Raw genomic sequence first — 115,343 nt, 5'->3', positions numbered from 1 at the left:
GCCGAGCCGGATACCGCTGGGCGTGCGGAAGTCCGGGATGATCCCGCGCTCCCAGAGCACGGGGACCATCGCGGCGAACTCCGGGTGGTCGACGGTGATGTGGCCGCCGCGGCGCGCGGGCTCGCGGGTGGTCGACAGCTCGACGCCGAGCGGGGCGAGGTGCTCGTCGAACAGCTCGACGGCGAAGGCGGTCAGCGCGATCGACTTGGTGTGAATCGCGGGCAGGCCCGCCTCCTCGATCAGGTCGAGCATCGCCTGCATCGCGAGCATCCCGACGATCGGCGGCGTCCCGCTGAGGAAGCGGCGGATCCCGTCGGCGGGGTCGTAGTCCTCGCCCATCCGGAACGAGTCCTTGACGCCCATCCAGCCCTGGATCGGCTGCCGAGCGCTGGCGATCAGCTCGCGGCGCACGTAGAGGAAGGCGGGGGCGCCCGGGCCGCCGTTGAGGTACTTGTAGGTGCAGCCCGTCGCCAGGTCCACACCCCAGGCGTCGAGCTCGATCGGCAGCACGCCGACGGAGTGGCAGACGTCCCAGAGCACCAGCGCGCCGTGCTCGTGCACGATGTCGGTGATCGCCGGGACGTCGGCGGCGTAGCCGGAGCGGTAGGCGACCTGGCTCAGCACGACGACGGCCGTGTCGGCGCCGACGACCGCGCGGACGTCGTCCGGGGTCACCCCGGAGCCCGACTCGGTCTCGATCCAGCGGATGCTCGCGCCGGTCTCGGCGGCGATCCCCTCGACCACGAAGCGGTCGGTCGGGAAGTTGCCGCGGTCGATGACGATCTCGGAGCGGCCGGGCCGGGCGGTCAGGGCGGTGCGGATCAGCTTGTAGAGCGAGACGGTGGTCGAGTCGCCGACGACGACCTGGCCGGGAGCGGCGCCCAGCACGGAGCGGCCGAGGCGGTCGCCGAGCGCCAGCGGGAGCTGGAACCAGCTGTCGTCCCAGCCGCGGATGAGGCGGGTCCCCCACTCCTGCTCGACGAACGCGGCGTAGCGCTCGGTCAGGACCTTCAGCGGGCGGCCGAGCGAGTTGCCGTCGACGTAGGCGGGCAGCGCCGGGTCGTCCGCGCCGACGAAGCGGGAGCGGTAGCCGGCGAGCGGGTCGAGGCGGTCGAGCTCGGCCGCGGAGGAGCGGACGGTCTGGTCGAGGGCCACGGCGGCCCTCCTCTCGTGTGGGGCGCGGGTGCGGGGTGGAGCGGGGACTCCTCACAGTCGCACGACCGGGCCCCCGCGGGACAGCACTCGCGCGAGGATGGTCGGGTGACCTCCTCCGCAGCGCCCGTCCACCCTCGCCCGCGCCTGCTCCCGAGTCTCGGGGCCGGCGTCGCGGCCGGCGTGCTCGGACTGCTGCCGTGGCTGCTCACCGGGCTGCGGCTGCCGCTGCAGAACCTCTGGGCGACCGACGTGCTGCCCGAGGAGATGCCGCTCGCGCTGCTGCCGTTCAGCCAGTACTTCCTGACGCTGATCGTCTCGGTGATCGTGGTCGGGTCGGCCCTCGCGGGGCTCGCGGCCCGCGTCGGCCGGCGCCGCGGCATCGGCCCGCTCGGCGCCGCGCTCGGAGCGGTCGGCGTGCAGGTCGTCGCGCTGGTGCAGTCGGCGCTGACCGTGTCCGCCGGGCTGCGGGAGGACCGCGACTCGGACCTCTACCTCGCGGCGATCGTCGGCGGCACCGTCGCCGCGATCGCGGTCGGCGCGCTCCTCCTGCTCGTGATCGCCCGGGCGCCGCGGGCGGGGGCGGCCGTCGCGATCTCGTTCGCCGCGGTGGCCGCCGGCGGGTGGCTGACCGGAGTGGTGGCGCCGCTCAGCCGCGACGGCTCGGCCGCCGGAGTCGCGCTGCTGAACGCGGTGCAGTGGCTGCCGGGGATCCTGGCCGGCCTCGCCCTCGCCTGGTGCGGGGTGCTCTCCGTCGGCCGGGTGGTCGCCTGGATCGTGAGCCTCGCCGTGCTCTGGGTCGGGCCGGTGCTGGTCACCGCCGTCTCGGCCGCCGCCGGCTCGCGGGTGCTGGCCCGCCATCCGCTCGAGATGCTCGACTACGCGCAGGCCGTCTTCACCAGCGCGCTGATGCTCCCGGCCGTCTCGCTCCGCACGCCCGCGACGGCGCTGGTCGTCGCCGCCCTCGGCGTCGCGGCCCTGCGCGCCTGGCACGCCCGCCGGACTGCCTCGCCGACCGAGTAACCGCACCTTCGCGAGATGCCACTTGTGCGCGCGACACGCCGCGAAAGGCGTGCACAACTGGCATCTCGCGGGAGGGGTCAGGACTCGAACCAGCCGCGGGGGTGGTGGTCGGCCGTCAGGGGCGTGCGCTCGCGCTTGGGGCGCGCCCACTGCACGGCGTTGGCCAGCACCCGCTTGATGTCGGGGTGGTGGTAGACGGGGTAGTCCTGGTCGCCGGGCGAGAAGTAGAACACCTTGCCGAGGCCCCTGGTGTAGGTCACTCCGGAGCGGAAGACCTCGCCGCCCGAGAACGTCGAGAGGAACACCGTCTCCTCGGGCACCGGGATGTCGAAGTACTCGCCGTACATCTCCTGCTCGGGGATGACGATCGGGCTCGGCACGCCCACGGCGATCGGATGGGTCGGCGCGATCGTCCAGACCAGCTCGCGGTCGTGGTCGTTCCGCCACTTCAGCGAGCAGGTCGTGCCCATCAGCGCCTGGAAGATCTTCGAGTAGTGGCCGGAGTGCAGGATCAGGATGCCCATGCCCTCCTGCACGTGCCGCAGCACCCGCTGCACGACCTCGTCCGACACCTCCGGGTGCGCGATGTGCGCCCACCAGAGCAGCACGTCGGTCTTCGCGAGCGCCTCCTCGGTCAGCCCGTGCTCGGGCTCGGGCAGGGTCGCCGTGCGCACCGAGACGGCGTCGCCGAGCGACTCCGTCAGCCCGTCGGCGATCACCCGGTGGATGCCGTCGGGGTAGTGCCGCATGACGGTCTCGTCGCCGCGCGTCTCGTGGCGGAACTCGTTCCAGACCAGGACCTCGAGGGGAGCGCTCATGCGACCGCCACCTCCTTCTTCTCGGCGGCGGAGCGGTAGATCGCGTCGACCACCCGGCTGCGGTGCAGCGCGTAGTCGCCGTAGTGGCCGGCGTAGCGGGGTCCGCCGGCGGGCGCGTCGGCACCCGAGGCGATCGCGGCGAGGAACTCCGCGATCACCGAGCGGTGGTGACCGGCGGGCACCGGCACGTCGGGGCGGGAGACCGTGGGCGCACCGGCGACCTCGGAGTAGAACGTGAGCGTCCCCTCCGTCGCGTAGTCGGCGACGTGCAGGCGGGCGCCGCCGGCCGAGCCGAGCAGCTCGACCTCGATGTCCTCGTGCACCTTGGAGTAGCTGGCCCAGGAGGCGTCGAGCTGCAGGCTGCGTCCGTTGTCGAGGCGCAGCAGCGCGCTGGAGAAGTCCTCGACCTCGAAGGCGTGCGTGCCGGTGGCGGCGACGCCGTGCGGGCGCCCGCCGCGGCCGGAGCGGCCGATCTCGCCGTAGGCGACGGCGGAGACGCTGGTCACCCGCGGCTCGCCGAGCAGGTGCAGCGCGATGTCGAGGACGTGCGAGCCCAGGTCGATCAGCGGTCCGCCGCCGGCCAGCTCCTTGCTGGTGAACCAGGAGCCGATGCCCGGGATGCCGGTGCGCCGCTGCCAGCTCGCGCGGGCGTGGTAGATCTCGCCGAGCGGGGCGTCGTCGAGGTAGGTGCGCAGGTAGGCGACGTCGGCGCGGCGGCGGTGGTTGTAGGCGATCTCGAGGACGCGGTCGTTCGCTCGGGCGGCGTCGACCATCTCGGCGGCGAGCTCGGCGGTGGTGGCCAGCGGCTTCTCGCAGAAGACATGCTTGCCGGAGGCGAGCGCGGCGACCGCGATCGGGTGGTGCAGGTGGTTGGGCACGCCGATCGAGACGACGTCGAGGTCGTCGCGGGCGACGAGCTCCTCCCAGTCGGCGTAGAGGTCGGGGACGCCGCGGGTGGCGCCGAGCTCGCGCAGGCGCTCCTCCTCCTGGCCGGCGAGCGCGACGACGCGCGCGCCGGGGAGGGCCTGGAAGGCGTCGAGGTGAGTGGTGCCGGCGAAGCCGAGGCCGACGACGCCGACGCGCAGCTCCCCCGGGATCTCGGTCGTGCCTGTGTTCTCGGTCATGCCGTCGAGCCTAGTCGAATTGATTCGAGTCCTCGATAAACAGGGGGACTCACGATGAGGACAGCCGCACCCATGCTGGTCGAGTAGCCCCGCAGGGGCGTCTCGAGACCCACCGTCGTCAGGAGGGTGGATCTCGATACGCCCGCTTCGGGGGCTACTCGATCAGCATGAGGCGCCCGCTCCGCGGGCTACTCGATCAGCATGCAGGCGCGCGCTGCAGGCGGACCGCGATGTGCTCGCGGCCCGGCAGGTCGATGCGGAAGCGGCCCGAGTAGGTGCCGGGCAGGCGCTCGATCGTCATCGCCCAGGTGTCGAGGACATCGACCGTGTACGAGACGTCGGGCTCGAGCAGGAAGCGGCGGTAGGTCGGCCGGTCGAAGCCGAAGTAGTAGAGGTAGTACTCGCCCTCGACGCCGGCGCGCGGCACGTCCCAGTCGAGCGGGATCGGCTCGAGGCCGCGAGCGGGCCCTTCGGCCAGCACCGACTCCAGGAACGCGATCCGCGCCGGGCTCGTCCCGCGCAGCTCGCCGCCCTTCGACCACCAGAGCACGTCGTCCGGGTGCACGTAGGTCTCGCCGTGGCCGACGTAGCCACCGCGCAGCGCGCCCTCCCAGAAGCGCCGCACCAGCTCCTCGCCGGTGATGTTGCCCCAGCCCTGGTCGATGTCGCCCTCGTAGGCGCACTCGTCGATCACGACCGGCTTGCCCCAGCGCCGCCACTCGGTCGTCATCTCGGCCGTCTTGTAGACGTCCTGCCGCTGGATGCTGGCGTGCGTGATCCACGGGCGGGAGTGGTCGTAGAACTCGCGGCAGTTGTGGATCGAGAGCAGGTGCCGCGACGGGTCGTCCTCCCCCACGATCCCGGCGAAGCGCTCCCAGTCCTCCTCGGTCTTCTCGAACAGCAGGTCGTACTCGTTCGCGAGCGACCACCAGACGTTCGCGAACGAGGCGAGCCGCGCCACGGCGTAGCGCACGTAGCGGTCGTCGGCGACGGCGTCCATCGTCGAGAAGCCCCAGCGGTCGTAGGCGTGGAAGAGGATGAGGTCCGCCTCGATGCCGAGCTCGCCGAGCTGCTCGATCCGCCGCTCCAGGTGCGCCCAGAACTCCGGATCGAAGCGCTGCCAGTCGAAGCCCGCCTCGGGCGAGCCCTCGAACGGGTAGAGCTCCGGCTCGTTCTCGTTGAAGAGGTACGACTTCGGGAAGACGCACATCCGCATCTTGGTGAAGGGCGAGGTGGCGAGGGAGGCGAGCGTCCGCTCCTCCAGCGCGTCGCCCTGGTGCGTCCAGGCGTAGGAGGTGGTGCCCAGCGGGCGGTGCCGGGTGCCGTCGGCGTGCGCGAAGTGGAAGGTGTCGGCCACCCGCACCGGGCCGTGCCGCCCCGCCACGGCCGCGGTCACCGAGACGGAGCCGGTGACGCCGTCGAGCGAGCGGGCGCTGCTCGAGGTGGTCCAGGCGTACTCGCCGGGCGCCTCGGGCATCCAGCGCAGGCGGTACACGCCGTCGCCGTCGTAGAAGCCGGGCACGCGCACCGACCCGTCGGGCCCGTCCACGATCGCCGAGAGCGCGACGTCGACGAACGGGTTGCCGTGCGCGGGCCCGCGCAGCTCGATCTCGAAACGCCCGAAGACGGAGGCGGTGGCCGGCGCGGACACGACGGCCGACGCCAGCGGGACGTCCGCGGTCTCGTAGTCGCCGGAGGGCTCGACGTACCGCTCCTGCTCGCGGACCGGCGCCGGCTCCTCCGTCGGGATCGCGGCGACCTCGGCCAGCAGCGCCTCGCGCTCGGCCGCGTCGAGCGACTCCTCGGTGTCGACGACGAGCCCGATCGGATACCCGTGCAGCGTGTGCAGGATCGAGGAGTGCACCAGCCCGGGGAGGCGGCGCTCGACGATCGCGTGCCCGCGCGGGTCGCGGAGGACCTCGAACAGGCGCGTCTCGCGCGAGAACCGCTCGGCGGTGTCGGTGGTGTGCGGCACGGTCAGCCCTTCACGGCGCCGGCGAAGGCGCCCTCGACGAAGTAGCGCTGGAACATCAGGTAGACGATCAGCACGGGGAACACGGACATGATGGTGAAGGCGTTCAGCGGCCCGTACGAGCTGGTGAACTGCGACTGGAAGCCCTGCAGCGCGAGCGGGATCGTCCAGGAGTCCTGGCTCTGCAGCAGGGCGAGCGCGATGGAGTACTCGTTCCAGGTGGAGACGAAGTCGAGGATGAACAGCGCGGCGAGGGCCGGGCGGGCCAGCGGCAGGATGATCGTCAGGAACAGCCGCCAGTTGCCGGCGCCGTCGATCCGCGCGCTCTCGTCGATCTCCTCGGGGATCTGGCGGAAGAATCCGTAGAGGATGAAGGTCTGGTACGGCAGGCCGAACGCGATGTACGGCAGGATGATCCCGAAATTGCTGCTCAGCAGCCCCAGCCCGTTGATCACCTGGAAGAGCGGCGCGATCGCGACCTGGATCGGCACCATCGCGCCGAGCGCGATCACGCCCATCAGCAGTCGCTGCCGGCGGAACCGCATCCGGGCCAGCGCGAAGGCGGCGGCCGCCGAGATGAACAGGCCGATCGGCACCTTGAACAGGGCGATGATCAGGCTGTTGCCACCCGCCGTGAGCAGATTGCCGCGGTCGAGCGCCTCGACGTAGTTGCCGAAGTCGGGCGACCACGGCGGCACGAAGGCCGGCGTGCTGAAGATGTCGGCCTCGCTCTTCAGCGAGGTGAAGACCATGAAGATCAGCGGGACGGCCCAGATCAGGACGGCGAAGACCAGCGCGATCCAGAGGCCGATCCGGATCCAGTCGCGGCCGCCGACCGGGCGGCGGGTGCGCTTGGGCGGCGCGACCAGGCCGGGCGCGCTGGTCGGGATGCTCGTGACGCTCATGAGTTCTTCTCCTGACGAGCCGTCCACACCATGTAGGGGACGACGATGACGAGGGTGATCACGAGCAGGACCGTGGCGATCGCGTTGCCCTGGCCGTACTCGTGGTTGTTGAAGGACTGCTGGAACGACCAGAGCGCGAGCACCTGCGTCTGCTGCGCCGGGCCGCCGCCGGTCATGCCGACGATCAGGTCGAACACCTTGATCGAGTTGATGATCGTGAGGACGACGACGATGACCGTGGTCGGCCGCAGCGCCGGGATCGTCACGTTGCGGAACACCTGCCAGGCGTTCGCGCCGTCGAGCCGGGCCGCCTCGACATGATCGGGCGAGACGCTCTGCAGACCCGCGAGGAAGAGCACCATGTTCGTGCCCGCGATCTGCCAGACGAAGGCCGCGAAGATCGAGTAGAGCGCGAGGTTCTTGTCGCCCAGCCACTGCACCTCGGCCAGCCACGGCAGGTCGAACAGCTGGGCGAGGTTCACACCCACGCCGTAATTGGGGTTATACATCCAGCGCCACATGTTCGCGATGGCGATCGGGGCGAGCACGCCCGGGATGTAGAAGAGCGAGCGGAAGGCGTTGCGCCCGAACAGCGGGCGGTTGAGCGCCAGCGCCATCACCAGCCCGAGGCCGACCGGGATGAACAGCGAGAGCACCACCCAGATCAGGGTGTTCGAGAACGCGGTCCAGAACACCGGGTCCTGGGTGAAGATGCGGACGTAGTTCTGCAGTCCGACGAAGATCTGCGGGGCGCCCTGGAAGCCGGACCACTCGAAGAAGCTGAGCCGCACCGACTCGAGTGAGGGGCCGACGACGAAGACGAGGTAGGCGGCCAGCGCCGGCGCGAGGAACGGCAGGGCGGCGAGGAAGCCGGTGCCGCCGAAGCGGGCGAGGGCCCGGCGGCGCGGATGCTTCCTCCGCGGCTGCTCCGGCGCGGACTGCCGCGGGCGGGCGGGGGTGGATGTCGTCATGGCGGACCTCTCGGACGTCTCGGACGCGGGGTGCTCGGGCACGGCGGCGCTCGGGCGGAGGGGACGCGCGGCCCCCTCCGCCCCGGGCGTCACTGCTGGTCGATGAACTTCTGGAACTCGGCGCCGGCGTCGGCCGGGTCGAGGTCGCCGGTCGCGACCAGGTTCTGGATGCGCCAGTACTCGGTGGTCTGCGACTGCGAGAGGTTCTGGTCGTTGTTCATGTAGACGCCGGTCGCCGCCTCGGTGATCGGGTTCCAGAGGGCGTCGAAGGCGCTCTGGTCCTCGGGGGTGACGTCGACGTTGACCGAGCGGCTGCCGAAGGTGGCGATGAACTTCGCCTGCGACTCGGGCGAGGTCAGGTAGTCGAGGAACTTCGCGGCCTCGTCGGGGTGCTCGGAGTTCGCGGAGATGTAGTTGTTCTCGTTGAAGCCGTAGATGCGGTCGGTGCCCGTGGGGAAGGCGAAGATGCCGACCGAGTCCTCGGACATGCCGGCGTCGCGGATCTGCTGGTTGAACCAGTCGCCCTCGATCGCCATGGCCGCCTTGCCGGCGAAGAAGAGCGAGCTCGACTCGTCGTTGTTGATCGAGATGAAGCCGTCGTTGACGTAGTCCGACGTCCAGGTGGCGAACTCGGTGAAGGTGTCGGTGACGCAGGACTCGTCGGCCCAGCTCGCCTCGCCGGTCACGAGGGCCTGGTAGCCGTCGGCGCCGCACTCGGTCTCGAGCAGGCTGTCGAGCAGGCGCATCACGTGCCAGTTGACGGTGCCGCCGAACTCGAACGGGGTGATGCCCGCGTCCTTGAGCTTCCCGGCGTCCTCGACGAGCTCGTCGTAGGAGGTGGGCGCGGCGTCGATGCCGGCCTGCTCGAAGAGGTCCTTGTTGTAGAAGACCGCCTCGGTGCGCTGGGTGTAGGGCACGCCGTCGTAGCCGCCGTACTGGGTGACGGTGGACATCGTGGTGTCGGAGAAGCGGTCGGCCCAGCCGTACTCGTCGTAGTACTCCTTCAGGTCCAGGCTCGCGCCGGCGTCGATGAACTCGCCGCCGAGACCGGGGCCGGCCCAGGAGAAGAAGAGGTCGGGGGCGCCGCTCGTGCCGAGCGTGGTGCGCAGCGCGTCCTTGTGCGCGTCCACCGCCCGCTGCTCGACCTTGACGGTGATGTCGGGGTTCGCCTCCTCGAAGTCGCTGACGATCTCGTTGATCGTCGCGTTCGCGGAGTCCGCCGACTCGGTGAGCTTGAACCAGGTGATCTCGGTCTTGCCGCCGGAGTCGCCGCCGCTCGCTGAGCAGCCGGCCAGGCCTGCGAGGAGGAGAGCGCCCGTGGCGAGGGCGACCGATCGGGTCAGAGCATGGGAACGGGTCAGAGCACGCATCGTCGCGTCCTTTCGCTGCTCGACATCGCAGCAGCGCGACATCGACGTCGGATCCGCCGATCGGGGCCGGGACTGGAGCTCCAGCGGCGGTGGATGAGGGATACGTTATCGATAACACATTCGGTCGACAATGCGCGCAACCGGTTGATGGGTCACGATCGGGTAACGGCGATCGGCTCGGGACCGGCTCAGTAGAGTGAGCGGGTCGCCGCCAGGGAGGGAGCCTCGATGTCGAGCACGTCCCCGCCCCGCGCGCGGCCGAGCATGGCCGACGTCGGGCGGCATGCGGAGGTCTCGGCGCAGACCGTCTCCCGCTTCTTCACCGGCGGGTACGTCGCTCCGGCGACGCGGGTGCGGATCGAGGCGGCCATCGCCGAGCTCGGCTACCGGCACAACCGCGTCGCCCGGAACCTCCGGGTCCAGCGCACCGACACGGTCGGCTTCCTCGCGATGGGGCCGCTCAACTACGGCCACTCCGAGCTGCTGACCGGGGTGAGCCGCGCCGCGCGCGCCGAGGGGCTCTCGCTGATCACAGCCCTGCTCGAGGTCGGGCCGGACGCTCCCGGAGCCCGCGAGGAGATGCGGCACGCGGTCGACAAGCTGCTCTCGTTCCAGGTCGACGGGATCATCGTCGGCACGCCCTACGGCGGGCTCGACGAGCTGGTCGAGTACATCGCCGCCTCGGTGCCGGTCGTGACGCGCTCCGAGCGCGGCGGCCCCGCGGGCGACTCGACCTACGCCGACTCCTACGGCGCCGGCTATCTCGGCACCCGCCACCTGCTCGAGCTCGGGCACCGGCGGATCCTGCACCTCGCGGGCCCCGGCGACCGCAACGAGGCCGTCGACCGCGAGCGCGGCTACCGGGCGGCGCTGACGGAGGCGGGGGTCGCCCCGCTCGAGGTGCTGCGCTGTGCGGAGTGGGACGCCGAGTCGGGAGCCGCGCAGGGCCGGGCCGTCGATCCGGAGTCCTTCACCGCGGTCTCGGCCGCCAACGACCAGATCGCGCTCGGCTTCCTCCGCGCGATGTCCGAGCGCGGCCGGACGGCGCCCGGCGACTACTCGATCGTCGGCGTCGACGACATGCCCGACTCCGCGTACTACTCGCCGCCGCTGACGACGATGCACCTCGACCACCAGCTGCTGGGCGAGAAGGCCCTCCAGATGCTGGCCACGCGGATCCGCACCGGCGAGCGCCAGGAGCGGACCGCGGTCACCGCCCGCCTGGTGCTGCGCTCGTCGACGGCGCCGCTGCGCTGACGCCGGGTCTCGATACGCCGCTGCGCGGCTACTCGACCAGCATGGGAAGAGCCACCCGCCTCATGCTGATCGAGTAGCCCGCGCAGCGGGCGTATCGAGATCCACCACCGTCGGAAGCCGAGTCTGCAGACCTGCCCTGCTGGTGACGGCGGGTCTCGATACGCCCCTGCGGGGCTACTCGACCAGCATGTCTGCGGGGCGAGTCATGCTGATCGAGTAGCCCTCGCAGAGGGCGTATCGAGATCCGCCGTGCTTCACGACGTGGGGCTCGATACACCGCTCCGCGGCTACTCGACCAGCATGCTTCCGGTCACTCATGCTGATCGCGGCCTTCGCAGCGGGCGGCCCCCACCATGCTGATCGAGTAGCCCTCGTAGAGGGCGTATCGAGATCCGCACCTCTGCAGGACACGGGTCTCGATACGCCGCTCCGCGGCTGAACGACCTACATCGGGTGCGGCTCGACCGGTGATCCGCCGGCCTCGTGAGTCCGCAGTGCGACCGCCTAGGGGAGGCGGATCAGGCGCGCGCCCCGGACCTCCAGGTGCACGAGCGCTCCCTCCGGAGTGCGGCCCGAGACCTGGGTGATGCTCGAGACGCGCCTCGTCTCGAGATCGTGCGCGGACAGCGTCGTCGACCGGGTGAGGGTCCGGGTCTCGCCCGGCGCGAGGAAGACCCGCTCCTTTCCCCCGCGCAGCCGCACGTCCTGCAGCTCGACGTCGCCGGTGTTGGTGACCGTCACGGTCCACGTCACCCTCGTGCCGATCCGCGGTCTCTCCCCCGGAGCGAGGTCCAGCGAGCCGGCGACGCGGCCGGCGAGCTCGGGATGCTCCTGCTGTACCGGCTGCTCACCCGGGACGGGCAGCTCGAATGTGACGACCGGGGTCTCGTAGACGGCACCGGAGGGGGTTCTCGCCCAGTACTGCGCCGCGCTCGTGATCGATCCGGAGGCGAGGTCCACCTCCGTCACGACGTGGTCGCGGACGATGTCCGCCGCCTCGCCCGGCCGGAGCGTGCGGGAGCCGTCGAAGCCGGTCAGGGTCACGTCGCCGGTGTTCACGAGGTGGTCGGTGAACCGCGCCGTCGTGCCCACCACGACCCGCTCCCCCGGCGCGAGGACGAACCGCCCGGCGATCGTCGTCTGCACCGCGGGGTGCTCGACCGCGGCGGTCGACGTCGGGGTCGGAGTGGGCGTCTGCGTAGGCGTGGGAGTCGGGGTGGGAGTCGGCGTCGCGGCGGAGATCGGCAGACGGTAGGAGTAGCCGGGTCTCGAGTACGAGCCGCTGGGAGTGGGGATCTGCCCGAGGCTCCCTGCGGTCTCCGCATACCCCCTGTCGAGGTCCTCCTGCGTGACCGTCCTGTTCTGGACGACGTCCGTCGATCGCCCCCGTTCGATCGCGGTCCCGGCCACAGTGAGCGGGACGTCGCCGGTGTTCGCGAGGTGCAGGGTGTACTGCACCGGTGTGCCGACCTGCACCGTCTCGCCCGGCTTGACGAGGTACTTCCCTGTGACGGTGATCGTCAGCTTCGGATGCTCGACGGCGGCCTCTCGTGGCGGACCGACGGGAGGTATTCGGAGCCTCGCCTCGTCGAGGTCGTACTCGGCCTTCGCACCCCCGGGAGTGGTCAGGCTGCCGGACGTTCCCGCCATCAACATGTATCCGTTATCGAGCACCACCTGTTCGATCGTCCTCTCGTAGACCACTTCCGAGGAAGCTCCGACGGCGAGCGTCGGAGTGTCCTGAAGACCGAGGAGAGGCACATCGCCGGTGTTCGTCCAGCGATACGTGAAGTTCACCCGGGTACCGACCCCGATCGGTCGACCCGGCTCGACGAGGAACGACCCGACGACGCTCACCTCCACCGCGGGATGCTCGACCGCAGGCGCGTGGGACGACGCGGGTGGGACGGTCTGTGAAGTGGACGGGGTCGGGGCGGGATCCGCGGCGTGGGCGGCGGTGGCTGCCGCGCCGAGGAGCGCGACGGTCATCAGGATCGAGGCGGCGGCTGCGGGGCCGCGGCGGCGACGGCGGGCGCGAAGAGGTCGGGGATGGGGACGGGGCACGGGTGCTCCTCAGGGGTGGCGAGCGGGGTTCGGGGGTCGAGCCCGGGCAGGGTCGCACCCGAGCGGAGAACTCGCCCAACATCTGACGCAGGCACGCCCGGACGGCACGGATCGTGCGGCGCGGGAGCTGATCGAGTAGCCCGCGGAGCGCGGCGCATCGAGCGGAGGGGCGCCTCCGGCTCAGCGCAGGGCGGGTAAGAGACCGACGTCCTTGGGGTGGGCGGGTCTCGATACGCCCCTTCGGGGCTACTCGACCAGCATGTTCTGCGGGCGTCTCTTCCAAGGAGATCCACCGGACTCAGAACAGGGGTCTGCAGACCCGTCCTGGTGAGGACGGTGGGTCTCAATACGCCGCTGCGCGGCTACTCGACCAGCATGGGTGAGAGGCGCCTGCCTTGTGCTGATCGAGTCAGCAGGTGCTCCTCAGTCGCGCGAGCGCTCCGCGGTAGAGAGGCGGGCGAGCAGCTCGGCCAGGTCGCGGCGGACGACGGGGGCCTCGAGCGCGTCTCGGTCGGCGGCGTCGTAGGCGCTCGTGAAGGCCTCGAGCTGGCGGTGCAGCTCGGTGCGCGCGGTGCCGCGGGCGACGGGTTCGAGGCGCTGCGCCAGGCGGAGGCCGGCGCGGACGACGAGCGGCTGGTCCAGCGCGTAGGCGCGCAGGGCGAGGTAGACCTCGGCCAGGAGGTCCGCGGCGGTCGGCCAGGTGCACCACAGGCGGGCGACGCCGTCGGTGTCGCGGAAGCGGGTGCGCGGGCCGTCGCCCCGGCAGAGCTCGACGAGCGCGCCGGTGAGGGCGTCGAGCGCGCTGACCGCGGTGTACGGGTCGTTGGTGCCCGTCGCCAGGCCGCGGACGCCGATCTCGACGACCTGCTGCACGGCGTAGCGGAGGTCCTGGTGCGGGGTGCGCGCGTCGGCGATCACGACCGCGGCGAGCGCCGCCTCCTCGAGGTCGCTGCCGCCGACGAGCTCGAGCACGGGGTCGCCGGCCAGGACGTGGTCGCCGGGTGAGGCGAGCATCCGCAGCACCGCGTCGTGGCGGGCGCCGAGCGCGACGAGGCGCTCGAACTCGAGCTGCTCGACGTAGCCCGAGCGAGGCGCCGTCAGCACGACACCGCCGGCGGGGAAGGGCTCCTCGCGGCGGTCCGGCTCGTCCTCGTCTCCCGACAGCTCCGCGATGACGTCCTCGAGCTCGCCGAGCACGCGCTTCTGCAGCGTGGTCACCTGCACCGACAGCGCGATGTGGTGGATGAAGTAGACCAACACCGCGACGTCGCCGACGGCCAGCACCACCGCGAAGCCGACTGCGACGACGGGCACGAAGGCGAGGGTCGCGTCCTCCTCGGTGTGCACCGAGCGGAGCACGATCAGCGAGTAGAGGAACGTCGAGGTGAGCACCGCGAGGACGACCTGGTTGCCGCGGTCGGCCATGAAGTTGCGGACCAGCCGGGGCCCGTACGCGGAGGAGGTGGTGGCGAGGACGGAGATCGTGATCGAGAACGAGGTCGCGGCGACCCCGAGCATCGTGCCGCCGATCGCGGAGAGGATCGCCCGGCCGCCGGTCGCGGAGAGGTCCTCGACGAGGGGGAGGTCCTGGATGCCCGCGCGGATCAGCAGCCGGTCGAGCTCGATCAGCCCGAACGCCAGGGCGATCGCGAGGACGCCGAACAGGGTGGGCAGGAACCAGAACGATTCGCGGGCGTGCAGGAGCCGGGAGCGCATCCTCGAAGGCTAGACGGGTGGGCGGGTCTCGATACGCCCTGCGGGCTACTCGACCAGCCTGGTCGGTGCTGACCGCGGGCTTCGCGGGGGCGGCACCTTTCATGCTGATCGAGCAGCCCTCGGAGAGGGCGTATCGAGATCTGCCGTTCTGCAGAGGTCGGGTCTCGATACGCCGCTCCGCGGCTACTCGACCAGCATGAGCCTCGGAGAGGGCGTATCGAGATCCGCCGTTCTGCAGAGCGTGGGTCTCGATACGCCCTGCGGGCTACTCGACCAGCATGGGAGGCCGCCGCATCGCGGTTGCTCGACCAGCAGGGGAGGCCGCCCCTGCGGCAGTCGCGGACCTACGGGACGATGACCGCGCGGCCGCGGACGGTGCCGTCGTGCAGGTCGGCGTAGGCCTGGGGGGCGTCGGCGAGGGCGTAGCGCTGGACCTCGACGTCGATACGGCCCGCCTTGGCGAGCTCGAAGACCTCGATCAGCTCGCTGCGGGAGCCCCAGTAGGGGATCCGCAGGGCCGCGTCGTAGGCGATCGTGCCGAAGCCGACGGTCGCCTGGCCGCCGCCGATGCCGACGATGGTGACGTCCGACTCGACGGCCGCGACCGCCGTGGCCGTCGCGATGGTCGGGCCGGCGCCGACGAAGTCGAAGACGGCGTCCGCGCCCAGCCCACCGGTGATCTCGCGGATCCTCTCGGCGGCGGAGGCGTCGCTGATCAGCGTGACGTCCGCTCCGACGTGCTTCGCCAGCTCCAGCTTCTCCTCGCTGACGTCGAGCACGATCACCGTCGCGCCGGAGAGCGCCTTGAGGATCTGGATGCCGACGTGGCCGAGCCCGCCCGAGCCGATGACGACGGCGTAGGTGCCCGCGCCGAGCTTCGGGAGGCTGCGCTTGATCGCGTGGTACGGCGTGAGGCCGGCGTCGGTGAGCGAGACGTTCTTCACCGGGTCGAGGTCGCCGATCGGGATCAGGTGGCGGACGTCGTCGACGATCATGTACTCCGCCATCGAGCCCTGATTGCCGAGGCCGGGCGGGCGGATGCCCTCCGCCTCGGCGTTGGTGCAGTAGTTCTCCGCGCCGCGCGAGCAGTTGAGGCAGTGGCCGCAGCCCCACGGTCCGTAGACGGCGACGGCCTCGCCGATCTGCAGGCCGGTCTCGACGCCGGGGCCGAACTCCTCGATCACGCCGGCGCCCTCGTGGCCGAGGGTGAGCGGCAGCGGGTAGTGCTGGGCGAGGTAGTCCTCCTCGGGGAGGCTCATCACGTAGTCGTCGGAGTGGCAGACGCCGGCGGCGGTCACCTTCAGCAGGATCTCGCCCGGCCCGGGCACGGGCTTCTCGATCTCGACGACCTCGGGGGCCTGTCCGACGGTGGTGTAGCGCAGTGCCTTCACGGTTCCTCCTTCGCCGGGCCGCGCTCCGCGCAGTCCGACATCTGTCTGCTATCGGGTGCCCCTCCAGTATCCGCCGCTCTCCGTCGGCGTGCTCGGACCGCCGGGGAGGGTTGACCTCGGCCCTCGCGCAGGACGAGGTCCGAGCCGTGGTGTATCCATGGGGAGGGCGCAGGCGGACCGCCCGGGACGACGGAAGGCGCGAGGACATGGCCCCACCGCGCCGGAAGGCGACGCTCGAGTCGGTCGCCGAGCGCGCCGGGGTCTCGCTGAAGACGGCGTCGAACGCGGTCAACGGCACGGGCCGGATGGCCGACGGCACGCGGGAGCGCGTCCGGGCCGCGGTCGAGGAGCTCGGCTACACGGTGAACGTCGCGGCCCGCAATCTGACCCGCGGACGGACCGACGCGGTGACGCTCGCCGTGCCGACCCTGAAGGCCGCCTACCTCGCCGAGCTGGCGGAGGCGGTCATCGAGACCGCCCGCGACATGGACCTCGCGGTCTCCGTCACGACCTACCCCGACGACGGCGGGGACGGCTCGCGCCGGCTGCTGCAGCGCTTCAACTCGCAGCTCACCGACGGGCTGCTGCTCTCGCTGTCCGAGCACGAGACCCTCGACCGCTCGGCGCTCGCCGTCGAGTACCCCCTGGTCTGCCTCGGGACCCGCGACACCTACGAGCTGGTGGACCGGGTGACGACCGACGACGTCGCCGACGCGCGCGCGGCCACGGCGCACCTCCTCGCACGCGGCAGCACCGCGCTCGCCGTCGTCGGCGCGCACTCGCCCTTCGACGCCGGCCGGATCGGCGCGGCCCGCGAGGGGAACGCCGAGCAGCGGCTGCGCGGGGTCGTCGAGGAGCTCGCCGCCGCGGGCCGCTCGCTCGATCCGCGCCTGGTGGGCGTCACGGGCTACGACTGGACGATCGGCTCCGGCTTCCGGGTCGCCCGCGCGCTCGTCGAGGCGGGGGTGCCGTTCGACGGCCTGGTCTGCTTCAACGACGTCCTCGCGACCGGCGCGATCTCGGCCCTGCGCGAGGGCGGACTGCGCATTCCGGACGAGGTGCAGGTGATCGGCTTCGACGACATCGAGGAGTCGGCGTTCCTCTCCCCGCCGCTCACCTCGATGGACTCGCGGATCGAGTGGATCGCCCGCACGGCGCTCGAGCGCCTGGTCGCGCGGATCGACCGGGTGGAGGCTCCCGCGACCACGCTCTTCGCCCGATCTCAGGTCGTCGCCCGCGGCACGACACGCTGATCAGAGAAAAGTCTCCTTGCCCTCACAGGATCCTCCAGGCTAGATTCGCGTTCGTGGTACAGCGCTGTACCACGGTGGACCTGCGATGACGGAGGCACGACATGACGCGTACGACGACGAGGCGGCTCCCCGCCCTGATCGCTGCTCTGCTCGCCGGGCTGCTCGTGCTCGCCGGCCAGTCGCCCCTCGCCGGGCAGACCGCCGAGGCCGCCGAGATCCGGACCACGACGGTCGCCTTCACCGAGACCACGACCGTGCGCGGCACGCCGAACGCCACCTTCTACGAGGGCGCCTGGTCGAAGAACAGCACGCACACCTGGGCGACCGACGGCGCGGCCTTCGAGATCGCCTTCACCGGCGAGACGGTCGCCCTCTCGGGCCGGAAGGCCACCACCAACGGCACCGCCGACGTGTTCGTCGACGGCGTGAGGATCGGCTCGGCCGACTACCGCGGCACCCGATCGACCACGACGGTCCCGATCGCGAGCTTCACCGGGCTCGCCCCCGGCGACCACGTCCTCCGGGTCGTCACGGTCGGCTTCATCAATCACGCCTCCGCCGAGTTCACCAGCGCCGTGCTCGTCGACGAGCGCGCCCGCCTCGCCACCGCGCTCGACCGCGTGAGCGCGCTCGCCGCGACCGACTTCACCGCCTCCTCCTGGGCCCCCTTCTCGGCCGCCGTCGCGACCGCGACCGCCGCCCGCGACGACGCCGCCTCGACCGACGCCGCCCTGCTCGCCGCCCGCAGCGCCCTCGAGACGGCGGAGACCGGCCTCGTCCGCATCTCCGGGCTGCGCGAGCGGCTCGACGAGTACCGCACCCGCGTCCCCTCCGCCTACACGGCCGCGTCCTGGGCGCCCTTCGCCGCGGCGACGGTCACCGCGGGCGAGGTCCTCGACGACCCCGGAGCGAGCGCCGCGGCCGTCGTCGCCGCGAAGAACGGCCTGCAGACCACCGCCGCCGCCCTCGTCCCGCTCGCCGACGGCACCCTCGAGACCATCGAGAACAATCGGTTCTGGCTCGACACCGCGGGCGACCCGATCTTCTCCCAGGGCGGCGGGATCTTCCGCTTCGGCGACCGCTACTACTGGTACGGCGTCGAGTACACCGGCTCGCAGCTCTACTACGACTCCCCGACCCGCACCTACACCCGGGCCGGCGAGGGCGACTTCGTCGCGGTGACCGCGTACTCCTCCGAGGACCTCGTGCACTGGACGTTCGAGAACGACGTCGCCACAAGGGACACCGCGCTGCACATCCCCACGTCGAAGGACGTCACGGGCACCTACTTCTCGGACATGGACACGCTCGCCGACGCGGTCTGGATCGGCCGGCTCGGCGTCGCCTACAACGAGCAGACCGGGAAGTACGTCCTGCTCACCCAGTTCGAGAGCCCCGACCCCGCCCGCGTCACCAACGCCGGAGTCCTCTTCCTCAGCGGCGACTCGCCCGTCGCCGACTTCGAGTACGCGAACCTGCAGACCCACATCCCCGGCGTCTACCGGAACCCGAGCAAGCCGGGCTGGGAGCAGGGCACCGGCGACCAGACGGTCTTCACGGACGACGACGGCGCGGACTACCTCGTCTTCTCCTACCGCGACGGCCGCAGCCGCACCTACGTCGGCCGGATCAGCGACACCGACTCGCTCTCGGTCGAGACGGCCGTCGAGGTCTACCGCGGCGCCGGGCGCGAGGGCAACGCGATGTTCAAGCTCGACGGCCAGTACTACGTCGCGAGCTCGGACCTGCACGGCTGGAACACCTCGCAGACCTACCTCGTGCGCTCGCTCGAGGGCCGGATCCAGGGGCCGTACTCGAGCATGTACGTGCTCCCCGGCACCGAGAAGGACTACAGCCACGTCACCCAGAGCGGCTTCTTCCTGACGGTGCAGGGCACCGAGCAGGACACCGTGATCTACGCCGGCGACCGCTGGGCCGACTTCGCCTGGAACGGCCTCGGCTACAACCAGTGGCTGCCGCTCAGCGGGACCGGCGCGGACGTGCGCTTCGAGTCGCTGAGCGAGTGGGACCTGAACGCCCGCTCCGGCGAGTGGCAGGCCGGCGCCGGCAACAACTGGATCCTCAACCCCGACTTCGCCGCCGACCGGATCGCGGTGACCACGGTCACCGGCTGGACGCAGACCACCGACCCCGCCTCGACGACCACCGGCTTCGTCTCGAACCCCTCGCCCGGCGCCGACGGCTCGCGCTTCGCGCTCCGGCTCGGCGCGGCGCAGGCCTTCTCGGGCGGCGTGCAGCAGCAGGACGAGGTCCCCGCGGGCGTCTACACCCTGTCGCTCCGCGCGGACCGGCCGGGCGGACTCGACTCCGCGCGGATCGTGGTCACCGGCGCGGACGGCGTCGAGCACCGCACCGAGATCCCCGCGACGAGCGGCTGGGCCGACGTGCGCTCGGCGGAGTTCTCGCTGCCGGCCGGCACCGCGACGATCGCGATCCTGGCGAGCGGCCCCGGCGGCGCCGGACTGACGGTCGACGCGCTGGCCCTCCGGCGCCAGGCCGCGGCCTCCTGGTCGGCGACCTCCGTCTACCAGCAGGGCGACAGCGTGCTCTTCCAGGGCTCGCTCTGGCGGGCCTCGTGGTGGACGAGCAACCAGACCCCCGGCGACCCGAACGGCCCGTGGCAGCAGCTCGCGACCGCACCCGACGGCACCGCGGTCTGGACCGCCTCGCGCATCTTCGACACCGGCGACGTCGTCGTCCACCAGGGCCAGCGCTACCGCGCGAAGTGGTGGACCCGCAACCAGGCCCCGGGCGACCCGTACGGGCCCTGGCAGCCGCTCGGCTGAGCCCGAGCCCCCCTCCTCCTCCCTCCCGCAGCACCACTGTCTTCTCTCCCGCAGCACCACTGCACTCCGCAGCAGCACTGCATCCCGCAGCAGCACCCCACCCACACAGAAGGAACGAATCCGTGCGAAGAAGCTCCAAGAAGTTCACGACCGTCGTGGCCGTCTCCCTGCCCCTCGTCCTCGCGCTGAGCGCCTGCGCGGCCGGCGGCGGCGGTGGTGGCGGGAACGCCGCCGGCGGAGGCGACGGCGACGAGACGCTCAGCGTCTGGGCCTGGGACCCGGTGTTCAACATCGCGGCCCTCGAGGAGGCCGAGAAGATCTACCAGGAGGACCACCCGGACTTCAAGCTCGACATCATCGAGACCCCCTGGGACGACCTGCAGCCCAAGCTGACCACCCTCGCCCAGTCGCAGCAGTACGAGGAGCTGCCCGACGTCTTCCTGATGCAGAACAACGCGTTCCAGAAGAACCTCGTCAACTACCCGGAGATCTTCAGCGAGCTGCCCGCCGACGCCGTCGACTTCGCGGAGTTCCCCGAGGCCGTCGCCGCCTACTCGACCCTCGACGACGTGCACTACGGCGTGCCGTTCGACTCGGGCACCGCCGTCACCGCGCTGCGCACCGACGTCCTCGAGGCGGCCGGCTACACGATCGACGACTTCACCGACATCACCTGGGAGGAGTTCCTCACCAAGGGCAAGGACGTCCTCGCGAAGACCGGATCGCCGCTGCTCTCGGGCCAGGCCGGCTCCTCGGACATGATCATGATGATGCTGCAGAGCGCCGGAGCCAGCCTCTTCGACGACGAGGGCAACCCCACCATCACCGACAACGACGCACTGCTCGCCGCGATCGACGTCTACAAGCAGCTCGTCGACTCGGGCGTCTTCGTCGAGGTCAACTCGTGGGACGAGTACCTCGGCACCTTCGTGAACGGCTCCGTCGGCGGCACCATCCAGGGCATCTGGATCGTCGGCTCCATCCAGACCGCCGAGGACCAGGCCGGTGACTGGGCGATCACGAACGTCCCCTCGCTCGACGGCATCTCCGGCGCGACCAACTACACGGCCAGCGGCGGATCGTCCTGGGCGATCAGCGCGAACGCCGACGTCGACCTCGCGGCCGACTTCCTCGCCTCGACCTTCGCCGGCTCGACCGAGCTCTACGACACGATCCTGCCGAAGTCCGGCGCCGTCGCGAACTGGCTGCCCGCCGGCTCCTCGACCGCCTACGAGCAGCCGAACGAGTTCTTCGCCGGCCAGCCGATCTTCGCCGAGGTCGCCGAGTTCGGCGCCGAGGTGCCGAGCAACAACACCGGCGCCTACTACTACGAGGGCCGCGACGCCGTGAGCGCCGCGATCACGCAGATCATCGGCGGTGCGGACCCCGCCTCGGCGCTGGAGGAGGCGCAGAAGAACGTCGAGTTCGCCATGAGCTAGGGCTCGCCGCGAGCCGGCGTCACCGCGAGCCGGCTCGCACCCCGGGCCGGGGAGGACTCCTCCTCCCCGGCCCGCCCCTCCCCGTCCCTCTCCTTCCAAGAATGCGAGCCCGCCCGTGTCGACCTCCGCCCCTCCGCGCCCGCGCCTGCGCGTCCCACCCCGGCCGCAGCGCGATCTCCGCAGCCGCCCGATCCGCCTGACCGGGGAGCGCCGCCGCAGCCTCACCGGCTGGGCCTTCCTCCTGCCGGCGGCGGTGCTCATCTTCCTGGTGAGCTTCCTGCCGATGATCCAGGCGTTCCTGCTCTCGCTGCAGACCGGCCGCGGGGCGAACCTCAGCTACGCGCAGCCGTTCTGGCTCAACTACGAGCGCCTGCTGCAGGACGAGATCTTCCGGCTGACGCTGCAGAACACCTTCATCTACCTGATCATCCAGGTGCCGGTGATGCTGATCATGGCGCTGGTGCTGGCCAACCTGCTCAACACCAGGAACCTGAAGTTCAAGACCTTCTGGCGCACCGCGATCTTCCTGCCGTGCGCCGTCTCCCTCGTCGCCTACTCCCTCGTCTTCCGCACGATCTTCGCCAACGACGGCTTCGTCAACGACGTGCTGATGGGCATCGGCCTGATGGACTCGCCGATCAACTGGCTCGGCAATCCGGACACCGGGCGCTTCGTCATCATCCTCGGACTGCTCTGGCGCTGGACCGGCTACAACATGGTCTTCTACCTGGCGGCGCTGCAGAACGTCGACTACTCGAGCATCGAGGCCGCGCGGATGGACGGCGCGAACGCGCTGCAGACCTTCTGGCACGTCACGATCCCGCAGCTGAAGCCGATCATCCTGCTCACCGCGATCATGTCGACGAACGGGACGCTGCAGCTCTTCGACGAGTCGTGGGCGCTGACCAGAGGCGGCCCGGCCTACACGACCATGTCGATGTCGCACTACCTCTACGAGGTCTCGTTCCTGAAGAACCCGAACTTCGGCTACGCCTCCGCCCTCTCCTACGTGATCCTCATCCTCGTCGCGGTCCTCGCGTTCGTTCAGCTGAAAGTCGGTGACAAGCGTGATTGAGCGCGTCAGCACCCTGCCCGCGATCGAGGACGTCGAGTCCGTCACTCCGAGCGAGTCCGTCCCCGTCCGCAGCGCGCCGCTCTCCTCGCGGCTGCGCGGCCTGCCGAAGTACCTCTTCCTCTCGGTCTTCGCGCTCTTCTCGATCTTCCCGCTCTACTTCATGGCCGTCTCGGCGACGAACACCAGCCAGGACGTCCTCGACTCGCGGATGATCCCGGGCCTGGCGCTCTTCGACAACTTCGCCGGACTGCTCGATCTGCAGGACGTCGGCTCGGCGATGTGGAACTCGGCGACCGTCGCGGTGGGCACCACGGTGCTCGCGCTGATCGTCTGCTCGATCGCCGGCTACGGCTTCGAGGTCTTCCACTCGCGGGCCAAGGACCTCCTGATGGCGGTCCTGCTGATCGCGATCATGATCCCGTTCGCAGCGACGATGATCCCGCTCTTCCAGGTCTTCGCCGAGGTCGGGATGATCAACTCCCTCGGCGCGGTCATCATCCCGGCGATCTCGACCCCGTTCCTGATCCTGCTGTTCCGGCAGGCCTCGCGCTCGTTCCCCTACGAGATCATCGAGGCCGCGCGGATCGACGGGGTCAGCGAGCTCGGGATCTTCGCCCGGATCTACCTGCCGTCGATGCGCTCGACCTACGCCGCGGCTGCGGTCATCACCTTCATGACCGCCTGGAACAACTTCCTCTGGCCCAAGGTCATCCTGGTGAACAACGACTTCCAGACCATGCCGATGCTGATCTCGAACCTCAGCGCGGGCTACGTCGTCGACTACGGCGTGCTGATGCTGGCCGTCTTCCTCGCCTCGGTGCCCACCGTCATCGTCTTCATGGTCCTGCAGCGCTCCTTCGCCGAGGGCATCACCGGGGCGATCAAGTGAGCCTCGCGGAGCTCCCGGGCGAGGCGGCGCCCGCCGCCGGGTTCGACCTCGCGCGGCTGTCCGACCCCGGCTTCTTCGCCGAGAACCGGCGGCCCGCGCACTCCGACCACCGCTGGTTCCGCTCCTCGGACGAGGCCGCGACGGGCGTCAGCTCGTTCGAGCAGTCGCTGAACGGGCTGTGGCGGATCCACTGCGCGCCCCGGCCGGCCGACGCGCCGGCCGGCTTCGAGCGGCCGGAGTTCGACGCGGGCGACTGGGAGCTCATCCCCGTGCCCGCCCACATCCAGCTGCACGGCCACGACCGCCCGCAGTACGTGAACACGCAGTACCCCTGGGACGGGCGCGAGAGCATCCTGCCCGGGCAGGCCCCCGAGCGGTTCAACCCGACGGCCTCCTACCGGACGACCTTCGAGCTGGACGCGCCGCTCGCGCCCGGCGAGCGGATCGCGCTCGACGTGCGCGGCGCCGAGAGCACGATCGCCCTCTGGCTGAACGGCGTCTACCTCGGCTTCTCGGCCGACAGCTTCTCGCCCGGCGAGTTCGACCTCACCGAGGCGCTGCTGCCCGGCGAGAACCTGCTCGCCGCGCAGGTGGTCAAGTGGAGCGCCGGCTCGTGGCTCGAGGACCAGGACTTCTTCCGCTTCTCCGGGATCTTCCGCGACGTCGTGCTGCTGCGCCGCCCGCGCGCGCACGTCGAGGACCTCCGCGTGCGGACGACCGTCGACGACGACGGGGCCGGCATCGCGGTCGAGCTGCGGCTCGACGGCGCGGGCTCGGCGACGGTCGAGCTCGACGGCGTCGGCCCGCTGCGGCTCGATCCGGACGGCGTGCACCGCCTCCGGCTCGCGGAGCCGCGGCTGTGGAGCCCCGAGGACCCGCACCTGCACCGCCTGACGGTGCGCGTGCGGGACGCGGACGGCGCCGTGACCGAGGTGATCCCGCAGACCGTGGGGCTCCGCCGCTTCGCGATCGAGGACGGCGTGCTCAGCCTCAACGGCAGGCGGGTCGTCTTCCGCGGGGTCAACCGGCACGAGTTCGGCCTGCAGGGGCGGGTCGTCGACCGGGCGCAGACGGAGGAGGACCTCCGGATACTGAAGCGGGTGGGCGTGAACGCGATCCGCACCAGCCACTACCCGAACAACTCCTACTTCTACGACCTCGCGGACGAGTACGGCTTCCTCGTGATCGACGAGATGAACCTCGAGACGCACGGGCTGTGGGACCGCGTCCGCTACCTCGACGCGCCGCTCGCCGAGTCGGTGCCCGGCGACGACGGCCGGTGGGCGCCCGCGCTGCACGACCGGGCGCGGAGCCTGCTCGAGCGCGACAAGAACCACCCGAGCGTGGTGATGTGGTCGCTCGGCAACGAGTCGTTCGGCGGCACCGTCCTCCGCGATCTCGCCGACTGGTTCCGCGCGGTCGACGACCGTCCGGTGCACTACGAGGGGGTGCACTGGGACTCGCGCTACCCGGAGACGACCGACGTGGTCAGCCAGATGTACACGCCGGCGGCGGAGATCGAGCAGTACCTCGCGGAGCACCGCGACAAGCCGTTCCTGCTCTGCGAGTACGCGCACGCGATGGGCAACTCCTTCGGCGCGGTCGACCGTTACCTCGATCTGGCCGAGCGGGAGCCGCTCTTCCAAGGCGGCTTCATCTGGGACTTCGCGGACCAGGCCGTCGCGATGACCGACCGGCACGGGGTGCCGTTCCTCGGCTACGGCGGCGACAGCGGGGAGTCGCCGCACGACGGCGACTTCAGCGGCAACGGCATCCTCTTCGCCGACCGCACGCCGACGCCGAAGCTGCAGGAGGTCGCGCACCTGTACCAGCCGTTCCGCGTCGACGTCTCGGCGTCGGGGATCGCGATCGGGAACCGGCTGCTGTCCACCTCCTCCTCCGCGTACGCGGCGGTCGTCGTGCTGCGGCGGGAGGGGCGGGTGCTGGCGGAGCGGGAGCTCGCGACCGACGTCGCCGCGGGTGGGTCCTCGACGTACCCGCAGCCGGTGCCGCTGCCCGAGCTGCCGGGCGAGTACACGCTCGACGTCGAGCTGCGGCTGCGCGAGGACACCCGGTGGGCGGCGGCCGGGCACGTCGTCGCGCGCGGGCAGCACGTCTTCGAGGTCGCGGGGTTCTCGCGGCCGGAGCACGCGCCGCGGCCCGAGCTCATCGACGGCACCCACAACGTGGGCGTCGTGGGCGAGCACTTCAGCGTCCTGTTCTCCCGGCTGCACGGCGGGCTGATGTCGTACCGCTGGGGCGGCGGGCCCGAGGGCGGGCGCGAGCTGCTCACCTCGATCCCGACGCCGTCCTTCTGGCACGCGCCCACCTCGAACGAGCGCGGCTGGGGAGGCCCCTTCGAGGACGGGCAGTGGCTGCTCGCGAGCCGCTACGCGCGGGCCGCGGGCGAGGCGCTGCGGACGGCGCGGGTGTCCGTCGACGAGCACGCGGTGACCGTCGGCTTCCGTTACGAGCTGCCGACCACGCCGCGGGCGTTCTGCGACGTCGACTACCGGGTGACGGGCGACGGGCGGATCGAGGTGACCGTCGTGATGACGGTGCCCGACGGACTGCCCGATCTGCCCGAGTTCGGGATGCAGCTGACCACCGGCGCCGACGCGCACCGGCTGCGCTGGTACGGCGACGGACCGGACGAGTGCTACTCCGACCGCCGGCTCGGCGCGCGTCTCGACGTCTGGGAGAGCGACGTCGCGCGCGAGCTGACCCCATATCTGAAGCCGCAGGAGTCGGGCAGCCGGACGGGAGTGCGCTGGGCCGAGGTGACCGACGACGGGGGCTTCGGGCTGCGGCTCGACTGCGCAGGCGGGATGGAGTTCTCGGCCCTGCCGTGGACGCCGTACGAGATCGAGAACGCGCAGCACCCGAACGAGCTGCCGCCGGTGCAGCGCACCGTGCTGCGCCCGGCGCTGCGCCGCCGCGGCGTCGCGGGCGACGACTCCTGGGGCGCCCGCCCGCACCCGGAGTACGAGGTCCGGCCGGTCGACGGCCGCCTCGAGTTCCGCTTCGGCCTGACGGGCGTCGGCGGCTGACGCGCGGGTCTCGATACGCCGCTGCGCGGCTACTCGACCAACATGAGGCCGCACCCTCGGTGGCCGAGCAGCCCGCGTCTCATGCTGGTCGAGTAGCCGCCGGAGGCGGCGTATCGAGACCCACCAGCGTCAGAGCAGGAGCCTGCAGACCCGCCCTGCTGAGGACGCTGGGTCTCGATACGCCCCTGCGGGGCTACTCGACCAGCATGCTGGCGCCCCCTCTGCCGGTCGCGCGCATTGTGCTGGTCGAGTAGCCCGCGCCGCGGCCCTCCATGCTGGTCGAGTAGCCCGCGCCGCGGGCGTATCGAGACCCCGCCGCGCACAACATCAGCTGAGAGCACAGGGCCTCCCCTGTCAGCGGAGGGACCCCCGTCTCAGCTGATGTTGTGCAGGGTCGGCGGCAGCCCACGCCTCCCATGCTGGTCGAGTAGCTCGCGCAGCGGGCGTATCGAGACCCACCAGCATCAGAGCAGGAGTCTGCAGACCCGCCCTGCTGAGGACGCCGGGTCTCGATACGCCCCTGCGGGGCTACTCGACCAGCATGAGGCGCGCACCTGCTGGCCGAGCGGCCCGCGCAGGGGGCGTATCGAGACCCGCCCCCCACGCCCTCCCCCGCAACAGCCCCGAAACGCGCGCTCGCTAGGGTTCCCGGAGCAGTGCCGGCGGACGCCGGCCGGAACGCGGGAGAGCATGCAGAAGCGGATCGTCCTCGGAGTCTTCGAAGCGGGCACCCCGCACGTCGGCGGCACCATCAGCTGGTCGCACCCGCGCAGCCGCGACGGCGACTTCCGCGACATCGACTACTGGCAGCGGATGGCGCGCCTCCTCGACGACGCCGGCTTCGACTTCCTCTTCTTCGCGGGCGGCTCCTTCGGCTACTCCTCCCGCCGCGGCGAGCTCTCCGACGTCCTCGTCGAGGCCGGCATGACCTTCGCGCTCGACGGCGCGTACCTCATCCCCGCGCTGGCGGTCGGCACCGAGCGCCTGAACTTCGTGGTCACCAGCACCACCGGCGCCGACCACCCGCTGCACGCGGTGCGCAAGTTCTCCACCCTCGACCACGTCACCCGCGGACGGATCGGCTGGAACATCGTCACCGGCGCCTCGCAGAACACGATGGCCGCGATGCTCGGCCAGTCCGCGATGGTCCCGCACGACGAGCGCTACCGCGCCGCGCAGGAGTACGTCGACGTCGCCTTCTCCTTCTGGGAGGGCGGCAACGACGACGACGTCATCGTGCTGGACCACGAGCGCAACGTCTTCGCCGATCCCGAGAGGATCCGCCCGGTCGCCTACGAGGGCGAGTTCTACCGCTCGCACGGCTACCACACGCTGCCGCCGTCGCCGCAGCGCTCGCCCCTGCTCTTCCAGGCGGGGACCTCGCCGGTGGGCCGCGCCTTCGCGGCGAAGAACGCCGAGTGCGTGTTCGTGCAGGGCTCGACCTACGGCAAGGTCGCGGCCGACATCGTGGACATCCGTCGCCGGGCAGCGGAGAACGGCCGCGACCCCGCGTCGATCAAGGTGATGGTCGGCGTGACGATCGTGGTCGCACCGACCTCGGCGGAGGCGGCGCAGCTGCGCGCCGAGTTCGACGCGCTGCAGACGGACGAGCTGGCCGCGCACTACTACGCCGGCAACACGGGCGTCGATCTGCTGGCCTACGACCTCGACCGGACGCTCGCCGAGCAGCTGGTCCTCGACGACCAGGCCGGCCAGATGGGCACCAGCAACATCGAGCGCTTCCTCACCCGCCCGGACGGCACCGCGCCGACGGTGCGCGAGATCCTCGACGAGCTGAAGGGCAAGGGCACCCGCGGCTTCGCGATCACCGGCGACCCGGTCGAGGTCGCCGACGAGCTCGAGCGGATGATGGACGAGACCGACCTCGACGGCATCATGCTCGAGGCCGTCTTCGGCCTCGCCTCGATGCGCGACTTCATCGAGCTCGTGCAGCCCGAGCTGCGCCGCCGCGGCCGCCTCGACCCCGAGCCCACCGGCGCCACCTTCCGCGAGCGCATGCTCGGCGCCGGCCCGCACCTCGCCCCCGAGCACCACGCGGCCGGCTTCCGCCCCTGACCCACCGGTCTCGATACGACGCTGCGCGGCTACTCGACCAGCATGTGCCGACCCATGCTGATCGAGTAGCGCTCGCAGAGCGCGTATCGAGATCCGGCTCCCGCAGGCGCGTGGGTCGCCAGGCGCCGGGTCGCGTCAGCTGACGCGGACGAGGGTGCGCTGCCAGCCGGAGGAGCCGTTGGGGGCGACGCCCGCGCGGTCCTCGATCTGGAGCATGCCGTTGGCGTCGGTCGCGCGGACGGCGACGTAGTGGGCGCCGCTCGCGGCCTCCCAGTCGACGTACCACTGCACCCAGGTGTCGAGATTGACCGGGGTCGAGAGGGTGGCCTCCTGCCAGTCGCCGTCGTCGATGCTGACCTCGACCTTGGCGATGCCGGTGGTCTGCGCCCAGGCCACGCCGGCGATCTTGGTCGCGCCGGCGGGGATCGCGGCGTCGATGCGCGGGGTGTCGATCCGCGAGGACATCTTGATCGGAGCCTCGGCGTCGTAGCCGCGCGGGGTCCAGTAGGCCTCGTCGGCGGCGAAGGTGGTGACCTTCAGCTCGGTCAGCCACTTGGTGGCGGAGACGTAGCCGTAGAGGCCGGGGATCACCATCCGCACCGGGAAGCCGTGCTCGAAGGGCAGCGCCTCGCCGTTCATCCCGACGGCGAGGATCGCGTCGAGGTTCTCGTCGGTGACCGCGGAGAGCGGGGTGCTGGCCGTGTAGCCGTCGACGCTCGTGGAGAGCAGCATGTCCGCGCCGCTCTGGACGCCGGCCTTCTTCAGCACGTCGCGGAGCGGGACGCCGAGCCACTTGGCGTTGCCGACGAGGTCGCCGCCGACCTGGTACGAGACGCAGGTCATGGTGATGCCGTACTCGTCCAGGCCCATGTCGAAGATGTCCTGCAGCGACATCGTGATCTCCTGGTCGACCATCCCGGAGATCTTCAGCGACCAGGTGGAGGGGTCGATCGAGGGCACGGTCAGCGCGGTGTCGACGCGGTAGAAGTCGGCGTTGGGCGTGTAGAGCGGAGTGAGCCCGTCGATCCCGAGATCGGCGCCGGCGGGCACCGAGACGGTGCTGCGCGGGCTGGGCAGGCGGAGCGCGTCGCGCACGCTGGCGAGGGACGAGGTGGCGGCGTTGATGGCGCGCGACCCGGCGCCGATCACGGCGGCGCCGACGGCGGCGATCAGGGTCACGCGGAAGAAGCCGCGGCGCTCGATGCCGACCGGGCGGGCGGCGGGGGCCGCGCCGGTCTTCTCGGCGGCGGACGCGGCGCGCCAGCGGCGGAGGCGCGAGACGGTCAGGTGCATCACGATCATCGCGACGACGAGGCCGACCAGGGTGGGCACCGCGGAGAGCGGGGTCGCGCCGGTGCGGGTGACGATCGCGGCGATCGAGAGGCCGCCGGCGATCACGAGCAGGATCTGGCCGAGCGGCGGGCGGATCAGCTGCAGCACGCCGGCGAGGGCGGCGGCGACCAGCACGGCGACGCCGATGCTCGCCAGCAGGAAGATCTTGTCGTTCGCGCCGAAGGTCTCGATCGCGAACTCCTTGAGCGGGCGCGGCACGATGTCGACCACGAACGCGCCGAGGGCGAGCACGGGGCTCGCGTTCTTCGCGACGACGAGCGCGACGAGCTCGGCGATCGCGAGCAGCACGCCCGCGACGACGATGCCGGCCACGGCCGAGAGCGCGATGAACCGCAGCTTCGGCACGCGCGGGTTCTTCCCTGTCTGTTCCATGGGAGTCATGCTCCGCCCTTGACCTGCCCGTTCGCAGTGTGGTGCCGGTTTGGTCGAGTTGTGTAACGAATGGATAACGCCCGGCGCCTCCCCACGCCCTGATCCGACCGCGAGATGCCACTTATGAGCGCGACACGCCGCAGAAAGTGCTCATAAGTGGCATCTCGCGGAAGGAGGGGGAAACGGAGCGGCCGCCCGGGAGGGTCCCCGGGCGGCCGCTATCGGTGGGCGGGGTCAGCCGCAGGTGCGGGCGGAGTAGGGGGCCGCCTTCGTCGTCGTCACCGACTTCCCGTCGATCGTGGCCGTCGCGGTGACGGTCGCGGTGCCGGCCGGGATCGAGGCGGCGCGGGTCGTGTCGGCCTGCGTCGCGCTCTTCCCCGCCGCGATGCCCGGGTAGGACTTCGTGGCGTAGGGCGTCGCGATCGAGATCGACGCCGCGGTCTTCGAGTCGTTGCGGGCCGTCGTCGTCAGGACGACCTTGCCGGCCACGCAGCGCGTCGTGGCCGAGACCGTCAGGTCGATCACGGCGGCCGGAGCGGCCCGCACGATCGCGAGCCGGTAGGTCGCGAGCGTCGTGTGGTCCTGCGCGGAGGAGGTGATCACGACGTTCGTGGTCCCTGAGGCCGCCAGGGTCACGGTCCGGGCGACGGTGTCGTCGATCAGCACGCCGTCGACCTTCACCAGTCCGCTGGCCACGGCCGGGTCGAGGTCGAGCGCGACGCTCGTCGTCGAGACCGGCACGGTCAGCGTCAGGTCACGCACCCCGGCGGCGAGCGCCGGCGAGAACGTGCCCACGGACGAGGTCAGCTTCGACAGCTCCGCGTTCGTCGCGAACCCGGTCGACTCCGTCGTGTAGACGCCGAAGACGCCGCCGACGTTGCTCGCGGTGCCCGTGCCCTGGAAGCGCACCGTCACCTTCGGCACCCTGTTCCCCTGCGCGTCGAGGACGTACGCGCCGGCCTGGTTCCGCTTGAAGCTGTCCTTCGCCGCGATCCCGTCGAGCACCGCCCGAGGGATCTCGTCGTACTGCACGTACCAGTTCAGCGCGCCCGCGGCGCCCGAGACCACCTCGGTCTTGAGCTTCACGTCGTTGAGGTAGACGTCGAAGGTGCGCCCCGCGTCGCCGCCGTAGTAGCGGACGCCGAGGTAGTTCTTCGGCAGCGCCGGGTCGACGATCATGTCGTACTGGAAGTACGCGTCCGCCGACCGCTCGCCGTCGCGATAGCCCTCGCCGCGCCAGGTGCCGACCGCCGAGCGGTTGTACCTGTAGTTCTTGTCGGCCTCGCTGTTGTTGTTGTCGAACGAGGTGAGCGAGTCGATCGTCGTCTCCTCCACCCGCAGCTGCTGCTTCTCCTTGAGGATCAGCGCCTGGGCCTCCGCGGAGTCGGGGGCGATGAGCGTCATGTAGGTCGCGTAGCGCGCGTTGTAGAGGCTGTAGTACGGCTGGAAGATCCGCGCCTCGGAGGCTTCGTCGACGTTCGTCATGCCGAAGCGCATCGTCGTCGTCCCGTTGCCGTTCGCGCCGTTGGGCAGGCGGAGCAGGTTCTGCTTCACCGAGGACTTCCACGCGGCCGCGTTCGCGACGACCACGTTCGAGTTCACCGACTTGTCGGCGACGCTCATCTGCACGAGCACGCCCGCGGGGTACGAGGCGTCGACGTTGTTGCGGTTCAGCTCGGTCGCGAGCAGCACGGGCCCGTAGGTGAAGGCCGTCCAGTTCGCGTTCTCGGTGTTCGCCACCGTGGCGACCGCGGCGGGGAGCTTCCAGGTGAGGGTGTCGCCCGCCGCCACCGGGACGACCGCGTAGCCGCCCTCGGTCAGCGCGGCGACGTCGCGGACGGCGCCGTTCACGGTGAGCGTCGGCGCTCCGTCGACCCAGGCCGGGATGCGCAGGCGCAGCGTGGTGCCCTCGGCGACCGCTCCCGCTCCGAGCGCCGCGATCGTGAAGCGCGCGGTGTCGGTGTTCGGGATGTCGGCCGTCTGCGTCACCTTCAGGTTGCTGCCGCCCGAGCTCAGCACCGACGAGCGGAACTGGTTCACGTAGACCGTCTTCGGCCCCTCGAAGTAGATCGAGTCGCCGAGCTTGGTGAAGCTCTCGACGCCGGTGCCGTGGTCGCACCAGAACTCGTCGTGCTCCTCGCCGAAGACCTTGGCGTAGCCGGCGGTCTGCGGCTGGAAGTAGGTGACCATCCCCGTCTCCGGGTTCTGCACCGAGAGCACGCCGTTGATGAACGCGTTCTCGTAGAAGTCGGCGTACTTCACGTCCTTCGTCACCTGGAACAGCGCCCGGGTGAGCTTGAGCATGTTGTAGATGTTGCAGCCCTCGGAGGTGGAGTTCTCCCCGTAGCCGGTCGTCTGCCCGTTGGTCGCGTACTGGTAGAGGGTGTCCGCGCCGTGGAAGTGCTCGGACTGGCTGTTGCCGCCGTTCGCGTAGCTGTGGCTCTCGTCCACCATCCGCCAGAAGTTCTCGGCGGCGCGGCGGTACATGTCGAGGTCCGCCTTCTCGGTGGCGGTGAGCGTCGCGTAGAGCGCCGGGTCGTCGGTGAAGAGGGTGTAGCGCTTGAGCGCGCCGATCAGCTTGGGGATCGTCGTGTTCGCGTGCAGTCCGTTGAGAACGTCCTCGTTGTTCGCGAGCTTCCGGAAGAGCGCGGTCTCGTCGAAGTACTCGGCCGCACGCTTGTGCGCCGGCTTCTGCGTGGTCTCGTAGAGACGGTAGAGCGCCTCGTTCATCCCGCCGTACTCGGTGTTGAGCAGCTGACCCGGGTTCGCCTGGCGGCCGGCCCAGTTCGTGATCCAGGAGCCGAAGCCGTCGGCGACGACGAGCGCCTCCGCGGACACGGCGCTCGGCGCGTACTGGTGCGCGTCGAGCAGTCCCGCGAGCACCTTGTGCAGGTTGTAGAACGGCACGAGCAGGCCGTCGGCGCCGGAGGGCAGGTAGCTCACCGGGAACGGGGAGACGTAGCCGGCGTTGGCCGGGTCCTTGAGCGCGTAGGCGTCCTGGACCTTCTTCAGACCGTCGACGGAGGCGGTCAGCTTCGCGAGCAGCGCGGCCTTCGTGGTCGGGTCCTGCTCGCTCGCGTAGGCCTGCGAGAGGCCGGAGATGTAGTGGCCGAAGAAGTGGCCCTGGAACCGGGTGCCGCTCTCGCGCTCCCAGCCGCCGTAGCCGCCGGCCGTGGTCGGGGTGAGACCGGCCTGCGTGTAGAAGGAGTGCAGGAACATCTCGGGGTCGAGGCTGAGCAGATACTCGACGGTCTGCTGCTCGCCGTTGTCGAGGTACGGGTCCTGGACGGTGACGTCCGAGAGGCCGGCCTCCTGCAGGTAGCTCGAGCTCTTCACGCCCTTCGGCTGCACCTGGATCGCGAAGGTGCGGGTGACGGCCGTGCTGCCGCCGTAGGTCGAGGAGCCGGTGAGCGTCACGGTCGTCGCGGCGCCGGTGGGCGGGGTGACCGTGGCGGTGCCGCCGGAGATCGCGATCGCGGACTCGTCGGAGGAGGTCCAGCTGAGGTCGGAGCCCTTCGCGCCGCGGGTCGGCACGGAGAAGCCGGTGCTCGTGCTCGCGGGCAGGGTGACGGCGTCGAGGTCGGCCTTCGCGACGGCGGCCGGGTCGAAGGACGCGTTGTGCGCCTTCGTCAGGGCGACGACGTCGGTGGTCGTGGCGACCTTGCCGTAGAGGACGTAGTCGTCGAGGAGCCCGCGCAGGTGCGCGCCGTTGTACTGCGGTCCGTTGAAGCCGAGGGTCTTGGTCGAGGTGCCCTCGGAGCCGAGCACGCCGGTGGCCGCTCCGGTCGCCTCGGACTTGGTGACGGTGGGCTGCTTCACGCCGTTGCGGTAGAAGGCGACCTGCTTGGTCGCCTTGTCGTAGCTGGCGACGACGTGGGTCCACTCGTTCGCGGGGAAGAAGCCGGCGCGCGCGGTGTCGATCGCGACCTTGTAGGGCTGCCCGGTCGAGGGGCCGATCGAGAGCGCGAGCGGGGTCGCGTCGCTCTCGGAGGTGAGATACCAGCCGTCGGAGTTGTAGGCGGTCTTGTTCCAGGTGAAGACCTGCTCGCCGGTCATCGCGGCGGTCGGCTTGTACCAGAACGAGACCGTCAGGTCGGCGGGCTGGAGCCGGGCGTCGGTGCCGAGCGACACCGCGTTGCTGCCGGTGAACTCGAAGGCCTGGCCGGCGAGGCCGGTGCCGTACGCGGCGGTGCCCTTCTGCATCCCGACCGTGTTGCCGCGGCCGCTGGTGTCGGTGATGCTGCCGTCGAAGGGCAGCTCGAGCACCTTCGCGCTGTCGAGGGAGGTGGCCGGTGCGGCCTGCGCGGTCGGGCCGACTGCGAGCAGTCCCGCCGTCAGCGCCATCACCGCCGCGGTCGCGATCGGGATCCGTCGTCTCGTCGTCATTGGTGGAGCCTCTCGTCGTTGAGATCGGTACTGAGCGCGATGTTACCGTGAACAATTAGCTTTCGGTGAGGTTTCGGCGCGCGGGCTGAGCGGGCTCGAAGGCGTCCGTGTCGCCCTGCGCCATCGTTCGCAGCGAGCGCCACCGATGCGGGCTGTGGAGCGGAGAAGGGGAACGCTGGTCCGCGGCGAAGGGCGGGCGAGAGTGACGATCAGAGCGGATCCGACGGCGCCGCTGCTCGACGTCCGCGAGGTCTCGCGCCGATTCGGCACCGGGCCGGACGCGCCCTGGGCCGTCCGCGACGTGAGCCTCCGGGTCGAGGCCGGCGAGGTCGTCGCGCTCCTCGGCCCCAACGGCACCGGCAAGACGACGCTCGCGCGGATGATCGCGACGCTGCTGACCCCGACGAGCGGCGTGATCCGGGTCGCCGGGATCGACGCCGTCGCGAGGCCGGACGAGGCGCGGCGCCGGCTCGCCCTCGTGCTCGGCGGTGAGCGCGGCTTCTTCCTGCGCGCGACCGCGCTCGAGAACCTCCGGTACTTCGCCTCCCTCGCGGGCGTGCCGCGTCGGCGGACGGACGGCCGCATCCTCGAGGTGCTCGACGCGGTCGACCTCACCGCCCGGCGGAACGACCGCGTCGAGGAGTTCTCCCGCGGGATGCGCCAGCGGCTGCACCTCGCCCGCGGGCTGCTGGCGGAGCCGCCGCTGCTGCTGCTCGACGAGCCGACGGTCGGGCTGGATCCGGAGGCGGCGCTCGCGCTCCGTGCGCTGATCCGCGAGCTGCGCCGGGACGGGCGGGGCGTCCTCCTGACCACCCACCACCTGCACGAGGCGGAGGAGCTGTCGGACCGGAGCCTCGTCCTCCTCGACGGCCGGATCCGCGCGGCGGGGCGACCGCGGGACATCGCCGCGGCGGGCGGGCTCGGCGAGGTGACGACCCTCGCCGCTCCAGCGCTCACCGTGGAGCTCGCGAACCGGATCACCGCGCTCGACGGTGTCCGCTCGGTCCGCTCCGACAGCATCGCCGGCCGACCCGTCGTGGTCGTCGGCTGGGACTCCTGCCGGCCCGACCTTCGCGCGCTGGCCGCCGTCGTCGCCGACCTCCCGACCGGGACCTGGACCACCCGGCCGGCGACCCTCGAGGAGGGCTACCTCGCCCTCGTCGACCGGTGCCGAGGAGGGCGGGAGTGATGACGGGGCTGGGCGGGGTGCTGCGCGAGGGCGCCTTCCACCTGCGGCTGCTGCTCCGCAACGCCTACTTCGTCCAGGCCGCGCTGATCGCGCCGGTCGTCTTCGTCGTCCTGCGCATCCAGGCCGGGCGGGTCGGACCGGCGCTGGGGGTCGACGGCGCCGTCGTCGGCGTGTGGACGGTGACCGCGGCGGCGGTCGGGATCCTCGGCTACCAGCGATCGCAGGGGACGCTGGAGCAGATCGCGCTGACCTCTCGGCCGCTCGGCAGTGCGCTCGCGCCGATCCCGCTCGCCTGCGTCGGCGCCGGGGTGCTGTCGATCCCGGCCGCGATCGTGGGCTCCTGGGTTCTCGGCAGCGAGTTCGCGCCGCACTCCCCCGCGCTCGTCGCCCTCGGTCTGGTCCTGCTCTTCGCCGCGTGCGGCACAACGGCGCTCCTGCTGTCCGGGCTGTTCGTGCTGACGCCGCACGCGACCGTCTACGAGCCGGTCCTCGTCGCTCCCGTCCTCCTCCTCTCCGGCGCCGTGATCGACCGCGCGCAGCTGCCGGTGCCGCTGCAGCTGCTCGGGGTCGTCGATCCGCTGACGGGGGCGGTAGAGGTCCTGCACGAGGGCGTCTCGGGCGACGCGTACGGCGGCGCGGTCGCGCTCTGGTGCGCGCAGGGGCTGATCGCGTCGCTGTTCTCCTTGCTGCTCGCCCGCCTGATTCTGCGGACGGCCGTCCGACGGGCGCGGCTCGCCGGGACGCTGGCGGTGTCGTGAGCGGGCCGGTGGTGGCCTCGGTCGTGGTGGCGCTGCGGTCGTTCGACGCCACGCGGACGCGGCGGACGCTCCTGGTCGCGGTCGTGCTCGGGCCGGTGCTGCAGGTGCTGTACTTCGCGGCGGTCGCGGCGCCGTCGCTGGTCGTCGGCGCGGGTGCGAGTCTCCTGCTCGCCGTCCTGACCGCCGTCGACGCCGTGACCGTGTCGCTCACCCGGATGCGGCACGACGCGGTGCTCGGGAGCGTCCTCCTCAGCGCCCGGCCGGCGGTCCTGCTCTGGAGCGGGGTCGCGCTCGCGGCGGCGGGCGTCGGTTCCGCCGCGGGTCTCGTCTCCCTGGTCTGGGCCCTCCTGCTGTTCGGTCAGGGCGTCCCGGGGCAGGTCGCCGCCGGCGCGATCGCGCTCACGGGCTGCGCCGCCCTCGCCGGCAGCGGCTGCGGGTTCGCCGCCGGGGTGCTCGGCCTGCGCTCGCGCGACGGGCTGGCGTGGGTCGGGCCGTTCACGGCGGTCCTGACCGTCCTCGGCGGAGTCGTGGCGCCGGTGGCCGAGCTGCCGCCGGTCGTCGAGGCCGTCGCCCGGGTGCTGCCGCTGGGGTACGCCACCGACGCCCTGCGGACGCTCCTCGGCGAGGGGTGGACCGGCGCGCTCGCGGTGCAGAGCGGCGCCGTCGTCGTGCTCGGCGCCGCGTGGTTCGGGCTGGGGCTGCTCGGCTGGGCCCTCGCCCGCCGGACGCTGCGGCGGACGGGCGGCACGGATCTGCTGTGAGGACCGCGCGCGACGCATAGCAGGGCCGCGCGGATCCGGGCAGGGGGCTGCCGTCCCGCCGCGCCCCTGATGGGATGGCGTCATGTCCGACTCCGCTGCTCGCCCGTCCCAGGACGACGACCTCCGCTCCATCGTCTACGCGAGCCACACCGCCGCCGGCCTCGAGGAGGCGGATCTGCCCGCGCTGCTCGAGCAGTGCCGCGCGAACAATGAGCGCCTCGGCCTGACCGGCATCCTGCTGTTCCGCGACGGGCGGTTCCTGCAGCTGCTCGAGGGGCCGGCCGCGACGCTGCGCGAGCGGATGGCGATCATCGCCGACGACCCCCGGCACGCCGGGCTGCGCGTGCTGCTCGAGGAGGCGCCGGCGCAGCGGCTGTTCCCCTCCTGGACGATGGCCTACGAGGCGATCACCGACTCGATGACGACCGAGCTGCCGGGCTACCGCAGCACCTTCGAGGACATCGACACAGACGTCGACGCGAGCGCGACCCTGCCGGCCCTGCGCGAGCTGATCCGCTGGTTCCAGGTGCGCCACTGACGCCGAGCCCTGCAGGGCGCTCGCTACAGTGACGGCGTGAACGAGGACGACGGGCGGGACGACGGGCGGGACGACGGGCGGGACGACGACGGCGAGCGCGAGGTCGCGGCCGAGTACCTGCGGGCCGAGCTGCGGCCCCGGACGCTGACCTGGCTCCGGATGACGATCGACGCCCTGCTCGGCGGCGGCGTGATGACGACGCACGACCTCGTGATCACCCGCCTCGACACCGGCGCCGAGGTCATCCGCACCCCCGCCGACATCGGCGACCCCTACGTCCTGCTCGGTCAGATCGAGCTGGAGCTCGAGACGAAGACCACCGCCGAGTTCCTCGAGGAGTGGCGGCGGGAGTAGCGGCGGGAGCAGCGCTCTCCTCCACAGATCCGATCTCGCGGAGTTGTCCGAGGGTCCCGCTCGACGGCCGCTCGCGTGTCGGTGGTCCCTGCTTGAATACGCGTATGGATGACCACAGCGACCCGGGAGCGGCAGGGCAGCCGAGCGCGCTCGCCGCCGTCGACGCCCTGACCGACGTCGCCGCGGAGATCGGACGCACCTCCGCGCAGCTGCTCCTCACCCGCGCGCAGACCCTGCACCTCGCCTACCGCGCGGCCGTCACCGTCCCCGACGCGTTCGCCCGTGCGAAGTCACTCTCCCGCAGCGAGGCGCGCACCCTCGTCGAGCGCTCCATCCGAGCCGAGTTCGCGGCGAAGCTCCGCCTGTCCGAGCGGGCGACCGAGACGGTCCTCGAGCACGCCCGGCTCCTCGTCGAGGACCTCCCCTGCACCCGCGCGCTACTCGCGGAGGGCCGGCTGCTCTGGGACTCGAGCGAGATCGTCTGCGCGACCGCCGCGACCCTGCCTCCCGGCTCCCGCGCCCGGTTCGACGAGCGCGCCGCCGAGGTCGCCCCGGAGGTCACGCCCACGCAGCTGAGGCGGATCGTCGCCCGCCTGCGCGACGAGATGCACGAGGAGCCGCTCACCCAGCGGCACGTCCGCGCGAGGCAGGACCGCGCCGTCTGGGTCTCGCCGGAGATCGACGGCATGGCCACGCTCTGCGCCCTGCTCCCCGCGCCCGATGCGATGGGCATCGCCGAGCGCGTCGACCGCATCGCCCGCAGTCTCCGCGACGATGGCGACGAGCGCACGCTGGCGCAGCTGAAGGCCGACGTGCTCACGGATCTGCTGCGCGACGGCGACATCGCCGGCACCACCCCCGCAGGCGACGGACCTCAGCTGTCCCCGTCGTACGTCCCCGGGATCCGCGCCGAGGTGCGCCTCACGCTCGCCGCATCCACCGCCGTCGGGCTCGACGACGCCCCCGCCGACCTCGACGGCTACGGCCTCATCCCCGCCGACCTCGCCCGCGCCCTGGTCGCCACCGGCGCCTCCTTCACCCGAGTCCTCACCGACCCCGATACCCGCGCGGTCGTCTCCGTCGGCCGCACGCACCGGGTCCCGCCGCCGCAGATGCGCCTGCACCTGCAGCTGCGCGACCAGACCTGCCGCTTCCCCGGCTGCACCCGCACCGCCTCGAGAGCAGAGGCCGACCACACGCTCGAGTGGCGCAACGGCGGAAAAACGTCGCTGGAGAACCTCGTCTGCCTCTGCACGTCCCACCACCACGTCCGCCACGGCGACCGCTGGACGTACCTCCCCCGCCCGGACGGCAGCATCGTCTGGACCACCCCCACCGGCCGCCGCATCACGATCCGCCCACCCGCGCTCGCCGGCGCCCCGCCGGGCCCCCGCTTCAGAGACGCACCGCCCCCGTTCTGACGGACGCCGGTCTGCACCCGCGCCGCCCCATGCTGATCGAGTAGCCCTCGCAGAGGGCGTATCGAGATCCACCGTCACCCGGCGGGTGGGTCTCGATACGCGCTGCGCGCTACTCGACCAGCATGAAGCGCGCGCGCCTGCCTGCGAAATACAGCGCACCCGCGCCGAATCATGCTGATCGAGTAGCCCTCGCAGAGGGCGTATCGAGATCCACCATCGTCCGGCGGGTGGGTCTCGATACGCGCTCCGCGCTACTCGACCAGCATGGGCCGCGTTGCGCGCTACTTGACCAGCATGTTCGCGTCAGTTGCAGGTGCGGGCCGCGTACGGGGCCTGCAGGGTGGCGCCGCCGGCCGTCGCGGTCAGCGTGCCCGCGGCGACGGACGTGGCGCGCGTCGTGAAGGCGTGCGTCGCGTTCGCGCCGGGAGCCGCGGTCAGCATGGGCGACGTGCCCCAGGCCGAGCGGATCACGACGGTGAGCGGCGCGGTGCCTGTGTTCTTCACGACTCCGGTCACGACGACCTTGCCGGCCACGCAGCGGGTCGACGCGGTGAGCGTCGCCGTGGACGCCGCCACGACCACCGTCGCGGTCACCCGCACGGCCGTCGAGCTCGAGAGCACGCGGTTCGGCGCGTTGTACGCGGTCGATCCGCCCGCTCCGACCCACTGGTTGTCGTTCGCGCCGATGGTGCGCACGACTCCGGTGACCGGGTAGCGGCCGGGAGCGGTGCCGACGGAGGACGTGTCCCAGGTCACCGGCTGCGAGGCGGTGCCGCGGCTGTAGGCGAGGACGACGTCGGTGCGGGCGGGCAGCGCGGCGACGGAGCCCACCTCACCCAGGTCGGAGCGCACGGCGGTCGCGGCGTCGGCCGCGCGGACCTCGGCGTACTGACCGGCGGTGAGCGACACGATGCCGCCGTGCTTGGTCGACGGCGCCAGCGAGAAGCCGGGGTCGTTGAGCTGGGTCCAGCCGGCGTCGAGGTCGGTGGTCACCATCGGCCGGTAGCCGGTCGAGGGGATCACGTCGACGTAGAGGTACCAGCGGTCGGCGTCATGATCTTTGAAGACCGCGGGCCCCTCGACTCCCCCGGCGTTGCCGCCGGCCCAGACGGCGCCGATGCGGTCCTGCAGCTGCGTCCACGCGGTGGACGGGAGCCACCACTGCTTCGCGGTCGTCGACTCCATGTAGATGCCGCGGCCGGTGCCGTTGTCCTTCGAGATGCGGTAGGTCGTGCCGCCGTCCTGGATCATCGTCGTGTCGATGACGTCGGCGCCGGTGTCGATGAAGGTGCCGCCGTAGGAGTACGTGCCCTGGGTGAAGTCGGTGGTCGCACCCCAGAGCACCCGCGACGCCCCGGTGCCGGGCGTGTGCGCGGCGTTCGGGTACACGGTCGAGGACCAGTAGACGACGAACGCACCCTTGCCCGCTCCGTTGTAGTCGGCGACCCAGGTGGCCTCGGGCGCCCACATCATGCCGGCCTCGAGCTGCTTCGTGCCGGCCGCGTCGAGTGCGACGTCGAACTGGCGCAGGTCGCTCCAGGAGACGAGGTCGCTCGACTCCCAGACGTTCATCTTCGTGCTGCCCTGCGTGGTCCAGTAGCACCAGGTGGTGCACGAGCCCGAGCCCTGGTCGCCGCCGAAGACGCGGAGGTCGGTGGCGATGATGTAGTACTTCTTCGTCTCGGGGTTGTAGGTGAGGTACGGGTCGCGGACGCCGGTCGTGCCGAGGTCGGACGCGAGGATCGGCTTGCCGCCGTTCAGCGGGTCCCACTTCTCCGGGTCGTCGCCGCGGGAGACGTCGAGGTAGATCTTCTCGGCGTAGCCCTGCGCGTCCTCGACGAAGTGCACCATCAGGTAGCCGTAGGGGGTGTCGACGCCGACCTGCGGCTCGACGGTGACGGCGACGGCACGGGACTGCGCGACGCCGCGGATCGACGCGGTCGCGGTCAGCGACGATGTGCGGGCGGCCTGGCCCGCGGCGGGGCGGTCGGCGGCGAGCGTGCGGCCGTCGGCGGAGACGCGCAGGGTGGGGTCGTTCGAGGCCCAGGTCACGGTGCCACCGTAGTCGGGCAGGTTCGTGGTCGAGTCGTCGATGGTCAGCGCAGTGACGCCGTCGAGGACGGCCGCGGTCAGCGGCGCGAAGGACGAGGCGTGCAGCTTCGCGTCGACACTCGACACGGCCGCGACCTCCTCGCCGGTGAGGGCGCGGTCGTAGACGCGGAACGTCGACACCTCCCCCTTGTAGAAGGGGTCGGGGTAGGGCGCGCGGCCGATGGCGTTCAGCGACTGGTCCGCCACCGAGGCGGGCCGCAGCGCGGTGGGCGCGGAGGCGACGCGGGTGCCGTCGACGTAGAACGAGATCGTGCCGGCGGCGCCGTCGATCACCGAGCTGAGGCTGTACCAGCGGTCGGCCGCAATGCCGGACGCGCTGCGGGCGTTGTTCTCGCCGCCACCGCCGGTGGTCGTGATCGCGGTGCGCACCCTGTCGCGCACGGAGGCGAACCAGTACTGCGAGGTGCTGTCGCTGCCGATGTTCCAGAGGAAGTGGAAGGTCGAGAGCATCGAGGCGTCGGCGCGGGTCTCGATCGTGACCGTGGCGGACGTCTTGCCCGTGAGCAGGTCGTCGGGCAGCTCGACCCAGGGGGCCGCGCTGGTCTTCGCGCCGCCGGTGAGACGGAGTGACGTGCCGGTCCAGAGCGCGTCCGTCCCGTTCACGACGCGCGCGGCTCCCACGGCGCCGCCGGCGGAGTTGGGGACGGTCGCGCCGGTCGTCTGGCTGAAGCGGTAGTCGGCGAGGAGGCCGGCGGTGGGGACCGCGGCGTCGGCGGCCGTCGCGGTGGGGGCGACGAGGCCGGCGGCGAGCACCGCCCCGAGGCCGAGGGCGGCGAGGGCCGCGCGGAAGGGCGCACGGCGGGTGGGGGTGGGCATGGTGCTCCTTTGCACGGGGGGCGGGTGGTGGGCGGGTCTCGATACGCCCGCTGCGCGGGCTGCTCGACCAGCGAGAACGGGCGGGTGGGTCTCGATACGCCCGCTGCGCGGGCTACTCGACCAGCAAGAAAAGGGGGCACCTCATGCTGGTCGAGTAGCCGCGCAGCGGCGTATCGAGACCCGGCGTCAGCAGGTGATCGAGGGGTAGGCGGCCGACTGCGTGGCCGCGCGGCCCGCGTCGTCGACTCCCGCGCCCGTCACCGAGGCCGAGCCGGCGACCAGCGTCGGCTGCCGCACCGTGAAGCTCGCCGTGGCGTTCTTCCCGCCGGCGACCGCCGGGAAGGTCTTGGTGCCGGAGGCGGTCGTGACGGTGATGTCGGCGGGCAGGTCGTCCGTGTTCTTCACTGTCGTGGTGAGCACCGGCTTGCCCGCGACGCAGCGCACCGACGAGGTGGCGGCGAGCTGCAGCGCGACCGGCGCAGCCGGCGCACCGAGCGAGATGCGGAAGCGCTGGCAGTCGTTGTTCAGCACGCTCCACTGGCCGATCCGGGTGCCGTTCTGATCCGAGCAGTTCGACAGGTCGAGCGCCTTGCCGCTGTGCACGGCGCGGAGCTCGACGGTGCCGTCGTTGCCCGGGCGGAGCCGCCAGCTACTGCCGGTCACTCCGCACGCGCCCTGCGTGACGGTCGCGCCGTCGGCGGTGGAGCCTCCGGTGACCGCGAGGCACTTGGACGCGGCCGAGACGGGGTGCAGCTCGACGGCGCCGTCCGCGGCGGCCGTGAAGGTGACGCGCTGGCACGGCGAGCCGAGCCACTCCTGCTGCTGCAGCACCGCGCCGTCGGCGGTGGAGCAGTTCGGCAGGTCGAAGGCCTTGCCGGTGACGAGCGAGGTGACGGCGACCGCGCCGGCCGGGCGCAGCGCCCACTCCTGCGCGGCGGCGGCACTCGGCGTCGACTGGCGGATCGCTCCGGAGACCGCGTCGAGCGCCTTGCCGCTGGTGCGGTTCGTCAGCGTCGAGTAGCCGCCGGAACCCGGAGCCACCGTCCACTGCTGGCAGGAGGTCGTCAGCCACGCGGACTGCTGCAGCGACGCACCCGAGGCGGTCGAGCAGCCGACCGGGCCGAGCGACTTCCCACTGCTCGCGTTCACGACGCGGACGAAGCCGTCGCCGGTGCTGTCGAGCGTCCAGCTCGCGCGGGGTGTGGCGCAGGAGCCCTGCACGACGCCGGCGCCGTCGCCGCTCTGGGCGGAGGACACCGTGGCGCAGAGGCCGGTGCTGCGGCTGACCAGCTGCCAGGCCGCACCCTCGACGCGGGCCGTGATCGGTGCGTTCTCGCCGCTGGGCACGGGGATCCGGGCGGCGGTGCCGAGCGGCGTGCCGAAGTCGGGCTCGCCCTCGGCGGTCCAGTCCACGACGTGCGCGCGGGCCGAGCGCTGGCGGCTGCAGCCGTCGTTCGGGCCGGGGTTCGCGTGGTACAGGTTCCAGGTCTCGGTGCCGTCGGGCGAGTCGAAGAAGTCGTTGTGGCCGGTGCCGTACTCGCCGTTCGCCTTCGAGAAGACCGGGCCGTCGCTCTTGGTCCAGGAGGAGGCGAGCACGGGGTCGCCGGTCCCGTCGTACTCGAGCGTGCCGAGCTGGTAGTCCTCGGTGCCGCAGAAGCTCGCCGAGTAGACGATCCAGGTGCGGCCGTCCTTCTGCAGCGGGACCGGGCCCTCGTTGACCGGCATGCCGATGGTCTCCCACGGCTCGACCGGCTCGGACAGCACGTTCAGCGGGCCGACCGCGGTCCACGGGTCCGACATCCGGGCGATGTAGTTGCTCTGCAGCCCGTTGCCCGGCTGGAACGCCGACCAGGTCATGAAGAGCTCGCCGTTCAGCTGCAGGTAGGCGCCGTCGATGTTCCAGGAGTCGACCGGGACCGGCCGGCCCTTGTAGCTGTACGGGCCCATCGGGTCGTCGCCCGCGCTCTCGATCACCTGGAGGTGCTGGCCGTCGAAGTTCCCCGCGGTGCCCATCGTGTACATCAGGTACCAGCGCCAGCCGTTCGGGCCCTCGAGACGCTGCAGCTCGGGCGCCCACATGTTCGCGTTCCGGCCCGGGTTCGTGTCGGAGTAGACGGTGACCGGAGTGGCGGTGCCGAGCGCCGCGAGCGTCGGCGCCTTGCGCATCACCACGCGGTTGTCCCAGGTCGTGGCGACCAGGTAGTAGTTCCCGTCGTGGAACTCGATCGTCGGGTCGGCCGTGTCCGGCTCGAGCGGGTTCGTGAAGGTCGACTCGCCGATCGCGGCCGCGGGGCTCGCGGCGGCCAGCGGCAGCGCCACGATCGCCGCCAGCAGGATCAGGAGACCGGCGATCAGCCGGCGGCGCAGGCCCGGTGCGGGCGCGGTCAGGTGCATGGATGACTCCGTCGTCGATCGTGATGCGGGCGCCCCCGTCGGGCCGCGGGAGCGCGGCCCCGAGAGCCGGGGCGAGAGTTTGTTCACGGTAACAGCGGCAGTTGCGCAAGGTCAAACCCCTCTGAGCACCCCTTCCCCGGCTCTTTCCCACCATCGGGGCGAAACGTTTCGCTTCCGCCCTTGATCCCTCCCGCGCACCCCGCCTAGAGTCCGAGGCGAACGTTTCGTGCGATCGGAGATCCCCATGTCAGCGCAGACCCCCTCCTGGCGCGCCGGGCCGCTCGAGCTCGAGTTCGACCGCTCCCCCGACGCCCCCGTGAGCCTCGCGCGACTCGTCTCCGGCGAGCTCGAGATCCGCTTCGAGCACGCACTGCCGCTGGTCGGGATCCTCACCGCCGGCCGGGGCCACGTCACCTCCACCGACCGTCTCGTGCAGACCGCGATCGGCGACTCCCTCCGCTACGTCTCGCACGAGGCCGGGGCGACCGTCCTTCGGATCGTCTCGGCGAGCGCCGACGGCCTGCGCGCCACGACCACGATCGACGCGCTCGGCACGGCCCTCCGCGCGAGCGCGACCGTCGAGAACGCGGGCACCGGGCCGGTGCTGCTCACCGCCGTCACCAGCTGGGCGATGCCGCTCGGCACCCGGCTGGACGTCGGCGCCGCCGCCGACCCGGCCGCGGACTGGGAGCTGCTCGAGGGCCGCAGCGAGTGGCTGGGCGAGGGCCGCTGGGAGGCCCGCGAGCTGCGCGCACTCCTGCCCGACCTGCATCCGGAGCACACCGAGCAGCCCCCGCGCGAGTCGGTCGTCCGCACCGCGACCGGCACCTGGTCGACCGGCGGCGCACTCCCGCTCGCCGCGCTCCGCTCACAGCGGCAGGACGTCACCTGGCTCTGCGAGGTCGCGCACAACGGCCCGTGGCGCTGGGAGGCCGGCGAGCAGATCGGCGACGCCTACCTCGCCGCCTCCGGCCCCACGGACCGCGACCACCAGTGGTCCCTGCTCCTCGCGCCGGGCGAGTCCTTCACCTCGGTGCCGGCGCTCGTCGCCGTCGGCACCGACCTCGAGCACGCCGCCGCGGCCCTCACCCGGGCGAAGCGGTCGGCCCGGCGCGCCCACCCGGACGACCGCCGCCCCGCGCTGGTCTTCAACGACTACTTGAACACCCTCGGCGGCGACCCGACCACCGCGAAGCTCCTGCCGCTGATCGCCGCGGCGGCCGAGGTCGGCGCCGAGGTGTTCTGCGTCGACGCCGGCTGGTACGCCGAGACCGAGTCCTGGTGGGACACCGTCGGCGAGTGGACGCCGTCGACCCGGCGCTTCCCGGGCGGACTCGGCGAGGTCGTCGACGCGATCCGCGGCCACGGCATGGTGCCCGGGCTCTGGCTCGAGCCCGAGGTGATCGGCACCGGCAGCCCGCTCGCCCGGTCACTGCCAGAGGAGGCGTTCCTCTCCCGCTCGGGGATCCGGGTGGAGGAGAGCGGCCGCCACCACCTCGATCTGCGCCATCCTGCAGCCCGTGCGCACCTCGACGAGACCGTGGACCGGCTCGTCCGCGAGTTCGGCATCGGCTACGTCAAGCTCGACTACAACATCGATCCGGGCCCCGGCACCGACCGCGACGCGACGAGCGCCGGCGCCGGACTCCTCGAGCACTCCCGCGCGCACCTCGCCTGGATCGACGGCGTGCTCGACCGCCACCCGCAGCTGATCCTCGAGAACTGCGCCTCCGGAGCGATGCGCGCCGACTCCGCGATGCTCTCCCGGCTGCAGCTGCAGTCGACCTCCGACCAGGAGGATCCGCTGCTCACGCCGCCGATCGCCGCAGCGGCCCCGCTCTCGATGCTCCCCGAGCAGGCCGCGAACTGGGCCTGCCCGCAGCCGGAGATGAGCGACGAGGCGATCGCCTTCACGCTCGTGACAGGGCTCGCGGGCCGCTTCCACCTGACCGGGCACCTGGACCGGATGACGCCGGCCCAGCGCGCGCTCGTCGCCGAGGCGGTGCGCACGGCGGACGGACTCCGACCGGACCTGGTCGCCTCGGTGCCGCTCTGGCCGCTCGGCCTGCCCGGCTGGACCGACCGCTGGGTCGCCTCCGCCCTGCGCGCCCCCGATGCCGTCGCGCTCTCGCTCTGGGACCGCGGCGACGACGCCGGCGAGACGACCCTCGCGTTCCCGAGCCTGCTCGGCCGCGCGGTCGAGGTGCGGACGGCCTTCCCCGCGGGCCTGCCCGCCTGGGCCACCCGCTGGGACGCGGGGGCCGGGCTGCTCACCGTCCGCTCCACCGCCGGGGAGCCGGGCGCCCGCTCGTTCGCCCTCCGCGTCGCGGACTGACTCCCGAGAGAGCGATCCCACGGGTCCGCTTGGCTATGCTGATCGGACCCGCGATGTCGAGCCCTCGTCATCCCGCCGCACCGAGGGTGCCCGGCTCTCCCCCCAGGGGAGCGGAGGAGGTCCGCGCCATGGCCGATCGGCCCAACCTCCGGCATGTCGCCGCGGTCGCCGGGGTCTCGCACATGACGGTCTCCCGCGTGCTCAGCGGGCACCCGAACATCAAGGAGTCGACCCGGCAGAAGGTCCTCGAGGCCGTCTCCGAGCTCGACTACCGCCCCAACATCGCGGCGCGCTCCCTCGTCACCCAGCGCACCGACCGCATCGGCGTGATGATCGAGAGCGGCGCCGAGTTCGGCCCGTCGAGCACTCTCCGCGCCATCGAGCGGGCCGCGCGCGAGAAGGGCTACTCCGTCACCTCCGTCGCGCTGCGCGACGACCAGGACATGAGCCCCGTCGACGCGATCCGGCACCTCTCCGGTCTCGGGATCGACGCGCTCTGCGTGATCGCGCCGCGCTCCTCGTCCGTCGCGACACTGCGCACCGTCGAGATCGGCGTGCCGACCCTCGTCGTCAAGTCCGACAAGGACCCGAGCTTCCTCACCGTCTCCGTCGACCAGCAGGGCGGGATGAGCCAGGCCGTCGACCACCTCGCCTCGCTCGGCCACCGCGACGTGCTGCACATGTCCGGCCCGCTCGACTGGCTCGACGCCCGCGCCCGCGAGCGCGCCTTCCACAGCCGGGCGAAGGCGTGGGGGATGCGCGAGCGCCCGATCGTCATCGGCGACTGGACCCCGGACTCCGGCTACGAGTTCGCGCGCAGCCTGCAGTCCGTCCCGGAGTTCACCGCGATGGTCGTCGCGAACGACGAGATGGCGCTCGGCGTCATCCACGGTCTCGTCGAGCGCGGCATCCGCGTGCCGCAGGACGTCAGCATCGTCGGCTTCGACGACCTGCCGACCGCCCGGCACTTCCTGCCGCCGCTGACCACGGTGCGGCAGGACTTCGACAAGCTCGGCACCACCGTCGCCGAGGTGATCCACGCGCGGATCCGCGGCCAGGAGATCCCGCAGCGCACCCGCATCCCCACCGAGCTCGTGGTGCGCGAGTCGACGGCGCCGCCCCGCAGCTGACGCTCGCGACCGGCGCTCGCGTATCATCGGCGGCACCCCTGGTGCGACGCTCCCCCGGCGCCGCCCCGCACACGAACCGAGGACGGCACGTGTCAGTTCAGTCGACGACGACTCCCGCACGCCCCGGTCCCGCACGCCCGGACCCGGTGGTGGAGATGACGGGCATCCACGTCTCCTTCTCCTCCGGGCCCGCGCTGGCCGGTGCGCGGCTGCGCCTCGTGCCGGGCGAGATCCACGGCCTGATGGGCGAGAACGGCGCGGGCAAGTCCACGCTGATCAAGACGCTCACCGGGATCCACCAGCCCGACGCCGGCGAGATCGTCGTCGACGGCGTCACCCGGCGCTTCAGCGGACCGGCCGATGCGAAGGCCGCCGGCATCACCGCGGTCTTCCAGGACGAGCGGCTGACCGACAACCTCAGCATCGGCGAGAACGTGATGATCGGGCACGAGATCCGCGGGCGCCTCGGCATCTCCTGGTCGCGCACCCACGCGCGGGCGGCCGAGATGCTGGCCGAGCTGGGCCTCGAGGACCTCGACCCGCGCCTGCCGCTGCGCTCGCTCTCGCCCGCGATCCGGCAGCTGGTCGCGATCGGCCGCGCGATGGTCGACCGGCCGCGGGTGCTGATCCTCGACGAGCCGACCTCGAGCCTCGACCTCGGCGACGTCGCCCGGCTCTTCACGGTGCTGCGGCGGCTGCGCGGCCAGGGCGTCGCGATCGTCTTCGTCTCGCACTTCCTCGAGCAGGTGCTCACCCTCAGCGACCGCATCACCGTGCTCCGCGACGGCTGCACCGAGGGCGAGTACCCGGCCGGGCGGATGGACCGGGCCGAGCTGATCGCGAAGATGATCGGCAAGGACATCGACGCGCTCCGGCAGATCGGCTCCGACCGCCGCGAGCACCGCCGCCAGCCCACCGGACCGGCGATCTACCGCGCGGTCGGCATCGGCCGCCGGGGCGCCGTCTCCCCCACCGACATCGAGCTGCACCGCGGCGAGATCGTCGGCTTCGCGGGCCTGCGCGGCTCCGGACGCACCGAGCTGGCGTCGCTGCTCAGCGGCGTGGAGCGGCCGGACAGCGGCGAGGTGCTGATCGACGGCGAGCACGCGGACATCGTCGACCCGGTGTCGGGGCTGCGGAACCGCATCGCGCACTCCAGCGAGAACCGCCGCGAGGACGGGATCATCGGCGACCTGTCGCTGCGCGAGAACCTCGTGCTCGGGCTGCAGGCGCTGCGCGGCTGGGCGCACCCGCTGTCGGCGGCCGAGACCGACACGCTCGTCGCCACCTACGTCGAGGCGCTGAACATCACGCCGGCCGACCCCGACATGCCGGTGAAGTACCTCTCCGGCGGCAATCAGCAGAAGGTCGTCCTGGCGCGCTGGCTCGCCACCCGGCCCCGCCTGCTGGTGCTCGACGAGCCGGCCCGCGGCATCGACGTCGCCTCGAAGGTCGAGATCCAGGCGCACATCGCCCAGCTCGCCAAGGAGGGGGTCTCCATCGTCTACATCTCCTCCGAGCTGGAGGAGGTGGTGCGCCTCAGCGACCGCATCGTCGTCTTCAAGGACCGCGAGAAGATCGGCGAGGTCAGCAACGGCCCCTGGCTCACCGTCGACACCATCGTCGAGATGATCGCCGCCGACACCACGGACGACGACTCGGCCGACGACGGCTGGTGACCTGCATCCCGCGCCATGACCGGCACGAGCCGCAGGCGCGGACAATGTCCGCTGCTACGCTCGGGGCAACAGATCCCCCCAGGGCTAGTGCGCGAGCATCCTCAATACCGGGGGGCCTTTTCTTTTCCCCTAGGCCATCCGCACGATGTCAAAACCGTCACTCAGCATCGCTCAGCAGATCGAGCTTCTCCGCGAGCGCGGCTTCGACGGCGCAGTCTCCGACTCGGTCCTCGCCCGATTCCTTTACGACCACTCGTACTATCGGGCTTCGGGCTACTGGCGCTACTTCCAGGTCGCCCCTCACGACGGTGACAATCGCTTCGAGCCCGGTGTCACCCTCGACAGGATCCGCGATCTCTATCGCTTCGACGCCGTCGTCCGCAGCATCGTCATGGACGGCCTGTCCGATCTGGAAATCGCTGTCCGCGCGCGCTTGGGTCACCATCTGTCCGAAGGCGAGGACGGCGCGGGCCGCTACCTACGCCCGCACACCTATGCCACCCCACGCTCCCGCAACGGCGCCGCAATGCGAGTCGATCTCCTGAGAACGATCGGCGCCGAGGTCGCTCGCACCAAGGAGCACTGCGTGGCGAAGTATCGGGATACCGGCGACGTCGTGCCGGTCTGGGTCGCGATGGAGGTCCTCTCGTTCGGCACCGTCTCCAAGATGTACCGACTTCTCGACGATGAACCCGTCCGGGAGACGATCGCGAAAGGATTCGGTCTCAACGAATCGCGGCGGCTGGACTCCACTCTCCATTCGCTCAGCGTCCTGCGGAACGTCTGCGCGCACCACGGTCGGATCTGGAACAGAGTCGTCGCCGTGAAGCCCTTCGTTCTGAACCGGCTGCGAACGGAGGCCGACCCGAGCATCTATCTCGGCACCCCTTGGGGATGGTTCGTCGTTCTCGCCGATCTCGTCGACGGCGTCCGCGGAGGAAGCGGTTTCAGCACGAAGCTCTTCGACTTCATCGCCGGCCATCCCGAATGGGAGGACGGTCTGAAGCATCCGCACCGGCGATGAAGGGATCCGGGGGACACGGTTGACCCCTGTGAAACGTCTCACGTAGGGTGGCGCGGGACCGGGGAAAGCGCATTCCTGCATCCCGGACCATCGATGCCGAGGGATTCAATGCCGAATTCACGTCCGTTCCGTCCGACCATCGCCGCCGGGGCGCTCCGCTCCGGCCTCGGCCTCGCGCTCGCCGCGGGGCTCGCGCTGACCGGGGCCGCGCCTGCGTCCGCGGAGACCGCAGCGCCTCCGACCAACCCCGTCCTCACCGCGCAGCTGGAGGACCTCGATCGCGGGGTCGTCGCGCTCGCGTCGCCCGACGGCGGCGTCTTCGTCAGCTGGCGGCTGCTCGCGACGGAGGTGACCGGCTCCTCCGACAGCGGGATGGTCGGCGCCGACTTCGCCGTCTACCGCGGGGCGGAGCGGATCGGCGTCGTCACCGACAGCACCAACCTGCACGACCCGGAGGGCGCGCCCGGCGACGAGTACCGCGTCGTCCCGCTCGTCGACGGCGAGCCCGGCGAGCCCAGCGCGGCGGCCGTCGCCTCGGCGGACGCCTTCGAGACGCTGCCGCTGCAGAAGCCGGCCGACGGCGTCACTCCGGCCGGCGAGGCCTACACCTACGTCGCCAACGACATGAGCGTCGGCGACATGGACGGCGACGGCGACTACGAGTACGTCGTGAAGTGGTACCCCTCGAACGCGAAGGACGTCTCGCAGAAGGGCTACACCGGCAGCACCTACCTCGACACCTACCAGGCCGACGGCACGCTGCTGCACCGCATCGACCTGGGCGTGAACATCCGCTCCGGCGCGCACTACACGCAGTTCCTCGTCTCGGACTTCGACGGCGACGGCCGCTCCGAGATCATGACGAAGACGGCCCCGGGCACGACGATCCTGCCCGGCGGCGACCCCGCCCGCGCCGAGTCGATCACGCTCCTCCCCGAGGACGTCGCCGCGGGCGTCACCCCGCAGGACGACTACCGCCTCTCCGCCGCCGGCTACCGCGAGCACCTCATCGAGGTCTTCGAGGGCTGGGGCACGCGCGAGGAGGTCACCTCCGGTCAGTGGCCCGCCACGCTCGAGGAGGCCTTCGGCATCGCGCCGACGCACGACTACCCGCTCGATCGCGCCGGGGCGACGGAGCTCGCCGACTACTTCATCGACGTCTACGCGCCGAGCCGGAGCGACCGCAACGACCTCACCACCTTCGAGGGATTCATCCTGAGCGGCCCCGAGTACCTCACGGTCTTCGACGGCGAGTCCGGCGAGGAGCTGCAGACCGTCGCCTACGAGCCGGCCCGCGGCGACGACGGCCTGCTCTGGGGCGACTACGCCTACTCCCGGATCGAGCCGGGCAACCGCAACGACCGCTTCCTCGCGGGCGTCGCCTCCTTCGACGGCGAGACGCAGTCCGCCGTCTTCGCTCGCGGCTACTACACCCGCGCAGTCGTCGTCGCCTACGACTGGGACGGCAGCGAGCTCTCGCAGCGCTGGGTCGCCGACAGCGGTCACGTCCCGCTGACCAACCCGTTCAACGACACCCCGCACGGCCGCGAGGGCACCAGCCCGGAGTGGGCGACGCTCACCACCCAGGGCTTCCACTCGCTGAGCGCCGCGGACGTCGACGGCGACGGCCGGCAGGAGATCGTCTACGGCTCCGCCACCCTCGACGACGACGGCAGCCTGCTCTACAGCTCCTACGACACCCTGCCCGAGGGCAGCAGCGCGCCCGGCACCGTGGCCAAGCTCGGCCACGGCGACGCGATGCACGTGACCGACATCGACCCGGCGAATCCCGGGCTCGAGATCTTCTCCGTGCACGAGGGCGGTGTCGGCGCCCCCTACGGCTACGCGCTGCGCGACGCCGCGACCGGCGAGGTGCTCTTCGGCGCCTACTCCGGCAAGGACACCGGCCGCGGGATGATCGGCGACATCGAACCGGCGATCCCCGGCCAGGAGGTCTGGGCGATCGGAAAGCTCTCGGCGAGCGGCGAGCCGATCGACGGCGGGGATCCCGCCGAGCAGCCCGGCACCAACCAGAGCATCCGCTGGGCCGCGGACATGACCACGCAGATCGTCGCCAGCACGACGATGCAGGACGCGACGCCCGTCACTCCGACCATCGTCACCGGTGACGGCACGGTGCTGCTCTCGGCCGAGGGCACGGTGACGAACAACGGCACGAAGGGCAACCCGTCGCTGGTGGCGGACGTGCTCGGCGACTGGCGCGAGGAGCTGCTGCTGCCCACGAGCGACTCCACCGCGATCCGGATCTACTCGAGCACCGAGGTCACCGACCGCAAGCTGACCACGCTGATGCACGACCCGCAGTACCGGGTCGAGGTCGCGCGCCAGCAGACCGCGTACAACCAGCCGTCGTACACCTCGTACGGGCTGGCGAGCGACATCGACTGGTCGACGGTCCCGGTGCTCGCGCAGGAGGGTGCGCCGCAGCCGACGCCGGAGCCCACGCCCACGCCCACGCCTCAGCCCACCGGTACGCCCGTGCCGATGCCGACCGAGACCGCGCCGCCCGTGGTGCCGGCGCCGGGCGATCCCGCGCCCGGCCGGCCCGCGCCGCACGCGCCCGCGCCGGTCGCCGGCCTCGACGGCGACCTGGCCGCCACCGGCGCCGACCTGTCGCTGCTGCCGCTCGGAGCGCTCGCGCTGCTGCTCGGCGGCGGGGCGCTGCTGCTGCGGCGCCGCCACATGCTGGTCGAGTAGCCGCGCAGCGGCGTATCGAGACCCACCCTCTGCACACGGTGGATCTCGATACGCCCGCTCCGCGGGCTGCTCGATCAGCATGAACCGGACCCGTCGCCTCTCCGGAGGCGGCGGGTCCTCGGCGTTAATGCACGATCGTTACCGAAGGGGCCGGAACGCTGTTGCGTCACAAGAATTGTTCACGGTAACATTTTGCCCAGGACGCACCCGGACGTGTCACTGCACGACGGGCGTCCACCGCACATCCTGCACTCACTGCACCTCGGGCGCCAGGCCCGCACTGCACTCATCACATCCGGGCCCCTGGGCCCGCACCCACGGACGCTCCCGCGCGTCCGTGATCTCAAGGAGGAGATCCATGTACAACACGAGGCGTTTCGGCCAGTTCCTCGGTTTCGCAGCAGTCGGCGCACTCGCGCTCGGCCTCGCCGGCTGCTCCGGCGGCTCGGACACCGCCGCAGGCGGCGGTGGCGACGACGTCACCACCATCGGCTTCGTGGCCGTCGGCCCCGAGGGCGCGTGGCGTCAGGCGAACGAGACCAACATCGAGGAGACGTTCACCGCCGACGCGGGCTACGACCTCAAGTACGCCCCCGCCACCAACGGCGACCAGAAGTCGCAGATCGACTCCTTCACGTCCTTCGTGGACGAGGGCGTCGACATCATCCTGCTGTCGGCCACGGAGGGCTCCGGCTGGGAGGACTCGCTCGAGCGCGCTCAGGAGGCCGAGATCCCGGTCATCCTGATCGACCGCGGCATCGAGCCGGACAACAGCGACCTCTACGTCACCCGCATCGCGCCGGACAACATCGCGGTCAGCACCTCGGTCGCCGACTGGGCGAAGACCGCCTTCCCCGACGGCGCCAAGTACTTCACCCTCGAGGGCCCCGCCGGCGTCTCGGTCGTCAACGAGCGCAACGAGGGCTGGGACGAGGTCATCGGCGCCGACTCCGCCTTCACCAAGGTCGGCGCGCAGACCGCCAACTGGTCGACCGAGGAGGCCAAGAGCGTCTTCGAGACCGTCCTGAAGTCGAACAACAACGACGTCCAGATGGTCTTCGCCCAGAACGACGAGATGGGTCTCGGCGCGGTCCAGGCCGTCCAGGAGGCCGGCCTCACCCCGGGCGTCGACGTCAAGATCGCCACGATCGACGGCACCAAGAACGCCCTGCAGGCCCTCGCCGACGGTGAGCTCAGCTTCGTCGCCGAGTACAACCCGCTCTTCGGCGAGACCGCCCTCGACGCCGTCGAGAAGACCCTCGCCGGCGAGACCGTCGAGTCCTCGATCGTCGTCCCGAGCGAGACCTTCGACTCGCCCGAGGCCGCGGCGACCGCCCTGCCCGACCGCAAGTTCTAGGCACCACACCCCCACCGGAAGCGACCGGGGCCCCACGCGGGTCCCGGTCGCTCCCACCTCCGGCGCAGAGCAGCGCCACTCGAGAACGGAACGACGCGACATGGCGGATTCGCCTCCGATCGTCGAGATGAAGAACATCTCGATCAGCTTCCCCGGCGTCAAAGCCCTCGACGGTGTCGACTTCCGCCTGTTCCCGGGCGAGGTCCACACCCTCATGGGCGAGAACGGCGCCGGCAAGTCCACCCTCATCAAGGCGCTGACCGGCGTCTACAAGATCGACAGCGGCGAGATCGTCGTCGGAGGGACGCCCCGGCGCCTCGCCGGCACCGCCGATGCGCAGGCGGCCGGCATCTCGACCGTCTACCAGGAGGTCAACCTCTGCACCAACCTCAGCATCGGCGAGAACGTCATGCTGGGCTACGAGGTGCGCGGTCCCTTCGGCATCAACTGGCGGGCGACCCACGAGGCCGCGAAGCGCGCCCTCGAGCGCCTCGGCCTCGGCCACCTCGACCCGCGCCGCCCGCTCTCCTCGCTCTCGATCGCGATGCAGCAGCTGGTCGCGATCAGCCGCTCCACGGTGAGCGACTCGCGCGTGCTCATCCTCGACGAGCCGACCTCGAGCCTGGACGCGAACGAGGTCGAGAACCTCTTCGTCGTCATCCGCCGCCTCCGCGCGGAGGGCGTCGCGATCCTCTTCGTCTCGCACTTCCTCGACCAGGTCTACGCGATCAGCGACCGCCTCACCGTGCTGCGCAACGGCACCTACGTGGGCGAGTACCTCACCCACGAGCTGGACCGCACCTCGCTGATCTCCAAGATGATCGGCAAGGACATCGCCGCCCTGCGCTCCCTCGACTCCGAGCGCGCGGACAGCGACCACCTCTACCGCGAGGCCCCGCTCTACACCGCGAAGGGCCTCTCGAAGAAGGGCTCCATCGAGTCCACCGACCTCACGCTGCACCGCGGCGAGGTCGTCGGCTTCGCCGGCCTCCTCGGCTCCGGCCGCACCGAGCTCGCCCGCCTGATCTACGGCGTGGACAAGCCCGACACCGGCGAGATCACGCTGCACGGCAAGAAGATCGACGTCCCGACGCCGACAGCCGGCCTCGCGCACAAGATCGCCTTCTCGAGCGAGAACCGCCGCGACGAGGGCATCATCCGCGACCTCTCGGTCCGGGAGAACCTCATCCTCGCCGTCCAGGCCAAGCGCGGCTGGGCCCGCCCCCTCTCCAAGAAGGAGAAGGACGAGATCGTCGCCAAGTACCTGGTCGAGCTCAACGTGCGCCCCGCCGACCCGGACCGCCCGATCAGCAAGCTCTCCGGCGGCAACCAGCAGAAGGTGCTCCTCGGGCGCTGGCTGGCCACCGCCCCGGAGATCCTCATCCTCGACGAGCCGACCCGCGGCATCGACGTCGGAGCGAAGGCCGAGATCCAGGAGAAGGTCGTCGCCCTGGCCGGCGAGGGCGTCGCCGTGGTCTTCATCTCGTCCGAGCTCGACGAGGTCGTCCGCCTCAGCGACCGCATCATCGTCCTCAAGGATCACCGCGTGATCGCGGAGATCCTCAACGGACCCGCTGTCACTGCGGAGTCGATCGTCACTACCATCGCCGCAGAGGGAGTCGTCGACGAGGACGTCGTCGTTCTCGAAGGCGCCACGCAGGAGGCCGCATCATGAGCAGCGACACGCGACCGGACCGGGGCTCGCTCCTCGCGAGCCTGATCCGCCGTCAGTACTTCTGGGGAGCGGTGGCCATCGTGCTGCTGCTGCTCGTCAACGTCGTCAAGGACCCGAGCTACCTCGGCGTCACCGTCAGCCCGACCACGGGCTACCTCGTCGGCAACGTGATCGACATCGCCCGCGCCGCCGCCCCGATCCTGATGATCGCGGTCGGCATGTGCCTGGTGGTCGCGACCGGCGGCATCGACCTCTCGGTCGGCTCGATCATGGTCGTCGCCGGCGCCGTCTCGATGGAGTTCCTCAACGCCCAGGGCGCGCCGGACTCGCTCGGCGCCGCCGCGGCCGCCTTCGGCCTCGCGCTGCTGGTCGCCGGAGTGCTGGGCGCCGTGAACGGCATCCTGGTCTCGGTGGTGGGGCTCCAGCCCTTCATCAGCACGCTCGTCGTGATGCTCGCCGGCCGCGGCCTGGCGAAGGTCATCACGGGCGGCCAGAACACCGCCGCGACGAACGAGCCGTTCCGCTGGCTCGCCAACGGCTACGTCTTCGGACTCCCCGTCGTCTTCCTGCTCGCCATCGCGATCGTCGTGGTCGTCGGAGTCCTGGTGCGCCGCAGCGCGCTCGGCCTGATGATCGAGGCCATCGGCATGGACCCGAAGGCGGCCCGCCTCGCCGGCATCAACCGCCGCGGCCTGCTGATGACCGCCTACATCGGCTCCGGCGTCCTCGCCGGCGTCGCGGGCGTCTTCGCCACCGCGAGCGTGATGACGGTCGACGTCTCGCGCACCGGCTACCAGCTCGAGCTCGACGCGATCCTCGCGGTCGTGGTCGGCGGCACCTCCCTCGCGGGCGGCAAGTTCAACATCACCGGAGCGGCCGTCGGAGCGATCCTGATCGCCACCCTCGACAAGACGGTCGTCTTCCTCGGCGTCTCGTCCTCGGCGACGCCCGCCTTCAAGGCGATCGTCATCGTCGCCCTGTGCCTGCTGCAGTCGGAGCGGGTCCGCTCCGCCTTCAAGAACCGTCGCGAGGCGCGCCGCAGCGTCCCGCAGAAAGAGGCGATCCCCGCATGAGCGCCGTGCTGACCCGACCCGCCCCGCCGGCGAAGTCGAACCGCTCCTCCGCCACCTCGTGGCTGAGCCAGCACCTCGACAAGCTGCCGACCCTCGCCGCCCTGGTCATCTTCCTGGGCATGATCGTCTACGGCGAGGTCGCCTACGGGCGCATCCTTCAGGCGAGCACGATCTCGAACCTGCTGATCAACAACGCGCACCTGATCATCCTCGCCGTGGGCCTCACCTTCGTGATCCTCACCGGCGGCATCGACCTCTCGGTCGGCGCGGTGATCGCCTTCAGCAGCGTGAGCGGCGTGCTGCTCATCAACAGCGGCTGGAACCCCTGGCTCGTGATGCTCCTGATGGTGCTGATCGGCTCCGCGTTCGGCCTGATCTCGGGCGTGCTGATCCAGTACTTCAACGTCCAGCCGTTCATCGCGACCCTCGCGATGATGTTCCTGGCCCGCGGTCTCGCCTCGATGCTGAGCACGGTCCCGGAGCGCCTCCCCGAGGACTCGGCCGTGCTGTCGCTCGCGACGCCGATCAAGCTGATCGACGGACCGAAGGTCAACGACTTCGTGATCAGCCCCGGCGTGATCATCGCCGTGCTCGTCGTGGCCGCCGCGTTCTTCGTGCTGCACCGCACCCGCCTCGGCCGGACGGTCTACGCGATGGGCGGCTCGGAGCCGTCGGCCGCGCTGATGGGCCTGCCCGTCGTCCGGACCAAGCTGCTCATCTACGTGATCAGCGGCACCCTCGCGGGCCTCGCCGGCGTCGTCTACACCGCCCGCCTCGGCAGCGCGCAGAACATCACCGGCACCGGCTGGGAGCTCGACGCCATCGCGGCGACCGTCATCGGCGGCACGCTGCTGACCGGCGGCGTCGGCTTCGTCCTCGGCTCGGTGATCGGCGCCCTGGTCCTCGGCCTGATGAACGTCCTGATCACCCGCGACGGCGGCATCCCGCCCGAGGCGACCACCATCATCACCGGCGGCATCCTGCTCGTCTTCGTGCTCCTGCAGCGCGCGGTGATGGCCCGCAACCGGACCTGACGTCCGGACTGCACGACGTCCCGCGACAGCGCTTGACCATACCCCCTTGTCTGCTTTGACAAGGGGGTATGGTCCGCTACCGTGGTCAAGGAAGTCAAGCAGCGCGAGGTCGAGCGGTTCCTCGAGTCCTGCGGATGGCGGCTCCTCCGCGAGAAGGGTCCGCACAACGTCTGGGGCTCCCCGGACGGCACGCAGGTCCTCGCGATTCCGCGGCACGGCAAGGTGTCTCCGGGAGTCGTCCGCCAGGTCATCAAGGCCCAGCCGGGCAGTCCGGCGGGCTGGCGATGAACGACCGCAACAAGTGCGAACGGCATCGCGGGGAGAGGAGGAGGGCGTCATGACCAGCACGGATCTGCTGCGCACCACGGAGCGCTCCTTCGACGCCGTGGTGACCCGGGAGGGCCGCTGGTGGATGATCCACGTCCCCGCCCTCGACGCGGTGACGCAGTCGCGGTCGCTCCGAGAGGTGCCCGCCATGGCGACCGGTGTCGTCTCGGCCCTCCTCGACGTCGAGGAGGAGGATCTGACGATCCGCCTCTCCTATGAGCTGCCCGCCGAGGTCGCGACCGCGTGGCACGAGGCGGAGGCTCTGCGCACGCAGGCCGAGGAGGCCGAGGACCGCGCGGCCGCCCTTCGCCGGGAGGCCGTCCGCACCCTCCTCAGCACGACGCACATGAGCCAGGCCGACGCCGGCGTGATGCTCGGCCTCTCGAAGCAGCGCGTCCAGCAGCTCGCGTCCTGAGCGCCGCTCGGACCCCACTGCGCCTCGCCCGGCCCGCGATCGAGGCGCGTGGAATCCGCGAGGAATGCCCGTCGCGTTGACGTCAACATCGTGTTACCGTGAACATCTCCGGTGCGTGCCGGACCCTTTCCCTTCAGCAATGGTGCCGAACAAGGAGTTAGTGCGATGAAGCCCTTCCTGCGACCGGTCGTCCTCGTGACGGCTCTCGCGCTCACCGTCCCGCTGCTGACGGCGCAGTCCGCCGCAGCCGCTCCGGCCGATGATCTCGTCCTCCGCTACGCGCTCGACGCGACCAGCGGCACGACCGCCGTCGACAGCTCCGGCAAGGGCCGCGACGGTGTCCTCTCCGGCGGCGCGGTCGCCTCGGGCGCCGCGGGCGTGACGCTCGACGGCGTCGACGACTTCGTGAAGCTGCCCGACGACGTGCTCGCCGGCCTCAGCTCGATCACCGTGAGCACCGAGGTGCTGGTGAAGCCGAGCCAGGGCACGCCGTACTTCATCTGGGGCCTCGGCAACACGACGAACAACGCGGGCAACGGCTACCTGTACACGACGGGCAACAGCTACAAGACCTCCATCGCCACCGGCAACTGGACCACCGAGCAGACCGTGAACTCGGGAGCCGACCTCGCCCGCGGGGTCTGGAAGACGCTCACCTACACGCTCGACGACGCCTCCGACACCGCGCGGCTCTACCTCGACGGCGCCCAGGTCGCGCAGCAGACCGGCGTGACCATCACCCCCGGCGCGATCGGCGGCGGCAGCACCACCGCGAACGCGATCGGCCGCTCGGTCTACACCGGCGACAAGTTCCTCGCCGGCTCGGTGCGCGACTTCCGCATCTACAGCAGCGCGCTCAGCGCCGCCGACGTCGCGACCCTCCAGGCGAGCGACGCCACGCGCACCACCCGCGACGCCGCCGCGCTGACCCTCGGCGACCTCTCCGCCGTCACCGCGAACCTCACCCTGCCGACCACCGGGCCCAACGGCTCGGCGATCGCCTGGTCCTCGAGCAACGCCGCCGTCGTCTCCTCGAGCGGAGTCGTCACCCGGCCCGCCACGGGCACCGCCCAGGCCGTGCTCACCGCGACCGTCACCCGCGGCTCCGCGACGCAGACGCGCACCTTCACCGCCACCGTGCCCGCGCAGGACGCGAACGCCGATGCGCAGAAGGCGCTCGACGCGCTGAGCATCGTGAACGCCGGCGACGTCCGCGGCAACATCACGCTGCCCGCGAAGGCCGGCGCCTACGACGTCACCTGGGCCTCCTCGAACACCGCCGTCGTCAGCACCACCGGCGTCGTGAAGCGCCAGGCCGCGACCACCGCGGTCACCCTCACCGCGACGATCGCCGGCACCACCGCCACCCGGAAGCTCCCGGTCACCGTGACCGCCGCGCCCGCGGACCTCGACACCGAGTACGACGCCGGCTACCTCTGGACCCACTTCGCGTCGACCGACTACGAGAAGATCTACTTCGGCTCCAGCACCGACGGCCTGCACTGGTCGAAGCTCAACAACGACAAGGCCGTGCTCGCCAACCTCGCCGGCACGCTCGGCGTCCGCGACCCGCACCTCGTCCGCTCCCCCACCGGCGACGAGTACTGGATCCTCGGCACCGACCTGCACGCCGAGGGCACCGCCGGCGGCGGCTCCTGGGACCAGGTGAACGCCAGTCAGAAGCTCGTCGTCTGGCGCTCCACCGACCTCGTGAACTGGGGCCAGCAGAGCCTCGTCTTCGCCGGCGCGCCCAACGCGGGCAACGTCTGGGCGCCCGAGGCGATCTGGGACGAGGCCACCGGTCAGTACTACGTCTACTGGTCCGGCCGCGACAAGACGCAGGTGAACACGGACGACTGGGCGCTGCGCGTCTACGTCTCCACCACCCGCGACTTCCAGAGCTTCTCCACCCCGAAGGTCTGGCTCGACGAGAACTCGTCGACGAACAACGCCGACGGCCCGAACATCATCGACACCACCATCGCCGTCGAGAACGGCGTCTACTACCGCTTCTCCACCTCCGACTGGCGCACCGTCGTCGACAAGGCCTCGAGCCTGGCCGGCCCGTGGACCCGCGTGATCGCCCGCGGCGAGGAGACCTCCCGCGGCCTCTCCGACCACCTCGAGGGCCTCACCGTGTACCAGCTGCCCGACGGCCGCTGGGTCGTGATGGGCGACTCGTTCGGCTACTCCGCCTACGTCACCGACACCCTCGCGGACATGCGGTTCACGGCGCTGCCCGTCGGCACCACCGGCGCGAGCACGTACTCCTTCTCGAAGCCCTTCCGCCACGGCTCGGTGCTGCGGCTCTCCAGCGCCGAGGAGGCCCGCATCACTGCGGCCTACGGCGCCACGAGCACCGGCCCGACCCCGAAGCCCGTCAACTCGAAGGGCGAGATCCTCCGCTACACCTTCGACGGCGGCTCCGGCACGACCGTCACCGACAGCTCGGGCAACGGCCTGAACGGCACGATCGTCTCGGGCGGCACCTGGCAGACCGGCTCGGTGAAGCTCGACGGCACCGACGACTACATCAAGCTGCCGGACAACCTGCTCGCGGGAGTCACCGACGTCACCGTGCAGACCGAGGTCTGGATCGACCCCGCGCAGAGCGGCGCCTACTTCCTCTACGGCCTCGGAAACACGACGAACGGAGCGGGTGACGGCTACCTCTTCACCTCCGGCAACAACTACCGCACCAGCCTCACCACCGGGAACTACACCACCGAGCAGACCGTCTCCTCCGGCTCGGCCGTCCCCCGCGGCCAGTGGGCGCAGCTGACCTACACGCTCTCCGGCACCACCGCGACGCTCTACCTCGACGGCGTCCGCGTCGGCGGCGGCACCGTCACGGCCGACCCGAAGGACATCGGCGGCGGCACGACCACGGCGAACTCCATCGGCCGCTCGAACTACGACGCCGACAACCGCTTCCGCGGCCAGGTGCGCGAGTTCGCGCTCTACAACCGGGCGCTGAGCTCGGCCGAGGTGCTCGCCTCCTCCGGCAACACCACCGTGCTGGCCGACGTGACGCTCACCGGCGACGTGCTGAAGACCGCACCGATCGTCGATCAGGCGACCCGCACCGTCACCCTCCCGGTGAAGCCCGGCACGGACCGCTCGAAGCTCACCGCCACCTACTCGACCGCCGCGGGCGTCACCGCGAGCCCCGCCTCCGGCACCGTCCGCGACCTGCGCACCCCGCAGACCGTCGTGCTGACCCCGGCCGGCGGCGGAGCGACCACCACCTGGACGCTCAAGGCCGTCGAGATGAAGAGCCCCGTCCTCCCGGGTCTCTACGCCGACCCGAACATCGCGGTCTTCGGCGACACCTACTACCTCTACGCGACCTCGGACGGCTTCCCCGGCTGGGGCGGCAAGACCTTCTACGCCTGGTCGTCGAAGAACCTCGTCGACTGGACCCGCTCCGCACAGCCGATCCTCACCCTCGACGGCGCAAACGGGAACGTCCCGTGGGCGACCGGCAACGCCTGGGCGCCGACGATCATCGAGAAGGGCGGGAAGTACTACTTCTACTTCTCCGGCCACAACGCCGCGCTCGACCGCAAGACGATCGGAGTCGCGGTCGCGTCGAGCCCGATGGGCCCGTTCACCGCGCAGCAGTCCCCGATGATCACCAACGGCGAGTCCGTGAAGTCCGGCCAGGCCATCGACCCGGCCGCGTTCACCGACCCGGCCACCGGCAAGAGCTACCTCTTCTGGGGCAACGGCGCACCCGTGTACGCCGAGCTCTCGGACGACATGCTCTCGGTCAAGGCGGGCACCATCAAGACGATCTCGGGCCTCACGGACTTCCGCGAGGGCGCGTTCATGAACCACCGCAACGGGCTCTACCACCTGACCTACTCGATCGACGACACCGGCTCCGAGAACTACAAGGTCGGCTACGCGACCTCGACGAGCATCGACGGACCGTGGACCTACCGCGGCGTGATCCTGGAGAAGGACCCCGCGCAGGGCATCCTCGCCACCGGCCACAGCTCGATCATCAACGTCCCCGGCACCGACGACTGGTACATCGCCTACCACCGCTTCGCCATCCCCGGCGGAGACGGCCAGCACCGCGAGACCACCATCGACAAGGTGACCTTCGACCCGACGACCGGACTGATGCAGAAGGTCGTCCCGACCCTCACCAGCGTCAGCCCGCAGACGGTGCCGACGGCGGCCCCCGCCATCACGGCGACCGCCACCGCCTCGACCCGATGCGTGCAGGGCAAGGTCGTCCTCTCGGTCGTCGCGACGAACCCGAACGCCTTCCCGGTGAAGATGGTCGTCACCTCGACCTCGGGCTCGAAGACGTTCGCGGAGGTGGCCGCCGGCAAGTCCGTCACCCACTCCTTCACGACCCGCACCGCCGCGCTGCCCGCCGGCTCCGCGACCGCCACGGCCACCGCGTTCGTCGCGGGCAAGCCCGCCACCGCCACGGCCACCGCGCCGTACGCGGCGGCGAGCTGCGGCTGACGCGCTCGCGCCTCCCACCGACCTCACCGACCACCCGACACCACCGACCCCACACCACTGAACCGGACGGCGACGACGCCGTCTCGAGAACGGAGAACACCCGCTATGAACACCCGCTCCTTCCTCCTCCGCGGAACCGCCGGCATCGCCGGAGGCCTGCTCCTGCTCGGCGTCGCCGGTACCGCCTTCGCCGACGAGCAGCAGGGCGCCGACGACGTCGACGTCAACGTGCAGATCGCGCCGCTCACCGGCGGCGGCGCCCTCTCGATGACCGTCGCGAGCGACTCCACCGCGCTGACCGAGAACGGCTCGAACAGCGTGGTCCGCCAGTTCACGGGCACGCTGCCCACGGTCACCGTCACGGACACCCGCGACGCCGCGGACATCCCCGCCGGTGCCGGCTGGTACGTCCTCGGAACCGCGAGCGACTTCACCTCGTCGACCGGTGACATCATCGGCGCGGAGAACCTCGGCTGGGCGCCGAACCTGATCGACGGCGGCGACTCCGGCCTGGTCGCCGAGGGCGACGTCGTCGACACCGCCATCGACGGCGGCCCCGACGGCGTCGGCCTCGTCGACCAGGAGCTCCTCGCCATCACCAACGACAGCGCCGGAGTCGCCGAGGAGGGCTCCTGGACCGCGAACGCGGCCCTGACCCTGAAGACCCCCACCACCGTCGACGCCGGCGACTACAGCTCGACGCTCACCCTCTCCCTCTTCGAGTGAGCCGACCGGTCGAGTAGCCGCCGGCGCCGGATCGCGCGCTGCTCGATCAGCATGAAACGGACGCTCCGCGCCCCATGCTGGTCGAGTAGCCGCCTCCGGCGGCGTATCGAGACCCACCCCGCCGAACGCGCCGGATCTCGATACGTCCGCTCCGCGGTCTACTCGATCAGCATGCAGCGGACCCGCCCGCTCCTTGCATGCTGGTCGAGTAGCCGCCGCAGGCGGCGTATCGAGATCCACCCCGTGAGAACCTGGACTCCCCATGACCTCCGTGCTCCGCGCCCTCCTCGCCGTCCTCGTCGGCGCGCTCGCGCTCTCCGCCGCTCCCCCGGCCCTCGCCGCGACCGACCAGATCACCTGGGCGGTCAGCCCCGCGACCGACGGCGCCGTCGACAAGCGCTCCTGGGTCGAGCTCGACCTCGACCCCGGCGCCACCGCCGAGGAGCAGGCCGCGGTCCGCAACCTCAGCGACCAGACCGTCACCTTCCGCATCGACGCGGCCGACGGCTACTTCACCGACAAGGGCCGCTTCAACATGCTCCCCTCCGACCAGGAGTCCGTCGACGCCGGCACCTGGATCACCGCGCCCGAGACCGTCACCGTCGAGCCCGGCGGCACCGGCATCGTCCCCTTCACCGTCACCGTCCCCGACGACGCCGAGCCCGGCGACCACGCCGCGGGCCTCGCCGCCTCCCTCGTCTCCGTCGGCACCGACGTCGGCGGCTCCTCCGTCGGCGTCGAGAGCCGCATCGGCTTCCGCGTGATGACCCGCGTCACCGGCGACGTCGCCCCCGCCGTCGCCGTCGAGAACCTCGCCGGCGACTACCGCCTCTCCTGGAACCCCTTCCAGCCCGGCGCCCTCACCGTCACCGCCGACATCGTCAACACCGGCAACGTCCGCCTCCTCCTCGACGGCAGCGCGAGCGCCCAGGGCGCCTCCGCCCCGCTCGTCGCCGCCGACGCCGCCCAGCAGGAGCTCCTCCCCGGCGACCGCCGCGCCGTCACCCTGCAGCTCGACGACGTCTGGCCCCTCTTCGCCGTCGGCACCGACCTCACCGTCGCCCCGACCGTCGTCACCCCCGACGGCCTCGACCCCGTCGACATCGCCCCGCTCACCGAGTCGACCACCACCGCCGCCGTCCCCCTGCCTCAGCTCGCCGTCCTCCTCGGCCTCGCCCTGATCCTCGCCGCGCTCCTCGCCGGCCGCACCCGCTCCCGCCGCCGCGTCGCCGCCCTCGTCGAGCAGGCCAAGGAGGAGGGCCGCCGCGAGGCCGCCCACCAGCCCTCCTGACGCCGGCCCCGTCCGCCCCCCTCCGCGAGATGCCACTTGTGCGCGCCTTTCACGGCGTGTCGCGCTCATAAGTGGCATCTCGCGGAGCGGGGAGGGTGTTGCACGGGTCACCCGGAGGTCTACTGTCGGGCGTGCTGCCGCTCGATGACGCGCGCTTGACCGGATCCCCGCAGATGCAGCCTCTGACTCCGGGCGTGTTCTTCTCCGTTCCCCTCCGGGCCCCGCCCCCTGGGTTCTCCCCCCTCAGCGCGCACCGTCCCCTGGGCGCAGGATCTGGAGCGACCATGTCGGCTCTGCGGGCGGCACTCGCCCTCGTCCTCGTCCCCCTGCTGACCGCCGGCGCCGTGCAGGCGGCGGATCCGCCCGCTGCGGCTCTGTCCTCGGAGGCGCTGCCCTCCGCCTCGTCGATCCTCGAGAAGACGTCGCTCGCGGCCGACTACTACCGCCCGATCCTCCGCCTGGCGCCGGTGTCCACCCTCGCCGGCTGGTCGTGGGCGACCTTCGAGCAGGGCGAGAACGCGCTGTACTCCGCGTCCGGGAATCCCGCCTACCTCGCCGACGGCATGACCTGGGGCGGCCTCACCTCCTGGAAGGTCGCGACCACCGGGCTGGACCCGGACGACCTCAAGGCCGGCCAGGTCTACCACGCGCTGAACGCGTCCGACCCGCGCGCCTCGCTGACCTCGATGGACGCCCGGATGGCCCAGGGGCTCGCGACCCTCCCGCTCGACCAGTACGACTGGTCGGACGCGCTCTTCATGGGGCTGCCGAACTGGGCGTCCTGGTCGAAGCGGAAGAACGACCCCGCCTACCTCGCCAAGATGGACGCCCTCTACGAGTGGTCCCGCGACCAGGGCGCGCAGAGCGACCGCTGCGCGGGGCGGGCGGTGCCGCAGTCCGGGCTCTTCGACGCCGCCGAGGGACTCTGGTATCGCGACTGCCGCTACGTCGGCGTGCCCGACGCCGGCGGGAACAAGGTCTTCTGGGGCCGCGGCAACGGCTGGGCGATGGCCGCGATGGCCGACGTGATCGACGCGCTCCCGGCGGGAGACGCGCGCGCCGTCCCGTACCAGGCCATGCTGCGGACGATGGCCGCCCGCGTCATCGGACTGCAGGGCTCCGACGGGCTCTGGCGATCGAGCCTGCTCAACAGCAGCGCCTTCCCCGCGCCCGAGACGAGCTCCACGGCACTGTTCGCCTACGCGCTGGCCGCCGGGATCTCCTCCGGCACCCTCGACCGGACGACCTACCTGCCCGCCGTCACCCGGGCGTGGCAGGGATTGACGACCGTCTCGCTGAAGCCGAGCGGCTTCGTGAGCGGCTGCCAGTCGGTCGGCTTCCAGCCCGCCGGTAGCTACGCCGCGGCCACACCGCGCACGGCCGCGACGGCCACCTCGGCCGGCACCCTGATCGCCGACTCGCCGCCCTTCTGCGTCGGCGCCCTCCTGCTCGCGGGCAGCGCGATCGCGGCACTGGGCGGCGGATCGACGCCGACGCCGACCGTGACGCCGACAGTGACGCCGACAGCCACCGCGACTCCGACACCGACGGCCACCGCGACTCCGACCCGCACGCCCACCCCCACTCCCACCCCGACGCCCGGCGTCTCCGGACCGGGTCGCTACCAGGAGACCTCGCCCGCCCTCACGCGCTCCGGAACCTGGACGACCCTCAAGGCCGCGTCCGACGACGGCGGCGGCTCGGCCTACAGCACGGGCGCCACCGCGACCACGACGATGACGTTCACCGGCACCGGCGTGCAGTGGATCAGCCGGCTCTCGCCGTCCGGCGGCATCAACGAGGTCTACCTCGACGGCGTCCGCGTCGCCCGGATCGACCGCTACAGCAGCACGACGCAGTACCGGCGGACCGTCTGGACCAGCGCCGTGCTCCCCGCCGGCGTGCACACCGTCTCGTTCCGCGCCACCGCCGACCGCAACCCCGCCGCGAAGGGCCGAACCCTCCTCCTCGACGCCGTCCTCATCACCGGCTGACCCCTCCCGCGAGATGCCACTTGTGCGCGCTTTCCACGGCGTGTCGCGTGCACAAGTGGCATCTCGCGGAGGGGAGGGGGCTACTGGTACGTCACGAGGTCGGGGAGGGGGGCTACCTGGGCCATGGTCTCGGCGGGGGTCAGCATCGGGAGGTCCTCGTCGTAGAAGTTCTTCCAGCCCCAGGCGATGCCCTCGGGGGCGCCCTCGTGCAGGGCGTTCCAGGTGGCCTGCTTGTCGGGCTGGCCGCCCTGTCCGTCGACGTGGATGAGGAACTCGAGCTCGGGGCGGTCGCGGCGGATGCTGTCGCGGTCCTGCAGCATCGACAGCCGGAACTGGTGCAGCACGAACATCTTCGGCGGCAGGCCCTCGCGCTGCACGAGGTCCGCGAGCCAGCTCGAGACGCTGTCGACCTCGGCGGCCTGGACGCGGCCGATCTGCGCGAGCGGCACCTCGTCGGGAGCGAGCCGCCACTCCGGATCGAGCGCGAGGCCGACGTTCGGGAGGCGCAGCAGCTCCTCGTAGGCCTGCGCCTGGCTGAGGAAGTCGGAGCGACCCGGCTGCAGGTCGAGCACGACGTACATGCCCGCCGCGGCGGCCGCGTCGATGTAAGGGCGGATGCCCGACGGCTCGAGCTCGTTGGAGTAGTCGCCGTCGCCGCCGGCGCTGCCCGCCGCGACGGTGGTGATGATCTCGAGGCTCGGCACCACCTGCAGATCGGTGAGCGAGCGGTACGGCTCGGCCACCGCCTCCGCCCGCGCGATCGTGGCATCGAGGCCCTGCTCGCCCAGCACGCCGAGGACGGGAGCGCCGGGCGTGCCGTAGATCGCGACGTAGAGGTGCCCGCCGAAGAGGCGCTGCCCGCCGCCGGGCAGCTGCCAGCCGCTCGCGGCGGCGCGTACCGACCACTCCGGCAGCGACTGCGCGGCGAGCACCGGTCCGAGCAGCAGAGTGCAGGAGGCGCCCGCGTCGGCGATCGCGGTGACGGCCGGCCCCGAGGCGAGGAGGTCGGTGACGGAGTCGTCGACGAGGGTCACCAGCACGCCGACCGCGCGCGCGTTCGCGACGGCCGCGACGTCGGAGGCCTGGGCGAGGGCGGTCACTCCGGTCAGCGGTTCGGCGCGCGCGGGCAGAGCGCCGATCGGCGGCTCAGCGGGGGCGCCGGGAGCGAGGGCGATGAGGCCCGCGACATCGAGCGCGCCGACGCTCACGCCGGTCGCCTCCTCGATCGCGGCGGCATCGGCCGCGGCGGACACGGACTCGACGCCCGCGTGCTCGGCCACGGCCCCCACGGCGAGGATCCGGGTGGTGCCGAGGCGGGAGAGCTCGGCGTCGACCGGCGAGTCGGACGTCGCGGGCGAGGCCGTCGCGGTCGCCGTCGACGCAGCACCCTCGACCAGCAGCGGCACGCCCCAGGCGATGCTCACCTGCGCCGCGAGCAGCACCGAGGCGGGCACGTCCTCCACCACGACGACGAGCGGCGCCGCGGTGAACAGCAGAGCGCTCGCACTCGCGGCGTCGGCGGCGAGGGCCACCGGACCGGCGGGCGCGGCGGCCTGCGTGCGCGGCGCCTCCTGCGGCTCGGAGTCCGAGGGGGACGCGGAGTCGAAGGTGCAGGCGCTCAGCAGCGGCAGGACGGCGAGGCCGCCGAGCACGACGCCGCGGCGGGTGAGGCCGTGTCGAGGCGGAAAACGATAGATCTCGGGGGGCATGCGCGGACCTCTCCTCTCGGAGCCGGCGGGCTCACTGGTGCGCGGTGGGTCTCGCTCCAGTGTCGCAGGCGCTGCCCCCCTCCCGTGGGACCGGGGGCGGGGGCCGACCGGTCAGACCGTGCGCGGCGCCTTGGCGAGGTTCGCCTCGAGCTCCTCGCGGTTCTGCCGCACCACGTAGGCGGGGCGGTCGCGCTCGACGCGCCACGACTCGCTCAGCGGGGTGATCGCGACGGTGTCGAAGCCGAGGCGGTCGTAGAGGTCGGTGACGAAGTGCACGGCCTCGGGGTAGTCGCTCGACGTGGCGAGCGCGCGGCGGTCCTCGCTGCCGGCCGGGGTGCCGTCGGTCGTGATGTCCGCGGCCATGATGTGGTTGAACGCCTTGACGACCTTCGACTCCGGGAGGTGCTTCTGCAGCATCTCGCTCGTGGTCGTCTCGCCCTTGTCGAGCGCCTCGATGCGGCCGTCGCGCTCGAAGTAGTAGTTGTTCGTGTCGAGGACGATCTTCCCGGCGAGCGGCGCGACCGGCACCTCCTCGAGGTTCTTCAGCGGCACGGTCACGACCGCGATCTCCGCGGCCTCGGCCGCCTCCTGCGCCGTGGCGGCGCGCGCCTTCGGGCCGAGCTCCGCGATGAGGTCGGCGAGGGTCTCGGGACCGCGCGAGTTGGCGATCACGACCTCGTCGCCCTGGGCGAGGACCGCGCGCGCGACCTGGCTGCCGATGTTGCCTGCTCCGATGATTCCGTAAGTGGTCATGGAGAAGGGAACGCCCACGGAGGGGAGGAATTCCGTCGCGCGGCGCACTCCCACGCCGCGCCCAGGCACCGCGGACGCGCGTCGCCGCGATAGGTTCGAGCGTCCGCTGACGAACGACCCCGGAGACCGCGATGCCGCAGTTCGACCTCCCGCTCGAGCTCCTCGAGCAGTACCAGCCCGACCTGCCGGAGCCCGAGGGCTTCGCGGACTTCTGGCGCGAGACCATCGCCGAGGCCCGCGGCCTCGCGACCGAGCCCGTCTTCGAGCCCGTCGACGCCGGCTTCCCGCTCCTGGAGACCTTCGACGTCACCTTCTCCGGCTTCGGCGGCCACCCGATCCGCGGCTGGCTGATCCTCCCCCGCGGCGTCGAGGGGCCCCTCCCCGCGCTGGTCACCTACATCGGCTACGGCGGCGGCCGCGGCCTGGTCGACGAGTGGACCGCGATGAGCGCCGCCGGCTACGCGCACCTGGTGATGGACACCCGCGGCCAGGGCTCCGGCCACCGCGGCGGCGACACCCCCGACCCGGTCGGCAGCGGCCCGCACGTCAGCGGCTTCATGACCCAGGGCATCGAGTCCCCCGCGGACCACTTCTACCGCCGCGTCTTCACCGACGCGGTCCGCGCGCTCGACGTGCTGCGGGCCCACCCCGCCGTCGATCCGGCGCGCGTCGCGATCTCGGGCGGCAGCCAGGGCGGCGGCATCTGCCTCGCCGTCGCCGGCGTCCTGGGCCTGCTCGGCGAATCGGAGTCGGCGCGCGCCGCGATCATCGACGTCCCGTTCCTCAGCCACATCGGCCACGCCGTGCGGATCGTGGAGACCATGCCCTACGGCGAGGTCGTGCGCTACCTGCGCACCCACCGCGGCTCGGAGTCGTTCGTCTTCGACACGCTGTCCTACTTCGACGGCACCTCCTTCGCCCCGCACGCCGAGGTCCCGGCGATGTTCTCCGTCGCCCTGCTCGACGAGATCTGCCCGCCCTCCACCGTCTACGCCTCCTACAACCGCTACGCCGGCCCGCGCGAGATCCGGGTCTACCCGTTCAACGGCCACGAGGGCGGCGAGGTGTTCCAGATCCGCGAGCACGTGCGCTTCCTGGCCCGCGAGCTGGCGTAGCGGGCGAGCAGCTCGACCGGCTCAGCCCGACTGCGCGTCGAGCATCGCCGCACCGATGCGGTCCTCCAGGTCGGCCAGCTCGTCGAGGACGTCGACGGCCACCCAGGCCTGGTCCCGCTTCCGGTCGGTCAGCGGGGTGAGCACCCCGACGGCGACGAGCTGCCCGATCGCCGCGCCGACGCTCGAGGGCGCCCGTCCGGTCAGCTCGACCGCGCGGGCGGTCGTGACGATCGGGTGGTCGAGGAGCCCGTCGAGGAGGAGCGCCGCCGCACTCCCCGCGCGCGGCCGGACGGCGGCCCGCCACGCGGCCGGGAGCGCCTCGAGGACGGCGGCCGTCCGGGCCGATTCCGGCGCCGCGACCGCGCAGGCCCGCGCGAGCTCGTCGACGAAGGGCGCGAGCGCGCCGTCCCGGCAGTCGTTCACCAGCTCGAAGTAGCGCTCGCGATCCGCGACCAGCGCCGACGCCACGGGGACGACCGTGGTCCTCGTCAGCCCGCGACGGCGGAGGATCGCGGTGATCAGCGCGCGGCCGATGCGCCCGTTGCCGTCGGTGAAGGGGTGGATCGACTCGAACTGCGCGTGCGCGATCGCGGCCTGCACGATCGGGTCGAGGTCGCTCCGATTCGAGAACCGGATCAGGTCGGCCATCAGCGCCGGGACCGTCTCGGGCGGCGGGGGGACGTGAACCGCGCCCCGCGGGGAGTGGTCGCTGCCGCCGATCCAGTTCTGCATCGGCCGGTAGGCCCCGGCGTACCGGGCGTCCACCGGGTCGTCGGCCATCAGGACCCGGTGCGCCGTGAGGATCGCGGCCTCGTCGATCAGGCCGGTCCGGCCGGCGGCGTCGACCATGCCCGTCATCGCGTCGGCCGCCGCCACCATCGACGTCGCGCTGGAGTTCGCCCGGATACCGACGGTGGCACGGGCGTAATCCTCCAGACTCGCCTCCTCGTCTTCGATCTTGGAGGAGGAGACGGCTTCGGTCCGGAGCAGGAGCCGACCGAGCACGCCCAGTCGGTTCCCGTACTCGGCGTCCAGGGCGATGACCGCGTGTCGCGCGTCGTCGAGCGCCGGCCGGGAGGCGGGCGGCGGCTCCCAGGAGCACTCCGCGATCAGCGGCGGCAGGGCGACCACGACTTCGCTGAGCATCCGGTCGGCGCGCGTGCCGGCCCGGACGGTCTGTCGCCAGGGCCGCGTTTCGTACTCGTGCGCCGGCCACTCGGACGTCATCGGGCTCCCTTCGACAACCCGAATCAGCGGGCGCGCTGTTTCGGGTTAATCCTACAACCCGAATCAGCGGTCGCGCTGTTTCAGGTTGCGGGTGCAGTCCGACGGGCATCGCTTTGTGACGTCGTGCGACGACAGCGGTGCCGATTCCCGGCCACTCTGGGCACGATCGAGGGATGACTCGTCAGATCCGCTTCAACGCCTTCGACATGAACTGCGTCGCCCACCAGTCCTCGGGCATGTGGCGCCACCCTCAGGACCAGTCCTGGCGCTACAAGGACCTCTCCTACTGGACCGATCTGGCGAAGCTGCTCGAGCGGGGAACCTTCGACGGCATCTTCATCGCCGACGTCCTCGGCACCTACGACGTCTACGGCGGCTCGAACGAGGCCGCGATCCGGCACGGCGCGCAGGTCCCGGTGAACGACCCGATCCTGCTCGTCTCGGCGATGGCCGCCGCGACCGAGCACCTCGGCTTCGGCATCACGGCCGGCACCGCCTACGAGCACCCTTACCCGTTCGCGCGCCGCATGTCGACGCTCGACCACCTGACCAAGGGCCGCGTGGGCTGGAACGTCGTCACCGGCTACCTCCCCAGCGCCGCGCGCAACATGGGCCACGAGGACCAGCTCGAGCACGACGACCGCTACGACGTCGCCGACGAGTACCTCGAGGTCCTCTACAAGCTGTGGGAGGGCTCCTGGGAGGACGACGCCGTGATCCGCGACCGCGAGTCCGGCGTGTTCACCGACCCGGCGAAGGTGCACGAGATCGGCCACCGCGGCAAGAACTTCACCGTCCCCGGCATCCACCTCTCGGAGCCGTCGCTGCAGCGCACCCCCGTCATCTACCAGGCGGGCGCCTCGCCGCGCGGGATCCGCTTCGCGGCGGGCAACGCGGAGGCGATCTTCGTCGCGTCCTCGACCAAGGCGGGCCTCAAGGCCACCGTCTCGCGGATCCGCGACGCGCTCGAGGCGGCCGGCCGCGACCGCCACTCCGCGAAGATCTACACGCTGCTGACGATCATCACCGACGAGACCAGCGAGAAGGCGCACGCGAAGCACCGCGACTACCTCTCCTACGCGAGCGAGGAGGGCGCGCTGGTCTTCATGTCGGGCTGGATGGGCATCGACCTCTCGCAGTACGACCTCGACGAGCCGATCGGCAACGTGAAGAGCAACGCGATCCAGTCGACCGTCGCCAACTTCCAGGAGGCGAACGAGGACGGCAGCGAGTGGAAGGTCCGCGACATCGCCAAGCTCGGCGCGATCGGCGGCCTCGGCCCGTTCATCGTCGGCTCGCCCTCCGAGGTGGCCGACCACCTGCAGGAGTGGGTCGAGGACACCGACGTCGACGGCTTCAACCTCGCCTACGCGATCACCCCGGGCACCTTCGAGGACGTCGTCGAGTTCATCGTGCCGGAGCTCCGCCGCCGCGGCGCCTACCCCGACGAGTACGTCGAGGGTACCCTCCGCCAGAAGCTGCACGGCCGCGGCGACCGCCTGCCCGAGGAGCACCTCGGCGCCGGGTTCCGCTACCGCGCGGACGCCTGACGCGGGGTCCCTTCCTGCTGATCGAGCAGCCCGCGCAGCGGGCGTATCGAGATCCCCCACCGCACGCAGAAGCACCCCGCCGCGATGCGCGACGGGGTGCTCGTGTGCGTGGGCGAGGAGCGTCAGCCCTCGAAGGTGGCGTCGAGGGTGATCTCGACTCCGGTGAGCGCCTTGCTGACGGGGCAGGTGTTCTTCGCGTCCTCGGCGGCCTTGAGGAACGCGGCCTCGTCGATGCCGGAGACCTCGCCGCTGACGACGAGGGCGATCTTGGTCAGCTTGAAGCCGCCGGCCGAGTCCGGGCCGAGGGAGACGTCGGCGCGGACGTCGAGCGCCTCGACGGTGCCGCCGGCCTGGCCGAGGACGGCCGAGAACTGCATGGCGTAGCAGGCGGAGTGCGCGGCGCCGAGGAGCTCCTCGGGGCTGGTCGAGCCGTTGGCGTCGTCGGCCGCGCGCTTGGGGAACGAGACGTCGTAGGTGCCGAGCTTCGAGCTCGAGAGCTCGACCTGGCCCTCGCCGGTCTCGAGCGAGCCGTTCCAGGCGGTGCGTGCAGAACGAGTGGGCATGGTTCCTCCTTCGGGGCGGGGAGCACCTGCCGTACCGGCGCTCTCCCTGGGGTTCCGAGCCTAGGGGAACGATCGTTCTCCTGCAACGCGCTGGCGCGGAACGTCGCCTGGGAAAGCACCGGCTCAGTGCAACAGCTTCAGCCCGATCACGCAGCCGACGATCCCGAGGACCAGCAGCGTGCGGACGAGCGAGAAGCCCTCGCCGCCGAAGAACATGCCGTAGAGCACGGTCAGCGAGGCGCCGATCCCGACCCAGACCGCATAGGCCGTGCCGGTGGGCAGGTCGCGCATCGCGTAGGCCAGCCCGGACAGGCTGGCGACGACGCCGACTCCGAAGATCACGGACGGCCAGAGGCGGGTGAACCCCTCCGACTTGCCGAGGGCGGTGGCCCACACGGCCTCGAGGACACCGGAGACGATCAGGACGATCCAGGACACGACGACTCACTCCTTCGAGTCAGTCTTGTCGTGCTGCCGGGTACTGCTCCCTCGTCCGGTTCGCCGTCATCGGCTCCCGCCAGCCTGTCACCGCGCCCTGAGCAGGCCCTGGGCAGCGCCGGCCGAAAGCGTCACGCGTCCGTGCGGGCGCTCCGGCGGCGGGTGATCAGGTGCAGCAGCACGCCGACGACGAGCAGGGCCCCGGCGGAGAGCCAGACCGTCGGCTCCTGCTGGCTGAGCAGGAGGACGCAGGAGGCGACGCCCAGCACCGGGATCGCGGTCCAGACCCGGAAGTGCTCGTGCTCGACGCGGTCGCGCCGCAGGACCAGCACCGACACGTTCGTGCTGATGAACACCAGCAGCAGGAGCAGCACCACGGTCTGCGCGAGCGTCGCGAGGTCGCCGACGAGGGTCAGCAGCGCGGCGGCGACGGTCGTGACGGCGATCGCGACCCACGGCGTCCGCCGCTTCGGCAGCACCCGCCCGAGCACGCCCGGCAGCAGCCCCTCCTTCGCCATCCCGTAGGTGACGCGGCTGGCCATGATCATCGTCAGCAGCGCGCCGTTCGCCACCGCGATCAGCGCGATGACGCTGAACAGCCAGGCCGGGACACCGGCGCCGCTCGCGGTCACGACGTCGAGCAGCGGGGCCGAGGAGCCGGCCAGCTCGTCGGCGGGCACGGCGATCGAGCTGGCCAGGCCGACCAGCAGGTAGACGCCGCCGGCCGTGATCAGCGCGCCGAAGAGCGCGCGCGGGTAGATCCGGCTCGGGTCGCGCAGCTCCTCGGCGATGTTGGCCGAGGTCTCGAAGCCGACGAAGGAGTAGTAGGCGATGATCGCGGCGCCGAGCACGGCCAGCACCGGCGCCTGCTCGGAGCTCAGCTCGACGGTGCGGCCGAGGTCGCCGCCGCCGGACGCGACCATCAGCGCGACGCAGACGATGACGATCAGCAGGCCGCCGACCTCGATCACGGTCATCACCGTGTTGCTGAGCAGCGACTCCGCCACCCCGCGGGCGTTGAGGCAGGCGACGAGCACGAGGAAGACCATCGCCGTCGGCACGGCCGGCACGTCGAGGAAGGTGCCGAGGTAGTCGCCGGCGAAGGCGAGCGAGAGGCCGGCGGCGCTGGTGACTCCGGCCGCGAGCATCGCGAAGCCGACGAGGAACGAGACGATCGGGCGGCGGAAGGCCCGCTGGGCGAAGACGGCCGCGCCGCCCGCCTTCGGGTACTTGGTGACCAGCTCGGCGTAGGAGCCCGCGGTCAGCAGCGCCAGGCCGAGGGCGACCAGCAGCGGCAGCCAGACCGCGCCGCCGACCTCCGCCGACAGGGTGCCCATCAGCGCGTAGATCCCGGCGCCGAGGACGTCGCCGAGGATGAAGAAGTAGAGCAGCGGACCGGTGATGCGGCGCCGGAGCGACATGCCCTTCTCGTCGGTGGTCGTCACGCGAGGACCCGGTGGCCGCCGCCGCGCTGGCGCGCCATCTCGGCGCCGAGACGCTCCGCCTCCTCGCGGGAGTCGTGGCGGGTGAGCGGGACGGCGGCGCCCGCGATGCGGTTGTGCCAGCCGGCGTCGTCGGCGTAGGTCTCGATCGCGGCGATGCGGTCGCCGCTCCTGCTGGTGTGCGCGCTCAAGGGCGCCTCCGTCTCTCCCCGCCTCTCGGAGAGACCGGGCCCACCAGACAACCCCGCGCGGCGCGGTCGGCCACAGGGGGTTGACGGCCCCGCGGGCCGGCGAGGAGGCTCAGCCCGCGACGGAGGCGGCGGGATCGAGGTGGTCGGCCAGCGCGTCGATCGCCTGGTCCCAGCCGTCGTAGAACGAGTCGTCGCCCTGCTCGCCGTCGACGCCGGCCAGCTCGAACGTCAGCCGGGTCAGCTCGCCGGCCGAGCGGATCGACACGGTCACGACGGGCGCGTCCGCGTCGCCGGGCTCGCCCCAGGTGAAGACGAGCTTCTCGGGGGCCGTGATCTCGCGGTAGACGCCGCCGGTCGGGTAGGTCTCCTCGCTCGCGGTCGAGACCATCGTGTAGGCGTAGCGGCCGCCGACCTTCAAGTCCACCTCGACCGACTCGCGCGGAGTGGTCAGCCCGCGCGGGTGCCACCACTGGGCGATCTCGTCGGGATCGGTCCACGCGCTCCAGATCTCCTGGGGCGTCGCGTCGAACAGCCGGGTGAGGGTGAAGCCCTGAGCGTCGTCGGTCATGGTCGTGCTCCTTGCTGAGCGTCGGAAGGGATGCGCGCGAGCGTACTCCGGGGGCCTCCGAGGCTCCTCCACTCGGTCCCCCGCGCGCAACCCGGACCGTGCTGATGGAGGGAGAGGACGCGCCGCGCCCCTTCTCATGCTGGTCGAGCAGCTCCGCAGGGGCGTCTCGAGACCCGCCATCGCCAGCGGGGCAGGGCTGCAGACTCGCGTTCTGACGGTGGTGGATCTCGATACGCCCGCTGCGCGGGCTGCCCGATCAGCATGGGCGCGGGTCAGCTGCCGAGGCGGCCCGTCAGGCGGCGGTGGAAGCCGGTGCTGCGCTCGTCGAGGCCCTCGATGGTGACGGTGGCGCCGTGGTCGCGGTACTTCGTCTCGATGGAGTCGAGGGCGGCGACGGTGGAGGCGTCCCAGATCTGGGCGCGGCCGAGGTCGATGACGACGGCGGCCGGGTCGTCGGAGTAGGCGAAGCGGTCGACGAGGTCGTTGCTGCTGCCGAAGAAGAGCGGGCCGGTCACGGTGTAGCGGACGGACGCGCCGTCGTCGGCGAGGGCGCGCTCGACCGCGATGACGTGGGCGACGCGGCGGGCGAAGAGGATCATCGCCAGGATCACGCCGACCAGCACGCCGAGCGCGAGGTTGTCGGTCGCGACGACGACCGCGACGGTGACGACCATCACGAGCGTCTCGGGCACGGGCATCCGGCGCAGGGTCGAGGGGCGGAGGCTGTGCCAGTCGACGGTGCTGATCGCGACGATCATCATCACCGCGGCGAGCGCCACCATCGGGATGCGGCCCATCACCGAGCTGAGCCCGGTGACCAGCGCGAGCAGGAAGACGCCGGCGACGATCGTCGACAGGCGGGTGCGCGCGCCGCCGGTCTTCACGTTGAGCACGGTCTGGCCGATCATCGCGCAGCCGGCGATGCCGCCGTAGAAGCCGGCGAGCAGGTTCGAGACGCCGAGCGCCCAGGACTCGCGGCCCTTGTGCGAGGGGGTGCCGGTCATCTCGTCGACGAGCTTGGCGGTGAGCAGCGTCTCCATCAGGCCGACGAAGGCGACGCTGAGCGCGGTCGGCAGGATCAGCTGCAGCGTCGCGAGGTCCAGCGGCACCAGGAACGGCGTGATGCCGGGCAGCTGCCCGGTCAGCGGTCCCTCGTCGGCGACGTCCGGGACGGCCAGGTTCGCGAGGATGACGACGGCCGTCACGACGACGATCGCGACGAGCGGAGCCGGCACCGCGGTGGTGAAGCGGGGCAGCACGAAGATGATCAGCAGGGTCGCGGCGAAGAGCGCGTAGGCGATCCACGGGACGTCGATGACGTGCGGCACCTGCGCCAGGAAGATCAGGATCCCGAGCGCGTTGACGAAGCCGATCATCACCGAGCGCGGGATGAACCGCATCAGCCGGGCGAGGCCGGCGAAGCCGAAGACGATCTGGATGACCGCGGCGAGGATCACCGTCGGCAGCACGTACTCGACGCCGTGCTCCGAGACGAGCGGCGCGATGACCAGCGCGACGGAGCCGGCGGCCGCGGTGATCACGCCGGGGCGCCCGCCGAGGATCGACATGGTCAGCGCGAGGACGATCGAGGCGACGAGGCTCACCATCGGGTCCACTCCCGCGACGACCGAGAAGGAGATCACCTCGGGCACGAGCGCGAGGGTCGTCACCATGCCGGCGAGCACCTCGCGGGAGAGCTGGCGCGGCGAGCGGAGGGCGTCGAGGACGGTGATCGCGCGGTTCGCGACGGCGGGGCGGGGCCCGGGCAGGCTGGTGGGGCTGGTGGGGACGGACACGACGGACCAACCTACCGTAACGTGAGGGTTGACGGAACGGAGTCGAGATGACGGACGAGCGCAGCACCGAGCTGACGGCCGAGGAGGTCGAGGCGACCATGCGCATCGGCGAGCTCGCCGACCGGTCGTCGCTGTCGCTGCGGACGATCCGGCACTACGACGAGGTCGGGCTGCTCCGGCCGAGCGGCCGCACCGAGGGCGGGTTCCGCCTCTACACCGAGCGCGACTTCGACCGCCTGCTGCTCATCCGCCGGATGAAGCCGCTCGGCTACACGCTCGACGCGATGACCGAGCTGCTGCGCGTCGTCGACAGCCTGGAGCAGGCGGAGACCCCGGAGGAGACCGCCGCGATCCGCGCGCAACTGGCCGCCTTCGAGGAGGAGGCGTCGCTCCGCCGCGCGAAGCTGCAGGACCAGCTGGCGATGGCCGACGAGTTCCTCGCCCTGCTCCGCGCGCGCTGAGGCGGCGAGCAGGGCGAGGCGATCGGCCGGGCCCGGCTACAGGATGAAGAGCATCTCCTGGTAGGTCGGCAGCGGCCACAGGTCGTCGGCGATGAGCCCCTCGATGGTGTCGGCCGCCTCGCGGACCGCCGCCATCGCCGGGATCAGCGCGGCGCGGGCGTGCTCCGCCTCGGCGAGCGCCGTGTGGCCCGGCTCCGCCGCGAGCGCGTCCTTCAGGGTGGCGAGCGCCGTGCGCAGGTCGGCGATCGGCGCGCTGACTTCGTGCAGCGGCGCGAGATCCGGCTCGACTCCGGCGGCCTTGAGCGCGCCGACGTTCAGCGCGACCTCGGTCTGGTGCCGCACGGCGGCCGGCAGGATCGAGGTCGTGCCCATCTCGAGCGTCAACCGCGCCTCGACACCGACCGAGAGCGCGTACTGCTCGAGGCCGATCTCGTAGCGGCTGTGCATCTCGCGGTGGTTGAAGACCCTGTACTTCTCGAAGAGCTCGAGGGCGGAGTCGGTGATCAGCTCGGGCAGGGCGTCGAGCGTCGTGCGCAGGTTGGCGAGCCCGCGCTTCTCGGCCTCGATCGGCCAGGCGTCCGCGTAGCCGTCGCCGTTGAAGACGACCGCGCCGTGCTCGGTGATGATCGCGGTCAGGAGGTCCTGCACCGCGGTGTCGAAGTCGGTGCCGGCGGCGACCGCGGTCTCGAGCTCGGTCGCCGCGAAGTCGAGCGACTCCGCCATGATCGTGGCGATCGTCACCATCGGGCCGGCGACCGACTGCATCGAGCCCGGCGCGCGGAACTCGAAGCGGTTGCCGGTGAAGGCGAACGGGCTGGTGCGGTTGCGGTCGCCCGGGTCGGTCGGGAGGATCGGCAGGGTGTCGACGCCGATCTGCATCGCGCCGCGCCCCTTGGACGAGGTCGCCGGGCCCTTCGCGAGCTGCTCGAAGACGTCCGCGAGCTGGTCGCCGAGGAAGATCGAGATGATCGCGGGCGGGGCCTCGTTGGCGCCGAGGCGGTGGTCGTTCGAGGCGGAGGCGACGGAGGCGCGCAGCAGCCCGCCGTAGCGGTGCACCGCGCGGATGACCGCGGCGCAGAAGACCAGGAACTGCGCGTTCTCGTGCGGGGTGTCGCCGGGGACGAGGAGCGAGCCGAGCTCGCTGTTGCCGAGCGAGAAGTTGACGTGCTTGCCCGAGCCGTTCACCCCGAGGAAGGGCTTCTCGTGGAAGAGGCACTCCATCCCGTGCTTCTTCGCGACCGACTTGAACGTGGTCATCAGGAGCTGCTGGTGGTCGGCGGCGATGTTGCCGCGCTCGAACATCGGGGCGATCTCGAACTGCCCCGGCGCGACCTCGTTGTGGCGGGTCTTCGCGGGGATGCCGAGCTTGAACAGCTCGCGCTCGGTGTCCATCATGAAGCCGAGCACGCGCTCCGGGATGGCGCCGAAGTAGTGGTCGTCGAACTCCTGGCCCTTGGGCGGCTTGGTGCCGAAGAGAGTGCGACCGGCGTTCAGCAGGTCGGGGCGGGCGAGGAAGAAGTGCCGGTCGATCAGGAAGTACTCCTGCTCCGGTCCGCAGAACGAGACGACGGGCTTGGGCGCGACGTGCCCGAAGAGCTTCAGGATGCGGACGGCGTGCTCGCCCATCGCCTGCTGCGAGCGCAGCAGCGGCGTCTTGTGGTCGAGGGCCTCGCCGGTCATCGAGACGAAGACCGTCGGGATGCAGAGCGTGTTGCCGTTCGGGTTCTCGAGCACGTAGGCCGGGCTGGTGACGTCCCAGCCGGTGTAGCCGCGGGCCTCGAACGTGTTGCGGAGCCCGCCGTTGGGGAAGCTCGACGCGTCGGGCTCGCCCTGGACCAGGGTCTTGCCGGCGAACTCGGCCAGAGCGGAGCCGTCGCCGACCGGCTCGAAGAAGCTGTCGTGCTTCTCGGCGGTGAGCCCGGTGAGCGGGTAGAAGACGTGCGCGTAGTGGGTGGCGCCCTTCTCGAGGGCCCAGTCCTTCATCGCCGAGGCGACGGCGTCGGCGACCAGCGGGTCGAGCACGGCGCCGTGCTCGATGGTCGCCATGACCGACTTGAAGACCGACTTCGGCAGGCGCTGCCGCATCACGATCGTGCTGAAGACGTTCGAGCCGAAGATCTCGCCCGGCGCCTCGGTCTGATCGAAGACGACCGCGGGCGGGACGTAGGCTTCGACGTCCTTGATCGCGTCGCGGCGGACCGTGTTCCCACTCATGTGTGCCCCGTTCAGCGGCGTCGTGCTCCGCGCCGACCGCGGAGACCGTGGCCAGGCTAGGGAGCGCAGATGCCGGGGCTGTTTCGGGGCGGTGACGTTCTTCTCCGGCCTGTCGCTCTCGCGCGTCTGATTGCATGGGGGGATGAGCCTGCAGCGGACCGACGTGCTGGTCGTCGGCGGCGGACCGGTCGGCGTGCTGCTGGGCGCGCTGCTCGCCCGGCGCGGGGTCGACGTGCAGGTCTGGGAGCGGCGGACCGCGGTGCCCGCCGGGTCGCGGGCGATCGGCATCCATCCGCCCTCGCTCGATGCGATGGCCGAGGTCGGTGCCACCGAGCGGATCCTCGCCGAGGGCGTCCGGGTCGCGGAGGGCGTCGCGGTGAGCCGGCGCCGGGTGCTCGGGGCGCTGTCGTTCGCGCGGGCGTCGCGCACGCATCCGTACGTCGTCACCCTCGATCAGCACCGGACCGAGTCGATCCTGCGCGAGCGGCTTCGCGAGGTGGCGCCGGATGCGCTGCGCTCGGGTGTCACGCTGACCGGGCTCGACCGCGGGCGCGACCACGTCGACGCGACCGGGGCGGACGAGCACGGCGCTCCGGTGACGGTGCGCGCCGCGTTCGTCGTCGGCGCGGACGGGGCGCGCAGCGCGGTGCGCGAGCTGCTCGGGATCCGCAGCACGGGCCGCGACTACCCCGACTCCTACGTGATGGGCGACTTCGCCGACCCGGAGCCGGCCGCGCGGGCGTCGTCGGCGCTCGTCGACGTCGGGCCGGACGGCGTGATCGAGTCGTTCCCGCTGCCGGGCGGGCGGCGGCGCTACGTGGCGCTCGCGGGTGACGATCTGGTGGCGCCCGCGTGGCGGCCGGATGCGGCGCCCGATCCGGCCGCCGCCCTGGCGCTCAGCACCGTGGTGCGGGCGCGGACCGGCGCGGAGCCGGACCCGGCGACCTGCACGATGCTCAGCGGCTTCCAGGTGCGGCGGCGCGCGGCCGAGCGGATCGGCGTCGGCCGGGTGGTGCTGATCGGGGATGCGGCGCACGAGATCAGTCCGATCGGCGGACAGGGGATGAACCTGGGCTGGCTGGACGCGGCCGAGCTCGCGCCGCTGCTCGCGGACGCCGTGCGCAGCGGTGCGGCGGGGCCGTTCCCCGCGTTCGCCCGGCGGCGGATGCGGGTGGCCCGGCGCGCGGCGCGGCAGGCCGAGCTCAACATGGCGGCGGGACGGCCGAGCGGCGGCGCGGGGCTGCTCGGGCGCGAGGGACTGCTGCGGGCGCTGCTGGCGCTGCCGACCTCGGATCTGCTGGCGCGGGTGTACTCGATGCGGTGGTCGTAGGGCTGCTGGCCGTGGCCCGCGGTCAGGCGACGAGTCGCGCGCCCGCCAGTCCGAGCTCGACGACGAGGACGAGCGACGAGGCGATCACCAGGCGGAACAGCGTGCGGGTCGGCGGGCCGGTCAGCACGAGGCGGATGCCGGCGGCCGCGAGGACGAGGACCGCGACGGTCGCGACGACGGCGAGGACGACTCCGGGGCCGCCGACCGGATCGTCGCCGACGACCTGGCCGAGCAGAACGAGGACCGCGCCGAGCATCAGCGAGCCGAACGCGACGACGCCGGAGAGCCGCAGACCGAGGCGGTGCGGGAAGCCACGCACGCCGGTCGCCGCGTCGTCGACGAGGTCGGGGAGCACGTTGGTGCAGTGGATCGCGACGCCGAAGACCGCGCCCGTGGCGATCGCCCACCAGGCCGGCAGCTGCCCGCCGCCCGCCGCGACGGAGACGACGGGGAGCAGCCCGAACGCGACGAGGAACGGCACGACGGAGAACGCGGTGCGCTTGAGCCCGGCGTCGTAGGCCCAGCCCGCGGCGACGAGGACCAGGTGCGCGACGGCGGCGACCGGCCCGAGCAGGAGCGAGAGCACGACCGCGACCGCGGCGGTGCCGAGCGCCGCGGCGCGGACCTCGCCGACGCTGATCCGGCCGAGCGCGACGGGCTTGTCGGTGCGGCCGACGGCGCGGTCGCGGTCGGCGTCGATCCAGTCGTTCGCCAGCCCGATCGAGAGCTGCCCGGCGAGGACGGCGAGCGCCACGAGGACGACGATCCCCGGTGCGTGCCCGGACGCCGCGGCGAGCACGGTCGCCAGCACGGTGACGGTGACGGTCGGCCCGGGATGCGACGAGGCCAGCAGGAGGCGCACCCGGGACGTCATCCGGCCAGCCTACGGCGGGCGTGCGCGCGGCAGCACGGGGCGACAGAGCGGGCAGAGGAAAACCCCGGGTCAGTAGCCTGATACCGGGGTTCCCGTGTCGTGGCCAGAGGGACATGTCGCCGGAGCGGCATCGGTCATCAAAGGCTCTCGATGCGTCGAGTGTACGCCGGGAGGGCGGAAGATGCCGAGCAGCGCTGGACCATGGGTCGTCGAATGGCTCACTGTCGAGCGCTTCGCGAAATACGTGCGCGCTGCAGGGGGCGATCACGCTCGCGCTCTCGCCTTCTACGAGTGGAACGCGCGCCTGTCGGCGGAGCTGCTCCACGACCTCGGTCACCTCGAGGTAGGACTGCGGAACGCCTACGACCGAGCGCTGCTCGCCCACCCTGCGATTCACGGCCGCGACTGGATCGAGCAAGCGACGTATGAGCAACTACTGCCCGTGCACCTGGCTCTCGACTCTCACGGTGTGCCTCAGGACAAGAACGCGACCCCGCGCTCCGCGATCAAGGCCGCCCGCAGGTACGCGAGGTACACCGCTGGCGGACCGACGCCTCGCGGCAAGGTCATCGCGGAACTGATGTTCGGCTTCTGGACCTACCTCTCGGACGGGCTCCACGAGAAGACGCTCTGGGTGCCGGCACTGAATCGGGCGTACCAGCCCGGGACCGATCGCGTGAAGATCCACGACGCCCTCACGGACCTGCGTGATATCCGGAATCGTCTGGCACACAACGAGTCCGTCTTCGACCGCCGTCCCGAGAACATCCGCCGCTCGCTCGTCTTCGTCGCCCGCTCGCTCTCGCCCGACCTCCGAGACCAGATCGTCAGCACGAGCCGAGCGTTCGAGACGATTTCCGCGCGTCCGTGACCGCGGTGCCTCCTGACTGGCCAACTGCACTGTGCACAGGGGAACCCCAGAAAGGTGCCAGGCGGCGCATCGGGTCGGAGCCGTAGGCTCGGAGCGTTCTGAAACCGCTCCCACACCCCGGGGGCGGCGACCCCCACGACGCCAAGGACGACGCCGATGAACCGCATGCCGAGCAACCGCACCACCGTGATCACCGCGCTGGCCTGCGGCCTGCTGCTCTCGACCGGAGTGGCCGCCCAGGGCGCCGCCGCCGACACGGCCGCCGCGTCGCTCGAGGACCACCTCGGGCCGGACAGCGCCGCGGGCGACACGCTGCTGGTGAACGGGCGCGCGTACCCGCTGCAGTAGCGGCCGGGGCTCGGCAGAGCAGTTCCCCGGCTGAGTAGTTCTCTCCAGACCGCCCCGAACGGGTGGTATCCGCTCCCTGTGAATCTCATCACACTGAGGAGCCTCCTCGACGAACGTGGTGCAGCCGCGCTCGGGACCCGCAGGCACAGCACTGCCACCCGCTCGCCGCTCGCCCTGGAGTCGTCATGCCCGAACACCGTCCCGCCCGCGCGCGGGTCCTCGCCCTCGCCACCGCCCTCGCGGTCGGCTTCGGGCTGCTGGTCGCTCCGGCGGCTGTGGCGGCGGAAGCCGCACCGTCGGCCGCGCCGGTCTCGGAGACCTCCGGTCAGTGGCACACGGACGCGCCGGCCGCCCGGCAGGCCGCACCGCAGGCAGTGGAGCCGCGAGCGCTGGTCGCCGCGACTCCGCCGGCGAACGACCTGCGCGAAAACGCGACCGCAGTGACGACACTGCCGTTCTCGACCGTCGCCCCTTACGCGGGCGCGACGCTTTCCGACGGCGAGGATTCCACCTGTCGCACGACCGACCCCGACTACTCGGAGTTCTTCACCTACGGATACGGCTCGACCTGGTTCAAGTACGTCTCGACGAAAAGGCAGACTCTGACCTTCGGGGGTTCATCGACGATCGTCAGCGCGTTCGCCGATGGGCCGATCACGGACGCGGCCCGCATCAGCTGCACCGAGGTCGGATACCGCGAACGGAACTTCGTCCAGGCGGAGGCCGGGAAGACCTACTACTTCCAGGTCAGCGTCGACCACTACTCGACCGAAACCGGGGAGCCCGCGAACGCCGAGTTCTTCCTTTCCGCCAGCGCCGCCGTCCCGAACACCACCTACTCGTCGGCATCGGTGATCTCGAGCGTTCCCGCGACGATCCAGGGGTCGACCTCGAAGATCGACAACAACTGGTACGAGCCCTACTCGGGCTGTGACTACAACCCCTTCATGGGCTCCGTCTGGTACAAGTACCGCGCACCCGCGACCGGAAGCGTCCAGGCGGACCTCGGCGACAGCTTCTCTCCCGTGAATCTCGGGGTCTACGAGTCCGATGGAGTCACTCCTGGAGCGATGCTGGCCTGCCCGTACCAGTACACCGAGACGGGCAGCACGGGCGAGTACGACTACTCCTTCGACCGGGCCAACGCCAGCTTCGCCGTGCAAGCCGGTAAGACCTACTTCCTGCAGGTGTCCAACTTCGACTTCAACAAGGGCGACTTCGTTCTGACGCTCGCCAACGTCGGCACCCTCACCGCGCCGACGCCGACCATCAGCGGGTCCGCGACCGCCGGCGACACTCTCATCGCGGTTCCCGGCACCTGGGGTCCGTCACCCGTGGCCCTGTCCTACCAGTGGCTGAGCAACGGCGACCCGATCAGCGACGCGACCGGTCCTCAGTACGTCGTCTCGCAGTGGGATCTCAACAACGCGATCACCGTGCAGGTCACCGGCACCAAGGCCGGCTACGCGACGGCCGCGCGCACCAGTGCCGCCGTCACCGTCACCTCCGGCTCGCTCACGAACTCCGTGCCGACCGTCACCGGGTCCGCCGCGATCGGCGGGACGCTCACCGCGAACCCGGGCAACTGGGGTCCCGCGCCCGTCGAGCTGGCGTACCAGTGGAAGCGCAACGGGACCGCGATCGCGGGGGCCACGGGCAGCAGCTACGTCGTCACGTCGGCCGACTCCGGGACCGCGCTCACCGTCAGCGTGACCGGCACGAAGTACGGGTACACGACCGCGACCCGCACCAGCTCGGCCACCCAGGTCGGGCTGCCGCTGCAGACGCTCATGCCGACGCCGACCATCTCGGGCAGCACCACCGTCGGATCGACGCTCACGGCGAACCCGGGAGCATGGGACTCCGGCGTGACGCTGAGCTACCAGTGGAAGAAGAACGGCGGCACGTACATCTCCGGCGCCACCGCGAAGACGTACGTCCTCAAGGCCTCCGACGCCGGAGCGACGCTGACCGTGAGCGTCACCGGCACGAAGACCGGGTACTCCCCCGCGACCAAGACGAGCGCGACGACCGCGGCCGTCACCAACGGCGCGGTCATCACGGGAGCCACGCCGACCATCACCGGCACCGCGACCGTCGGGCAGAAGCTCACCGCCGTTCCCGGCACCTGGACGCCCTCGCCCGTCACGCTCGCCTACCAGTGGCAGCGCAACGGCACCGCGATCAGCGGCGCCACCGCGACGACTTACACGCTCGTCGCGGCCGACGCCGGAGCGGCGATCACCGTCGCCGTCACCGGCACGAAGTCCGGCTACACCGCGGTCACGAAGACCAGCGCCGCGGTCACCGCGAAGGCGGCGCTGCAGACGCTCATGCCGACGCCGACGATCACCGGCACCACGAAGGTCGGCTCGACCCTCACCGCCAACCCCGGCACCTGGGACTCCGGCACGACGCTGACCTACCAGTGGAAGAAGAACAACGGCGTCTACATCTCCGGGGCCACCGCGAAGACGTACGTGCTCAAGGCCTCGGACGCCGGCGCCACGATCACCGTCTCCGTCACCTCCACCAAGACCGGCTACTCCCCCGCCACCAAGACCAGCGCCACCACCGCACTCGTCACCGGCGGCGTCCTCACCGGCGCGACCCCGACGATCACCGGAACCGCGAAGGTCGGCCAGACCCTCACCGCGGTGCCGGGCACCTGGAGCCCGGCACCCGTCACGCTGACGTATCAGTGGAAGCGCGCCGGCAGCGCGATCTCGGGCGCGACGTCGGCGACCTACAAGACGGTGTCGGCGGACGCGGGCAAGGCGATCACGGTGACGGTCACCGGCACGAAGGCGGGCTACACGACGCTGAGCAAGACCAGCGCGGCCAAGACCGTCGTGAAGTAGCGGGTCGTGAAGAACAACCCCGTCGTGAAGTAACCCCCCGGACACCTGAGGGGGGCCGGGGCGTGCGAGGCTTGATGGTCGCCGCCCGCCCCTCCTCCCTCAGGACACCGTGAACACCCCTCCGCGCACCAGCAAGACCACCACCACCACGACCGCCCCCGCCGCCTTCCCCTGGATCGGCCTGCTCACCCTCGCCGGCGCCGTCTTCGTCTCGGTGACCAGCGAGTTCCTGCCGACCGGCCTCATCCCGGACATGTCGCGGGACCTCGGCGTGAGCATCCCGCTGACCGGTCAGCTGGTGACGATCTTCGCGGCGACCGTCGTCATCGCGACGACGCCGCTGACGCTGGTGACGCAGCGGTTCTCGCGGAAGAGCCTGCTCCTCGTCGCGCTGTGCACGATCGCGGTCGCGAACGTGCTGGCCGCGCTCGCGCCGACCTTCGCGCTGCTGGTCGGCGCGCGCATCCTCGGCGGGCTCGCGCACGGGCTGTTCTGGGCGATCGTCGCCGCCTACTCGGCCCACCTCGTCGCTCCCGAGCACCTCGGCCGGGCGACCGCGATCACGGCCGGCGGCGGCTCGGCGGCCTTCGTCCTCGGCGTGCCGGTGGGCACCGCGCTCGGCCACGCGTTCGGCTGGCGGCCGACGTTCGCGATCCTCGGCGCGATCGTGCTGCTGCTGGCGCTGCTCGTCGTGAAGTTCCTGCCGGCGGTCGACCACAGCATCCCGCTGCGCACCGGCGAGATCCGGCTGCCCGCCCGCAAGGACCGCAGCCTGCCGCGCATCATCGGCGTCTGCGTCGTCATCCTGCTGGTGCTGATCGGCCAGAACACGCTCTCGACCTACGTCACGCCGTGGCTCGAGAACGCGTCGTTCTCCCCCGACAGCGTGCCGCTCCTCCTCTTCGCGTTCGGCGGCGCGGGCGCGGTGGGCCTCGTGCTCGCCGGCTTCGCGACCGACCGCTTCCCGCGCTCCGGCTTCGTGGTCGCGGCGATCGCCGTGGTGCTCGCGCTCGTCGCCCTCGGGCTGGCCGCCGGCTCGCAGGCCACGGTCGCGATCGTCGTCGCGGCGATCGTCTGGAACATCGCGTTCGGCGGCATCCCGGCGATGCTGCAGACGCGGATGCTGCGCACCTCCTCGTTCCAGCTGCGCAGCCTCGCCGCGGCGCTGCAGACGACCGCGTTCAACATCGGCATCGGCGGCGGCGCGATCGTGGGCGGGCTGACCATCGACCTGAGCGGACTCGACCTGCTGCCGTGGGTGGCGATCGTGATGATCGCGGTCGGGCTCGTGGTGAGCCTGATCGTGGAGGCGCGCTCGTCGGCGGCGGTGCGGCGCGAGCAGGCCGCGGCGGTCCGCTAGGGCGAGGCGTCTCCTCCCCGCGGACGACGACCTGCCCGACGAGTGCGGGATAGCGTGAAGCGCATGAGTCAGAGCACGATCCCCGTCCCCGGGCAGCCCTACTACGGTGCTCCTCCGCTCGCCGCGATCCGGCGCTTCTTCTCGCAGTACGCGCGCTTCCGCGGCAGGGCGAGCCGCGCGGAGTACTGGTGGATCATCCTCGCCGGGACCCTGCTGAACCTCGCGCTGCAGCTGATCGACGGCTCGGAGCCGGGACTGCAGCTGTCGTTCACGCCGTTCCGCTCCGGCGAGCTGGACTTCGCGACGCCGTGGGTGGCCGTGCTGGCCGGGGCGATCGCGCTCGGCACGCTGGTGCCCTCGCTCGCGCTGATCTGGCGGCGGCTGCACGACGTGAACCACAGCGGGATGTGGATCTTCGCGCTGTTCATCCCGATCGCGGGCGCGGTGTTCCTGCTGATCCTGTTCGTGCTGCCGCCGCGGCCGGAGGGGATGCGCTTCGACTGACGCTCGCGGTGTCGCTCGCGCCCTCTACGGTGAGGGCGTGACTGCGCGCGGCAACGACTTCGACGCCCTGCGGCTGGTCGCCGCGCTGATGGTCGTCGTCGGGCACGGCGCCGTGCTGCTCGGCGAGCCGGCGCCGCGGCTGCTCGGGCTGCCCGTGCACTCGCTCGGCGTCTCGGTGTTCTTCTGCGTCAGCGGATTCCTGATCGCGGGGAGCATGGAGCGCGCGCCGAGCGCGGGGCGGTTCCTCTGGCACCGGGTGCTGCGGATCTTCCCGGCGCTGATCGTCGTGGTCGCGCTGAGCATGCTCGTGCTCGGGCCGCTGGTGACGTCGCTGCCGGCCGGGGCGTACTTCTCGTCCGGGCAGACCTGGGCCTATGCGCTCAACGTGCCGCTGCTGGCGCAGTACGAGCTGCCGGGCGTCTTCGACTCGGCGGTGCACGCGCGGCCGGCGGTGAACGGCTCGCTGTGGACGCTCGGGGTGGAGTTCTGCTGCTACCTCGGGGTGCTGGCCCTGCGGTGGGTGCCGGGGCGGGGGCTGGCTCGCGGGGTGCTCGCGGTGCTGGCGCTCGTGGGGCTCGCGGTGGTGACGGGGCTGGGCGGAGCGCTCGGGTCCTCCGCGGAGCTGTGCGCGTTCTTCGCGGCGGCCGCGGCGGTGCGGCTGCTGGTGCCGGCTCGATGGCTGCGCTGGCCGGCCGGCGTCGTGGCGCTCGCGGTGCTGCTCCTCGCGGCCGGGACTCCGCTGCAGCAGGTGGCGCTGTGGATCGCGCTGCCGGTGCTCGTGATCGTCGTGGGCACCGGGTCGCTGCCGGTGCTGCGGCGGGCGGCGCGGTTCGGCGACTTCTCCTACGGGCTGTACCTGTGGAGCTATCCGGTGCAGCAGCTCGTGCTCGAAGTGCTGGGGCGGCTGCCGACGGCGGCGAACCTGGCGCTCGTCGTGGCGGTGACGCTCCTGCTCGCGGTGGCCTCGTGGTGGCTGGTCGAGCGGTCGGCGCTGCGCTGGAAGGACCTGCGGTGGAAGGACGCGCGGCTGTCGGGGCGCTCCATGCTGATCGAGTAGCCCGCGGAGCGGGCCTATCGAGATCCACCGGCGCCGGAACGGGAGTCTGCAGACCCGGCCTGCTGACGAGGGTGGGTCTCGATACGCCCCTCCGGGGCTACTCGACCAGCAAGGAGGGCAGCCCTCCGGGGCTACTCGACCAGCAAGGAGGGCAGCCCTGCGGGACTACTCGACCAGCAGGGAGGGCAGCCCTGCGGGGGCTAGGCGCACCAGTCGCGGGAGACGCCGTTGACGCTGCGGGAGGTGTCGCCGGTGCCGAGGTCGACGAGGACGGTGGAGGTGGCGCTGAAGCCGGGGACGTCGGGGTAGTCGTCGGGGACGCCCTCCGCCGAGACGGCCTCGACGGCGGCGAACTGGCCGTTGGGCGAGAGGCAGACGCCGCGGATCCGGCCGGTCGGCGAGGTGCGGAAGATCTCGGTGGTGCCGCTCGCGTCGACGCGGACGACGGAGTACTGGGCGGTGCCGGTCTCGGGCGAGTAGTCGGCCTCGAGCTCGAGGTAGCTGTCGGAGTCCAGGAGCAGCAGCTGCACCGGCGAGGTGGTCGGGCCGACGTCGGCGGGCGGCAGGGCGAGCGTCTCGACGGAGCCGTCGGCGAGATCGATCACGGAGCCGGAGTCGGGGTCGGCGACGACCAGCCGGTTCGCTCCGGGGACGAAGCCGCGCAGCTCGGCGTGCTGGCCGAGCGGGCTGATGGTGCCGGGGGTCAGCAGGTCGACGAGCAGCACGGTGTCGTCGAGGGAGTGGGTGACGACGGAGGTGGTGCCGGGCACGAACATCCAGTCGGTCGCGCGCAGCGGGCCGCCGTCGATGCCGGTGATCGGCACGGCCTCCGCCTTCTGGTCGGTGAGGTCGTAGGCGTAGAGCGCGCGGTCGAGCGGGCCGGTGGGCGCGGAGCCGGTGAAGGTCCAGCCGAGCACGCCCTTCTCGGGCGAGGCGTGCAGCTCGCGGACGACGCCGGGGCCGGGCAGCGGGATGACGCCCTCGGAGCCGGTGTCGAGGGTCAGCGTGCGGATGAGGGTCGTGTCGTCGGGCTCGAGGGTCACGACGACGAGCACCGGGCCGACGACGGCGTAGTCCTGGATCCGGTCCGCCGTGTAGAGGACGCGGGTGTCGCCGCCGGAGAGCGGGCGCACCCGGATCGCGTCGGGCTGGGCGGGATCGGCGGCGGTGCGGTCGAGGGTGTAGAGGTCGGGGTCCTTGGTGGTGAACGCGGCGGAGAGGTCGGACTCGGCGCCGGTCGCGGTGCCCTGCGCGTCGTCGATCGCGATCTCGTACTCGGTGGCGTAGCGGAGGGTGTCGTCGAAGGTGACGGTGAGCACGCCGCCCTCGAGCTCGGCGGTGTGCGGGGTCTCCGGAGTGACGCGCACCCGATCGAGGGCGTCGGGCTCGATCGCCTGGTCGAGGTGCACGCGGGCGCGGCCGCCGTCGCGCTCGACGACGCCCGAGGTGCTGACCTCGAGCGAGGCGACGCGCGGGCCCTTGGCGATCGTGGCGGCGGTGAGGCCGCCGACGGCGAGGACGAGGACGGCGGTGACGCTCCAGAAGACGCGGGAGAACGCGCGCTCCCCGCCCCGGCGCTCAGTAGACATACGGCATCGCCGGCTCGTCGATCGGCGTCACGACGTCGGGCTCGAGGACGACCGCCTCGGCGCTGGTGACGCTCGGGTTGGCGCCGAAGCCGCCGGTCGCCTCCAGCCACTCGCCCTCGGTGTACATGTCGGCCCAGCCCGGCTGATGGATGGGCACGCCGACCGGCTGCGCGTCGACGGCGCAGCAGGTGACGATGAAGCGGGCGACGTAGAAGACGTTCTCGGGGTCGCTCGCGTCGGGGGTGACGAAGCCGCTGACCGTCGCGGTGCGGCCGGCCAGGAACTGCTCGCTCGCGCCCTGGCGCAGGAGCGTCGCCCAGTCGCGGACGGTGAAGGACGCGGTGTCGCCGGTGGGCGCCTGCGCGGTGACCGACGCGTCGACGGCGCTGGTGTTGACCTCGCGCTGGGTCGCGGTCGAGGCGGTCAGCGCGGCGGGCGGCACGACGAGCAGCGCGACGGCGGCGCAGGCGATCACCGCGAGGCTCCCCAGCGCGGCGAGGCCGGCCCGCCAGCGCCGGCGCGGGGCGTGCTCGTGGAGGTGGCCCTCCGCGTGCCCGTCGTCCTCCTCCGCCCCCGGCACGATCGCGAACGCGCAGATCAGCAGCACCGCCGCGATCGCCGCGAGGACCACCGAGAACTCGAAGTAGCGCGGATGGATGTAGAGGCCGAGGCGGCCGGTCGCCGCGAGCCAGAGCGTCGAGACGACGCCGATCAGGCTGAGGACGACGCCCTTCCAGCGGGCCAGCAGGCGCTCAGAGCGCATGGTTCACCGCCAAGCCGAGGACCGCGGCGCAGAGGCCGACCAGCGCGGTGATCCGCACGAGGGTGCGCGCGGAGAAGGTGGTGCGCAGCAGCGCGAGCATCTTGATGTCGATCATCGGGCCGAAGACGAGGAAGGCGATGATGCCGCCGGGCAGGAACGTCGAGCCGAAGGAGAGGACGAAGAACGCGTCGACGTTGGAGCAGATCGAGATCACGAAGGCGAGGACCATCAGCGCGAGCACCGACCAGAGCGGGTCGCCGCCGAGGGTGGTCAGCACGTCGCGCGAGACGCCGACCTGGATCAGCCCGGCGATCGCCGCGCCGACGAAGAGAGCCGGCAGCATCGCGCCGGTCTCCTCCGCGAAGAGCAGCACGCTGCGGCGGGCCTTGGCGCGGACGGTGCGGGAGGGCCGCTCGCCCGCCTCGCAGGCCGCGCGGAACCGCGGGGTCAGCAGCGCCATCGGCTCGGTGTGCCGGCTGAAGATCCAGCCGACCAGGTTCGCGATCACGAAGCCGCCGACGATGCGCCAGACCAGGATCCCGTCGGCCCAGCCGAAGGCCTGGTAGGTCGTGACGATCGTGATCGGGTTCACGATCGGCGCCGCGAGCAGGAAGGTCATCGACTCGGAGACGGACAGCCCCTTCACGATCAGCCCGCGCGCGAGCGGCACGTTGCCGCACTCGCAGACCGGCAGCAGCACGCCGAGCAGCGAGATCACCAGGCGGCGCGGCAGGGCGCGCTTCGGCAGGATCCGCAGCAGCACCGCCTCCGGCACCCAGAGCTGCACGGCGATCGAGAGCACGATGCCGAGGAAGACGAACGGCAGCGACTCGATGACGACGCTGATCGCCAGGGTGAGGAAGTCGCGGACGGCGTCCGAGAGGACGTCGCCGGCGGCGTCGGGCGAGAGGACCCGCAGGAGCGCGGCGGCCGCGACCAGGGCGAGGCCGAGGCCGACCCGGCGGAGGAGGACAGCGCGGCGGGCGAGGACGGAGCGGTCGCTTCCGGGCGGAGTCGTTCCGCGCTCGGAGGTGGCGGTCGCCCTGTCGATCGTCATCCGGACCATCGTAGGCGGGCCGGCAGCCGAGGATTCCTGCGTGCGTTGCACCCCGACCCGGGAGGGACCCGCGCACCACCCCCGCTCCTAGCCTGACGACCGACGCGATCGGGAGCACCTCGCTCCGCAGAATCCGTGGAGGTCGCCGTGCGCCGCATCAGAACCCGCCTCGCCGCGCTGGCAGCGCTCGCCCTGACCGTGCCGCTCCTCAGCGGCGTGGGCGACGCTCCGGCCGACGCCGCGGAGAGCGGAGCCCCCGCTTCCGCCGCCGCCGTCGCCCTGGCGGCTCCCGCCGCCGCGGACGGCTGGACGACGGTCTTCGCCGACGACTTCGACGGCGCCGCTGGCGGTCCCGTCGGTCCGGCGTGGATCCACGAGCTCGGCACCTGGAGCACCGGCGCCGTCGACCGCACCACCGACTCCACGGCCAACGTGTTCCTCGACGGCGCCGGGAACCTCGCCGTCCGCGCACTGAGGGATCAGGCGGGGGCCTGGACGTCGGGCCGAATCATCACGCGCGACAAGTCCTTCGCCGCCCCGGCCGGCGGCCAGCTGCTGATGACCGCGTCGATCCGCCAGCCGGCCCCCGCGCAGGCGACCGGCTACTGGCCGGCGTTCTGGGCGCTCGGCCTCGACGAGAACGGCGCGATCGACTGGCCGCGGACGGGCGAGATCGACATCCTCGAGGCGGTCAACGGCACCTCGCAGGTCATCCAGACCTTCCACTGCGACCTCGTCGATGCGGGCGAGTGCGACGAGCCGTACGGCCTCACGAGCGGGCTGCAGGACTGCGCGGGCTGCCTGACCGCCTTCCACACCTACTCCGCACTGGTCGACCGGCGTATCGCAGGGCAGGAGCGGCTGCAGTTCCTGGTCGACGGCGAGGTGCGGCACACCGTCGAGCAGGAGGGCATGACCGAGGAGGCGTGGAGCGCCGCCATCGGCAACGACTACTTCCTCATCCTGAACCTCGCCATCGGCGGGGGCCTGCCCGACGGGGTGTGCGGCTGCGACAGCGCGGGCGCCCCGAAGACGTCGGGCGGCACGATGAGCGTCGATCACGTGGCCGTCTACCGGTCCGAGGCGACGGCCGCACTCGGCGCCGCCACTCCGTCGATCACGGGCACGCCGCAGGTCGGCTCGACCCTCACCGCGCAGCCGGGCGCCTGGACGCCCGCGCCGGTCGCGCTCGCCTATCAGTGGAGCGCCGACGGCGTCGCCCTGAGCGGGGCGACCTTCCCGGCCTACACCCCGACCAGCGGCACCGTCGGCAAGCGGATCTCCGTCACGGTCACGGGCACGAAGGCCGGCTACCCGACCGAGAGCCGCACCGCGCCGAGCACCGCGGTCGTGGCCAAGGGGACGCTGACCGCGCCGACTCCGACGGTCACGGGGACAGCGAAGGTCGGTTCGACCCTCACTGCGAAGGCGGGGACCTGGGGACCGGCCCCGGTCGCCCTGAAGTACCAGTGGCGGGCGGGCGGCACCGCGATCTCCGGCGCGACGTCGGCGACCTACGTCCCGACGACCTCGGTGGTCGGCGCCCGGATCACCGTCTCGGTCACCGGCACGAAGACCGGCTGGACGAGTGCGGTGCGCACCTCCGCGGCGACCGCCGCCGTCGTGCGCTGATCCGGGCGGCCGCCCGTCAGCTGTGCTCCCCGCGGCGTCGGGGCACGATGCGCATCACCGCGGTGCCGGCCGCGATGAGCGCGAACGCCGCGAGCCCCCACCAGAGCGAGTCGAAACCGGTCGCGGCGAGCGCGCCGGCGCCCAGCCCGGCTCCGGCGGAGGACGAGAGGTTGTTGTACATGGGTTTCTCCTTCGATCACCAGGCGCGCTGACGTCGTGTCAGCGCGTCCAGGTAGGCCTTGGTGTGGACGATCTGCAGGAACAGATCGAGGAACAGCTCGTACATCAGACCGGCGAGCAGCATGTGCCGCCAGCCCCGGTCGCGGACGGTGACGACGCGCTCGACGACGAAGATCAGGGTGACGGCGAGCCAGAACGGCTGGATCGAGAGCCCGCCCATCACCAGCGCGTACACGACGGTCGCGAGGTAGACGTAGGTCACGAAGCAGCCGGCCATGGTCAGCAGCTGGCGGCCCCAGTAGGGCCAGGTGACGCGGGTGAGTCCGTACTGGACGCAGTTCTCGACGGCGCCGCGCTTCCAGCGCAGCCGCTGGTTCCAGAGCTCGCGCCAGGTCGGCATGATCTCGGTGACGAGCGTGCAGCCGGCCGGGCTCAGCACCTCGTAGCCGAGGTGCTTGATGGCGAAGGTGAGCTCGTTGTCCTCCGTCAGGACCGTCGTGTCGTAGATGCCGCCGCGACCGTCGCCTGCGGGGATGCGCCCGTCGCGCCGGGCACGGCTGATCTCGCGCAGCAGCGCGCCGCGCAGCACCGCGGCCGTCCCGGTGACGACGAGGCACTTGCCGTTCAGGCGGCGGACGTCGCGGGCGTAGCGGGCGTACTCGTTGCGCTGGAGGTGGCCGACCAGCCCGCCCCCGGGGGTGCCGCGGAAGACGCCGCCGACGGCGCCGATCCGCGCGATGCCGATCTTCAGGCGGGCGATCGCGAGGAAGTCCGGGTCGAGCGCGGAGTCGGCGTCCTGCACCAGGACGAGGTCCTCGTCCTCGAGCTCGAGCAGCAGGACCTCGAGGAACTGGTTCAGGGCGCCGGCCTTCTTTGCCGTGTTGCCGGTGGTGGCGAAGACCTCGGCGCCGTGCGTGATCGCGATCTCGGCGGTCCGGTCGGTGCAGTTGTCGGTGACGACGACGATCCGGTCCGGCGGCGAGGTCTGCGTCTGCAGGCCGAGGATCGCGGCGGCGATCCCCTCCTCCTCGTTGTGCGCGGGGAGGACGGCGACCAGGCGGCCGACGGGCTTCGAGGTGTGCCGTCCCTCGCGGGCCGGCGGGGTGGCCGGGACGGCGGGGGCGGCCGGCTCGGTGCGGGCCGGAGTGCGCGCCCAGGACCGCTCGCGGGTCGGGGCGTAGCCGATCGGCATCGCCTCGGTCGAGGCCGCGGAGCGGGTGATGAAGGGGGCGGGCAGGGGTGTGCTGAGCTCGTCGCCCCTGCGCGGCGGGGTGCTCCGCGCAGGGGTCGGCGGCTCAGCGGGCAGGGCGCCCGCGGAGTGCGCGATCAAGGCCAGGATCCTCAGTCTTCGGGTGTTTCGGGGAGGGGAGGCGCGCCGAAGTCACTCCGCAAGCGATTCGGGTCGCCGGAGGAGAGTGATGATGAGGGGACGTGCCTGCCCTCGGGTGAGCATGTCGGCACGCAGCAGATCAATCAGCATCGGGTTGCTTGACGATCAAGGTAGACGAGCCGCGAGGTCGATGCAAGCGAATGGAGAATGATCGTTCTCCGAATTCCGGCCCGTGTCACCGGGCCGGTGACGAAGGTCCGGCGCCGGGCACCGGACGCCCCGGCAGCCAGCACCGCACGGCGTCGCGGTAGCGCCGGAACTCGGCGCCGAACCGCGCCTCGAGGTCCGCCTCCTCGAGCGGGCGCACCGCGAGGTTCCAGACCAGCGCGCCCAGCAGCGCGTAGACGACGACCAGCCAGGAGGACAGCAGCAGCCCGACCGCGACGCCCTGGCCGATCCCCGCGACCGCCATCGGGTTGCGCACCCAGCGGTAGGGGCCGGCGATCACGAGGCGGTTCGTCATCGCGACGGGCAGCGGGGTCCCGTCGCCGAGCAGCGACATCGTCACCCCCGACCACAGCCCGAGCGCGCTCGCGAGCACGAGCAGCGCGAGCCCGACCGCGCGCAGCGGCTCCGGGAACGCGACGGCGAGCCCCCAGCGCGACTCCAGCGCCGCGACGACCAGCGGGATCACGACGAGCGCGCCGCCCCAGAACACCGCGATCTGCCCGAGCGTCGCCGCGAGGTGCGCGAGCGGCGTCCGACCGCGGGCGGCGAGCCGGAACGCGAACGGTCCGGAGGCGAGCCAGCGCGTCGGGATGCGCCCGAGCGTCAGCAGGCAGAGCGCCGCGACCGAGCCGCCGGACGCTGCGAGCATCAGGAGGACGCCCCGGCCGGCCTCGCCGGTGACCGTCGCGACGGCGGCGAGCGCGACGGTGACGAGCAGGGTCCAGACGGTCGCGGTCCACGCCGCCCCGCGGAGTCCGAGCGCCGCGACGGCCGAGGCGCCGACGAACAGCGGCAGATCGAGCACGGCGACCGGCACCGGATCGAGCGGCCCGAGCGTCGCCAGCCGCACCGCCGGCACGAGCGCGACCGCCAGCCACCAGGCCGCCCCGCCGAGCGCCTGCACGGCGAAGTAGACGCGCCCCCACCGCACGGCCGCCCCTCGATGCATGGCAGCAGAGTACGGCAGCGCGGCGGCGGGGCACGCGGGTGCAGGATGAGCGCATGACCCTCCTCCGCGTCCGGATGCGCCCGCGCGCCGTCGACGAGCCGCACCGGGTGTCGTCGCCGCTCGAGCTGCTCGTGGACCTGACCTTCGTCGTCGCGATCGCGCAGATCGCCGCGCAGCTCGCGCACGCGACGGAGGAGGGACACCTCGGCGAGACGGTCCTCCCCTTCGCGATGGTGTTCTTCGCGATCTGGTGGGCCTGGATGAACTTCACCTGGTTCGCCTCCGGCTACGACACCGACGACGTGCCCTACCGCCTGCTCACGCTCGCGCAGATGGGCGGGGTGCTCGTGCTCGCGGCGGGCGTGCCGACGGCGTTCGAGGAGGGCGACTTCACGGCGATCACCGTCGGCTACGCGATCATGCGGTTCGCGCTGGTGAGCCAGTGGCTGCGGGTCGCCGTGTCGACGCCGAGCCAGCGGGTCTCGGCGCTGCGCAGCGCGGGCGGGTTCTCGCTCGTGCAGGTCGGCTGGCTGCTGCGGCTCCTGCTGCCCGACGAATACGGAGTGGTGAGCTTCGTCGTCTTGGCGGCGCTCGAGCTGGCGGTGCCGCTGTGGGCGCTGCGGGCGGGCGAGTCGAGCTGGCACCCGCACCACATCGCCGAGCGCTACGGGCTGTTCACGATCATCCTGCTCGGCGAGGGCGTGCTCGCGGCCGTGACCGGGGTGCAGCAGGCGGTGACGGAGTCGGGGGTGAGCCTCTCGCTCGTGATCGTGGCGGCCTGCGCGCTGGTGATCGTCTTCGCGCTGTGGTGGCTGTCGTTCCTGCACCCGTCGGGCGAGCTGCTCGAGCGGCGGCGCGACCTCTCCTTCCGCTGGGGGTACGCGCACTTCGTGATCTTCGCGGCGCTCGGCGGCCTGGGCGCCGGCCTCGAGTCGGCGGTCGCGGCGACGGCCGGGCACCTGGAGGCGAGCGACACCGTGATCGGCGCCGCGGTCGCCGTGCCGGTCGCCGCCTTCCTGGTGATGCTGTGGGCCGTGCACCTGCCGCTCGCCGAGGGTCGCCCGCTCCGCGCCGCCCTCGTCCTGCCCGCCGCCCTCGCGGTGCTGGCGACCCCCCTCCTGGCCGCGCCCCTCGGCGTTGCCGCCGCCCTGACGGCGATCGCCCTCCTCTGCGCCGCCCTGGTGGCCACCGCCCTGACGCCCGCGCGGGTCTGACCCCCGCCGCGAGATGCCACTTGTGCACGCGACACGCCGTGAAAGGCGTGTACAAGTGGCATCTCGATGGCCGGAGAACGAAGTCGACCCCGGATGTTCATCCACCCCCTCTAGGGTGACGTCACTCAGGACCGGTCCGCCGGCGATGGACCGGATCCGCACGCTGCGATGATCCCGCGAGGGGTGCCGGCCGGCAGTCGCCTCGCCCGTTCGCGGTCGCTCCCCCGAGGCCGCACGACCGCGGCTGGAGTCAGCATGGCGCACCCCCTCACCCCCACGCAGCACCTCCCCTTCGCGCACGGCGGCGGCGCCGTCGTCGGGATGCTCTCGACCTTCCCGCCGACCCGCTGCGGCCTCGCCACCTTCGCCCAGTCGCTCGGCGACGCCCTGGCCGCGGAGCACGGCGCGACGATCCGCACCGTCCGGGTGATGGACGAGCTCGCCGTCCCCGGCTCGGCCGTCGGCCGGAGTGTCGTCGCCGAGCTCGTCGCGAGCGACCCGGCGAGCATCGCGCAGGCCGCGGCGGAGCTCAGCCGCAGCGACGTCGCCGTGATCCAGCACGAGTACGGCATCTACGGCGGCCCGGACGGCGACGAGGTCCTCGCGCTGATGGAGCAGCTCACGGTCCCGGCGATCGTCGTCCTGCACACCGTCCTCGAGACGCCCAGCGACTCGCAGCGCTCGGTGCTGGAGCGGGTCGCCGACCTCGCCGACGCGGTCGTGGTGATGACGGCCGTCGCCGCCGAGATCCTCGAGCGCCGCTACTCCGTCGACACCCGCAAGGTCGGCGTCATCGCCCACGGCGTGCCGGTCTGGACGGGCGGCGCCGAGCGCACTGCGCCGCGCGCCGACTCCGGCGCCACCCCGCAGATCATCACCTGGGGCCTGATCGGCCCCGGCAAGGGCATCGAGTGGGGGATCCGCGCCACGGCGCTCCTCCGCGACGCCGGCGTCGACGCCCGCTACACGGTGTTCGGGCAGACGCACCCGAAGGTCGTCGCCTCGCACGGGGAGGCCTACCGCGAGTCGCTCGCCGAGCTCGTCGCCGAGCTCGGTCTCGGCGACCGGGTCTTCCTCGACGGCCGCTACCTCGACCCGGCCCAGCTCGCCGCCGCGGTCGCGGAGGCCGACGCGGTGCTGCTCCCCTACGACTCCCGCAACCAGGTCACCTCCGGCGTACTGGTGGAGGCGCTCGCCGCGGGGCGCTCGGTCGTCGCGACCGCGTTCCCGCACGCGCTCGAGCTGCTGACCGCGCCGCGCGGCCGCACCGTCGCGCACGAGGACCCGGCGGCGATGGCCGACGCGCTGCGGGAGGTGCTCGCCGGGGCCGCGGGGGCCGCGTCCGACACGAACGGGCCGTCCGCCACGGAGCTGCCCGCCACTGGCCTGTCCTCGGAGGCGCTGTCCTGGCCCGCCGCGGCCGGCCGCTACCTGGACCTGGTCGAGCGCCTCCGGGTGGAGCGCGCGGCGTGACCTCCCGAGCGGACGGCACGGCGCCGGTCCTCTCGACCGCACTCCCCTACTCCCACCTCGACGCGCTCACCGACGCGGGCGGGCTCTTCGAGCACGCGCTGCTCGACGTGCCGCGGCGCGAGCACGGCTACTGCGTCGACGACGTGGCGCGCGCGCTGATCGTGGTCGCGCAGGAGCCGGAGCAGTCCGAGGTGACGCGGCGGCTGACCGAGCAGTACCTGCGCTTCCTCGAGCGGGCGAGTGCCGCGGACGGCACGGTGCGCAACCGCGTCTCGGCCGACGGCGACTCCCCGGAGGAGCCGTCGCTCGGCGACTGGTGGGGCCGCGCCGTCTGGGCCGCCGGCGTCGTCGCGGCGCGGGCGGAGCTGCCGCTCAGCCGGCACCGCGGGATGCGGCTGTTCCAGCGCCTCGCCGCCCGGCGCTCCCCGCACCTGCGCGCGATGACCTCCGCCGTACTCGGCGCGGTCGAGGTGCTCGAGGCGCATCCCGAGAGCGCCGCCGCCGCGCAGCTCGTCGCGGACGGCTCGGCGCTGCTGCACCACGCGGCCGAGGCCGACTGGCCCTGGCCCGAGCCGCGGCTGCGCTACGCGAACGGCTGTCTCCCGGAGGCGCTGCTCGCGGCCGGCGCGGCGCTCGGCGATCCCGTGCTGCTCGCGCGCGGCTTCCACCAGCTGGCGTTCCTGCTCGCACTCGAGTCCGGCGAGAACGGCCTCTCGGTCTGCGGAGTCGCCGGCCGCGGCCCCGGCGAGACCGGCGCGCTCTTCGACCAGCAGCCGATCGAGGTCGCGGCGCTCGCGGCCGCCTGCGCCCGCGCGCTGACGATCGAGGAGGACCCGCTCTGGCGCGACGGCCTGGCCGCGTGCTGGGCCTGGTTCCGCGGAGTCAACGACTCCGGGACCGTGATGATCGACCCGGTCACCGGCGCCGGCTACGACGGCCTGACGCCGACCGGCCGCAACGAGAACCGGGGCGCGGAGTCGACCATCGCCGCCCTGCACACCTCGCTCGTCGTCCGCCGCGCGGAGCTCGCGCAGGCGGCCGCGGCGTGACGCCCGTCCTGCGCGGACTGCGCGTCGGGATGCTCGCTCCCGTCGCCTGGCGCACCCCGCCGCGGCACTACGGGCCGTGGGAGCGGGTGGCGAGCCTGCTCACCGAGGGCCTGGTGCGCCGCGGGGTGGACGTGACGCTGTTCGCGACCGGCGACTCCGCGACCGCGGGCCGGCTCTCGAGCGTCGTGCCGGAGGGCTACGCCGAGTCCGGCGCCGACGGGCGGGTCCAGGAGTCCCTGCACATCGCGCACGCGCTCGCCCGCTCGCGGGAGTTCGACCTCGTGCACAATCACCTCGACTGGCTGCCGCTCGCGCTCGCCGCGCAGTGGCCGGTGCCGCTGGTGACGACGGTGCACGGCTTCTCCGGCCCGGGCATCCTGCCCGCGTACCGCGAGGCGCTGCGGCACCCGCTGACCGCGAACCTGGTCTCGATATCGGAGAGCGACCGCTCGCCCGAGCTCGACTACGTCGCCACGGTGCACCACGGGATCGACCTGTCGGAGCTGCCTTACTCAGCGCAGCCCGGCTCGGACGACCTGGTGGTCCTCGGCCGCATCCATCCCGACAAGGGCACGGCGGAGGCGGTGCGCATCGCCGCCGGTGCGGGCCTGCGCCTCGTGATCGCGGGCATCGTGCAGGACGAGCGCTACTGGCGCGAGGAGGTCGAGCCGCACGTCGACGGCGACCGCGTGGTCTACGCCGGCTCCGTCGGGCCGGCCGAGCGCGCGGCCCTGCTCGGCTCGGCGGTCGCGCTGCTGCACCCGATCGGCTTCGACGAGCCGTTCGGCCTCTCGGTGGTCGAGGCGATGGCCTGCGGCACCCCCGTGATCGCGTACCGGCGCGGATCCATGCCCGAGATCGTCGACGAGGGCGTGAGCGGCTTCGTCGTCGACTCGGCGGCGGAGGCGGTCGCCGCGGTCCCGCGCGCCCGCCGGCTCGACCGCGCGCGGGTCCGCGAGACGGCCGTCCGCCGCTTCGCCGTCGAGCGGATGGTCGACGGCTACCTCCGCGTGTACGCACGGGTGCTGGGGCGCTGACCCCCCTCCTCGCGAGATGCCACTTATGACGCGATTCCACGGCGTGTCGAGCTCATATGTGGCATCTCGCAGATGCCGACCGCCTCTCCCTGTCGGGACCGCGTATCAAACCGTCTCGGGCGCCCGCAGCGTCCGCGGCACCAGGCCCTCGGCCGCCAGCAGCCGGGCCGCGCCGAGGGTCGCGAGGTCGTCGCCGTGCGCGCCGATCAGCTGCGCGGCCAGCGGCAGGCCGGACGTCGCGCCGAGACCGATCGGGAGCACCGTCGACGGGCCCATGGCGAGGTTCGCCAGGCAGCTCCAGCGGCCGATCGCCCGGCGGTCGGCCTCGGCGAGCGGGAACGCGGGCGCCGCGAACGGCACCACCGGTGCGAGCACGACGTCCACCCCGGCGATGGCCCGCTCCCACTCCGCGCGCAGCCGCAGCTGCTCGTCCCAGTCGGCCCAGGCCTGCGCCACCGGGGCTCCGGGGCCGCCGGGGTAGCTGATCTCGTGCAGGACCAGCCGGTCGAACAGCGCCTCGGCCTCCGCGGTGCCGAGCACGGACGGCCCAAGGTCGACCACCGTCGCGCCGGCGGCGCGCAGTCGCTCGGCGAGAGCGGCGAGCGCCGCCGCCGTCTCATCGTCGACCGGCGCGCTCTCCTCCGCGAGCCACAGCCCGACGGTCAGCTCGCTCAGCCGGGAGAACCGCGGCTCGGGCAGCGCGAGCCGCCACGGTCCGGAGGAGACCGACCCGGCGAGCACCGCGAAGAGCGCCGCGGTGTCGTCGGCGCTCCGGGCGATCGGCCCGGCAGCGGACGCGGAGGGCTCGAGCCGGGTGCCGACCGGCCAGGGCAGGTGCCCGCGCTTGGAGATCACTCCGCTGCTCGGCCGGTGCCCGCAGACGCCGTTCCAGGCGGCCGGCACGCGGATCGACCCGGTCAGGTCGCTGCCGAGGTCGCCCCAGGACAGGCCGGACGCGACCGCGGCGGCGGACCCGCCGGAGGAGCCGCCCGCGGTCAGCTGCGCGCCCCACGGATTGACCGCCCGGCCGTGCAGCGCGCTCGCGGTGTCGAACGAGTCGAGGAACGGCGGCACCGCCGTCTTGCCGAGGATCACGGCGTCGGCGGCCCGCAGCGCGGCGACCGCCGGGGCGTCCGCGACGGAGCGGTGCACGCTCTCCGCGGTGCCGACGCTGCCGTCGAGTCCGGCGACGTCGAACGAGTCCTTCACCGTGAGCGGGACGCCCGCGAGCGCCCCGAGCGGCTCGCCCCGCCGCCGGCGCTCGTCGACCGAGGCGGCGGTGCGGAGGACCGCCTCCTCGTCCCACGCGACGACCGTGCCCGACTGCGCGGCGACCGCGGCGAGCCGATCCGCGGCGACCTCGACGGCCGACACGGCCCCGACGGCGAGCGCGGCGCGCAGCTCGGCGATGCTCCCGACGCTCACGCCCCGGCGCTCACGACCGCTGCCCGCGGCACCACGAGCCCCGCCGCCGCGTCCGCCGCGAGCCGCGCGACGCACGCCTCGAAGTCGCCGAGGACGACGGTGCTCGACGAGGACAGCATCAGATTGAACGGCGCGCCGAAGTTCTCGACCGTGAAGCCGTCCGCGTCGGTGAAGCCGCCGGCGCCGTCGGGGGTGACCGGTCCGAAGAAGTCGCGGGTGCGCTCGACCGCGGTCGCCCCGTCGGAGGCGTAGACGTAGCTGGCCTTGCCGCGCGCGACCGCGTAGCCGACCTCGAAGCAGGTGCCCGCGTCGGGGTCCGGCCCGCGGAAGTGGTTGAGGTTGGCGAGGATCGCGTCGGCGCGCTCGATCATCGCGATGTTGTTCGCGTAGATCAGATCCGCGAGCGCCTCGCCCTCGAGCGCGGGTCCCTGGTCGGCCTCGGCCTGATCGGCGTCGGCGCCCTTGTCCAGCGGCGAGATCGGCTCGAGTCCGTAGCGGCGGCAGGTGGCGCGCATCCGCTCGGCGATCGCCGGCCCGTCGGGCGCGAAGACCTCGAAGCCGGCGAGGTAGACGCCGACAGCGGGCGTGGCGGGGGTGGTCATGGTGGTGGTGGTCATGGCGGTGCCTCTTCCGTGATCGCGACAGCAGGATCGGGAATGTCGCGATGACGAGGAGCCCCGCCTGTCGTTTTTCCCGTGCCCGTCGACACTATGCGGCACCGGATCACCGACTCGTTTCGCCAGGTTTCGGGCGCGTAAACCTTCCGTCGTCGGTTCGTCGGGGCGCGCAGGGGCCGCATAGGGTCCTTCGGAGACGGTCCCCCTGATCCGTCGCCCGCGGCCGTCCGCCGCTGCCCCGCCCCGCCCGAGGAGTCCCGCCGTGCCCGAGTCCACGCCCCTGCACCGCCTCAGCGGTGCCTGGCGTCTGGGCACCTGGCGGCTCTCGAACTCGCGCGCGCCCGCCGCGGGCTGAGCCGGCACCACCCCTCCTCGCACCGACGGCTCCGTCGTGCGCGCTCCCGACCGCGCCCTGCCGCGGTCCGTCGCGGACGCCTCCAGCGCGCCCGCACCTCCTCTCGAGCGCTCCGCGCTCCCCTCACCGTGAAGGTCGTCATGCCCGCACCCCTGCTCCGCCGCGCTCCCCGCGCCGCCCTCGCCCTCCTCGCCGGCGCCTGCACCGTCGGCCTCCTCGCCGGCTGCGCCGGCTCCGACAGCTCCGCGTCCGAGGGCGGCGGCACCCAGGCCGCCACCCTCCAGCTGGGCTGGATCGCCAACGTCGAGAACATGGGCCCGTTCATCGGCGAGCGCGACGGCGACTACGCCGACGCCGGTGTCGACATCACGATCACGCCCGGCGGCCCGAGCACGACCGTCGAGCCGCTGGTCGCCAGCGGCAAGGCGCTCGTCGGCCTCTCCTCGGCCGACGTCGTCGCCCGCGCCCGCAACGAGGGCGCGCCGCTGGTCATCGTCGGCGCGACCCTCCAGGTCAACCCGATGAGCATCATGTCGCTCGCCTCGTCCCCCGTGAACACGCTCGACGACCTGGTCGGCTCGCGCCTGTGCATCCAGACCTCGGGCGTCTCGATCATGGACGGCATCCTCACCGCCAACGACATCGAGCCCTCGGACGTCGAGTACGTGACGGCCGACTTCGACCCGTCGCCCCTCGTCGCGGGCGACTGCGACGCCTTCGTCTCCTTCCTCAACAACCAGCCGGTCACCCTCAAACTGCAGGGCATCGACACCGTCGCCTTCCCGCTGAGCGACTACGGCTACGAGGCGTGGGGCAACGTGCTCTTCACCACGGAGGAGGCGCTCGCCGACGAGACGCAGCGCGCCGCCGTGAAGGCCGTCGTCGAGGGCACCGTCGCCGGCTGGACCACCGCGCTCGCCGACCCCGACGACGCGGCCGCCTACGTCGTCGACGGACCCGGCAAGAGCCAGAACCTCGACCTCGAGCAGCAGAAGCTCGCCGCGGAGGCGTTCGTCCCGCTCGTGCAGACCGCCGAGACCGAGCAGAACGGCCTCCTCACGATGAGCCCCGAGGGCATCGCCGCGAACATCGCGACCCTCGAGGGCCAGGGCGTCGAGGGCGACCTCGACTCGCTCTTCGACACCTCGATCCTCGACGAGATCCACGCCGGCTGACGCCGCGCCCACCCTTCTCCACCGACACGCTCCTCCTGAAAGCGAGACCACCCATGCCCGTGCACTTCTCCGAAGACCCCTGGACCCGCGTCACCTCCGTCCGCGGCTACCCCGCCGACGAGCTCATCTCGACCCTGCAGAAGTCGATCCGCCGCGGCGACACCCAGCTCGCGCTGCTGGTCGGCCGCGAGATGTTCGAGTCCAGCGCCGACCTCGAGGAGATGATGTGGGCCCGCCTCAACGTCGTCTCCTGCGAGGACGTCGGCGACGGCAGCTACTCCGAGCCCGTCGTCGTCAACAGCCTCTACCTGATGCACCAGCGCCTCGACCGCTCGTTCGGCGACCGCTGGCTGTTCGCGACCCACGCGATCCGCTTCCTCTCCGAGCGCACCAAGGACCGCACCTCGGACGAGCTCGCGAACCTGACCATGCACCTCATCAACGCGTCCGAGAAGCCGTTCGAGATCCCGGAGTACGCGCTCGACGTGCACACCCGGCGCGGCCAGCTCGCCGGCCGCTCGGTCGACGACTTCTGGGGCGACGGCGGCGGCTCGGAGCTGGTCAACGAGGTCGCGGGCCGCGACAGCGCGCTGAAGGACGAGATCCTCCGCCTCCGCGCCGCCGGGGAGTGGAAGGCGTGACCCTCGGCCTCTCCGCCGCGGGCGTCGTCAAGGAGTTCGACGTCGGCCGCGGCACGGTGCGCGCGCTCGACGGCGTCGACCTGGAGACCCGGGAGGGCGAGTTCACCGCCCTCCTGGGGCCCTCGGGCTGCGGCAAGTCGACGCTCCTGCGGATCTTCGCCGGTCTCGAGGGCGTGAGCGGGGGCGTCGCGCAGCTGCACGGCGCCGATCCCGAGCGCGCCCGGATCGACCACCGCGTCGGAGTGGCGTTCCAGGACTCGGCGCTGCTGCCCTGGCGCAGCGCCGCGTCCAACATCGCGCTCGCCTACGAGGTGTCGGGGCGGCGCACCGACCGTGCCGCGATCGCCGCGCTGATCGAGCTGGTCGGCCTGACCGGCTTCGAGAAGGCCAAGCCTGCGCAGCTCTCGGGAGGCATGCGCCAGCGGGTGTCCCTCGCTCGCGCGCTGGCCATGGAGCCGGACGCGCTGCTGCTCGACGAGCCGTTCGGCGCCCTCGACGAGGTCACCCGGCACCGGCTGAACCTCGAGCTGCAGCGGATCTGGACCGAGCGCGCCACCACGACGCTGCTCGTCACCCACAGCATCAGCGAGGCCGTGTTCCTCGCCGACCGCGTCGTGCTGATGGCGGCGCGGCCGGGCCGGATCGTCGAGATCGTCGACATCGACCTGCCGCGCCCGCGCACCGCAGAGCTGCAGCAGACGCCGGAGTTCCACGCCTACTGCGACCGGCTCTCGCGCGGCCTGTTCGGCGAGACGATCGCGGCGGGAGTGCCGCGGTGACGGCGCTCGCCCCGCCGGAGCAGCCGAGCACCCGCACCAGCGCCGTGCTGATCCGCCGTCGGCCGCGCGGCGTCGTCGGCCGCGTGGTCCCGATCCTCGGGCTGATCGCGCTGTGGTGGCTCGTCGCGCTCGCCGCCGCTCCCCTGCGCGTCATCCCGACGCCGTGGGCCGTGGTGGGCGCGTTCGTCGACGACCTGTCCGTGCTGCCGATGAACGTCGGCGCGACCCTCGCCAACGCGGGCATCGGCTACGTCGTCGGCAACGCGGTCGCCGTGCTCGCCGCGATCCTGTTCGTCCAGGTCCCGTGGACCGAGCGGGTGCTGCTGCGGATCGCCGTGATGAGCTTCTGCGTGCCGCTGGTGGCGATCACGCCGATCCTGGTCGTGGTCTTCCCCGGCGACATGCCCAAGCAGATCCTGGCGGGGCTGTCGGTGCTGTTCACCACGCTCGTGTCCTGCCTGCTCGGCCTGCGCTCGGTGAACGGCGCGACGGTGGACCTCGTCCGCTCGATGGGCGGGTCGGACCGCGTGGTGCTGCGGAAGGCTCGGCTGACGGCGATGCTCCCGGGCCTCTTCGCCGGTCTGCAGATCGCCGCGCCCGCCGCGATCCTCGGCACCATCCTCGGCGAGTACCTCGGCGCCTCCCGCGGCCTCGGCGTGATGCTCGTGCAGGCGCAGTCGTCGTTCCAGGTGCCGCGGACCTGGGCGGTCGCGCTGACCATGTCGGCGCTGGCCGGGCTCGTGTACTGGGCGGCGGGACTGATCGGCCGCGCCGCCACTCCGTGGGTCTCGCGCGACGTCTCGACCGCGGTCGGCCAGAGCATCGCGACCGCCTCGGGGCTGCGCGGCGGCCGGAGTGCCGTGACGGCGCTGCTCGGCCTGCTCGGCTCGATCGCGGTGGTCGTCGCGGTCTGGTGGGGCGCGATCCTGGCGTTCGACCTGTCGCCGTACTTCGCGAAGACGCCGCTGGACGTGCTGACCCATCTCTTCGCGGATCCCGACGCCGCCGAGAATCGCGGGCTCATCCTCGACGGCCTGGCGATCACGCTCCGTGACGCCGGGGTCGGCTACGTCATCGGCACCGCCCTCGCCTGCCTCGTCGCGGTCGGGATCGTGCTGTCGCGCTGGGTCGAGCGCACGGTGCTGCCGGCCGCCGTGGTGATGCGCTCGATCCCGCTGGTCGCGATGACCCCGCTGCTCGCCCTCGTCTTCGGGCGCGGGCTGCTCGGCGTGACGGTGATCGTCTCGCTGGTGACCTTCTTCCCGACCCTGGTGAGCGTCGCGGCCGCCCTGCGCGCCGCGCCGGTCCTCGCCTGCGACCTCGTCGTCTCGATGGGCGGCTCGACGGCGATGGTGACCCGCAAGGTCCGCCTGCTCTACGCCCTGCCCGCGATCTTCGCGTCGGCCCGCATCGCCGTCCCGGGCGCCTTCGCGGGCGCGACGCTGGCGGAGTGGCTCGCGACGGGCGAGGGCCTCGGCAGCATGCTCGTCCGCGACTACGCCGCCTCGCGCTTCAGCGCGCTGTGGTCGGAGACGGTGGTCGTCGTCGCGGTGGCCGTGGCGCTGTACGCGCTCGTGAGCATCGTGGAGCGCCCGGTCGTGCGGCACTTCGCGACAGGACAGGGCTGAGAGGCCGCGTGCCCGCCGGACGGGGGGCGTCAGGCGGCCCTGCCGGGGGCGCCGGCCGCTTGTAGGCTGCACCACCATGGGGAATCATCGACGCTCGTCCCGCCTGCTCACCGCGCTGCTCGCCGCCGCCGTCGGGGTCGGAGGGGCCCTCGTCCCCGTCACCGCGGCCACCGCTGCGGACGACGCGACGACCTCGACGCAGTCGACCCAGTCGGTCGAGACGGGGGCGCTCGACCCGTCGCTCGACCGCGCCGACCAGGGGCTGCCGCCGCAGTCGACCCAGGTCTACAGCGAGAGCCAGACGAAGAGCTTCCGCGCCGACTTCATCGTGAGCGACGCGAACTTCTTCGACAGCGACGCGATGACGACCCAGCAGGTGCAGAACCTGCTGAACGACAAGGGGAGCAGCTGCACGACGGGCGTGGACGTCCCCTGCCTGAAGAACTTCTCGCAGCGCACGAGCTCGAAGCCCGCGGACGCGATGTGCAGCGCCTACGCCGGAGCGGCGAACGAGAGCGCGGCGTCGATCTTCACCCGCGTCGGCGCGGCCTGCGGCATCAATCCGCTGGTGCTCGTCGTGCTGGTGCAGAAGGAGCGCAGCCTCGTCACCACGACGGCGCCGACCGCGAACGACTACAACAAGGCGACCGGATTCAACTGCCCCGACACCGCCGCCTGCGACCCGGGCTCGGCCGGCTTCTTCACCCAGGTGTACAGCGCGGCGCGCCAGTTCAAGCGCTACGCGAACCCGCCCGGATCCGGCTCGAACTTCACGACGTACGCGCCCGGCAGGACGCCGTCCATCGCCTACTACCCCGAGTCCCGCTGCGGCTCCTCGCCCGTCACCGTGCGCAACCAGGCCACCTCGGACCTCTACTACTACACGCCGTACCAGCCCAACCGCTACGCGCTGACCGGGCAGGGCGACGCCTCCTGCGCGACCTACGGCAACATCAACTTCTGGTTCCTCTTCAGCGAGTGGAACCCCGCGGGCACCCTCGCCAACGCGGGCATCGCGCCGGTCGGCCAGGTCGACGGACCGCAGATCTCCAACAACACCCTCACCGCCAACGGCTGGACCGTCGACCCGACCACGCAGCAGGCCGCGCTCGCCGTCACCGTCACGATCACCGCTCCCAACGGGTCGCGCACCGTGCGCACCGTGACCGCCGACGGCGACCGCGGCGACATCTCCTCCCGGGAGTACCCGGCCGCCGGCCGCCGCCACGGCTACACGGCCACGGCCCCCGCCTCGGCGACCGGCACCTACACGGTCTGCGCGAGCGCCGCCTCCGTCGACTGGAACCGCTGGGTCGGCACGGGCGACTCCCGCGGTCCGGGCTCGAAGGACCTCGGCTGCTCCTCCGTGCAGTACCAGGGCGGGAGCAGCACCAGCCGCGACGTCCTCACCGCCGGCGGCGAACTGCGCAGGGGCCAGCAGCTGACCTCCGCCGACGGAGCCTCCCGGGCGGCGATGCAGGGCGACGGCAACCTGGCGGTCTACTCGCGCACCGGCGTGCGCTGGGCGGCGGGCACGCAGCCCGACGGCGACCGCCTCGTCATGCAGACGGACGGCAACGCCGTCGTCTACACCGCCTCCGGCCGGGCGGTCTGGGCCTCCGAGACCGCGGGACAGCCGGGCGCACGGCTGGTCATGCAGAACGACGGCAACCTCGTCGTCTACTCCACCTCGGGCCGCGCCCTGTGGGCGAGCGACTCCGCCCCGAAGCCCGCGAGCGGTGACACGCTGGCCGCCGGCAGCCGCCTGACCGCCGGCCAGAAGCTGCGCTCGAACGACGGGACCAGCGAGGCGGTCATGCAGACCGACGGCAACCTCGTGGTCGTCACCCGCGGCACCCCCCGCTGGGCGACCGGCACGACGGGGGCGGGCAACCGCCTCGAGATGCAGTCGGACGGCAACGCCGTCGTCTACACCACCTCCGGCTCCGCCCGGTGGGCGACGAACACCAGCGGGAACCCCGGGTCGAAGCTGGTCATGCAGAACGACGGCAACCTCGTGCTCTACTCGCGGGACGGCCGGGCGATCTGGGCCAGCAGGGGCTGATCGGGGTCGGCGGGCGCTGATCCGGGCCTGCGCGGCGCGGATCGTGTCCCGCTGACGCCGACGTCGATGACGGACCGCCCAGCTTCTCGCACCCGGACCGTGTGAGGATGTTCCGGCGCGAAAAGTGGGCGCTCCGTCGTCCCACGTGAGCGCAGACCGGGCGCCGCTCGTCGGCGTGCACCACCAGCCCGACCAGACTGCGAGAACCGTGACCCCGACGATGTCCTCCTCTCCGAACCAGAACCGCTGCTCTCCTGAGCGGAAGTACTGCCTCCCGCATCGGGCCGGCCGCACGAGCGACCGGTCCCCGCGACCCGACCACGGGAGCGGACGATGACCGCGGGACGCCCGGACCCCGGGTCGCCCCTGGGCAGGGGCCTCGGTCGCGGCCGCCGGCTCGTCGGACGCGGCCTCGGCCGCCTCTACGACGTCGCGAGCCGGCCGAGCTCGCAGCGGGCCGAGGAGGAGCGCGCGTCCCGGGACGAGGCGGAGGAGGCCCGCTCCCGGCTGGTCCTCGACCAGCTCGCCCAGGTGACGCGTCAGCTCGCCGAGGTGACCACCGCCGTCGAGGCGCTGCAGGGCCGGATCGCCGAGATCGAGGCCGGCGACGACCGTCGGAGCGCTCGGCTGTCCGAGATCACCGAGGCGACCGAGGGGAGCGCACGGCACCTCGAGGACCTGATCACGTCGACCGCGCGCGAGAGCACCGAGGTCCACCGGGCCCTCATCGACTCCATCGCCCTCCTCGGGCGCGCCGTCTCGTCCGCGGCGACGGACGACGGGGCGGGCCGGTGAGCAGCGGCGTCTTCGTCGACCTGACCCCGACGCAGGATCAGCTGCACTCCGAGCGCGGGATCGCGGTCTACACCCGGGGCCTCTTCGCCGCGATCGAGGCGCTCGAGCCGGGTGTCGTCGAGGCGTTCGTGCTCGCACCCGGCGCGGGCACTCCCCCGCTGCCGGCCGGGCTGCAGGAGTCCGGTCGCGTCGTGACGAGCGAGCCGGGCGAGCTGCCGGACGCGCGGCTCTGGCACATCCCTTCGCCCTTCGACACCTCTCACGACCCGTTCCGGATCCTGAACCCGCGACGCGTCCCCTACGTCGTGTCGCTCTTCGACATCATCCCGTTCGTGTTCGACGACGAGTACCTCCGCCTGCCGTCGGCCCGGGCGCGCTACCTGGCCCACGTGGAGCTGGTGCGCCAGGCGGATCGCGTGCTGTGCATCTCGCAGGCGGCGGCGGACGAGGCGATCGAGCGCCTCGGGCTGGACCCCGACCGCGTCGTCGTGACGGGGATCGCCGTCGAGGAGCACTTCGCCTCCGATGTGCCCGCCGAGACCGCGTGGGAGCGCGCGGCGGCCGACGTGGAGGGGCTCCGCGCGGGCTTCCTGATGTACACGGGCGGCAGCGACCTGCGGAAGAACATCTCGGGACTCCTGCGCGCCTACGCGCAGCTGCCGAGCGACACCCGGCGGGCGCACCAGCTCTGCGTCGTCTGCCGCCTCGATGCTCCGACCCGGCACCACTACCGGACGATGGCGGCCGAGCTGGGGATCGAGGACGACGTGCTCCTCACCGGGTACGTGGAGTCCGAGACCCTCGCGGCGCTGTACCGGAGCACAGAGCTGTTCGTGTTCCCCTCCTTCTACGAGGGCTACGGGCTGCCCGTCGCCGAGGCGCTCGTCAGCGGCGCGCCGGCCGTTGTGTCCGACAACTCCTCCCTGATCGACCTCGTGCCGATCGACGCCGCCAGGTTCGACCCCCACGACGACGCCTCGATCGCCGCGGCCATCCGCCGCGGTCTCGAGGACGAGGCGCTGCGCTCCGAGCTGCGAGCGCTGTCCGGCACGATCCCCACCACCTGGGACGGCATCGCGGAGGCGACGATCGCCGTCTACCGGACCGTGCTCGACGAGGCGGTCGCGCCGCCGCGGCGGGCGCACCGCACGGCGGTCGTCGCCGAGGTCGCGCTGCTCACCGCCGCCGAGCGGGAGGCCGCAGCCGTCCAGGTCCGCGCCCTCGCGCAGCGGGGGCCGGTGACCTTCTTCGAGGACGCGTCCAACGAGCGCATCGCCGGGGCGTCCTCCTACGTCCACCTCGCCGCGTACCTCGTCGCGGAGTCGATCGACGGACCGTTCGACGACCTCGTCCACCTGACGGGGCGGGCGCCGCAGCCCGGCGCCGACGCCCTGCGCGCGCGGCTCCGCCGCGGCCGCGTGCTGGCGCTGGACGCGCCCGCGCCGCCCGCCTAGCGCCTCCCCGCCACTGAGTCGCCTCACGCCACTGAGTCGCCCGAGAAGGCTCGTTCCCACCCCCGAGAACGAGCCTTCTCGGGCGAGTCGGCGCTGCCCGGGTCTGTCCGGTTCCGGACACGTCCGCAAGCGGCTCTTCCGCCGGTGGCCGCGCGGCGTCAGACTCGACCGATCCCCTCTGCGTCCGCGGCAGCGCCACTCCCGCATCCACTTCAGGAGCCCGCCCGTGAGCACGAGCGCACCCCAGGCCTCCGCCGCGACCGAGGCCGGCGAGGCCGAGACCTCGACGACCGAGAGCGCCGTGACCGCCGCCGCCTCCCGCCGCCCGCTCCGCGCCTGGCTGAGCCAGGGCTCCTACGGCCCCACCGATCTCACGCGGCGCGGCGTCCTGCTGGTCGTCGTGTCGGTCCTCGCCGTGCTCGTGCCGGTGGTGACCCTCACCCTGCTCGACGTCGACTCGCACGTCTCGCTCAAGGTCTGGATACTGGCCGTCACCGTGATCGCGCTGCTCGGGGCGCTGCTGCGCGTCGTCGCCGACATGCGGCCCGGACCCCGCAGCGACCTCGACCGGGCCGGCAAGGCGGTCGGGGCGGTCGCGGCGCTGTTC

At 72.0% G+C, this 115,343-nt stretch carries 86 protein-coding genes and 1 riboswitch (2 of these 87 running past the window's edge); of the genes, 53 read left to right on the top strand and 33 right to left on the bottom strand.

All coding sequences use genetic code 11. From position 1 onward, the window contains the following. Positions 1-1,155: the 5' portion of a kynureninase gene (locus C1I64_RS18265; RefSeq protein ID WP_127888201.1), read on the bottom strand. The gene continues 111 nt to the left of window position 1, outside the view; only the first 1,155 of its 1,266 coding nucleotides appear in the window; it begins with the start codon at positions 1,153-1,155; its stop codon lies beyond the left edge, outside the window. Positions 1,156-1,260: 105 nt separating this feature from the next. Here C1I64_RS18265 and C1I64_RS18260 point away from each other — a divergent pair, with 105 nt between their 5' ends. Further along, positions 1,261-2,175: a hypothetical protein gene (locus C1I64_RS18260; RefSeq protein ID WP_127888200.1), complete on the top strand. Its 915-nt coding sequence runs from the start codon at positions 1,261-1,263 to the stop codon at positions 2,173-2,175. Positions 2,176-2,252: 77 nt separating this feature from the next. On the opposite strand, the gene C1I64_RS18255 is transcribed toward C1I64_RS18260, so the two are convergent. The 6 genes from C1I64_RS18255 to C1I64_RS18230 form a co-directional block, all read right to left on the bottom strand. After that, positions 2,253-2,993, bottom strand: a complete 741-nt coding sequence (locus C1I64_RS18255) for a ThuA domain-containing protein (protein ID WP_127888199.1) — start codon at positions 2,991-2,993, stop codon at positions 2,253-2,255. Beyond that, the gene (locus tag C1I64_RS18250; protein WP_123444596.1) at positions 2,990-4,117 is read right to left on the bottom strand and encodes a Gfo/Idh/MocA family protein; all 1,128 of its coding nucleotides are present in this window, start codon (positions 4,115-4,117) and stop codon (positions 2,990-2,992) included. Before C1I64_RS18250 ends, C1I64_RS18255 begins: the two co-directional genes overlap by 4 nt. A 196-nt stretch (positions 4,118-4,313) precedes the next feature. Continuing rightward, entirely contained in the window at positions 4,314-6,092 is a 1,779-nt protein-coding gene (locus C1I64_RS18245; RefSeq protein ID WP_244209526.1) for a DUF5605 domain-containing protein, read from the bottom strand. A gap of 2 nt (positions 6,093-6,094) precedes the next feature. Then, positions 6,095-6,994 (bottom strand): carbohydrate ABC transporter permease, encoded by a 900-nt coding sequence (locus tag C1I64_RS18240; RefSeq protein ID WP_127888198.1) that lies wholly within the window; start codon positions 6,992-6,994, stop codon positions 6,095-6,097. Beyond that, a complete protein-coding gene (locus C1I64_RS18235; RefSeq protein ID WP_127888197.1) occupies positions 6,991-7,965 on the bottom strand; it encodes a carbohydrate ABC transporter permease in 975 nt (324 codons plus the stop codon). The genes C1I64_RS18240 and C1I64_RS18235 overlap by 4 nt, the downstream gene beginning before the upstream one ends. A gap of 89 nt (positions 7,966-8,054) precedes the next feature. After that, the gene (locus C1I64_RS18230; protein WP_127888196.1) at positions 8,055-9,335 is read right to left on the bottom strand and encodes an ABC transporter substrate-binding protein; all 1,281 of its coding nucleotides are present in this window, start codon (positions 9,333-9,335) and stop codon (positions 8,055-8,057) included. A 228-nt stretch (positions 9,336-9,563) separates the two neighbouring features. On the opposite strand from C1I64_RS18230, the gene C1I64_RS18225 reads away from it, so the two are divergent. Further along, on the top strand, positions 9,564-10,592 hold the full coding sequence (locus tag C1I64_RS18225) for a LacI family DNA-binding transcriptional regulator (RefSeq protein ID WP_127888195.1): 1,029 nt from the start codon (positions 9,564-9,566) through the stop codon (positions 10,590-10,592). Positions 10,593-11,096: 504 nt separating this feature from the next. Here C1I64_RS18225 and C1I64_RS20250 read toward each other — a convergent pair. From C1I64_RS20250 to C1I64_RS18210, 3 genes are all read right to left on the bottom strand, one after another. Further along, complete coding sequence (locus C1I64_RS20250) at positions 11,097-12,242, bottom strand: DUF7507 domain-containing protein (protein ID WP_164874597.1); 1,146 nt, start codon at positions 12,240-12,242, stop codon at positions 11,097-11,099. 837 nt (positions 12,243-13,079) lie between these two features. After that, positions 13,080-14,372 (bottom strand): DUF2254 domain-containing protein, encoded by a 1,293-nt coding sequence (locus tag C1I64_RS18215; RefSeq protein WP_127888193.1) that lies wholly within the window; start codon positions 14,370-14,372, stop codon positions 13,080-13,082. 344 nt (positions 14,373-14,716) lie between these two features. Further along, positions 14,717-15,763 carry an NAD(P)-dependent alcohol dehydrogenase gene (locus tag C1I64_RS18210; RefSeq protein ID WP_127888192.1) on the bottom strand — a complete coding sequence of 349 codons (1,047 nt, stop codon included), beginning with the start codon at positions 15,761-15,763 and terminating at the stop codon, positions 14,717-14,719. Between the two features lie 206 nt (positions 15,764-15,969). On the opposite strand from C1I64_RS18210, the gene C1I64_RS18205 reads away from it, so the two are divergent. From C1I64_RS18205 to C1I64_RS18175, 7 genes are all read left to right on the top strand, one after another. Continuing rightward, complete coding sequence (locus C1I64_RS18205) at positions 15,970-17,016, top strand: LacI family DNA-binding transcriptional regulator (RefSeq protein ID WP_127888191.1); 1,047 nt, start codon at positions 15,970-15,972, stop codon at positions 17,014-17,016. A gap of 101 nt (positions 17,017-17,117) precedes the next feature. Then, a complete protein-coding gene (locus C1I64_RS18200; RefSeq protein ID WP_127888190.1) occupies positions 17,118-19,823 on the top strand; it encodes a carbohydrate-binding protein in 2,706 nt (901 codons plus the stop codon). A 122-nt stretch (positions 19,824-19,945) separates the two neighbouring features. After that, positions 19,946-21,262 carry an ABC transporter substrate-binding protein gene (locus C1I64_RS18195; protein ID WP_123446527.1) on the top strand — a complete coding sequence of 439 codons (1,317 nt, stop codon included), beginning with the start codon at positions 19,946-19,948 and terminating at the stop codon, positions 21,260-21,262. Between the two features lie 115 nt (positions 21,263-21,377). Continuing rightward, positions 21,378-22,337 (top strand): carbohydrate ABC transporter permease, encoded by a 960-nt coding sequence (locus tag C1I64_RS18190; protein ID WP_243599744.1) that lies wholly within the window; start codon positions 21,378-21,380, stop codon positions 22,335-22,337. Continuing rightward, positions 22,330-23,226 (top strand): carbohydrate ABC transporter permease, encoded by an 897-nt coding sequence (locus C1I64_RS18185; protein ID WP_243581115.1) that lies wholly within the window; start codon positions 22,330-22,332, stop codon positions 23,224-23,226. The genes C1I64_RS18190 and C1I64_RS18185 overlap by 8 nt, the downstream gene beginning before the upstream one ends. Continuing rightward, complete coding sequence (gene lacZ / locus C1I64_RS18180; RefSeq protein ID WP_127888189.1) at positions 23,223-26,276, top strand: beta-galactosidase, LacZ type; 3,054 nt, start codon at positions 23,223-23,225, stop codon at positions 26,274-26,276. Before C1I64_RS18185 ends, lacZ begins: the two co-directional genes overlap by 4 nt. 690 nt (positions 26,277-26,966) lie before the next feature. Continuing rightward, complete coding sequence (locus C1I64_RS18175; protein ID WP_164874596.1) at positions 26,967-28,352, top strand: NtaA/DmoA family FMN-dependent monooxygenase; 1,386 nt, start codon at positions 26,967-26,969, stop codon at positions 28,350-28,352. A 135-nt stretch (positions 28,353-28,487) separates the two neighbouring features. Here C1I64_RS18175 and C1I64_RS18170 read toward each other — a convergent pair whose 3' ends face one another. Beyond that, positions 28,488-30,077, bottom strand: a complete 1,590-nt coding sequence (locus C1I64_RS18170; protein WP_123446525.1) for a molybdopterin-dependent oxidoreductase — start codon at positions 30,075-30,077, stop codon at positions 28,488-28,490. Positions 30,078-30,311: 234 nt separating this feature from the next. Further along, a complete protein-coding gene (locus C1I64_RS18165; RefSeq protein WP_127888187.1) occupies positions 30,312-34,463 on the bottom strand; it encodes a beta-L-arabinofuranosidase domain-containing protein in 4,152 nt (1,383 codons plus the stop codon). Between the two features lie 202 nt (positions 34,464-34,665). On the opposite strand from C1I64_RS18165, the gene C1I64_RS18160 reads away from it, so the two are divergent. The 6 genes from C1I64_RS18160 (at position 34,666) to C1I64_RS18135 (ending at position 39,484) form a co-directional block, all read left to right on the top strand. Next, positions 34,666-35,652 carry an ABC transporter ATP-binding protein gene (locus C1I64_RS18160; RefSeq protein WP_208645162.1) on the top strand — a complete coding sequence of 329 codons (987 nt, stop codon included), beginning with the start codon at positions 34,666-34,668 and terminating at the stop codon, positions 35,650-35,652. After that, the gene (locus C1I64_RS18155; protein ID WP_244209602.1) at positions 35,652-36,410 is read left to right on the top strand and encodes an ABC transporter permease; all 759 of its coding nucleotides are present in this window, start codon (positions 35,652-35,654) and stop codon (positions 36,408-36,410) included. Before C1I64_RS18160 ends, C1I64_RS18155 begins: the two co-directional genes overlap by 1 nt. Then, on the top strand, positions 36,407-37,171 hold the full coding sequence (locus C1I64_RS18150; protein ID WP_164874595.1) for an ABC transporter permease: 765 nt from the start codon (positions 36,407-36,409) through the stop codon (positions 37,169-37,171). Before C1I64_RS18155 ends, C1I64_RS18150 begins: the two co-directional genes overlap by 4 nt. An 82-nt stretch (positions 37,172-37,253) precedes the next feature. After that, positions 37,254-37,709, top strand: a complete 456-nt coding sequence (locus C1I64_RS18145; protein WP_123446522.1) for a BLUF domain-containing protein — start codon at positions 37,254-37,256, stop codon at positions 37,707-37,709. A gap of 36 nt (positions 37,710-37,745) precedes the next feature. Then, a complete protein-coding gene (locus tag C1I64_RS18140; RefSeq protein ID WP_127888183.1) occupies positions 37,746-38,063 on the top strand; it encodes a hypothetical protein in 318 nt (105 codons plus the stop codon). 104 nt (positions 38,064-38,167) lie between these two features. Then, on the top strand, positions 38,168-39,484 hold the full coding sequence (locus tag C1I64_RS18135; protein ID WP_127888182.1) for an HNH endonuclease signature motif containing protein: 1,317 nt from the start codon (positions 38,168-38,170) through the stop codon (positions 39,482-39,484). Between the two features lie 303 nt (positions 39,485-39,787). On the opposite strand, the gene C1I64_RS20245 is transcribed toward C1I64_RS18135, so the two are convergent. Both C1I64_RS20245 and C1I64_RS18115 read right to left on the bottom strand, forming a co-directional pair. Next, complete coding sequence (locus C1I64_RS20245) at positions 39,788-42,412, bottom strand: LamG-like jellyroll fold domain-containing protein (protein WP_164874594.1); 2,625 nt, start codon at positions 42,410-42,412, stop codon at positions 39,788-39,790. Between the two features lie 186 nt (positions 42,413-42,598). Beyond that, positions 42,599-44,806: an RICIN domain-containing protein gene (locus tag C1I64_RS18115; RefSeq protein ID WP_127888181.1), complete on the bottom strand. Its 2,208-nt coding sequence runs from the start codon at positions 44,804-44,806 to the stop codon at positions 42,599-42,601. 244 nt (positions 44,807-45,050) lie between these two features. Between C1I64_RS18115 and C1I64_RS18110 the strand changes: the two genes are divergently transcribed. From C1I64_RS18110 to C1I64_RS18040, 15 genes are all read left to right on the top strand, one after another. Then, positions 45,051-47,141 carry a glycoside hydrolase family 36 protein gene (locus C1I64_RS18110; protein WP_127888180.1) on the top strand — a complete coding sequence of 697 codons (2,091 nt, stop codon included), beginning with the start codon at positions 45,051-45,053 and terminating at the stop codon, positions 47,139-47,141. A 128-nt stretch (positions 47,142-47,269) separates the two neighbouring features. Further along, complete coding sequence (locus C1I64_RS18105; protein ID WP_164874593.1) at positions 47,270-48,271, top strand: LacI family DNA-binding transcriptional regulator; 1,002 nt, start codon at positions 47,270-47,272, stop codon at positions 48,269-48,271. Between the two features lie 155 nt (positions 48,272-48,426). After that, positions 48,427-49,950 carry a sugar ABC transporter ATP-binding protein gene (locus C1I64_RS18100; RefSeq protein ID WP_127888632.1) on the top strand — a complete coding sequence of 508 codons (1,524 nt, stop codon included), beginning with the start codon at positions 48,427-48,429 and terminating at the stop codon, positions 49,948-49,950. A 145-nt stretch (positions 49,951-50,095) separates the two neighbouring features. Next, a complete protein-coding gene (locus tag C1I64_RS18095; RefSeq protein WP_127888178.1) occupies positions 50,096-50,974 on the top strand; it encodes an Abi family protein in 879 nt (292 codons plus the stop codon). A 108-nt stretch (positions 50,975-51,082) separates the two neighbouring features. Next, positions 51,083-53,692: a rhamnogalacturonan lyase gene (locus C1I64_RS18090; RefSeq protein ID WP_244209525.1), complete on the top strand. Its 2,610-nt coding sequence runs from the start codon at positions 51,083-51,085 to the stop codon at positions 53,690-53,692. Positions 53,693-54,050: 358 nt separating this feature from the next. Further along, positions 54,051-55,049: an ABC transporter substrate-binding protein gene (locus tag C1I64_RS18085; protein ID WP_123446517.1), complete on the top strand. Its 999-nt coding sequence runs from the start codon at positions 54,051-54,053 to the stop codon at positions 55,047-55,049. A gap of 100 nt (positions 55,050-55,149) precedes the next feature. Then, positions 55,150-56,724: a sugar ABC transporter ATP-binding protein gene (locus tag C1I64_RS18080; RefSeq protein ID WP_123446516.1), complete on the top strand. Its 1,575-nt coding sequence runs from the start codon at positions 55,150-55,152 to the stop codon at positions 56,722-56,724. Beyond that, positions 56,721-57,797 carry an ABC transporter permease gene (locus tag C1I64_RS18075; protein ID WP_127888177.1) on the top strand — a complete coding sequence of 359 codons (1,077 nt, stop codon included), beginning with the start codon at positions 56,721-56,723 and terminating at the stop codon, positions 57,795-57,797. The genes C1I64_RS18080 and C1I64_RS18075 overlap by 4 nt, the downstream gene beginning before the upstream one ends. Further along, complete coding sequence (locus C1I64_RS18070; RefSeq protein ID WP_123731748.1) at positions 57,794-58,831, top strand: ABC transporter permease subunit; 1,038 nt, start codon at positions 57,794-57,796, stop codon at positions 58,829-58,831. The genes C1I64_RS18075 and C1I64_RS18070 overlap by 4 nt, the downstream gene beginning before the upstream one ends. 81 nt (positions 58,832-58,912) lie before the next feature. Next, positions 58,913-59,119 carry a type II toxin-antitoxin system HicA family toxin gene (locus C1I64_RS18065; RefSeq protein ID WP_123731747.1) on the top strand — a complete coding sequence of 69 codons (207 nt, stop codon included), beginning with the start codon at positions 58,913-58,915 and terminating at the stop codon, positions 59,117-59,119. A 49-nt stretch (positions 59,120-59,168) separates the two neighbouring features. After that, positions 59,169-59,573 carry a hypothetical protein gene (locus C1I64_RS18060; protein ID WP_127888176.1) on the top strand — a complete coding sequence of 135 codons (405 nt, stop codon included), beginning with the start codon at positions 59,169-59,171 and terminating at the stop codon, positions 59,571-59,573. A gap of 165 nt (positions 59,574-59,738) precedes the next feature. After that, positions 59,739-64,058: a family 43 glycosylhydrolase gene (locus tag C1I64_RS18055; RefSeq protein WP_127888175.1), complete on the top strand. Its 4,320-nt coding sequence runs from the start codon at positions 59,739-59,741 to the stop codon at positions 64,056-64,058. Positions 64,059-64,163: 105 nt separating this feature from the next. Then, positions 64,164-64,784 (top strand): hypothetical protein, encoded by a 621-nt coding sequence (locus C1I64_RS18050; protein ID WP_127888174.1) that lies wholly within the window; start codon positions 64,164-64,166, stop codon positions 64,782-64,784. 262 nt (positions 64,785-65,046) lie between these two features. After that, positions 65,047-66,075, top strand: coding sequence for a WxL protein peptidoglycan domain-containing protein (locus C1I64_RS18045; RefSeq protein WP_127888173.1), 1,029 nt, complete (start codon positions 65,047-65,049; stop codon positions 66,073-66,075). A 284-nt stretch (positions 66,076-66,359) separates the two neighbouring features. After that, positions 66,360-68,069 carry a glycoside hydrolase family 88 protein gene (locus C1I64_RS18040; protein WP_164874592.1) on the top strand — a complete coding sequence of 570 codons (1,710 nt, stop codon included), beginning with the start codon at positions 66,360-66,362 and terminating at the stop codon, positions 68,067-68,069. Between the two features lie 80 nt (positions 68,070-68,149). Here C1I64_RS18040 and C1I64_RS18035 read toward each other — a convergent pair whose 3' ends face one another. Together C1I64_RS18035 and C1I64_RS18030 are read right to left on the bottom strand one after the other, a co-directional pair. Then, entirely contained in the window at positions 68,150-69,778 is a 1,629-nt protein-coding gene (locus C1I64_RS18035; RefSeq protein WP_127888171.1) for a hypothetical protein, read from the bottom strand. A 111-nt stretch (positions 69,779-69,889) separates the two neighbouring features. After that, positions 69,890-70,531 (bottom strand): NADPH-dependent F420 reductase, encoded by a 642-nt coding sequence (locus C1I64_RS18030; RefSeq protein ID WP_123734647.1) that lies wholly within the window; start codon positions 70,529-70,531, stop codon positions 69,890-69,892. A 131-nt stretch (positions 70,532-70,662) separates the two neighbouring features. On the opposite strand from C1I64_RS18030, the gene C1I64_RS18025 reads away from it, so the two are divergent. Further along, positions 70,663-71,646 (top strand): acetylxylan esterase, encoded by a 984-nt coding sequence (locus C1I64_RS18025; RefSeq protein ID WP_127888170.1) that lies wholly within the window; start codon positions 70,663-70,665, stop codon positions 71,644-71,646. Positions 71,647-71,667: 21 nt separating this feature from the next. Here the strand turns inward: C1I64_RS18025 and C1I64_RS18020 are convergent, their stop codons facing one another. Further along, positions 71,668-72,873, bottom strand: a complete 1,206-nt coding sequence (locus C1I64_RS18020) for a Fic family protein (RefSeq protein WP_127888169.1) — start codon at positions 72,871-72,873, stop codon at positions 71,668-71,670. Positions 72,874-73,046: 173 nt separating this feature from the next. Here C1I64_RS18020 and C1I64_RS18015 point away from each other — a divergent pair, with 173 nt between their 5' ends. Continuing rightward, complete coding sequence (locus C1I64_RS18015) at positions 73,047-74,423, top strand: LLM class flavin-dependent oxidoreductase (protein ID WP_123705756.1); 1,377 nt, start codon at positions 73,047-73,049, stop codon at positions 74,421-74,423. Positions 74,424-74,545: 122 nt separating this feature from the next. Here C1I64_RS18015 and C1I64_RS18010 read toward each other — a convergent pair whose 3' ends face one another. The 6 genes from C1I64_RS18010 to C1I64_RS17985 all read right to left on the bottom strand — a co-directional run bounded on the left by C1I64_RS18010 (position 74,546) and on the right by C1I64_RS17985 (position 79,394). Beyond that, complete coding sequence (locus tag C1I64_RS18010; RefSeq protein WP_123444486.1) at positions 74,546-74,986, bottom strand: OsmC family peroxiredoxin; 441 nt, start codon at positions 74,984-74,986, stop codon at positions 74,546-74,548. A 123-nt stretch (positions 74,987-75,109) separates the two neighbouring features. Next, positions 75,110-75,424 carry a DMT family transporter gene (locus C1I64_RS18005; RefSeq protein ID WP_123444485.1) on the bottom strand — a complete coding sequence of 105 codons (315 nt, stop codon included), beginning with the start codon at positions 75,422-75,424 and terminating at the stop codon, positions 75,110-75,112. Between the two features lie 13 nt (positions 75,425-75,437). Next, positions 75,438-75,503, bottom strand: a riboswitch (guanidine-III (ykkC-III) riboswitch). A 52-nt stretch (positions 75,504-75,555) separates the two neighbouring features. Beyond that, on the bottom strand, positions 75,556-76,845 hold the full coding sequence (locus tag C1I64_RS18000) for an APC family permease (RefSeq protein ID WP_127888631.1): 1,290 nt from the start codon (positions 76,843-76,845) through the stop codon (positions 75,556-75,558). Between the two features lie 20 nt (positions 76,846-76,865). Beyond that, positions 76,866-77,057 (bottom strand): DUF2188 domain-containing protein, encoded by a 192-nt coding sequence (locus tag C1I64_RS17995; protein ID WP_123734642.1) that lies wholly within the window; start codon positions 77,055-77,057, stop codon positions 76,866-76,868. A gap of 109 nt (positions 77,058-77,166) precedes the next feature. After that, on the bottom strand, positions 77,167-77,625 hold the full coding sequence (locus C1I64_RS17990; RefSeq protein WP_123444483.1) for an SRPBCC family protein: 459 nt from the start codon (positions 77,623-77,625) through the stop codon (positions 77,167-77,169). Positions 77,626-77,897: 272 nt separating this feature from the next. After that, positions 77,898-79,394: a SulP family inorganic anion transporter gene (locus tag C1I64_RS17985; protein ID WP_243732977.1), complete on the bottom strand. Its 1,497-nt coding sequence runs from the start codon at positions 79,392-79,394 to the stop codon at positions 77,898-77,900. Between the two features lie 74 nt (positions 79,395-79,468). Here C1I64_RS17985 and C1I64_RS17980 point away from each other — a divergent pair, with 74 nt between their 5' ends. Beyond that, on the top strand, positions 79,469-79,882 hold the full coding sequence (locus C1I64_RS17980; RefSeq protein WP_127888168.1) for a MerR family transcriptional regulator: 414 nt from the start codon (positions 79,469-79,471) through the stop codon (positions 79,880-79,882). Between the two features lie 36 nt (positions 79,883-79,918). On the opposite strand, the gene C1I64_RS17975 is transcribed toward C1I64_RS17980, so the two are convergent. Next, positions 79,919-82,096 (bottom strand): glutamine synthetase III family protein, encoded by a 2,178-nt coding sequence (locus tag C1I64_RS17975; protein ID WP_127888167.1) that lies wholly within the window; start codon positions 82,094-82,096, stop codon positions 79,919-79,921. 142 nt (positions 82,097-82,238) lie between these two features. Here C1I64_RS17975 and C1I64_RS17970 point away from each other — a divergent pair, with 142 nt between their 5' ends. After that, positions 82,239-83,426, top strand: a complete 1,188-nt coding sequence (locus tag C1I64_RS17970; protein ID WP_244209524.1) for an FAD-dependent oxidoreductase — start codon at positions 82,239-82,241, stop codon at positions 83,424-83,426. A 22-nt stretch (positions 83,427-83,448) separates the two neighbouring features. Here the strand turns inward: C1I64_RS17970 and C1I64_RS17965 are convergent, their stop codons facing one another. Beyond that, on the bottom strand, positions 83,449-84,300 hold the full coding sequence (locus C1I64_RS17965; protein WP_127888166.1) for a UbiA family prenyltransferase: 852 nt from the start codon (positions 84,298-84,300) through the stop codon (positions 83,449-83,451). A gap of 181 nt (positions 84,301-84,481) precedes the next feature. Between C1I64_RS17965 and C1I64_RS17960 the strand changes: the two genes are divergently transcribed. The 6 genes from C1I64_RS17960 to C1I64_RS17940 all read left to right on the top strand — a co-directional run bounded on the left by C1I64_RS17960 (position 84,482) and on the right by C1I64_RS17940 (position 91,301). Next, positions 84,482-85,171, top strand: a complete 690-nt coding sequence (locus tag C1I64_RS17960; RefSeq protein WP_127888165.1) for an Abi family protein — start codon at positions 84,482-84,484, stop codon at positions 85,169-85,171. 156 nt (positions 85,172-85,327) lie between these two features. Further along, positions 85,328-85,519, top strand: a complete 192-nt coding sequence (locus C1I64_RS17955; protein WP_123444478.1) for a hypothetical protein — start codon at positions 85,328-85,330, stop codon at positions 85,517-85,519. Between the two features lie 185 nt (positions 85,520-85,704). Beyond that, positions 85,705-88,380: a hypothetical protein gene (locus C1I64_RS20240; protein WP_164874591.1), complete on the top strand. Its 2,676-nt coding sequence runs from the start codon at positions 85,705-85,707 to the stop codon at positions 88,378-88,380. Positions 88,381-88,489: 109 nt separating this feature from the next. After that, entirely contained in the window at positions 88,490-89,740 is a 1,251-nt protein-coding gene (locus C1I64_RS17950) for an MFS transporter (protein ID WP_127888164.1), read from the top strand. A 63-nt stretch (positions 89,741-89,803) separates the two neighbouring features. Continuing rightward, complete coding sequence (locus tag C1I64_RS17945; RefSeq protein WP_127888163.1) at positions 89,804-90,244, top strand: DUF805 domain-containing protein; 441 nt, start codon at positions 89,804-89,806, stop codon at positions 90,242-90,244. A gap of 37 nt (positions 90,245-90,281) precedes the next feature. Then, entirely contained in the window at positions 90,282-91,301 is a 1,020-nt protein-coding gene (locus C1I64_RS17940; protein WP_127888162.1) for an acyltransferase family protein, read from the top strand. Between the two features lie 200 nt (positions 91,302-91,501). On the opposite strand, the gene C1I64_RS17935 is transcribed toward C1I64_RS17940, so the two are convergent. From C1I64_RS17935 to C1I64_RS17925, 3 genes are read right to left on the bottom strand one after another with little or no spacing between them, the layout of a single operon-like run. Then, on the bottom strand, positions 91,502-92,890 hold the full coding sequence (locus C1I64_RS17935; RefSeq protein WP_127888161.1) for a hypothetical protein: 1,389 nt from the start codon (positions 92,888-92,890) through the stop codon (positions 91,502-91,504). Beyond that, on the bottom strand, positions 92,880-93,653 hold the full coding sequence (locus tag C1I64_RS17930; RefSeq protein ID WP_127888160.1) for a TIGR03943 family putative permease subunit: 774 nt from the start codon (positions 93,651-93,653) through the stop codon (positions 92,880-92,882). The genes C1I64_RS17935 and C1I64_RS17930 overlap by 11 nt, the downstream gene beginning before the upstream one ends. Then, positions 93,643-94,710 carry a permease gene (locus C1I64_RS17925; RefSeq protein ID WP_127888159.1) on the bottom strand — a complete coding sequence of 356 codons (1,068 nt, stop codon included), beginning with the start codon at positions 94,708-94,710 and terminating at the stop codon, positions 93,643-93,645. The genes C1I64_RS17930 and C1I64_RS17925 overlap by 11 nt, the downstream gene beginning before the upstream one ends. A gap of 147 nt (positions 94,711-94,857) precedes the next feature. On the opposite strand from C1I64_RS17925, the gene C1I64_RS17920 reads away from it, so the two are divergent. Next, on the top strand, positions 94,858-96,342 hold the full coding sequence (locus C1I64_RS17920) for a family 16 glycosylhydrolase (RefSeq protein WP_164874590.1): 1,485 nt from the start codon (positions 94,858-94,860) through the stop codon (positions 96,340-96,342). 16 nt (positions 96,343-96,358) lie between these two features. On the opposite strand, the gene C1I64_RS20235 is transcribed toward C1I64_RS17920, so the two are convergent. The 3 genes from C1I64_RS20235 to C1I64_RS17910 all read right to left on the bottom strand — a co-directional run bounded on the left by C1I64_RS20235 (position 96,359) and on the right by C1I64_RS17910 (position 99,029). After that, on the bottom strand, positions 96,359-96,523 hold the full coding sequence (locus tag C1I64_RS20235) for a hypothetical protein (RefSeq protein ID WP_164874589.1): 165 nt from the start codon (positions 96,521-96,523) through the stop codon (positions 96,359-96,361). Positions 96,524-96,538: 15 nt separating this feature from the next. Next, positions 96,539-97,852, bottom strand: a complete 1,314-nt coding sequence (locus tag C1I64_RS17915; RefSeq protein ID WP_244209523.1) for a glycosyltransferase family 2 protein — start codon at positions 97,850-97,852, stop codon at positions 96,539-96,541. Positions 97,853-98,087: 235 nt separating this feature from the next. After that, positions 98,088-99,029: a methyltransferase family protein gene (locus tag C1I64_RS17910; RefSeq protein ID WP_127888157.1), complete on the bottom strand. Its 942-nt coding sequence runs from the start codon at positions 99,027-99,029 to the stop codon at positions 98,088-98,090. A gap of 53 nt (positions 99,030-99,082) precedes the next feature. On the opposite strand from C1I64_RS17910, the gene C1I64_RS17905 reads away from it, so the two are divergent. The 4 genes from C1I64_RS17905 (at position 99,083) to C1I64_RS17890 (ending at position 103,802) form a co-directional block, all read left to right on the top strand. Beyond that, entirely contained in the window at positions 99,083-100,243 is a 1,161-nt protein-coding gene (locus C1I64_RS17905) for a low temperature requirement protein A (RefSeq protein WP_127888156.1), read from the top strand. Positions 100,244-100,498: 255 nt separating this feature from the next. Beyond that, positions 100,499-101,716 carry a glycosyltransferase gene (locus tag C1I64_RS17900; protein ID WP_127888155.1) on the top strand — a complete coding sequence of 406 codons (1,218 nt, stop codon included), beginning with the start codon at positions 100,499-100,501 and terminating at the stop codon, positions 101,714-101,716. After that, on the top strand, positions 101,713-102,765 hold the full coding sequence (locus C1I64_RS17895) for a glycosyltransferase (protein WP_127888154.1): 1,053 nt from the start codon (positions 101,713-101,715) through the stop codon (positions 102,763-102,765). Before C1I64_RS17900 ends, C1I64_RS17895 begins: the two co-directional genes overlap by 4 nt. Next, positions 102,762-103,802, top strand: a complete 1,041-nt coding sequence (locus C1I64_RS17890) for a glycosyltransferase family 4 protein (protein ID WP_244209522.1) — start codon at positions 102,762-102,764, stop codon at positions 103,800-103,802. The genes C1I64_RS17895 and C1I64_RS17890 overlap by 4 nt, the downstream gene beginning before the upstream one ends. 105 nt (positions 103,803-103,907) lie before the next feature. Here the strand turns inward: C1I64_RS17890 and C1I64_RS17885 are convergent, their stop codons facing one another. Both C1I64_RS17885 and C1I64_RS17880 read right to left on the bottom strand, forming a co-directional pair. Next, on the bottom strand, positions 103,908-105,227 hold the full coding sequence (locus tag C1I64_RS17885) for an amidase family protein (RefSeq protein WP_164874588.1): 1,320 nt from the start codon (positions 105,225-105,227) through the stop codon (positions 103,908-103,910). Then, a complete protein-coding gene (locus C1I64_RS17880) occupies positions 105,224-105,844 on the bottom strand; it encodes a nucleoside 2-deoxyribosyltransferase (RefSeq protein ID WP_208645161.1) in 621 nt (206 codons plus the stop codon). The genes C1I64_RS17885 and C1I64_RS17880 overlap by 4 nt, the downstream gene beginning before the upstream one ends. Positions 105,845-106,339: 495 nt before the next feature. On the opposite strand from C1I64_RS17880, the gene C1I64_RS17875 reads away from it, so the two are divergent. The 8 genes from C1I64_RS17875 to C1I64_RS17840 all read left to right on the top strand — a co-directional run. After that, on the top strand, positions 106,340-107,374 hold the full coding sequence (locus C1I64_RS17875; protein ID WP_127888152.1) for an ABC transporter substrate-binding protein: 1,035 nt from the start codon (positions 106,340-106,342) through the stop codon (positions 107,372-107,374). Between the two features lie 53 nt (positions 107,375-107,427). Then, positions 107,428-108,015 (top strand): AAA family ATPase, encoded by a 588-nt coding sequence (locus C1I64_RS17870; RefSeq protein ID WP_123444462.1) that lies wholly within the window; start codon positions 107,428-107,430, stop codon positions 108,013-108,015. Beyond that, the gene (locus C1I64_RS17865; protein WP_243581452.1) at positions 108,012-108,794 is read left to right on the top strand and encodes an ABC transporter ATP-binding protein; all 783 of its coding nucleotides are present in this window, start codon (positions 108,012-108,014) and stop codon (positions 108,792-108,794) included. Before C1I64_RS17870 ends, C1I64_RS17865 begins: the two co-directional genes overlap by 4 nt. Further along, positions 108,791-110,422 carry an ABC transporter permease gene (locus C1I64_RS17860; protein ID WP_127888151.1) on the top strand — a complete coding sequence of 544 codons (1,632 nt, stop codon included), beginning with the start codon at positions 108,791-108,793 and terminating at the stop codon, positions 110,420-110,422. The genes C1I64_RS17865 and C1I64_RS17860 overlap by 4 nt, the downstream gene beginning before the upstream one ends. A 76-nt stretch (positions 110,423-110,498) precedes the next feature. Then, positions 110,499-112,487 (top strand): hypothetical protein, encoded by a 1,989-nt coding sequence (locus tag C1I64_RS17855; RefSeq protein ID WP_127888150.1) that lies wholly within the window; start codon positions 110,499-110,501, stop codon positions 112,485-112,487. A gap of 333 nt (positions 112,488-112,820) precedes the next feature. Continuing rightward, positions 112,821-113,282 (top strand): hypothetical protein, encoded by a 462-nt coding sequence (locus tag C1I64_RS17850; protein ID WP_123705775.1) that lies wholly within the window; start codon positions 112,821-112,823, stop codon positions 113,280-113,282. Further along, a complete protein-coding gene (locus tag C1I64_RS17845; RefSeq protein ID WP_127888149.1) occupies positions 113,279-114,736 on the top strand; it encodes a glycosyltransferase family 4 protein in 1,458 nt (485 codons plus the stop codon). The genes C1I64_RS17850 and C1I64_RS17845 overlap by 4 nt, the downstream gene beginning before the upstream one ends. 226 nt (positions 114,737-114,962) lie before the next feature. Next, positions 114,963-115,343, top strand: the 5' portion of a protein-coding gene (locus C1I64_RS17840) for a hypothetical protein (protein ID WP_127888148.1). It continues 45 nt past the right edge of the window; 381 of the gene's 426 nt are visible here — the first part of the coding sequence; its start codon is at positions 114,963-114,965; its stop codon lies off the right edge, out of view.

The sequence above is a fragment of the Rathayibacter festucae DSM 15932 genome (assembly GCF_004011135.1).
Classification (GTDB): domain Bacteria; phylum Actinomycetota; class Actinomycetes; order Actinomycetales; family Microbacteriaceae; genus Rathayibacter; species Rathayibacter festucae.
This window is presented reverse-complemented; position numbering and strand designations above follow the sequence as displayed.

What these genes read in the sequence shown, in the direction of transcription:
- C1I64_RS18255 (WP_127888199.1), bottom strand. Translation starts at nt 2,993, where the DNA reads ATGAGCGCTCCCCTCGAGGTCCTGGTCTGGAACGAGTTCCGCCACGAG.
- C1I64_RS18250 (WP_123444596.1), bottom strand. Translation starts at nt 4,117, where the DNA reads ATGACCGAGAACACAGGCACGACCGAGATCCCGGGGGAGCTGCGCGTC.
- C1I64_RS18240 (WP_127888198.1), bottom strand. Translation starts at nt 6,994, where the DNA reads ATGAGCGTCACGAGCATCCCGACCAGCGCGCCCGGCCTGGTCGCGCCG.
- C1I64_RS18235 (WP_127888197.1), bottom strand. Translation starts at nt 7,965, where the DNA reads ATGACGACATCCACCCCCGCCCGCCCGCGGCAGTCCGCGCCGGAGCAG.
- C1I64_RS18230 (WP_127888196.1), bottom strand. Translation starts at nt 9,335, where the DNA reads ATGCGTGCTCTGACCCGTTCCCATGCTCTGACCCGATCGGTCGCCCTC.
- C1I64_RS18225 (WP_127888195.1), top strand. Translation starts at nt 9,564, where the DNA reads ATGTCGAGCACGTCCCCGCCCCGCGCGCGGCCGAGCATGGCCGACGTC.
- C1I64_RS20250 (WP_164874597.1), bottom strand. Translation starts at nt 12,242, where the DNA reads ATGGCGGGAACGTCCGGCAGCCTGACCACTCCCGGGGGTGCGAAGGCC.
- C1I64_RS18215 (WP_127888193.1), bottom strand. Translation starts at nt 14,372, where the DNA reads ATGCGCTCCCGGCTCCTGCACGCCCGCGAATCGTTCTGGTTCCTGCCC.
- C1I64_RS18205 (WP_127888191.1), top strand. Translation starts at nt 15,970, where the DNA reads ATGGCCCCACCGCGCCGGAAGGCGACGCTCGAGTCGGTCGCCGAGCGC.
- C1I64_RS18200 (WP_127888190.1), top strand. Translation starts at nt 17,118, where the DNA reads ATGACGCGTACGACGACGAGGCGGCTCCCCGCCCTGATCGCTGCTCTG.
- C1I64_RS18175 (WP_164874596.1), top strand. Translation starts at nt 26,967, where the DNA reads ATGCAGAAGCGGATCGTCCTCGGAGTCTTCGAAGCGGGCACCCCGCAC.
- C1I64_RS18170 (WP_123446525.1), bottom strand. Translation starts at nt 30,077, where the DNA reads ATGGAACAGACAGGGAAGAACCCGCGCGTGCCGAAGCTGCGGTTCATC.
- C1I64_RS18165 (WP_127888187.1), bottom strand. Translation starts at nt 34,463, where the DNA reads ATGACGACGAGACGACGGATCCCGATCGCGACCGCGGCGGTGATGGCG.
- C1I64_RS18155 (WP_244209602.1), top strand. Translation starts at nt 35,652, where the DNA reads ATGACGGGGCTGGGCGGGGTGCTGCGCGAGGGCGCCTTCCACCTGCGG.
- C1I64_RS18145 (WP_123446522.1), top strand. Translation starts at nt 37,254, where the DNA reads ATGTCCGACTCCGCTGCTCGCCCGTCCCAGGACGACGACCTCCGCTCC.
- C1I64_RS18135 (WP_127888182.1), top strand. Translation starts at nt 38,168, where the DNA reads ATGGATGACCACAGCGACCCGGGAGCGGCAGGGCAGCCGAGCGCGCTC.
- C1I64_RS20245 (WP_164874594.1), bottom strand. Translation starts at nt 42,412, where the DNA reads ATGCCCACCCCCACCCGCCGTGCGCCCTTCCGCGCGGCCCTCGCCGCC.
- C1I64_RS18115 (WP_127888181.1), bottom strand. Translation starts at nt 44,806, where the DNA reads ATGCACCTGACCGCGCCCGCACCGGGCCTGCGCCGCCGGCTGATCGCC.
- C1I64_RS18110 (WP_127888180.1), top strand. Translation starts at nt 45,051, where the DNA reads ATGTCAGCGCAGACCCCCTCCTGGCGCGCCGGGCCGCTCGAGCTCGAG.
- C1I64_RS18105 (WP_164874593.1), top strand. Translation starts at nt 47,270, where the DNA reads ATGGCCGATCGGCCCAACCTCCGGCATGTCGCCGCGGTCGCCGGGGTC.
- C1I64_RS18100 (WP_127888632.1), top strand. Translation starts at nt 48,427, where the DNA reads ATGACGGGCATCCACGTCTCCTTCTCCTCCGGGCCCGCGCTGGCCGGT.
- C1I64_RS18095 (WP_127888178.1), top strand. Translation starts at nt 50,096, where the DNA reads ATGTCAAAACCGTCACTCAGCATCGCTCAGCAGATCGAGCTTCTCCGC.
- C1I64_RS18090 (WP_244209525.1), top strand. Translation starts at nt 51,083, where the DNA reads ATGCCGAATTCACGTCCGTTCCGTCCGACCATCGCCGCCGGGGCGCTC.
- C1I64_RS18085 (WP_123446517.1), top strand. Translation starts at nt 54,051, where the DNA reads ATGTACAACACGAGGCGTTTCGGCCAGTTCCTCGGTTTCGCAGCAGTC.
- C1I64_RS18080 (WP_123446516.1), top strand. Translation starts at nt 55,150, where the DNA reads ATGGCGGATTCGCCTCCGATCGTCGAGATGAAGAACATCTCGATCAGC.
- C1I64_RS18075 (WP_127888177.1), top strand. Translation starts at nt 56,721, where the DNA reads ATGAGCAGCGACACGCGACCGGACCGGGGCTCGCTCCTCGCGAGCCTG.
- C1I64_RS18070 (WP_123731748.1), top strand. Translation starts at nt 57,794, where the DNA reads ATGAGCGCCGTGCTGACCCGACCCGCCCCGCCGGCGAAGTCGAACCGC.
- C1I64_RS18060 (WP_127888176.1), top strand. Translation starts at nt 59,169, where the DNA reads ATGACCAGCACGGATCTGCTGCGCACCACGGAGCGCTCCTTCGACGCC.
- C1I64_RS18055 (WP_127888175.1), top strand. Translation starts at nt 59,739, where the DNA reads ATGAAGCCCTTCCTGCGACCGGTCGTCCTCGTGACGGCTCTCGCGCTC.
- C1I64_RS18050 (WP_127888174.1), top strand. Translation starts at nt 64,164, where the DNA reads ATGAACACCCGCTCCTTCCTCCTCCGCGGAACCGCCGGCATCGCCGGA.
- C1I64_RS18045 (WP_127888173.1), top strand. Translation starts at nt 65,047, where the DNA reads ATGACCTCCGTGCTCCGCGCCCTCCTCGCCGTCCTCGTCGGCGCGCTC.
- C1I64_RS18040 (WP_164874592.1), top strand. Translation starts at nt 66,360, where the DNA reads ATGTCGGCTCTGCGGGCGGCACTCGCCCTCGTCCTCGTCCCCCTGCTG.
- C1I64_RS18035 (WP_127888171.1), bottom strand. Translation starts at nt 69,778, where the DNA reads ATGCCCCCCGAGATCTATCGTTTTCCGCCTCGACACGGCCTCACCCGC.
- C1I64_RS18030 (WP_123734647.1), bottom strand. Translation starts at nt 70,531, where the DNA reads ATGACCACTTACGGAATCATCGGAGCAGGCAACATCGGCAGCCAGGTC.
- C1I64_RS18025 (WP_127888170.1), top strand. Translation starts at nt 70,663, where the DNA reads ATGCCGCAGTTCGACCTCCCGCTCGAGCTCCTCGAGCAGTACCAGCCC.
- C1I64_RS18020 (WP_127888169.1), bottom strand. Translation starts at nt 72,873, where the DNA reads ATGACGTCCGAGTGGCCGGCGCACGAGTACGAAACGCGGCCCTGGCGA.
- C1I64_RS18015 (WP_123705756.1), top strand. Translation starts at nt 73,047, where the DNA reads ATGACTCGTCAGATCCGCTTCAACGCCTTCGACATGAACTGCGTCGCC.
- C1I64_RS18010 (WP_123444486.1), bottom strand. Translation starts at nt 74,986, where the DNA reads ATGCCCACTCGTTCTGCACGCACCGCCTGGAACGGCTCGCTCGAGACC.
- C1I64_RS18000 (WP_127888631.1), bottom strand. Translation starts at nt 76,845, where the DNA reads ATGTCGCTCCGGCGCCGCATCACCGGTCCGCTGCTCTACTTCTTCATC.
- C1I64_RS17990 (WP_123444483.1), bottom strand. Translation starts at nt 77,625, where the DNA reads ATGACCGACGACGCTCAGGGCTTCACCCTCACCCGGCTGTTCGACGCG.
- C1I64_RS17980 (WP_127888168.1), top strand. Translation starts at nt 79,469, where the DNA reads ATGACGGACGAGCGCAGCACCGAGCTGACGGCCGAGGAGGTCGAGGCG.
- C1I64_RS17975 (WP_127888167.1), bottom strand. Translation starts at nt 82,096, where the DNA reads ATGAGTGGGAACACGGTCCGCCGCGACGCGATCAAGGACGTCGAAGCC.
- C1I64_RS17970 (WP_244209524.1), top strand. Translation starts at nt 82,239, where the DNA reads ATGAGCCTGCAGCGGACCGACGTGCTGGTCGTCGGCGGCGGACCGGTC.
- C1I64_RS17965 (WP_127888166.1), bottom strand. Translation starts at nt 84,300, where the DNA reads ATGACGTCCCGGGTGCGCCTCCTGCTGGCCTCGTCGCATCCCGGGCCG.
- C1I64_RS17960 (WP_127888165.1), top strand. Translation starts at nt 84,482, where the DNA reads ATGCCGAGCAGCGCTGGACCATGGGTCGTCGAATGGCTCACTGTCGAG.
- C1I64_RS17955 (WP_123444478.1), top strand. Translation starts at nt 85,328, where the DNA reads ATGAACCGCATGCCGAGCAACCGCACCACCGTGATCACCGCGCTGGCC.
- C1I64_RS20240 (WP_164874591.1), top strand. Translation starts at nt 85,705, where the DNA reads ATGCCCGAACACCGTCCCGCCCGCGCGCGGGTCCTCGCCCTCGCCACC.
- C1I64_RS17945 (WP_127888163.1), top strand. Translation starts at nt 89,804, where the DNA reads ATGAGTCAGAGCACGATCCCCGTCCCCGGGCAGCCCTACTACGGTGCT.
- C1I64_RS17935 (WP_127888161.1), bottom strand. Translation starts at nt 92,890, where the DNA reads ATGTCTACTGAGCGCCGGGGCGGGGAGCGCGCGTTCTCCCGCGTCTTC.
- C1I64_RS17930 (WP_127888160.1), bottom strand. Translation starts at nt 93,653, where the DNA reads ATGCGCTCTGAGCGCCTGCTGGCCCGCTGGAAGGGCGTCGTCCTCAGC.
- C1I64_RS17925 (WP_127888159.1), bottom strand. Translation starts at nt 94,710, where the DNA reads ATGACGATCGACAGGGCGACCGCCACCTCCGAGCGCGGAACGACTCCG.
- C1I64_RS20235 (WP_164874589.1), bottom strand. Translation starts at nt 96,523, where the DNA reads ATGTACAACAACCTCTCGTCCTCCGCCGGAGCCGGGCTGGGCGCCGGC.
- C1I64_RS17910 (WP_127888157.1), bottom strand. Translation starts at nt 99,029, where the DNA reads ATGCATCGAGGGGCGGCCGTGCGGTGGGGGCGCGTCTACTTCGCCGTG.
- C1I64_RS17905 (WP_127888156.1), top strand. Translation starts at nt 99,083, where the DNA reads ATGACCCTCCTCCGCGTCCGGATGCGCCCGCGCGCCGTCGACGAGCCG.
- C1I64_RS17900 (WP_127888155.1), top strand. Translation starts at nt 100,499, where the DNA reads ATGGCGCACCCCCTCACCCCCACGCAGCACCTCCCCTTCGCGCACGGC.
- C1I64_RS17880 (WP_208645161.1), bottom strand. Translation starts at nt 105,844, where the DNA reads ATGACCACCACCACCATGACCACCCCCGCCACGCCCGCTGTCGGCGTC.
- C1I64_RS17875 (WP_127888152.1), top strand. Translation starts at nt 106,340, where the DNA reads ATGCCCGCACCCCTGCTCCGCCGCGCTCCCCGCGCCGCCCTCGCCCTC.
- C1I64_RS17870 (WP_123444462.1), top strand. Translation starts at nt 107,428, where the DNA reads ATGCCCGTGCACTTCTCCGAAGACCCCTGGACCCGCGTCACCTCCGTC.
- C1I64_RS17855 (WP_127888150.1), top strand. Translation starts at nt 110,499, where the DNA reads ATGGGGAATCATCGACGCTCGTCCCGCCTGCTCACCGCGCTGCTCGCC.
- C1I64_RS17850 (WP_123705775.1), top strand. Translation starts at nt 112,821, where the DNA reads ATGACCGCGGGACGCCCGGACCCCGGGTCGCCCCTGGGCAGGGGCCTC.